The organism is Sphingobacterium sp. DR205 (assembly GCF_011064245.1).
Classification (GTDB): domain Bacteria; phylum Bacteroidota; class Bacteroidia; order Sphingobacteriales; family Sphingobacteriaceae; genus Sphingobacterium; species Sphingobacterium athyrii.
Genome location: NZ_CP049333.1, coordinates 346,029 through 461,371, shown reverse-complemented (window position 1 = coordinate 461,371; position 115,343 = coordinate 346,029). Strand labels below are relative to the sequence as shown.

Sequence of the window (115,343 nt, the reverse complement as noted above, 5' to 3'; positions counted from 1 at the left end):
TCAACGGCACCCGATAGCCCAGACCAACCGGTCCCTCTGTAGCGTGTTCCTTCTTCTCACCACTGGCAAGTTCTTGCTCCAGACTTACATATTCACCACTATAATCCAAGCCTGCTGAAGTCTTTCCTGACCGTGCATCTGCCGGATTAGGTGCTACGAACGGCGGAATATGATCGAAGTATCCATCATTCTCATCGTAGTTTAGTATAAAGATTGTTTTCTTCCACACGTCGGGATTTTCAGTAAGAATATTCAGGATTTCGGATACATACCATGCACCATACATCGGCGCACTTGGATGATCTGAAAAACATTGTGGGGCGACAAGCCAAGATACTGTTGGCAATTTCCCAGACTTCACATCTTTCCGGAATTGATGGAGTACATCCCCTTTTGGAACAGTAATCTGTTCACCTTCATGTAGGACGGAAGCTGTCTCACGATAGAACGCGTCATCCTCATTGGTCTGAAAAGCACGCTCATGCAACGCGATTTGCTCCTTTGGAAGTTGCTGGAATGCCTGTTCGGTGAGTCGCTCCAGTTGTTTCTTATAGCTGCCCAGCTGCTCCTGTTTTTGCTTAAGCTTATTTTGGGTTTTCTGTACACTTTCAGTTCCATTATTCGCCAATGCTTTTTCAAGCTCCTGGATTTCAGTAGGTAGTTCAACGACACGCTTACGCATAAATTCCAAGTGGCTTTTTTTGAATTCAATATGGTATTGTGAAAACCACTCTAAGTTATTGTCTGTAAAATTTCCTAACCATTCTTCTCCATGAAGACCGCTCTCCATACTGACTTCATTCTGATATACCTTCCAAGGAATACCCGCAGCTTCTAGACGTTCAGGAAAAGTTTTCCAATGCGCCCAACGGTTGAAATAAATATCCGAATTACGAATCAACGGTTTTGCTCCTTTATTGGGTACACAAGTGCCTGTCCAGAAAAAATGACGATTGGTTGTCGTTCCCGTAATCGACGAACAAAAATGTTGGTCGCAGATGGTAAACGCGTCGGCTAATGCATAATAGAAGGGGATATCTTCACGGGTATAATAGCCCATGGTTAACGGTATCTCTCTCAGCACCTTTCCACTGGGACGCTTTGCTTCAATCCAGTTATCATGTTTACCCTGATTACGTGCCGCCATTTGATTTTCCCACGAATGGGGAAGATTTCCTGTCCAGGCGGCATTGGAATTCTTGATATCCAATCGAAAGGGTGAATATGTCTTTCCTGAAGCTGAAGCCTGCAACCATACGGGATTTCCACTAGGCAACTCGATAGCTCTTGGATCATTAAATCCCCGAACCCCTCTCAGTGTACCAAAACTATGGTCAAAGGAGCGATTCTCCTGCATTAACAAAACAATATGCTCGGCATCTAAAAAAGAACTCCCCGCAACTGGTTCAATAGCCAAAGCGCGTTGTATCGCATCCGGCACAGCGCTTTGTAAACCAAAAAACCCAGCCAGCAATGAAGCCTTCTTGATAAAATCTCTTCTACTATCCATAAAATATTTATTATATCTCCTATAAATTCAATGGTCTATCAACGAATATATTCATTCGCCACCGCTTTTTAATGTAACGTTTTTAACAAAAATCCCCGCACACGATTGATATGGTGCGCGGGGATAGTTTTCACGATAAAAAATTAACAGATTAAAGTATTACCTATTTTAGGATCCACATCAGTTGATTTGGATCGTCTACGCCTTCAAATTGCCGTTTTACAGCTTCTTTCACATTTTCAGCGTTATAATTATACTCCCGGTCTTTGTATTTCCATCTAACTGGAATTTTGCTGGTTGCCTCGGAATTCATACTCGAATTCGGATTAATTTTCCAAACAGGATATCCTGTACGACGGTAGTCATAATAAGGCATATGACTCAATTGAAGATAACTAGCCAAGTATTTCTGTAAAATAATTTCTGCGATTTGCTTTTCAGTATCTTGAGGGAATTCTAGCCCATATTTTGCAATTACCTCCGCAATATAACTCGCATCCATAGACATCTTATGTGTATACTGATCTTGATTTGGTGTATTGTCTGCTACAAATTTCATAGATGCCTCAATCCCCTTTTTATACCAATCCACGGCAGTACCATTGATCCAGCCACGTGCTGTCGCCTCTGCCATAATAAAACAGAATTGTGGATACGAATATTGTTGTGTTGGCTCGCCGGTTACCAATTCGAAATACCGATCATTTAATTTGGAGAAATCTTTCGTCACAACGATATCAGCAATATCACCAAAAGGCAATGAAGGATCTACGCCAACGTAAGCGTCGAATTCATTTTGTGACTTTCCGTTCGCAATTTTTAAAGCAGCGGGTGCAGCATAATAAAAAAGACGTCTATCCTTTCTTGCTTTCAAAGGTTCAATTACTTCTGAAGACACTACAGGATAAATCACAAAGCTATTGCTCACTTTGTAAAAAGGATAAGTCTGACCACTTTTATCTGAGCGGATCAATTGAAAATTATCGGCATTTGACGCGAAAAGCACACCACCATCCACGATCTTTTTGAAACGTTCTTTCACCCTCAGATCGGGATCAGTAGTCTTTCGACTAAGTTGAATGAGTACATTTAACGCAAATGTATTCGCAAATTTTCGCCATTGCAAAGTGTTACCAGCATAAACTGGATCGCCAGTAAATTTATCTCCGGCTTGAAACAATTGATCAGCTTTTTCTAATTCATCCAATATTCCCAAAAACACATCCTTTTGCAGATCATACTTTGGAAAGTATATTTTTTCAGATTCGCCTTGTAGTGCCTCCTTATAGGGGATATCACCCAACTTCATTGTGCCTTCAAAAAAACGTATTGCACGCGCCACATGCTTAACTCCAGCATAAGATTTTGACAGCCCATCAGTCGTTGCAAAGTCCACCATATATTCTGCATCGTTCAAACCCGTGAGAGCGGATTCTTCCTCACCAAGATTATTGTATTGATACCCTTCAGGAAGCTCCGTCCAAGCCACCTGTTTTGTCAACATATAAGGCTGCATAAACGATTTTTGGGAAGGCGGATTTGCCAATCCCAAAATGATCCGTTCCGATATCATTGATGAATTAACGGCCTTAGGCATCTCAGGATCCGTATTGATCTCTTCAAATTTGGAACAGCTCATTGTAGCAAATAGTAAAACTACCGCTATTCCCCAAGTATAGTTGTTGAATCTCTTTTTCATTGTATTCGATAAATTAAAAAGTCACGTTCAAATTAAAGCCTATGTAACGCATAGATGGAGAACTTAAATCTTCCTGTCCACGATCTGGATCTGAAAATTTATATTCCTTTGTCCATAAAAACAAGTTTTGCCCAGTGACACCGATACTAGCCTTTTTAGCTTTGATCTTTTGAGCAAAAGTATTTGGCACCGTATAATTTATAGATAGTTCACGTAATTTGACAAAAGTCTCATCCCAATAATTTTGACGACCCGAATAGGCGGACTTCCAATAAGATTCATAGGATACCGCTTTATCATTTTTTTCAAAAACACGTGTATCCTCTGAAATTCGACCATAATTATCATATTTCACTGTTCCCGACACGACCTTCACTCCAGGTGCTATAAAAGTCTTATTTCCATTCACAACTTCCTCATATCGATACTCGTTATCAGAATCAGGATGCGCACCAGTCTGCCATAGACGAGCGTTCATAGTAGAATAAGACATCCCTTTAATCCTTCCGTCTAAGCTAAACGACAATGAAAAGTCCTTATAGCTGAATTGATTCGTCAATCCCCAGAACCACTTGGGTGCAGAATAACCTATCAATTGGGCGGCATAATTTGCAGAAATCGGCATACCAGATTTATTGAGGATCAATTGTCCATCCGGCGCCCGTTCCCAATCTTTTGAAGTGATATAATCAGTCCGTAAACCTTTTTGTATATATAACGCATCACTTGAGTAACGCGGATCCAAAGAGTGGAAAAACTCCAAATTTTGGGAAAGATTCAAACTAACATCCCACTTGAACTGATTGCGATTGATTGGAATACCACCCAATGTAATTTCATGACCTTTCGTCATACGTTCTTCTTGTGTATTGATCAATCTGTATTTGAAACCTGTAAAAGAAGATATATTATTATAAATTGCCTGATTATGTAGCAAACGATAGTAACGCGTATAATTACCATATAATCTATTTTTCATGACAGCAAAATCAAATCCAATCTCTGTAAGATCCCGTTGTGTGGGAGAAATAGAAAAATCCTTAATATCATATTGATATTCAGAATTGGTAATCGCATATGTCGCTGTCGGGGCACCGTCCCAGACATTATTATTTACCCGGAAAACCTGATTAATTTCATAAGGATCTGGCACAGTTTTGGTAACGGCCCAAGAGCCACGCACTTTCAACATATCCAACCACTGCGGTTTACTTGCCAACAGATCCGAAACAATGACACTACCAGACAAAGAAGGGTAGAAATAAGAGCGATGTTCCTTGGACAAGGTAGATGACCAATCATTACGGCCAGTTGCTTCTAAAAATATGGCATTTCTCCACGAGATGGACAATCTTCCGTATAGTGCGTTACGCATCTCCTTTACGCGGGATTCAATGGAGTTAACCGGGTCAATAGAATTTCTCAACGAATAATATCCAGGAATTGCCAGCCCATTCATCGTTTTGGAAATTAGGCTATTGTTCTGACGGTAGAAAACAGCAGCTCCCGCCAATCCATCCAAGGTAAAATCTCCAAATGTCTTTTTACCAGTGAAAATCAAATCATTGTTGGAACTAAAACCATCATATTTGGCCTTCATATACTTACCCTTGCTGTCAAATCCCCCAAAATCCTTGAAACCACCACGGGTACCATAAATACCTATCGGGTTCTGTTGTGTTTTGGACTCACTTAAATAATCATAGCCTGTTCTAAACATCAATTTACCCCAATCACCAACCTTATAGTTTAGTGTAACTGCCGCATTTAACTTATTACTCAAACTTGGCGTAATCTTCTCATAAGCAATCAAGTAGGGATTATCATACCAGCCATTATACATCCAATTTTGTTTCTGATCTGGTATTACCCAATAGTCTTTATATTGCTGGAGGTCATATTCTGGCCCTGTCCAGACAAGAATATTATAAATATAGCCTTGATCTCCATATCCTGATCCAAAATTATTCGAGGACGAATTCCTATTGTAGGCCAACCTAGTTTCAAGGTCAAACTTCTCGCTTATTTTAGTTTGTCCAGAAACAGACAAGTTTGTCATATTTAATTTTTGATTAGGATATTGCCCCTTATTATAAATATGATTTATCGAAGTTCTTATACTTCCAAACTCACCCTGATTTGTAAAACTTACCGTATTATTGGAAATAAATCCAGGTTCGAGGAAATTCTGAAAATTGTCTTTCCCTCTCGATAACAAGTCCATTTCTTCCAATTGCTTTGTCAATGGATTCCATTGTTTAGCTTTCCGACCAATATCCAATTTATCTCCCCAGACGTAGTCATTATTGTTGAATTTCCCAGATTCACCCGAAGAGTAACTGTTCTGAACTTTCGGAAGTGCCAAATAGCCGGAGAAAAACATATTATTACTATTTACTGTAATTTCTGTCCCCTTTTCACCAAGTCCTTTTTTTGTGGTAATCATGATAGCACCTCCGGCGCCAATACTACCATACAATGCTGTTGCAGTCGCTCCTTTTAAGACAGTCATGTCCTCAATATTGTCAACAGGCACATCACGCAAGGTCATATTTTCATAAGCAACACCATCAATAACCAAAATTGGTGTTAGCCCGCGAACTTGAATTTCTGGCGTACTATTAAACTCTGTACTATTTAATACACGTACACCAGATACACGTCCAGTCAATGTCGTTCCTACGTCCACTCCTTTTACACGCGTTAAATCTCCCCCTTTGATGCTTTGGGTTGCGTAGCCAAGCGATTTTTGCTCCCGTTTGATCCCCAATGCGGTTACGACGACCTCCTCTAGAGCCTCTGATGATTTCGACAATTTAATTAACGCAGCCTGTGCAGCTGTGACTTCCTTTGTTTCATAACCAATATAAGAAATCTGTAAGATAGCGCCACTCGATGTCCCTGACAATTTAAAATTACCATTTTCATCACTTGTCGCTGTTGCAGTTGTACCCTTCACCCGTACAGTGACACCAACAACAGGTTGACCTGTTTCCTGGTCGACAACTTTACCATGAACCTCCTTTTGAGCATCAACAAGCACAGCAACACCTCCTTTTTCAATCTCGCTATTTCTTTTCGAAACGACATAGACCTTATCATCAATTTTTTTTACCTCAAGATTCCCATCTGAAATCGTCTGTATAAACTGGACGATCTGATCTTTTTTGAGATGGCCAATGTCAGCACGCTCATTAATCTTCTGATTAGATATTGACGCATCATAACCAAATTTGACATTGAATTTCTGTTCCATTCGAGCGAGGATCTTTCCTATACCTTCACTGGCAGAAAATTGGGCGGCCATGCTTTGAAGTGCTAAAGACTGAAATAGCAATGCTCCTCCCATAAGTTTTAAATAGTAATTGGTTCTTTTCATAAATTACTTTTTGTGGATAATTATTTGATTAAACGCTGTATTGAGAATTTTCAATGATTTTTCTAGATCACTTGCCGGCAGATAGCCAGTAAAACTTTTTGTTTGAAAGGAATCGATCAATTCTAAGTTATAATCCGGATAAAGATTGTTCAGGTCATTCACAATTTGCAAAAGTGGAACTTGATTGAATGATAGAAAGTCACTTTTCCAATTGGATGCTGTTATGGTATCAACAGCAGTGACATTAAATTGCTTATGGCGTACATCATAATCTACCCGCTGCCCAGGAAGAATAACCGAATGTTGTTCACCATGCTTAACCTTAACTTTACCATGATTTAAAACGAGATGTGTCTGTTGAGCAGAACATTTCAAATTGAATGCGGTACCCAAAACCCGCACATCAAAATCGCCTGAATTGACGATAACAAATGCCTTATTGGGATTTTTGGCGACTTCAAAAAATGCCTCTCCGGACAATTTCACCTTTCGTAAGCTGTCAACAGCGAAATCGGATAGTATCGAAATATTAGCGCCCTGACGCAGGGAGATATGCGTGCCATCCAACAAAATAATACGCTTGACAAATTTTGTTGGGTTCGAATATTGAATCGTAGTAAACTTAGCTTCCCGCTGTATCGGTTTAAATACGAGAGAAAAAAGAAAAACAAAACCTGCGAGTAACAATGTTGCTGCGATCACAAGTAGCCCCCTTTTGCGTCTCCAAATAGGTCGAACTGTTGGATTTAATCCCTCACCCGTAATCGAATAAAAAATATCATCCGAGATAGAGTTACCCAAATCACAGCTACGATCATCCAATGCGATGACTTCCTCCAAATCGGGTAAATCATCTTTATCGCAAGAAGTCAGTAAATCTAAAAATATGGCGTTTTCCTGCGGGGTAAGCTCCCCTAATAGGTATTTCTTATATAATGTAGCTATCTTCGGATCCATCATTTTTGCCCTCGTTTAAATACATATACGTATCTAAAAGACGATAAGACGATGCTACACTAAAAAATAGTTAAGAAGATCAACAGGGCTATTGAAATCTCAAAATTATCCAGGATATATTGGCGTACAAACTTATTTCCCTTGACTAGCTGATCACGGACGGTATTAACAGATATGCCTAAACGATCCGCAATCTCCTGGTTATCCAAAAACTCTTCCTTGCTTAGCAAGAATATTTCAAGACGTGCTTTAGGAAGTTTTTGAATTGCTTCCCGATAGACACGTTCTAAGTCTTTAAAACGGATAGATTCTTCGTTGGAATTATCCACCAAGGTGGTGGCATCAATTCCTGCAAGGTTAAATTGAAACCGCACTTTTTGCTTCCTAAGTTCATCAAATACGAGATTTTTAGCAACGGTATACAAGTAAGACTGGGGATTTCTTGTTCCGTCCAACTCATTCCATTTATTCCAAATACGAGAAAATGCCTCCTGAACCAAATCGGCGGCAGTATCCTTTTCTTTCACGTGTAATAAGGCATATTTATAGACCTTATCTTTGTAAGACAAAAAGAAATTTTTAAAATCTGGGATATTGTTATTTTCAATAGGCATCCTTCATCACTTATAATTGATGCTACAAGTTTAGGGAGAAATTTTCAAAATATTTGAATGAAAATGCACCATAGCTCAAAGCTCAGTTTCACCTTCGGTAGTCATAACATTTTAACTACAATTAGTTTATATACAATTAACTCTTGTATTGCAGATTCCAGAAGTTTTCATAAACGTATTGTCGCGAGGTCAAGAAGTCGATTCTTGCAATAAGATTAAATTCATTAAAAAATCCCATTGGGGTCTCCAATGGGATTAAAAAATGTTTTCTCACTTAATAGACAACCTTATTTTATGAGCGGGAATGGGCCCAAAAAGTAACTTCCTCTTTTATAGAAACGAAGGAAAAAATCCAGTACTGGTTCTTCCAACGGGAAGAAGAATTGTTTGTCCACCTCCGTTTTGAATAAGTTGGCGTAGTACTTTGGCAATTCGCCAGGAAAAAAGTCTTCGACCAAAAGATTCAAGAAATAACGGGCAAACGGAACTTCTGCTGGGGTTCCCTCCTCTTCCTTTTCAATAAATGGATTATGTTCCAATGGAAAGAATTCTTCTATTCCACCAAATACCTCTAATCCTGTCTTTGGGTTGAAGAAAACCGTCACTTTCGCATCTGCTGTCAGATCCAAATTCGATTCTGGAAGTGCTGATTCCTCTTTGCTTGGATATTTTTGCTGATATGTTTGAAAGAATTTGTTTGCAAATTCTTTCACTTCTCGTCCCTCCATAAAAGCTACAGCGGCCTTTTGCTCAGACTGGAATAATTTACCCATATCTTTCAATTGCTTCTCTGTTTTTTTCAAGCTCTTGTCCTTACCGGACATCGCTTCAATACGGTAGGTCATTTCATATTGTTCCGGCAGATCGAAATTCACTTCCTCCGGATTGACCACCGTCATAATTCCGGACAGATTCCAAGCATCTTTCCAAGGAACGATTTCCATATAGAAAGATAATGTCATAGAAGGCTCTGCAAATTCCCGGATTGAATCTTTATAAATCTTGAATACCGTTTTTGTATTGATATGTTTTACATGGACAAACTGTTCATCCGTTTTTACATAGTCAAAAAAGCTATGGATGCGGTTCCCCAGCGTCTTGACGGAACTATAGAGGGCATGTTCCTTACCAACCACTTCCGCAACAAATTCTGATGATTTAAGAGCAAATAAGTGCAGTCTATAATTATTGAAGTGATTATCACGGACACGATAGATCATTTGCTGCAACTGTGCCTGATCGTGCTGATATCTTCCCAATTCTGCAACCTGCATCAGATGGTTAAGATTGGTATTATATTCACCTGCTGTCAGATAGTTTGTTGCGACAAGTTTTTCGATAAAATTACGAACCTCAAAATAATCCGCATTTTCATCCAGTGTATATTCTGATTTTAACTTTGGATTCTCAGGGGCCACTTCATAATGTTCCTCCAGAATAGCATAGGTAAGATCCGTTACCAACTGTATCAAACGGCCATGAGGATCGATAAACAGATGTGGGTTGCGCTCACTAAAAAATAACCAAGTTAATACAGCAACATCTTCGCTATTGATATCCTCAGGATAGTAATCCAACAGATTGTTGTCCTTGTAGAAGGGTAGGAACTCATTGTACAATTCTTTATGAATGGTTCTAAAAGCCGCAAATATCCCTGTGTTGGCAATAACATCCTCCAAATAACAGGTCAGGTAAATACTTAATGTTTTTAAGGCATCAGTCTGAATTAGGTCATTCGTTTCCGGTTCTTCAAACCACAATGTCGATAAATTATCGTTGATCTGATTAGCAACTTTTAAGTAATAACTATCTATATCGCTTGCTTTCTGGTAAGTATGATGTGCAATCCAATCTTGAATAAAAATTCTGTTTCCTCTCATATGAAAAATGCTAAATCCAAAAGTAGCCAAATTTTCGAAATTTCCATGATTACAAAACACATACAAAAACGAAAATAATTCCGACAAATCCATCTGACCTGTAAAGAATAAAAGAACTTCCGATAAATTCGTCCCATCGACATGAATGAGCGTTTAGCAGAAACAAAAAAAGATGCCTTATGCATCTCTTTATCGTAATTTTTTTTCCTTTATCCTGCAGCAGTAACATTATCATTGCTTCCCAAATGATCTTGAAGCGTCGGATTCAAGATATTACATGTTTTTAATAAGTCGCGTACGGGATATTTCGCAACGATCTCCTCCAGCGCAGTCAAATGACGGCTATGATGTACATCCGTCCCTACGAAATCATACATGCCCGATTTAATCATCGTTAAAGCTGCAGATTTCACTTCAACACCATAATATCTGCTGACCGACAGCAGATTTAATTGCAACATACAACCAGCATCTTTGATCTGCTTGTACATATTAAAATTATAATGGTAATAATTATAACGCTCTGGATGTGCCAATATTGGCTGATAACCAAGCTTTTGAATATCCAGAATAGTTTGAAATAACGCTTTGGATTCCTGCAGGTAAGACATTTCAATGAGCACATAGCCACCCGGCATTACACAAAGCTCGTTAGTATCGATCAACCTTGCAATTCCGTCATCTATCATATGCTCAGCGGCAGGATAAATCTCCGGAATAGTAGGCAGGTGTTTTATACCATTCACCAACTTATCTTTGGCATCCTCGATTGTTTGGATTGAATTCGGATGCACCCCATCCATAATATGCGGTGTACAAATAAATTTTTCAAATCCCATTCTTCCCAGGCCTTTCAACAAATCAATTGATTGTTCAATGGACTGACTTCCGTCATCTATTCCCGGGAGGATATGGTTGTGCATATCCACTTCCAAAAAGGCGAGTGTACCAACAACCTTTATTTTTGAATCTTGAGTTTTGTTACCAAACAGTTTTGAAAATATCCCCATATCAAGTACAAATCGTTTTTTATCCTATTATTTGCAAATAACAAACCACAAAAATACTACTATCGGTCTAAACATCGTGTAACATTATATCAACATTATAAAAATATAACCTTAATATTACAAACTTTGCATCAAACAATTTTACAATTAAATTGTTTGATGCTCGGTATAATCTTTCTATTTGTCAATCTCCAGTAGAATCTGGTCAATCATATAACTAATTGCCCCCTCCTTTGTCTGTGGAAGCTTTGAAGACATCTCTGCCTCCATACGGTTATCTACGATACCTTTCGAGGTGATTGCCGTACTGCCATATTGATTCAGCTGTGCAAAAGTTTTGTCCCATTGTCTTCCGGGACTAATGCCCATCTCTTGAAGCATGGCGGGCAACTTTTGCAGGTCAAAAGCTGCTGACATTTTATTTTGTTTCATCAACTTAATAAAATCTTTATTCGCAGGGGCTGCCATCTTATTTTGGCGGATATCAAGTAACGATAAAGAATCATTACTTACCATCACCAAATCATCTTTCAGCAGCATATACATCGGGAAATCCATTGCTTTTTTTGAAGAAAATGCATAGATACCATCCTGTGTTTTGCCTAAGGATTTGGCAATCGCTAGATCCAGTCCTTTTTTAATCAGACGTTGATCCTTCGAAGTAAACATCCAGATAAATACCGGTAAGGTTTCATCCTTTGTTTTCTTTACTTCTGTGGCATTATAATCATCGTCATAGGTATAATCAATATATTCTTTTCTAAATTTACGCAAACCATTGACCACAAAAAGATGATCTCCGGGCATTACCTGTGCAATGGCTTTCTCATCTAGTGCAACTTCAAGCGCCATCAGCCCCCATTCAACTAAATCTTGCTGAGGGCCCAATAATCCGCCATAGTATTTGGCCATATAACTAGGCATATCGCGTAAATAAGCTTCTGAATTAATATTAAAATTAAAGAACCCAAGCGTTTTATCGGTCAAAAATTTACTGAATTTTCCATTTGGCTTTCTGGCATAAAACCGTTTGGACATTTCAGCAAGATCTTTATCTAAGCCCATCGAACCTTTTAATTTCAATACATTTCCTTCCTGCGATAAATCGAGCACTCCATCCTGATATCCTGTTCTAAACTTATCCATATTGATGCCCATATAGAGATAAGGAATCGATTTATAAGGCATAAGGCCGCGGTAAAGTTCTTCAACATGCGGTACGTACAGACGGATCAATCCCAGGTTTTTCAGCACCTTATTCTGATCCGAAACAGAGAGCGGCTTATAGGAAGCAGACAGCAAACGTGTAGCTTCGCCTGTCAACCATTTATCACGAAGCGCATTACGAATGGAATCATTTTTTCGATTTTGATCCTCATAGGCTGTATAAAGCGAATCGTAATAACTTGGATCATGCATTTCCGCCGGAGCGACATCCATTGGCACTGGCACAACTGCCTCCACACTCGCTACGACCGTATCTGGCAGACTCTCCACAATAACCGGCGGACTCAGTGGCTCTATTTCCTTTTCGCCTTCTTCCCAATCTACCGCCACTGCTGCCGAATCCGCAACTGCCGCCGCAGAATCTATCTCTGGAGAATATGCATCAGCCGCAGGGTCCATGTAGGCTACTTTTTTTATCCCGTAGCGGTTTGCAACGGAGTCGTTGTCGAGGAAGGTAGTATTCATCGTCGACGAAATAAAACGTGCCATTCGGTCATTATAAACCAACATGCTCCCCGGTTTCAGTGCTATACTTGAAAAACCATTGGCAAAGGGTTTCGGCTCTCCTGCATCATGTAATAATTTTTCAAACTGACCTTTATTGGACAGCGGAAATATAAACTCGATAAAACTCACGCTATCTGTCTTTCTGCTATAGAAATAAGACGTCTGCGTAAGGTCAATACCTAGGTTTTTGATATCGTTCCCAACTGAAGCACCCGACTTTTCAATCCGTTTGAAGAGGCCGGCTTTCTGAAGCAACTCGTTCAATTTGTTTGCATTTGCTTTCTGCACAATCTCCTTTACATTAAAGGCTGCGATCATTTCAGCTTCTTCGGGAATGAGCTTAATTAAATCTTGCGATTTCACGCTCCCCATCAGGGACAGACAGGCCAGTCCGGTCAATAAAATTTTTGATTTCATATAGGTTATTTTGTTAATGTGATTTTATTTGCCAATGTAGATTTACCATAGACCAGATCAGTAAATAATAACTTTAATAGCACTCCTCTCTTGTTTCCTGCAACTTTTGCTTTACTATTTTCCTGTGACGCGAGCGGTTTTTCAAATCGAATGATCTGGGTATAAAAAGCATCTGCAAATTGCGCCGTGTTGTCGCTTCCCAACTGATTGAATTTAGCCTTCCAGGTATTAGAAGCTACAAATTTACGTTCAAATATATTGGTCTGCGCATTGTAATAATAGCGATTTGAGTTTGAGATCTTCGTCTTAAACCGATTGGCCAATATATCAGAAAAAGCATTTAACGACTCGATCTGACTAAAATCACAGGAAATATTGACAATAAAGTTTGTGAAATCTGTTTGATACTGTACATTAGAGATACCCTTCGTCTGTTTAAGCAACTGAACCGCAGCCCGAATCTCCTTTTCTATTTCGGCTTGCGTTGGTATCTGTATGCCTTTAATACTCTTCATCTTCATCAAGGATGAGACTTTTGTTTTACTTTTACTTAGATTCAATGTTGCTGCAATATGCCCTGAACCGTTAGGCTTAAGGTCAATCTGTTCGACAAAGTCAAAACAACCGGACAATGTAAAAACCATTACCAATGCACATAAAGCCACACAGAGCCTGTTCACTTGTCCTTTTAATTCAAATACTCCCTTCATTTCTTAGCTGTACAGATTAATAATTTATCAAATCAATATATGTTCGGGCATTAACAGCAAACATTGTGCTATTTTCTTTACTTTAGGAAAATTTCAATAAAAAGCATTTAAAATATGCTTTTCCAGATCACAATAAATACACGATCCATCATTGTTCGTAAAACCTGCACAAAATCAAGTACGAACTAAAATGCCACAACTTGAAGTAGTTGAAATACCATTGGAAGCCAATCAAAAATTCACAAAAAACAAAATAATTATACCTAAGAATCAAACACATACTTTTGCGAAACATTTATTGAAGCAAAAATGCAGGTTAGCGCCCTTTTTGTTTAGTTTTTCTAGCTACTTTTGCCGTCTCATTATTTACAAACACTAACGATCGAAATGATTTACAAGCTAATGGCTATTCCACAGCATACCATGTGCCGAATAGTTTACCTGATGACCGCATTGCTTATCTTCAACGCATGTCAAAAAAATAATTCCCGAATTGAACATGCTGCGCTACAATTTACACCTACCATCGTGGGGCAAATAAACACGAATGCGATAGAAAGCCCCTGGAATAAGAATGATCAAATTGGCGTTTATATGTTCAGAAACGGACAGGCATTAAGTTCAAGTTCTATTGTGAACGGAATTAATAATCACCTATTTACCATCAATGGCAAAGTATTTCAAAGCAAAACACCTAGTTATTTACCCAATGAACAAGTAGATTTCATTGCCTATTATCCTTACAGATCCATTAGCGATTTTAAATACCCTCTTGATGTAAGTGATCAAACAAACCTATCGGCATTGGATTTCATGTATGCAAGCAATACAAAAAACATCAGCAAAACGAACAATACCATCCCGCTTAATTTTGTGAGACAGTTAAGCAAGATTTCTATTCATCTTTCCATTACCAACACGGCCGCTTTAGAAGCCGGTCCGATCACAGTAAGTATTCCATCAGTACATACTACAGCAGGATTTGATCTTTCAACAGGCAAATTGACTATCAATCCTAATGAAAAAAAAGATATTCAGGCAAACGTAACGGCGAGCAGCACGCAAACCGCTACAATAGAATTCATACTCCTTCCCGGAGAGGACATCACCCAAAAGACAATTAAATTTATAGCTCCGAATGGTGATCCTTATACCTGGACAACACCGCAAAATGAACAGCTAAAAAAACTGATCGGCGGGAATCTTTATCGGTTTAATATCAGCATTAACAAGGGTAAACTAATTGGTAAAACCGGCAACTCTCAAGCTTATCTTGAAATCCCCAAAATGAACAATCTGAGTAATGATGAGGTCTTTGTACAGCACTTTCTTCCCGACGCAAAAACAGAAAGAAACTATGCGATGTTGTACAATAAAAAACTTAAAATGGCTTACTGGGTTGCTTATCCGTTATATCGTGATATTTTAGGCTCTGGCAATCGCACCGATGCATGGGCATATGACCCCGCCGTATCGACAGCATTCCAGCCAACGCTTTTTAAAGGGTTTCAGCCAACAGGTTATGACCGCGGTCATCAACTTCCCAGCGCGGATCGAAACCTGAATATAACGCAGAATAAAACAACATTTTACTTCACCAATATGACGGCTCAAGCATCCCGTCTCAATCAGGGAATCTGGGCAAATCTGGAAACAAAGGTGAGAACCTGGACCGCACAGTGTGACACCATGTATGTTGTAACAGGAGCAATGCCTACAAGTGAAATGGACAACCTACTTGACTTTGCTACGGACAATGACGGGAAAGACATTGCAAAGCCAAAATACTATTTCAAAGCATTGGCAATGAAAAAAGGAGACGAATACTATACCATTGGCTATAAGATAGACAATATTACCCCTCCATCAGGAAGTACTTTTGACAGTTACAGATTAACGGTAAGCGAACTGGAAAAAGCAACAGGCTTTACTTTCTTTCCCGATTTAGATAATGCAAAAAAAGAGAGTATAGATAGCCGTATCTGGAAATAATTCATGGTTTAATTATACTATTTCATTCAGATTAAAACAGCCGTTTTGCCTTGATAAAACCAAAAAATCCGAAGATTTCTACTGTTAAAAGCCAAAGCACAAATAATCGTGCTTTGGCTTTTTTTACCGATATCGACACTGTTCTCCAAAAAATTTGACATTCCTAAAAAAACACCATTTTATAGATGAATATCACTATAAATCCATCGCGGTTTTTTATTAGATTTAGCCCATGAAGCTAATAATATTTGATCTGGACGGCACATTGCTGGATACTTTGCAAGATCTTGGGGACAGCTGTAATGCCATTCTTCAACGATATGGTTATCCTACACATCCGCTTTCTGCTTACAAGAAATTTGTGGGCAATGGTGTACAAAAATTGATTGAACGCGCATTACCTGAAAATGCACGATCAGAAAACATAATTACTACTTTGCTGACTGCATTTAAAGCATATTACGAGCAAAAGCCTGTATCGCACACAAAACCATATACCGGAATCATGCCGCTGCTAGAAGAATTGAAATCTTCAGGCTATTTAATTTCAGTAGCATCCAATAAGTATCATGAGGCCGTTATTCCTTTAATTGAACACTATTTTCCCACGATCGCTTTTGATCTGGTCCTTGGTCACCGCACGGGACATCCGGCCAAACCTGATCCAGACATTGTCCTGGAAACCCTACGAACATTAAGCATAGCAAAAGAGAACTGTTACTATGTTGGTGATTCTTCCGTTGATATGGACACCGCCAATAACGCTGCTGTGACTGCAATTGGTGTGACTTGGGGCTTTCGCGAGGAGAACGAATTGAGACAGCACGGCGCACAGCATATTATCCACCATCCACAGGAACTGTCGGCAATTGTATAAAAGAAAAAGCGGAATCTAAATCAACACTGATTTAAATCCCGCTTTTTTCGATCACTCCAAATGGTCTGGATTAGGGCTCATACGCATTTAAAATGAAATTGTAAAATTTCCAACCTAATGCAGGAAATTACATCTTTGCATCCATTAATTTATCACTTTGCGATTTTGGTTTACCCAGTTTCATTTTTACAACGAAAGCTTTATCTGCACGAAATGTCCCCGGAAGAACAACATCATAGTAGGTATTCTTGTCAAGATCCAACCCAATGTCGGAACGTTTAAGATCCAAAGATTGACCATCTTGCAACAATACAGCTTCCACCGGAACCTCCGCGGCGTTCTTGGGAACAGCAATACGTACAATATTGTTGACAGGGCGGTTAAACACAGTAAGGTAGAGGTTGTCGGCCTTTTTCGTGAAATACCCCAACTTGGATGGCGCAAGCCCCGCATGTCTGACACCATACACGGCTTCTCCGTTTATCTTGATCCAATCGCCGATCTCTTTTGCCAATTTATCCTCTCCGGGATGCATCCGTCCATTTCCGTCAGGGCCAAAGTTCAACACAAAATTACCATTCATGGAAACACAATTCATCAACATATCGATCAGATCTTCTGAGGTCTTCGTATAAATTCCCGACCAGTCTTTCATATAACCCCAACCATTCGGAGGAATCGTCATGACACAGTCCCAGTCACGTCCCTCCAGCCATTCAAATTCCTTCGGCATTTTTCGTTCCCAACCTTGTTCATAATCACCTAACATTTCACCGTTGGAGTCGAAATGCCGTTTTCCAAATTCGTCATTTCTAAATCTGCTTCCGATTATCAATCCCGGATGTTTTTCACGTAGTTCCTGCTCTAATTTATACGTAAAATCATAGGCTTGGATCCAAGATTGATCCCAGGTACCATCAAACCAAAAACCTTTTATCTGTGGGTAGTTTTGTAGAAGTTCCAACAACTGATTACGCGTATATTCTAGGAATTTATTGAATTTAACCTTTTCTTCAGGAGTAACAGGAGCTTTCCCCATATAGTTTGAATTATTCCATTCTAGAATTGAAAAATACAAAAACACATCTATTCCTTCTGCTGTATAAGCATCTACGACCTGCTTGACGATATCTTTCTTATAAGGGCTTTTCTTGATAGTATAATCTGTATACTTAGATGGCCATAGCGCAAATCCATCATGATGTTTTGTTGTAAAAATAAGATACTTCACACCCATTTCTTTTGCCTGCTTAGCCCAGTTTTTTGCGTCAAAACCTGTAGGATTAAACTGTTTATAGAGGTTATCATAAGTATTTTTCCAATCTTTCGGTGCTGTTGGCCCACTCCAGGTGCGTATCCATTCGGATGCCGCCGCTCCCTTCCGTGCGCTTACTCCTTCCCATTCATTACCTGGAATCGCATACAAGCCCCAATGGATAAATTGTCCTAATCCATAGTTTCGGAACCGTTCCATGGCCTCATCTGTCCGATGTGCGGGCGTCAAAGGTCCGTATTTTACGTCTACTTTGTTTTCTACTTTCTTACGAGGACCAGTCCACTGTGCTGAAGTAGTTTTTATCCCTAGCAATATGTTGCCGAGAATCAATGCTGTGATTAATTTATTATATTTCATCTTATCATTTCTTTAAAAATCGACTCCTCCCAACGAAAGATTGAATCGGTGTTTATTAACTGGATTTATGTTGCCCATCCGACGATCACTTTGGATTATCTATATATTGCTTTTGTGATTTCTTAATTACCGCAGGCTCTGGGTTACTGTCCTCAAAGGGATCAAAGTAATACAGTCCCTGATCGCGGTACAAGGACAAATGCCTTTCTAATTTTCGTGTAAATTCATCAAAATTACGGTTTGCTCCGGGCACCCAAGCCGCCTCCGCAAGTGCCGCTATTCTCGGAAACACAAGATAATCCAGGCGATTGACATTGGTCACTGTCTCTGTCCAAAGATTAGCCTGAATACCCAAGACCTGTTTTTTCCGTTTACCCAAACTATCCAGTTGGCTTCCGGCAAAATTGTACACATTCTGCAAAGAATTAAAGCCTTTGCCCCATTTACGACCGTGCTTATGATTCTCTTGTTGTACAAAATCAAAATACATTGGCAGTCTAGGAGTTAATATAGTCTGATAGCCTTTATCCAAAATTTTGTTCAGCTGCTCAGGTTTATCATGACGCCACCACATCATGACCGTCTGATCCTTAGCCAGCTTTGCGTCCACCATTTCGTCCCAAACAATAATCTTTCCGTTTATCCTAGCCACAGAATCAGCCATACGACGAATAAAATACTCTTCAACTTCTTTGTTGGACTTTAGAGCTATTGTCTTTTTCAATTCCTCAACTTTGGCGTCATTATCCCAGGCATCGCTGCCAAAGGCGACCTCATCTCCTCCCAAATGAATATAGACAGAAGGAAACAGCGATTTCACTTCACGCAAAACACCTGTCAAAAATGTATATGTTGTATTCTTGGCAGGGTGGAAAGTGAAATCGGGGTGCTTTTCGTTGCCTCCACCAGTGAGAAAAGGATAAGCCCGGTTTGCGGCTGTAGCGTGCCCCGGCATATCAATTTCAGGAATGACCTCAATATTTCGTTCAGCAGCGTAACCAATGATCTCACTGATATCAGCCTGACTATAATACTGTACCGGAGCGTAAGGATCAAGATAGTTGCCTATTCCCCCAACTTGGGTTAACCAGGGATATTTTTGTATACTGAGCCGCCATGCCGGTTCATCTGTCAAATGCCAATGGAATTTATTCAACTTGTAAAAAGCCATCCAATCCAATAAAGATTTAACCTTCTCTTTACCGAAAAAATGACGTGATTCATCCAGCATAAACCCCCTCCAGGCAAATTGCGGTTTGTCTTCGATTTCAACAGTAGGCAAAATAAACGTTCCATTTTTTCTTTCGGCAATAGCAAGCAGTTGATCTAAACTAGACAACGCATTGACAAAGCCCGGATGGCCAGATGCGCTAACCTCAATATGTGTCTGATTGATCCTAAGGCGATACGTTTCGTTTTCCAATTTGCTATCATGCTTCACAATAATTTTAGCGTCCCTCTCAGGAGAAGTGTAGGTTGAAATCCCAAAACGGCTCAGCATTAATTTTCTGAGATAACCCAGAGAAGATTCAAATACAACATCCCCAACTACCCCAATTTGATCTCTCAGTATTAACTTTTCCTTTCCTAACTCATATTTCAGAGGATGCGGAATAATGGCAATTTGGGCAATTGCCTCCTGAACAAGCAAGCATATAGCACAAAGTACAGGTATTAATTTATATTTCATCTGATAATTAAGATTTCACTCAGTTTAGACTGTTAAAATTACTTTAAATATTAGCATTGGGCTATTAATTTCAAAAAATCACCCTTTATTGACATCCGCCTCACGTACCTATTTAAACTCCATCAAATATTCACAGTTTTAATTGGTCCCAGTATCACACTATACAATACAATTGTAAATAAATTATTAAGTTATTGTCCAAGGTCAAATCCAGTCAATCGTTTGCGCAACTCTCGAAAACGTTATAGTGTACATCCTACAAACAGGACAATAAAGAAATAAATAACACGTAAAGTGAAAGATAAATTACATAAAATAAATATATTTTCATTTAATCGTTTTTCAAAAAAGAAGCGAATTAGGCATTGTCTTTTTGTTGGTTATATTTGAAAACGAAACAAATACCCTAAGTTAAAAACCATATGATTAAAAGGATTTTTTATACGCTTTTCTTTATTGGGATAACTATTCTGAATCTACAAGCTAGAATAGTCGTTCCGTTCAACGCAAACTGGTCGTTTAAAAAAGGTCCATTTTCTACCTCAGCATTAGATTATAACCAGACATTTGACGGGAAGTGGCAATTGGTTACCCTACCACATACCTGGAATGCGTCAGACATGCAGACAGCAGAGATCAAACCGGGCAGCCTTGGAAAAAACGAACGTTTTTATACCGGAGATGCCTATTACCGCAAAACATTTGTCCCCGATATAGATTGGAAAGGTAAACGTGTTTTTATCCGATTTGAAGGAGTGAACACCAATACCGAAGTTTACTTAAATAATAAACCCCTTTCTGCCAAAACAGGAAAAAATGATGTTACTTACGATAACTCGCAACGAAATGGCAACTACAGTTTTGTCGGCAGACATCAGGGCGGCTATTCCGCTTTTGTCTTCGAATTAACCAATATGCTTCAATTGGGAGTGGAAAACGAGCTGTTGGTCAAGGTTAACAACGAAGCCAGTCCACAGGTTATTCCCGTAAACCACACCCTATTCCCGATGTACGGCGGCATTTATCGTCCTGTCGAACTTATAGTCACCGATGACATTCATGTTGCTGTGAATGACTTTGCCTCCCAAGGTATCTATATCACGCAGCAAAATGTTTCAAAAAAGACCGCGGATATAGCATTAAAAATAAAAATTGACAACAAATCCGGAAAAACACAACCGATCGAATTGCTAACAACCATTTTTGAAAAAGATGGAACCATAAAAGCAAAACAACAAACTGCGTATACATTGCCGCCACAGGGCCGTCAGGTCTTATCACAACAAATTGTGATCAAAAACCCACATTTATGGCAAGGACTGGACGATCCCTACCTCTACAAGGCTGTGACACAGATCAAAAAAGATGGTCAGGTCATTGACGAGGTAACGACACCTTTAGGCATCCGCAAATTTGAATTACGTACTGGCCAAGGTTTCTTTTTAAATGATATCAAGTATCCCTTATATGGGGTATGTCGACATCAGGATCGTTGGGGCAAAGGCTCAGCCCTAAGCAACGCCGACCACGACGAAGATCTAGCGATCATCAAAGAGATGGGTGCCACTTCCATCCGTCTGGCACACTATCAGCAGTCAGCATATTTCTATTCCAAATGCGATAGTATCGGGCTTGTTATCTGGGCCGAGATCCCATTTGTGAATCGTGTGACAACATACGAAGACAACAACGCCCAACAACAGTTGAAAGAATTAATTCGACAAAATTTCAACCACCCTTCCATCTATATCTGGGGGATGCACAACGAAGTTTACTCGCCATCCGCCTACACGGTAGAACTCACGACCAAACTAAATGATCTCGCTAAATCCGAAGACCCAGATCGTTACACCGTGTCCGTAAGCGGGTACAATGTAATTGACCATCCGGTTAACAACAATGCAGATGTACAGGGAATTAACCATTATTTCGGCTGGTATAATGGTGAACTGGAGGACAAATCCGATAAAGATGACGATGTAGCCGCATGGGCGCAACGGATAAGTAAAGAGTTCAAAGACTATAAAATCATCTTTTCTGAATACGGTGCCGAAGCAGTTCCTGATGATCAGGCGGAAAAAGTAGGCAATTTCGGAAATCAATGGAGCAATCCATCATTCTTTCCGGAGGAATATGCAACAAAATTCCATGAAGTCCATTGGGGTGTCATCTCCAAAAATCCTATTTTCCTTGGATCGTACGTTTGGAATACCTTTGATTTTGCTACACCAATTACAGCATTGAACGTCAATCCCAGAAATTACAAAGGCTTGGTTTCCTTTGACAGAAAACTGAAAAAAGATGGCTTTTATTGGTACAAAGCCAACTGGAGCAAAGAACCGGTATTGTATATTACCCAACGCCGTATGATCAATCGTGGCAATGAAATCACCCCTGTAACCATTTATTCCAATAGAGGTGAACCAACTTTAACCGTTAACGGAACTGTTATCAAAGGCGTTAGAAAAGGGCAAACAGATGTACACTACATCTTTGACAATGTCAAACTTAGGAAGGGAGCGAACACGATACAAGCTCAGCTAACGCAAAAAGACGGAAAGGTATTGACAGATAGCATTCATTGGAATTATGACCCATCGTACAAACAAGATGCATCGGGACCAACCAAATCAAAAAGCGAGCACGTAGGCCTTTGATACGGAGTTTAAATAAACTGAAAAAGCACCACTCGCCCCTTGACGAGTGGTGCTTTTTTATGTAAAATAATTTTAGATTTATCATATCATCATTTTGAATCCACGTTTGTCTGGCTTCTCAGTACAGAATAACCCAACGACCACTGACCGACATAAGACAACTGTTTACCGAGATTCTCTCCTGATTAGCCTAATGGCTCTCCCTCCTATAGCAAATCTCCGCTACCTTTGAGGTATCAAATAAGAAATAAAAACATTAAAAAATAAACATCATGGCAACTAAAACAACATTCAGCATCAACAGCAAAACGATCACAAAAGCTTTTCAAGATCTTTTTGACTCATTTAAAAGTTCACGCTTAAAGGTTTCTTCTAAAAATGGACAGGAATATCTAAACATATCATTACTGCTGGCAGTGATCATTGGAATTTTCTTACCCGTAGCTTTTGTGGTTCTTATTATCCTCACTTTGGTTTGCAGCCTTCAACTAGCCATCTTGCAAGAAGATAAACAGGAAGAAGAAAAACAAAAAATGATTGAATTAAAATAAACTGTACTTGACATAACTTTTAACACGGACGGGATGCTTATTGCTAAGCATCCCGTCCTACCTTTAGGTATATCTTACATAAAGACCTGAAAATACATTATTCCAACGTCGGATTAAATTCTCCGCCCCAATCTTTATTTTGCTTGATATTCGGATTCTTGTCGATCACCGATTGTGCGATCGGAAAGAAATAGTATGTATCGGGCACCAGATTGATTTTATTTCCGGTACTAGGGACCTGTAATATGGTATACTTAAACTGATTTTCTTTCAGTTGATAAGTTTTGGCCAGATCTGCCGCCGCTTTTAGATCCATATCCGTTCCATTTGTATTTATTGCGATTGCTTCCACACCCTGTTTGGTTTTATTGTTCAGTACCGCAAGCTTGCGCAATCTGCGTAAATCCCAAAAACGATGGCCTTCAAAGCAGAATTCGATATTCCGTTCTGCTAGTATAGCCTCCCGCATGTCTGCCTTATTACCGGCAGTAATACCATAATTATTATCTGTTCCGGCTTCGATGCCAGCACGCATTCGGATCTGCTTTAAAAGCGACATTGCTGTAGCGAGATCACCCGTCTCATTTGCTGTTTCAGCATAATTCAATAGCACCTCTGCGTAGCGCATCAGCACAAAATCCACATCATACTGGGTTTCTACCTGCGTTTGCCGTAAAGAGAGTTTTGAGTTTTTTAGAATAAAAAAACCTGTATAGCGATCTCTGTTCGAAGAAGTTGTGCCGGCTTTTGGATTTTCACCAAAATTGTCCAGCGCATCCGCAATACCTAATGACGTATATTGTCTTTTGCCGGTTTTACCAGAAACCTCATAAATTTTTCCATTCCAAACAATAGATTTGTCAAAACGAGGGTCACGATTCTCCCAATAGCTTTGCAAGAACTGCTCATCTGTTTTATGATATTTACTGGTTGGATCCGTATATAGTTTACCATCTTTCATCGGAAATTCTTTTACAAAATCCCAGGTTGGTACAGCACTGGCAGTCCCCCGGCTTTCGGAGCCAGGTCGCACCCCATTATCCCAGTTAGCAACTTTGTTGGGATAGGAGTTTATGACAGCAAAGACGACTTCAGGCCCCTTTTCCACCAATGTAATATTGCCATAATCAGCAGTCAGGCTATAGCCCTGTGCCTTTAGCTGCTCATAAGCTTTTTTATTCACCGCATTTGCCTCTACCCAATAGGCATTCCCATAAGGATTGGAAGGATTAAATTGCGGCGACGCTTTATACAACAATACTTTAGCTTTAAAGGCCAGGGCGAAATTACCATCAATACGTCCATAATCTGCAGCTCCCTTTCCAATTGTCATGGGCAGATAGGTCATCGCTTCATCCAGATCTTTTATCATTAAATCAAAGCATTCTTTGGTACTGTTGCGCGGAACCTTCAGTTCATCGTTTTCTAGATCCTGTGGTTTTGTGATGTAAGGTACTCCTCCATGATACTTGACCATATTGAAATACATGTAAGCACGCATGAAAAGTGCCTGACCTAAAATGGATTTCTTGGTAGCTTCATTTAATCCGGTACTTTCGGACACTTTCTGGATAGCGGTGTTGATCTTGCGCATGGTTGTATAATCCCATGCTTTATAAGCGCTATTATTAACGGTAACAGCATTCAGGGGGAAGTTAATTCCGGCCAGCTGTTGTGAGTTATTATCAGCGCCGCTGTTCCAGTTGCCGAATAAGGTATATAAATTAGCCAGATAGGCATTGACGAGATTGGGGTCATTCCACACCTTATCTTCGTTCACCGAATTGAGATCCTCAATATCCAGCACATTTTTACAAGAAGCCGTTGTCAACAACAGAGCAACTAAGGGATAAAATATCTTTTTCATCTTTAAAAATCAATTAAAATTTAACATCTAGGCCCAAGGTGAATGTTTTCATCACGGGATAAGAATCGTACATTTTCTGTTCTGGATCATGAAATTCCTTCATTGGTGAGAAAACAAATAGATTGGTACCATTTAAGAATACGTTGACACTTTTCATTTTGATTTTTTCCATCATAGCCTGTGGCAGCGTATACGAAATATTTAAATCCCGCAATCGCATATAAGCTCCATTGCGGATCCAGAATGTTGAAGAAGCCGCCCCAGATTCCTGCCAGTTATAACCCACAGGACGCGGGTATTTGGCATCCGTGTTTTCAGGTGTCCAGACATCTGAAGTCCAGATCGGGTAATAAGGCCTAAAGGTATCCCCATGTTGGCGCATGCCTGCCCCTTCCTGATTACTGATTACACGATCATAAGCCAAAACCCCCTGAAATAAGGCCGAGACATAGAAACCTTTCCAGCTGGCATTAAATCCAAATCCGTAGTTAATGCGGGGCGTATTGTTCTCCGAAAGCAGCTGCATATCATTGTCATCAATAATGCCATCAGGCTGATCTGCATAGTTCTGTCCACGGATATCTTTATACAGAATCATCCCAGGATAAGGATCACGTCCATAGGTTTTAAAGCCTTTTCCTTTTAGGGCATCCGCTTCGGCTTGCGTACGAACCAATCCCGAAGCTTCTAAACCAACAATGCGATTTTCAGGACGTCCCACTTTCGATAAGAAATTTTGCTTTCCACCTACTGCATAAGACGGCTCTTCATCAAAAATATCCCAACGGTCTTTCGCATATCCCATATTCGCATTCAGACCATAAGAAACTTCCCCGATCCGGTCGCTCCAATTGAATGAAATCTCTCCTCCCCGAAAGCTTCGGGCAGCATAGTTTTCCGGTGCCAGCGCACGTCCATAATTATCCGGCACCTTTATCCCTCTCGTTCCAAGGATATCGGTTTCCTTCCGGATAAATCCATCCAAGCTACCCGTTAGTTTATTCTGAACAAAACCAAAATCTATCCCTACGTTATAGCTCTTTGATTTTGTCCAGGTCAGATTTGTTGTCGGATTATCCAGATAGGTTATTCCGGTATAATAACTATCACCAAAAATATATCCGGGTACCGGAGTTCGGGTTCCTGTGCGTGAAGTGATGATCGAACTATATTTTTCCATGTAGGAATAAGGCAATATCGAATAACCTTCCACATCCACAAAGTTGCCCGAACTTCCATACGATGCTCTCAATTTTAGGTCGCTGACTGTATTTTTGATGGACGAAAAGAAATTTTCGTCCGAGATGCGCCAGCCCAGAGACATGGACGGAAAAAATCCCCAGCGCTTGTCATTTGGAAACAAAGGTGAGCCATCATAACGAAAAGAGAATTCCGCAATATACTTATCCGCATAATTATAGTTCGCCCGACCGATTACTCCGCGTCTTGCATCCATCAATTCAAAAGCGTCTGTCGATCGCATGCTCCTGTCGGTCGGATAGATATACATTTGGTCCAACGGAATAATTGGATTTTCGGCACGCGATGTAATGTTAGTATTCCCTGATTTAAACTGCTCATAAACGACCAAGCCATCTACCGTATGTTTCCCAAACTTGCGGTTATAGTTTAAAAACCAATCCACCTGGTATTGCCATTTTCGCTGTGGATTGTAGTCCATAAAAGGTTGTGCCTGACTGAAAGTAAATACGTTGGTCCTATCTTCTGAGGGCGGTGCAGGTATAAAACGGTTTCCATTCGGGTTCAGGGAGGTGAATGTATAGTTCTTTTGGAAACTCATATAGCGCTTGCGCATATAATCCTCTGCCACATAACTTCCTACCAATTTTGTTGAAAGTCCTTCCAACAGTTTATCCAATTTCAAATTTAGTGTCATAATCGGATTTACCTGACGCACCTTACGATCGATATACCGATCGCCAATCACCTGGTCAATCACATTCCAGGCCTGCCAGCTTCCCATCGGTGTCTGCACCGGATAAGCCGTTGGAGTATTGCTCGGTGTCCCATCCGCGGTCAGATAAAAGGGATACATCTTTGGCCAGTTGAAAGTAACGCGGTAAAAATCCGAAACATCGAAATCATCATCACTGGCGGATGTACTAAATGGCCAGAAGAACCTATTGGAATTCGTCTGATTGGCCGAGATATTAAAATCCATACTAAATGCGTCACTGATCTTCGCCGAAATATTGCTGCGGAGATTAAATTTTTCGTGATCCAGCGATTTATAAGATCCGTTTTCTTTCCGATAGCTCAATAAGGCATAGTAGGTAATCTTGTCCCCCCCACCGTTCACCGCAATAGATTGTCGGTGGCTAAAAGGGTTTCGCCAGATCACATCGTTGGCATTGTAATTCTTATCTTTAAAATAATCAAATTCACGTTGCCCATTGGGTGCGACCCAAGGTTCTGTTTTTTTCCCTTGTTCCCAGCGGAATTGGGAAACTCGATTCTGGTAAGTTAATTCATCTGTGGCGGTGGTCAGGTTGGCCAATAAGGTCTGCGTGGGAGAACTAAAGGAATAATTACTTTGCACATTGAACACCGGTGCCTGGGCTGTCCCTTTTTTGGTTGTCACCAATACAACACCATTACCTGCTCTCGTACCATAGACGGCGGCAGTTCCGGCATCTTTCAAGAAACTCATCTGATCTACTTCATTGGCTTCCAAGGCATCAAAGGCAGCTTTATCACGCACCACACCATCAATAACATACAAAGGTTCGACAGCGGCTCCACGGATACGCAGCGAAGAGGAAGCTCCAGCCATTCCTGAGGTATTGGTCACATTCACGCCGGCAGCCCTTCCCGCTAATGTATTGGACAGATTGGATGGGGAAATGTTTTTCAGTTGTTCAGAATTTACAGCGGCCACAGCCCCGGTTAAATTCCCTTTTTTTTGCTTACCATAGCCTACGATAACCACTTCTTCCAATGACTCTGCGTTGCTCACCATCGTTACGGCAATAGCTCCACTACCTACTGCGACTTCCTGTCGTGTGTAGCCCTGATAGTTGATGACCAAAAAATCGCCCTGTTTGGCGCGAATAGAAAAGTTACCGTTAGCATCCGTCGAAGCTTGTACCGTACTGCCCTTTACGGTAATGGTAGCACCTGCGAGTGGATCGCCTTTCTCATTTTTTACATTCCCTGAAATTTGCTGTTGATCGACATGAAAATAGTTCGATTTCAGGTTGCTCGCAAACAAAGTGGGGGACGAGCACAAAAGACCAAGCCCTAGGAGACTTAATGGTCTGACATTTCGGCAAAAAAGATAATTCTTTTTCATAATTAAGATGGAGGTTTAGATAATAGTTTACAAACAATTACTAAAGGTTTATTGGTGTCAGGTCTTTTGTGAAAAAATAACAAAAGATCATACGTTATTACAGGAAATTAAACAAAAGATTTTAAAAACAAAAATAAAATTCAACAAAACAAGTTAAAAACAAAGCTATTTTTTATGTTTCACACAGAAATTATTAAAATAAATCACTATCCACCACCTAAAAACCCAATGTTTAGACTCAAATTCAAAAAAAAGATTATCTTTCCATACAACAGAAGAGCTCGTGCGACCAGCAATAAAAAAGCAGCGACCAAGGCCGCTGCTTTTTATCCAATGGAGAAATAGATCGTATTATTTTTTCTCAATTTTGTTGAAAGGTATACCCGGCGACAGATTAAACGTGAAATTTCCTTTCGAATCTACACCACCAGCACCCCTTACCCGTGCTTTAATTTCGTATTTTGCATTTGGATCATAGCCTTTAACAGTAAAATTGTAATAAAAAGGTTTAATTTTATTTGTCCCTCTAAACTTATCCGCAAGCGCATGATGGTCATCCTCATCGACAATACGGCCATCCTGTAGCAATTGGACACCATCAATCTCCAAAAAGTTCTTACCGTCCACAAAGAAAAAACCAGCTTGTGCCCTGCCGTTATCATAGATCTTTTTGGTCACATCAAAGCTAATCGTCGTATACGCCTCCTGGATATCCTGATTTGACCAAGTACCGGCAATATAACCGCCGGTATGGTAATAGTCAATCCGCATAGCATCTAAACGCGGCAGATTTGCATCCAGTCTACGACAAAATTCCGCATAATCTTTTTTTGACTTGGAAGCCCAGCCGATTTCAGCAACAGCAAGTAACCGCGGAAAATTCTGTACGTTCATATCCTTGATGTCCTGAGCGATGGCTGACCACATATTTCCCTGTACCCCCAGCACCAATTGATCTTCTGCCGGCGTCAGTCCGTTTGACGGGTCAAAATCATATACTCTTTTTAGGGAATTAACCTGGGGATAGGCTAGGTCGGTCATTGTACCGTCATTCCGGTCTGCCTGTGTAATATCAAAATACAAATGGGAGGCAGGTGTTGCCACAGCCTTAAATCCATCTTTGGTCGCCTCCTTTATCGCTTCCTCACCAAGCCAGCTCATAATAGCTGTATTTTTGGGAAGGTTCTTGGCGTCTGCTAAGATATCGTTCCATCCAATAGGCTGCTTTCCTTTTTGAACAATAATAGCCGATACGCGTTGTACAAAATAGCTTTGCAGTGCTTTGACATCCGCGATCTGGTGCTGTTTCATGAAATCCCTTACATGAAGTTCTTTTTCCCAAAGATCGTGACGGACCTCATCTCCACCGAAATGAATGTAGTTGCCCGGGAATAGGCCGGCAATCTCCGTAAACACATCATCCAAAAATTGGTAGGTCGCCTCTTTTGTCGGATCCAGTGTATTGGGTGTAAATTGATTGCCCCAATAGCCCCAGGAGGATACAAAAGGAAAGATATGATTTGGATAAGAATTCTTGTTCACACCCAATTCCGGATAGGCTAATATTGTTGGCCAGGAGTGCCCGGGTACATCAATTTCAGGAACGATTGTAATATTACGTGCCTTGGCATATTGCACGACTTCCTTTATTTCCTCCTGAGTGTAAAAACCGCTCCTTTCCGCAGGCTGCTTTTCGGTACGATGGAAGACAGTCGCATTCTCCGCGGTTAACTTCGGATATTTCTTTATTTCAATACGCCAGCCCTGATCGTCTGTGAGATGCCAGTGAAAGACATTCATTTTGTACAGAGCCATTACATCCAGATACTTCTTTATTGTTTTTATATCATAAAATGTACGGCTTACATCTTTCATATAACCTCGCCAATGATATCGCGGATAATCTTTGATATCTACGGCAGGGATGGTCCAAATAGATTGATCAACAGCACCGTTACTCGTCTCAATGGCTGGGGAAAAGAGCTGCCGGAGGGATTGTGAAGCATTAAAAAGACCATCTGCTGTCTTTGCGCTCACCAATACTTTTTTGGCAGACACATGCAAGCGATAGCCCTCATCATTGGGTACGTCCAACTTTTTATCCAAAACAAACTCAATTGTATTGTTCGACTGATTTTTTAGCGTAATCGGAAAATGACTTGCCTGTCGCAATTGTCTGACAAATAGATCCACATCATTAACGCCGCAATTTTTAAAACTTAAGGTGGTTTGTTTATCTAATTGAAACACAACTTCTCCATAAGTTATTTCCTGTGGTTTTGGAATAATATTCACATGAGATTGCGCATGGCTTGCCTGCCAGGTAATCAACGACAGCATTGCTGAAATAATGATCTTTTTCATCAGATTAAAATTTGTTCTTAGGTTTTCACCTGTAAAATAGAAAATAAAAGTTGTACTATGGGTGCATCCTCTTCAATCAAACGATTGTGTAAGTTTTTCAAAATGTAGCGATTAATTGACAGTTTTACACAGCGGCTTTCATTTTTAAGTCTTAAATTTGAGTTTCATACAAAGCAAAGAGGCTGTAATTAATTTATTGGTTGAAAGAATAACAACGTGAAAAATAATAGAAAAATATTCATTTTTAGGACAGTTTTAATTGCTTTCCTGATTCTTTCTTTGGTGTATATTGGCTCAATATTCACCTATCAATATATTGAATATCAAAAAACAGAAGCCCGTCTAAATAAAGCTTACGGTTCAAAAAATCAGTTAACCAGCTTATTTTATGAGCTTTTTGCGTCTTATAATGACGCCGGTAATGCGTTTCGCTCCTATACCGTGGATTTCAGTCCTGAAAATTTAGCAAACTATACGAAAAAACTCGATAGCCTCCGTTTTTATATTGACTCTCTCTCGACCCTCTCTTCCAAAAAGGGGATTTCCTTTTCGACCAATACACCATTGGAGCAGAACATCCATCTCTCCGACGAATTCGCCCGTATAAAGAAATCTGTTGATAACATGATATTCCTGGCAAAAGATTCCCTGTCTCTTTTGACTAAAACCAGCCGTACGTTGCGTCCGACAAGCAACCGGATAGATGCGGATTCTGTGGTTAGTAAAATACTACGAGATACTGCCTTAAATGTCAGCAAAAAAGATACAATTGTCAGAAAAAAAGAAAAACTCTTCACCCGGATTTTCAAAGCAAAGAATGACACTTTAGTTGCTGACAGACTCGAACAGCAATTTAATGTCAATCAGATCAAAGCCATCCACAGCCAGATCCAAAACTTGATTGAGCAGAATGAATCCTTTTATAAACAAGATTTCAGCAAAATTCGTCGGTCTTTCTCCGAACTTCAAGTTAAGGAAAGACAGCTTCTACAATCGAATTATGCACTTTTTAGTACCATCAGCACTGCCTTGCTCAAAATAAAAACACATGAAGATGAGTCTTTACGGGCAGCCGAAATACAGGATTTCACCTTGTACAAGAAAAATTCAGCCATCTTCGGGAAGCAAGTCATTGCATCAATTATCCTGATGATTATTATGGTGACCTTAATTCTGTCCTATCATTACAATACCATCATTTATGAGCGTAAAATCACCGCTGCGAGAGATTATGCACTACGTACAGCCAAGGAAAAAACAGGTATACTCGCCAATGTGAGTCATGATGTACGGACGCCAGTCAATTCACTGATCAGCGTTATTGACTTATTAAAAAATAATACATCTAATAACCGCATTAATCTAGCACTATTGGATTCCATTACACAGGACATCCAAGTTATCAACGATACAGTTGAAGATATCCTCAATCTTGGCAAATTAGAAGCAGGTATGCTGGAAATTAAAGAAGAATACTTTTCACCGGCCAACCTCCTTACCAATCTGATAAAAATGCAGCGAGCCCAAGCCGATAAAAAAGGCCTTCAGCTCATCAGTCATATTAACATTGACCGGGATATTTTAATCAAGAGCGGGGCATATCGATTGCGCCAAATTGTATCCAATCTCCTGAGTAATGCAATTAAGTATACCGACAAGGGGCAAATAGAGATAAAAGCATTTATCAGCTCCGAAGCAGAGAAAACCCTTCATATCCAAGTTATAGACACCGGAAAAGGCATTTCCGCTAAGGACCAAGAACATATATTTGAGCAATATTATATGTCCGACCTGAAGTCCAAAAACAGTTTTGGATTGGGATTACATATTTCCAAGCTTATGACTGAACAGCTCAATGGCACCCTAAGCGTAAAAAGCAAGCAAGGAAAAGGATCAACATTTACGTTGATCGTTCCCATTACTGATGAAAAGAAAAGCACGAATCAAATTTCCTCACAGGACAATCTATCAGAAAATTTACGTTTTGTGGTTATTGATGACAATGCAATCAATAATTTATTTGTTAAACAAGCCTTGCAAAATTTCAAAAATGTACAGGTTTTTCAGGATCCCCAACATGCGATAGACTATCTGCAAAAGCATGCAAGTGACATTGTGATCACTGACCTTAGAATGAAAGGTCCGAGTGGTTGGGACATACTAAATACAGTTAAAGAAAACAATACTACTCAGGGATTAAAAAGTAAAGTCATTGCATTGACATCAGACGCGTCACAGGTGATCACACAGGCACCTGAAGGACAGAAGCATCATTTCGATGGGGTTATGGTCAAACCTTTTAATTTGTCGACCCTTGTGCAAATTTTAGCAACTATGTCATAGATCCTATTAGTGGGTATAGTGCAATGATCCTTATAATTTACAGAAGCATCGCCTATTTTAGAGAAATCAAGCCGTAATGGCTTAATCAGCTATTAAAGGGCGACAGCAGAACCTGCGCCCTACACCATATCCCCGCAGTCGGGCCTGAATTTTTTTCAAAATTCCTACCATTATATTTCACGCAGATGAGCGCATGTTTGCAAATACCAATTTCATCCTATTACGGCTTTATGCCACTTCTCTGATTGGCTATCATCAACGGCAATAACCATAGCGTGCAAATCATTTGATTCCTCACCTTTTCCTGTACATCAGATAGAAGAAAATGTTTTTTCATCCATATCACTTGCACTACTTATGGATGCAGCCTTCATCAATACAGTGTTAACGTCGGGTAATCTTCAATCGGACTGGCATCCCTAACAGCCAGATGTATTCGAGACCTGTTATGGATCCTGAGCGTAACTCAGTCCTTTGGAGCAATGTTAAGCTAGCGGGTTTCCAGGCCTCCTGTTCCTGGCCGGTTTCCCCGGACTTCCACGCCCGACACTTCTTCATAGAGAACATCGGCCGGAAGCATAGTATCGGCAAAGGGAGATAAAAGAACCGGGGGGCAAATAAAAGATCTTCCGGAAAGGAGATATGATCTAAACGAAAGAAGCCCTTGACTGTTTCCAGCAAGGGCTTCCGTGTAAAAAAAGGCACCGACCTACTCTCCCACCTGTTACGGCAATACCATCGGCTCTGGCGGGCTTGACTGCTCTGTTCGGAATGGGAAGAGGTAGACACCGCCGATATAGGCACCTAAAGATCTTTTTAGATGTGAGATATGAGATATGAGTATTGAGATCCTGTTAGGTCCCACATAGCACGCATCCATGTCCACGTCTAAATGACATATATATTGAAAGATTACTTCAAAAATTAAAGAGGAAGACAACAGTGTCTGTCTGCTTGAGAAAGCTTCGGGCTATTAGTACCACTTGGCTTTGGTCTCTCAACCTTTACACCTATGGCCTATCAACGTAGTCATCTCCTACGACCCTATAAGGAAGTCTCATCTCGTGGCTAGTTTCGCACTTAGATGCTTTCAGCGCTTATCTATTCCAGACGTAGCTACCCTGCCGTACACCTGGCGGCATAACAGGTTCACCAGAGGTCTGTCCAACCCGGTCCTCTCGTACTAAGGTCAGATCCACTCAAACTTCCAACGCCCACAACAGATAGGGACCGAACTGTCTCGCGACGTTCTGAACCCAGCTCGCGTGCCACTTTAATGGGCGAACAGCCCAACCCTTGGGACCTTCTCCAGCCCCAGGATGTGACGAGCCGACATCGAGGTGCCAAACCTCCCCGTCGATATGAGCTCTTGGGGGAGATCAGCCTGTTATCCCCAGCGTACCTTTTATCCTTTGAGCGATGGCCCTTCCATACAGAACCACCGGATCACTATGTCCGTCTTTCGACCCTGTTCGACTTGTAGGTCTCACAGTCAAGCAAGCTTATGCCATTGCACTCCACGTACGGTTACCAAGCGTACTGAGCTTACCTTTGAAAGCCTCCGTTACCTTTTTGGAGGCGACCACCCCAGTCAAACTACCCACCAAACAATGTCCTCGGAAATACCGAGTTAGAAACCGGATACAGAAAGGGCGGTATTTCAAGGTTGATTCCACGACTCCTGGCGAAGCCGCTTCAACATCTCCCGCCTATCCTACACATCCTGTACCCAATCTCAATGTTAAGCTATAGTGAAGGTGCATGGGGTCTTTCCGTCCCGTTGCGGGTAATCGGCGTCTTCACCGATACCACAATTTCACCGAGCTCATGGCTGAGACAGCGCCCAGATCGTTACACCATTCGTGCAGGTCGGAACTTACCCGACAAGGAATTTCGCTACCTTAGGACCGTTATAGTTACGGCCGCCGTTTACTGGGGCTTCGATTCAATGCTTCTCTTGCGATGACATCCCCTCTTAACCTTCCAGCACCGGGCAGGTGTCAGGCCTTATACCTCATCTTGCGATTTTGCAAAGCCATATGTTTTTGTTAAACAGTCGCCTGGGCCTTTTCACTGCGGCTGCTCTTCTCAGAGACAGCGCCCCTTCTCCCGAAGTTACAGGGCCATTTTGCCGAGTTCCTTAGCCATGACTCACTCGAGCACCTTAGGATTCTCTCCTCGACCACCTGTGTCGGTTTGCGGTACGGGTCTTCATAACCTGAAGCTTAGCGGGTTTTCTTGGAAGTCTGTTTACCTGCTCTATCAGCGCCACCGGAGCTTTGCTGTACTATTGGGTTTCAGCAGGGTCGGCGGATTTGCCTACCCCCTATACCTACGCCTTTCAACGAACTATTCCGTCAGTTCGCGGCAGTGTCACTACTCCGTCACCACATCGCAGTTATGAAGAGTACTGGAATATTAACCAGTTGTCCATCGGCTTGCCCCCTTCGGGTGCGCCTTAGGTCCCGACTGACCCTGATCCGATTAACGTTGATCAGGAAACCTTGGTCTTTCGGTGGGCGGGTTTCCCACCCGCCTTATCGTTACTTATGCCTACATTTGCTTTTCCATACGGTCCAACACCCATTACCAGGTATCTTCGCCCCATATGGAATGCTCCCCTACCAGATGCATATCTTTCAATGCAAATCCATAGCTTCGGTACCGTTCTTGATGCCCGTTTATTATCCACGCCCGGCCGCTCGACTAGTGAGCTGTTACGCACTCTTTAAATGAATGGCTGCTTCCAAGCCAACATCCTAGCTGTCTGGGCAACCGGACCTCGTTAGTTCAACTTAGAACGGATTTGGGGACCTTAGCTGATGGTCTGGGTTCTTTCCCTCTCGGCCTTGGACCTTAGCACCCAAAGCCTCACTGCCGGCCATATCTGATAGCATTCGGAGTTCGTCTGGATTTGGTAGGATTTGACTCCCCCGCACCCAATCGGTAGCTCTACCTCTATCAGACTCCATGCCGACGCTGTTCCTAAAAACATTTCGGGGAGTACGAGCTATTTCCCAGTTTGATTGGCCTTTCACCCCTACCCTCAGGTCATCCGGAAACTTTTCAACGTTTATCGGTTCGGTCCTCCATTACATGTTACTGCAACTTCAACCTGCCCAAGGGTAGATCACAAGGTTTCGCGTCTACCTCATCTGACTATGCGCCCTATTAAGACTCGCTTTCGCTTCGGCTGCGTCCCTGAAGGACTTAACCTTGCCAGACAAGAGTAACTCGTAGGCTCATTATGCAAAAGGCACGCTGTCACAGAATCTCTCTGCTCCAACCGCTTGTAAGCACACGGTTTCAGGTTCTTTTCACTCCCCTGTTCGGGGTTCTTTTCACCTTTCCCTCACGGTACTGGTTCACTATCGGTCTCTCAGGAGTATTTAGCCTTACCAGATGGTGCTGGTGGATTCCCACAGGATTTCTCCGGTCCCGCGGTACTCAGGATACCACTATGCCAATATTCTTTACCTGTACGGGGCTCTCACCCTTGTCGCGCAGTTTCCCACCTGCTTCCAGTTCATAGCATTGTACAATATCGTGGTCCTACAACCCCGACCATGCCGTAACATGATCGGTTTGGGCTCTTTCCCGTTCGCTCGCCACTACTTGGGAAATCATTGTTATTTTCTTCTCCTACGCCTACTTAGATGTTTCAGTTCAGCGCGTTCGCGTTTTATACGGCTATTCTTCAAATAGCCAGGTTGCCCCATTCGGAAATCTACGGATCAAGTCGCATTTGCCGATCCCCGTAGCTTATCGCAGCTTATCACGTCCTTCTTCGCCTCTGAGAGCCTAGGCATCCCCCGTGTGCCCTTATTTACTTTCTTCACCGCCATAGCCTTTTGCCACTATGCGGCTGCTTTTGATATATATACCCGTATGCTACGTAAAGATTCGTTCGGCCTTCGACCGAGGGTCTCCTCCCTACATCAAACACATACAAGCATTGTCTCTATACTGTTGTCTTCTCTTGTAATTTTTTTTCTCTTTCAATATGTCAAAGAACTTTTTTTCTCAGATAGGAGATATTAGATCTGAGATATTAGACCTCGTATGGCCTGTTATCTTTCTCTGTAATTCCTTCCAAAAAACGTGGAGAATAACGGATTCGAACCGTTGACCCCCTGCGTGCAAGGCAGGTGCTCTAGCCAGCTGAGCTAATTCCCCTTTTTTTAGATATGAGATGTTAGATTATAGATATGGGATCCTGTATGTCGCCATACTGTTTCTCCCATCTCCTATCTCATCCCTCAGATCTTTTAAGTAGTCCCGAGCAGATTTGAACTGCTGACCCCTACATTATCAGTGTAGTGCTCTAACCAACTGAGCTACGGGACTAGCTATTCTGTTCATCTCTTCTCTCAGGGACCGCTCCATAAGGGGCGGGCACTTTCTTCTGATGTTTTTTCTTCTTTTGCAATCATATGTAACGTGACGAGCACCGGTCCGCGATACTCTAGAAAGGAGGTATTCCAGCCGCACCTTCCGGTACGGCTACCTTGTTACGACTTAGCCCCAATTATCGGTTTTACCCTAACACGCTCCTTGCGGTCACATGCTTTAGGTACCCCCAACTTTCATGGCTTGACGGGCGGTGTGTACAAGGCCCGGGAACGTATTCACCGCGTCATTGCTGATACGCGATTACTAGCGAATCCAACTTCATGGGGTCGAGTTGCAGACCCCAATCCGAACTGTGAATGGCTTTTAGAGATTAGCATCATATTGCTATGTAGCTGCCCGCTGTACCATCCATTGTAGCACGTGTGTAGCCCCGGACGTAAGGGCCATGATGACTTGACGTCGTCCCCACCTTCCTCACTGTTTGCACAGGCAGTCTGTTTAGAGTCCCCACCATTACATGCTGGCAACTAAACATAGGGGTTGCGCTCGTTGCGGGACTTAACCCAACACCTCACGGCACGAGCTGACGACAGCCATGCAGCACCTAGTTTCGTGTCCCGAAGGACGGATGCGTCTCTGCATCCTTCACTAACTTTCAAGCCCGGGTAAGGTTCCTCGCGTATCATCGAATTAAACCACATGCTCCTCCGCTTGTGCGGGCCCCCGTCAATTCCTTTGAGTTTCACCCTTGCGGGCGTACTCCCCAGGTGGATAACTTAACGCTTTCGCTGGGACGCTGGCGTCTATCGCCAACATCGAGTTATCATCGTTTAGGGCGTGGACTACCAGGGTATCTAATCCTGTTCGATCCCCACGCTTTCGTGCATCAGCGTCAATACCAGCTTAGTGAGCTGCCTTCGCAATCGGAGTTCTAAGACATATCTATGCATTTCACCGCTACTTGTCTTATTCCGCCCACTTCAAATGGATTCAAGCCCATCAGTATCAAAGGCACTGCGATGGTTGAGCCACCGTATTTCACCCCTGACTTAATGGGCCGCCTACGCACCCTTTAAACCCAATAAATCCGGATAACGCTCGGATCCTCCGTATTACCGCGGCTGCTGGCACGGAGTTAGCCGATCCTTATTCTTCCGGTACATTCAGCCAGGTACACGTACCTGGGTTTATTCCCGGACAAAAGCAGTTTACAACCCATAGGGCAGTCATCCTGCACGCGGCATGGCTGGTTCAGGCTTCCGCCCATTGACCAATATTCCTTACTGCTGCCTCCCGTAGGAGTCTGGTCCGTGTCTCAGTACCAGTGTGGGGGATTCTCCTCTCAGAGCCCCTAGACATCGTCGCCTTGGTAAGCCGTTACCTTACCAACTAGCTAATGTCACGCGAGCCCATCTCTATCCTATAAATATTTAATAACCAGACGATGCCGAATAGTTATATTATGCGGTGTTAATCTCTCTTTCGAGAGGCTATCCCCCTGATAGAGGTAGGTTGCTCACGCGTTACGCACCCGTGCGCCACTCTCACCATCTTTGAGCAAGCTCTCCGATGGATCCCGTCCGACTTGCATGTATTAGGCCTGCCGCTAGCGTTCATCCTGAGCCAGGATCAAACTCTCCATTGTAAAATGAAGTTTTTGATTCCAACTATTTACATAATCAGAATTCTTTTTTATATCTCTGATCTTGGACCGAATTGAACCAATTCTTGAATTTGTTCATGACTTTCGTCTCCTACTCGTCACGCTTACATGATTGTGTTTTCTTAAAGAACTTTTTGCGCTTCAACTTCCGTATCCGCTATATTCCGATGGGCACCAGCCCGTCTTTATCTTTTTTGTTTCCCCTCCGTTTCCGTTGGGACTGCAAAGGTAGAAATCTTTTCCGAACTTCCAAAAAACTTTTGAAGTTTTTTTCCTTTTTCTTTTTAAATTTCTGCGTTTAACTCCCGTTAAACCCTTCTTTTTTCAGGATTCCCTCTTTCGAAGCAACCGTTCCTCCCTTGCGGAGTGGTGCAAAGATAGGGAGTTTTCGGGCAAACTTCCAAGCCTTTTGTTCTTATTTATTTCAATATGTCTGTAACTCGCTGGAAACTTGACGGATTGTTTTTCCGCAGATGGCCTTTTCGCCCCGGAAAGGCCGGTTATCCGCGGAGCCGAAGCGAAAACACAACGAAACAGAGAACCGCGCAGCCCAGCGTTTAATGCCCTAGATATGTATAATAGGGATAGGATGTGATTGAAACCCGAAACGAAGGAACAAAGAATGGCAGGGCTTGTAGTATCCAGCCCCCGGCCTGCAGTAATAGAAAGAGCAACAAAACCGTATGCTAGGATCTGCACTGGTTCAGTTTGGAATTTACGGAGGACTCCCGGTCATGTAATTTTGTTCCAGGGATTAGATTACCATAAACTTTGATCAACTTTTACTTTAGTATAGGCTTTACTTAGGTTTTGTTTAGGTTTAGTTTAGGTATAGTTTAGATAAATACTAACTAAAACCTAAATAAAAGCTAACTTAATACTAGTTAAAATCTAGCTTAAAGAAGAACTAAATAAAAGCGAATAAATAGAACAGCTATATTATTACCAATATATTAGGCAACCGCGGTTACTGCTGCCCAAGTATAATTTACACTAGAGCGCCAAAAAACGACAGTGAGTTGCAGAAATATCTTTGAAATTGGCTGCTAAGAAGCCTTTCCGACCAGGAACGAGAGCTGAACTAGCATTTTACTAAACAAGACTTGGTAATATGAAGAAACAAGCGATCAAAAATTGGAATTCACAAGCAGTATAATCTGTCGCACTCAAAATACAATAGCTTTAAACTGTGCATAGAAAGCCAATAATACATATTATACAATTAGATTAACGGCTAAAACTAGGTGCTTAAATCATCGCCTAGGAATATAACTCCTATAGCGCCCTATCCAAACACATAAAATACCGAGGTAGATTCCTTTTATTAGAAAAAAACAAACATTATCCTTAGAGTATTTTACGCAATCGATTGATTTCTTTATCTACTTTTTTTATAACCAATTAATTACTTATTTTAACCTAACCAATAAACTTAAAGAAATATGAAGGCCATAATTCTCTTGTTAGCCATGTTGTCGATTTTGAGCAAAATAGACGTTAAAGGCCAAAATCTAATTTATGCAAAAGACATCCCAACTGAAAAGCTTAGGATAATTCCCGAAACAACACAAGGAGGTACCGTTTCCGAGTTACTAGGTGATTTAGAATACATTCCTTTAACGGGAAACAAAAACCAGCTCCTAAGCGATGTCGTTGAAATGAACTGCAACGCCGGGCGTATAGGAGTATTAAATTCAAAAGGTGAATTTTACCTCTATGATATCCGCGGCAATCTGTTGAAAATTATAAATAGTGTAATCGGTCAAAAAGAAGAGAAAGAAAAATGGGCTATGCTCTTCCACAATATTCAATTTAATGAACATGGATTCGAGCTATCACATGCGTACATTCAGGCACGCTATGACCTCAACGGAAATTTTATTGACACTATCAGTAACAGAAATAATAAATGGGATTATGTTACACAAATCGGCGCTAAAAAATGGAAGTATTATTCCCCACGTTTAAGTGACCCTAAAATTAAAACAATCGTTGCCTTAAAACTCGGAGATAGCGTGATTGTAAAATATGAAAAACTCGATTCAGTATTGATTTCTTATGGTGTACATCAACCATTAAGTCCAAACATCAACAATAAGGCCTATGCAAGCTTTGACTATACGACCAAATTATTCGAACTGGATAGCAGTGGAATTTCTAAAGTATACCAATTTGTTTTTCCCTTAAAGAATACAGTCAACCTAGATGAAGTCCGAAAGGTAAAAGATTATACAAGTTACATGCACTATTACAATGCGCATCGGGAGGAAATCCGGACATTGGACAAAGTGGCCAATTATAAAAATTATCTTATCATGGAGCTTAAAAAATCAGATAGTTTTTGGATCGCCCTAAATCTGTCGAATAAAAGAATAATCGGACTAACAAATATTCTCCCCGACAAAAGCAGCGACTATCTCAAATTTATGAGCGGAGATTTCTTACGCAGCAATGGTGAATACCTCTTCTCATTTCTTTCTCCTCAAGACATTCGCATTGCTATCAGTAAATCAAAAGAAGAGTTCCACCCCGTTAGCGAACGGCTCAAAGCCTTGGAAAAATCCAATAATCCTGTATTCGTCCGATTCAAACTCAAATGAGATCCATGACCAAAGCATATTTTCAAACTTTACTACTACTTGCCTTTCTTATCTTATTAAACGTATCCAGTTTTGCTCAAACCAAAATCGAAGGTATTGTTATCGATACAACACATAATAATGTCCTACGATCCGCGACAGTATCCGTTTATGAGAAAGGCAATAAATCCGTAGACAAAATTACACTGACCGATACCTATGGAAAATTTTTCATTAACGATCTAGGCATCAATAAAACCTACTTATTGGAATTACGCTTTCAGGGTTTTAAGAAAGCGACACGAGAATTTATCTTAAAGAAAGATGAATCCAAAAATTTTGGAAAAATCCACATGGATTTTATGGAAAACGAATTGGAAGAAGTCGAAGTACTCCCTCCCGTCCGAATGAATGGGGATACCTTGGAATTTAACGCCGATGCTTTTAAGCTAGATAGCAATGCCGTAGTAGAAGATTTACTACGTAAACTTCCCGGCATTGTGGTGTGGGGTGATGGCAGTTTGACATACAATGGGAAAGAGATTCCTAACATACTTGTTAATGGCAAGGAATTTTTTGGATCCAGCAAAGCGATCGTATTACAGAATCTCGCCAAAGATGCCGTCCAGAAGCTGCAGATCTACGATAAGCGTGATGAAAAGGAAAAGAAAGAAAACCCGCTTAATGTGTCACTTGAAATGAATGTAACATTAAAAAAGGGTAAGGAAAAAATGTACTTCGGAAGTCTATCGTATGGTAGGGGTACAAGTAAACGTTACCAACAACATGCGAACTTTAACTTGTCAACCGGTAAATCACAATATACACTCGCCTATTCTGGGAATAACAGCAATAAATACCTGCAAAGCACAGATCAATTATTAAAAAATACCAGCTTTAAAGGCGTCGGTATCAACGCGGATTTTGATTCAGATTTTTTAAGTACAGGGATCAACAATCAACATGTACTTAGTGGCCGGTATCAGTATGATATTGTAGGAACCAACCAAGTCAATAGAAAACACCTATTGACAAGCAATGTGTTGAGCCGCTGGGATAATACACTCAATAAAGACCATTCAACGACCTCTTTTCTTTCCGATGACAATGCTGTTAATAATCAGCGTACGAACGATAACGAAAGCCACAACAAAAGGAGAAGCCTCGTAGCCGCCCTAAATTATACCAATACTGGCGGAAAAGTCGGCAATCGATTTACGAACCTAACAGCAGATGCTGATTTTGAGCACATCTCCAACTTAGATAATTCGGTCATCTTCAACGAATACAATTACACCAACGAACATGCACAAAATACAGTTCGAAATAATGGTGAATACCGCAAAAATAGACTATCCTATAGTACCAACATAGATCTGTATGACGTCAATTCAAGTCCTACAATGAGTATGCGTATCAAGAACGGAAATTCATTTGGCGAGCTCCTGACCTATAAATTGAAATGGAGCGGATCAGTCTCCGAAACACAACAATTCAATGAAATGCGGAGTGCCTATACGAACGCCGATAAACAGGAATTAAATAGACAGGATCATCGAACCTACGACAAATCACTCAAAGAATTTAGTCAAAATATTAACCTCAGTGTTCGATATCTTGATTGGACACTCGAAAATAATCTCAGTTTCTATCATACAACCACCAATGACAATGTTGTAAATTTAGTAGAAGACAAACCACAGATCAACTTGGATTTAACTCACTTGAGCAGGTTCAATCAGCTTCAATACGAGCCAAATCTTGAAAAATCCTTTCGCCTAAAAAGCCACTATCTACAAGGAAGAAGTAGCTCCTCTACAAATCTAACATTAGGAGCCGGACTACGTTTCTATAAAGCAGAGAATCGCTCGACACTCGATTATCGCAACCTGGAACAAACTTTCACAACATTTTTGCCGCAGGTTCGCCTCAGTCGATATTATAGTAAAAGCGGCCAATACTACATAAACAGCTCCTTAACTGTAAATTATGATGAAGAATATCCAAACTTGGACCAGCTTAGGCCCATTTATGATAACAGCAATGTTGCTTACCGCTTTTTTGGCGCAACACAACTTAAAAAAACACAGCGTGCTAAAGCAACCTTTTTGACGAGCTTTAATGAACAACGTCAAAATGGCTATTCGGGCAACATAAGCCTGAGTTATACGCAGTATAGACAGGGACTGACAGACAGTATTTTATTTAAAGAAGGGCAGCAACAAAGATATCTTGTTCAGATTGCTACTCCAATGCCCCTATTAGCTGTTAATGGCTATTTGAATAAAAATTATCCCCTCAGCAAAACACAAGCATTAAATTTTCAATTTAATGTTGGCCTCAACTGGGGAAATAAAATTCAATTTATCGATACAATAAAACAAGAAATGGGTACAAATAGCCAAAATATCAGCTTAAAAAGCTACTACACCATTCTGGATCGTTATCAAATTGGCTGGATCAATGGCTGGAACCGTTATGCGCGGCACAATAAACTATCCGAAAAAAACAATGACTATGTATCCAATTATTGGACTTCGGGAATAAGTATGAGCTATTCATTGTCGAAACGCTGGCAACTAAATAGTAACGGTACAAGTCGGTTATCCTACGCTAACAATTACAAAGATCATGCTTTCATCTGGAACATGAATACAACATATCGTTTACTCCCGGGAAATAATCTAGAACTAAAATTATCCGCCTATGATTTACTCAAGGAGAATAAAGGGTTATATATTAATAATGGACTTACCGAATTTACACAGGGCTATCGCAATAATTTAACGCAATATTTTATGCTATCTTTAACTTATTTCCCTCGGAAATTCGGTTTCAAATAAGATGCAATAAGAATAATAAATTTTATCAAGAAAGCCAGTAACTAAAATTTAAGAACCATGCGCCTTATTTTACTCACCATAATTACTCTATTTGCTTCACTGCGCTTAAAAGCACAAAACCGCAGCATTTATATTCACACCGACAGGGATTATTATATTCCTACCGACATGGTTTGGTTTAAAGCCTACCTGCTCGAAGATGGAAGCCTGCCAATACAGTATTCAACCTCTATATGCGCATGGCCAATGACGAAGGAATAGAATTTCAACGATCTGTCGCGATGGTCACCGAGGGCATAAGTGCAAGCTTTTTTATTATTCCTCCAGACTTCAAAGGAAACAATATTTACATCAATGCTTACGCACGAAATCAGCAATGTTCTGTGCAGAAACCCTACTTTAAAAAATTAGGCGTGTTGCATTTCGATAAAGAACAAAAATCAGCTTCTCCCAGCTCCAAATCCAAACAAACATTCCTATATATAACCCCCAGTGGAGGACTATTATTGAGCGGAATTGAAAATCAGGTCACATTTCAAGCGCTCGACCAATCCGGTTTACCTTTTATGACAAAGGGGACCTTGCTGGACGATCAAAACAAGCAGATCACGACATTTGAAACCGATTCAACAGGACTAGCCGAAGTAACCTTCACCCCATCGACGTCAGCCCTCTATAGGATCGAATGGGTAGACCCAAAAGGGGATCTTCGAAGAAACCGGAAAAAGAAGGGGGATCTCTTTTGGTTACAAAGATTTTCAAAAACTTGGGTTCAAGTACACCGAAGCCGAAATGGATTCTCTCGGTAGGTTTACAGTGCCCAACTTAATTGTCTTTGATTCTATGGACACGCGCGTCAGCCAGATCCATTCTTTATTGAAATTTTATCCTTTCAAAGTCAATTACACTTTTGTAGACCCAAACAAATATAAGACTCCTTTTTACATCCCTATTTCTAAAGCAGGTCAAAAGCCAGGATATTCTGAACCGCAGGAGCATACAAATTTTAAGAGCTATTACTATACAGATGCTAAAGGAAATCGCATTCTCCCAACTGTTAATGTTAAACGCTTAACAAAGAGACAACGTGATATCTCACTTTTAGAACGTCGATTCAAGCTGCAAGATATTCCAACCAATCTCGAACCGGATCAAATATTGCTTCCATTACTAGACGAGGAAGTCCAGAAAAGAGACATGTCCTTGTACGATTATCTCCGTCGACATTTGAATGGATATAATTACGTGACTTATCTAAATGGACAGAGAAAACGTGATCCAGACCGAGCTTTTTTAATGGTCGACGTTTCTAACTATGCCTATATCAAATGTTATCGCTCATTTCCGCCTGCAAACGGAGCCGCAGCAGTCTTAATTTTCGAACTAGCACCATCAGAAAAAGATCGAGATTTTGGTAAATATATAGACGAACAGACCATATTGGGTTATATGCCTATCAAGCAGTTCACCCAACGCGACTATTCTAGTGAGATTGACAAGGAACTAACGCCAGAGGATAATCGCATGACACTCTATTGGAATCCATTTGTCTCCATAGATAGTACTGCGGCATCCAAGCAGATCAAATTTTTCAACAACAGTAAGGCCAAAGGGTTCTGTATTACTATCCAAGGTGTCTGCAACACCGGTCAGCTTGTTTACTATCGCCGTATCTTCAATAGTCCAAGATCTGAACGCCCAGAAAAGTAGGAATACGATTCACTTAGCCTATGGTTTTAGGATCCCGTCGAAATACTTGTTGGATTAGAATCCTTCGGTTACTCATCGGAAGAACCAAAAAAATCCCCAGAAAGTCATTCACTCGCTGGGGAAATTCAAATCAGACATCTTATCCCGGTATATGGATTAGCCGGGTTGTCTTTCCTTTTCTAGATTTAAAAACGGATTATTTAAGCAATATTGGGGCATATCCCGCAGCTCTAAATTCCGCCAAATGCGTTGATGTCGCACCAGCGCGCATTGGCTCCGTCATAGTTATGCGGACATACCTGGCTTTAACCATCGATACATTATAATCATGCCATACTGCTGGGCCAGCCGAATCAAAAAATAGGTCTTTACCAACCATAGTCCAACTCGCTTTGTCCAATGACGTTTCAATATTGAATGTTTTAAAACCACCTGTATTATTATTATGTCGCCGTATCATTCCAAACTGCGCAAAACTTTCCACTTTCCCTAAATCAACAATAAACCAATGTGGGTAGACCGGATTATTTGACGAAGACCAGGTCGAATGCCAATATGTTCCAATATCACCATCAATCAACGAGCTCGCTTTCCCATTTGCGGCCCCCTCCTGGGATTCGGTCGAAGATACCTCTGCAGACCAGGTCGACCTACTCAACAACGTGGGTGCCTTTACTTCAGCATCTTGTACGGGTGAGGTCAGTCCGTCCGTTTCTATTGTGAAGGTAAAAGCTGTAGGCTTACCTTGAAGGTCGAATAATAATCTTTTTTCGACATCTGTGCTGTTATCTATCCGTACCGTTTTCGACTGGCCATTCAATTGGTAATTCACGATAATAGTAGCCGGATCCTTGCCCAGATTTGTCCAAGCCAGCCCCCCATTATTCCCGTCCATAAAGGCAACCATTGTTTCTAGTATTCCTTTATAAGCCAATACTCCGGGTGCTTGCTTCCGCTCATCCACAACTGCTACTTTCAATTCTTCATCCATAGTTAAGATCTTGAAAGCTACTTCCTTGGTTTCGTCTGTCAGATTCGAGATAACGACCTCACTCTCTTTATTCGAATCAAAGGTTCGAACGACCTCTTTACCATCTAGCACATAGCTAATTTTTGTTGCAATGGCTCGGTCTGAAGTTTTAGGGAATACAAATTTTATTCCTCCGGGAACGGGTTCCAAAGTAAGTCCAGTAAGTTTATAGGCCGCTTCATAAGGTCCCGGCTTCAATGAAACCTTACTTAATTTTGATGCAGTTCCGTCCGAAGTGAAATATTGAACTGTAACCGTATAATCCTTATAATCTTTGAGAGTGATAATTGTCGGCTCATCAAATTTGCTCACTGTAATCACTTTCTCCTCAGCTCCCTCGGTATAGCGAATCTCTGCTTTAACGACTCGATCTGATAAAGCAGGCCAATGTATTTCTAATTTTTGGTTAAAAGCCGATACAAAAGTCAAATTTGTAGGCCTTGCTGTTGGGCGTGTCTCCGTCACAATGGTCTCTTGATCCCCTTGCTTCGGAAAGATAAGTTCCTCTTCTTTACAACTCCCCATACTTAGCAAAAAAGCTCCTAAAATGACATTAAATGCCCAGCTCATTTTAAAATTCCTTTTCATCTTTAAATAACGTTTATTCCACCAGTACGATGGAGCTTAGTTTATAATCTATTTTCTTATTGCTTTGGCAAGAGGAACTCTACTTCGTATTTATTTAAAAACACCTGCCCTTCCAATTTCCAATCTTTTAACGTCCGCACTTCCAACCAATAAAATATCTGTGGGAAAAAGTCTGCTGCCTGAATAAAAACTGCATTGTCGCCCAACTCACAAGGCACTACTTCAGAGGTCATTCTGGATTGGAAATCTCCACTAAGTCCCATTGCACTCTTACCCGTTACCTCATTCTGAATCGATCCGTTTTCAGTAGGAGACATCTTCCAATACCCTTTCAGGTTATTGGCAAAAGGAGATTTTGTCAATTCGTCCGTAGAACATAATGAGTTACGGATTTCATCTTGTGTAAAAGCCTTATTAAAGATGGATACATTCGACACATCAAAATCCACCAAATCATAGGATATATTTGGTCTATAGCCAAAAATCAAGGGATCATTTGTTTTGATATTGGCCACATTCATTCCAGATGTCGTCGTTTCTTGGGCTAATGTCCCATTGTTATAAATCTTGATATTTACTTGGTCATTTCCGATCGATTTGATGACTGTGGTCATGGTATACCACTCGCCATTGACTTTCGCTGTTTGGCAAGTAGCTTCCTTAACACCATCACTGATCTTCACTTGCAAATCATTTCCCCAAGTAAAATACATCCAACCTGGAGTACCCAACGATGTATTCGAATCCTTGCCGAATATACCGGAGTACCAATAGTTATACGTATTTGGTTGATAGGTCGATGAAATAATGGTATTATTCAAATTAAATCTGAAGCGGGCAGAAATCGTTAATTCTTTTGTGGTTGCCAAATCATAGTCGCTCGAATTACCCAAATTATCACTGACAGCCCTTACACCCAGCGGCTTATTTCCAGTACCGTCGTATCCCCACATCCGAACATAGCTCATAGGTTTTCCGGTTAGTTCGGCCCCTTTAAAGTTTTTATTCTGAAATATGGCAAAGGTATTCCGTTCTTGCATCGTTTTACCACCGTAGGAACTTCCAACACCCCCATGATTTGACGTTAAGATAATCAACCAGTCTTCATTTTGATAATTTTTGCGTGCAGCCAGTCCTTTTGTTATTTCACCAATATAACCATCAACTTTCTTTAGGGCATTCGCATAATCGTTATTGCTCATTGTAAACCCACCTTTTTCGCCCGCTTCCAATAACGAGGTGAATTGTACGATCATACAATCCGTATTTTTGGTATTAAAAAGGTCTAGCACCTTTGTCTTTACATCTTCGTCGGTCGCTCCATTATAGGTTTCATTCGCGCTAACAAGCAGTTTGTCATTCATTGTCGCCGACCGTGATACAACGGTCGTTTTCAGTGAAGGTGCTATTGTAGCAATACGATACAACATGGACGGATAACCGGCAACATTTTTATGGGGATCATTTTCATCCGGTTTCGGAATAAAAGAGTCATCATTAATTTGGTGATTGGAATAGGTCACTCCACTCATCATGGTCATCCAAGACGATGGATCACTGGTATTCTCATCGGCCAATGCACTAAAGGTATACTTACTTGTCTTGAGCAACTCTGCCATATTAGCGGGTACACTCTTTTTTAATTCCTGCCCGACCAAGCCGTCCACGGAGATAAAAAGCACCTTCCGTTTAACTGCTTGTTGCAGATTCTGCTCATAGTCTTCATAAACTGCGGGTGGGTTAGCATATTTTGTACAGCCAACCAATAACGACACCGCACCTACGACAAGCACTAAGGCTCTCATTATATTGAATAATCTTTTCATAACTTAAGTTTATATATCGTAAAACACCCCTAACTCGGCAATTGCTACGTGTATATCTCCACCAGTATTTGGATCCGGGAACACAAATTTCACGTACTGCGCCTCCACGAGATTTGAAAAAGTAAACTCTTTCATTGCTGCATTCTGAGCCGTTGTTTGGGAAGCGCTACCCAACGCATATTGCCCCATATCAGTCCAGTTTTTGTTGTCCTTGCTGATAAAAACGTTAACCTTAGTCGCGAAGGTTGAATTCGCTCTATTTTTATAATAAAAGCCTTTAAAGACATTAACTTCCTTCATATTCATGGTTAATTCCACAGGTAAAGTCGTCGGGATAGAACAGCCAGACCAGCACGTATGCCAATAGGTATTTGGATCGCCATCCGTCATTGCACTAAACTTACCGGTACTTTCGTTGGTTGCTGTCGCAACATTGGCCGTAAATTCAAACAAACCGCTAGGTAAGAAATAACGCGGTTGCAATACGCCCTCGCCCCCTGTAAATGTCAATGGATTGTATTCCCAAATCGCGCGATCCATTGGTGGATATTTCTCACGCATTTCACGTTTGGCCGAGCTACTTACCGGAATCCCCCAAGCGATAAAGAATCGATTAAAGTCTTTCCCTGTAAAGTTACATAGCTGGCGATAGAAATAGTCTCGTTTACCTTGATCCAAAGAACTTGTAAAATTTTCATTCCTCGCCTTACTATAGATATAAGGGAAAAAATCCCATCCTGACTCCCCATTTTTACCCTTTGTCTTATCGAAAATCTGAAGAAATGGCGTTAATCGTGCAAAAGGATCATCGGCATCGATACCCAATTCTTCAGGGAAATTGGAAAAATTCTTCGCCGAGGTCAGCGCAGCAAATTTCAGGGCCGCAGGAATCGATGTCTTTAAGGCATGAGCAAAATCAATCCGAGAAGTCACACCGCGATTGCGTGCCGCATTAAAAATAAACAAGTTGTTTGTTGTTTCTCCCAAATCCGACCAGCTCCAAGCCCATGTTGCTTGGTAATTATGTCCAACCTCATGATACGACCCCCATGAAGTTCCCTTTTTGATCGTGTTTGGATTTGTCAATTCATCCAACCAATATTCATCCTCCTGCATTATCCATGGACTACCGCTATGGGCATAACCTAAGGATGGATGGATATCCATCACACCTCTCTCCCAAAATTCCGGATAGCGATTTTTTGGATCGGCGGCATCTGCAGACAATCCCATCCAATTGTAATAATCTTTGACATAAGTATCGTCCCACAAACGCAGCGCTTCATCCACCTGATCCATTTTTCCCGACTGGATGAATTTAACAACCAGTGAACGCGGAACGGAGAAGGCAACGCGCTCCCCGATAAGATCCATCCAAGGTACATCCTGCGATAAAACCTGTTTTTTCCAATCGGCCACCGTAGACTTCCCTAAAATAAAATCTGTGGTTTTAACAGCACCCGCTACCTTAATATTGACGGGAGTCGCACTTGCTTTCTGATTTATAATCCATATGGTTCCACCATACAAGTTTTTAATGTAGTTTGTCCCCGGGAACAATTCCTTTCTCGTGAACAGAATTGGATCCCTACGTGGCGCATCTTTACCTGTTATATTATCTGTATGTACACCTATCTGTACCGTCATGCCAACGGCGCCTGTAGGTACTGTAATTCGAATTACCTCTCCTGCGGGAGCATATAGTCCTGTTGTATAAATCGGCGCAGGTGTCACGCTGACCTTAAATTCGTAAGATGACACATACTTTCTATTCATCAACATAGAAATTGTGGTATCCTTAATACGGGTCACATTTTCCCCGACCAAACCGGGATATATTCGCGCTTTATGGTATAAACTTCTATCGGCCTTACCCATCGTCGTGTCTGTCACCAAGGCTGTTTCCGTGGAATCTCCAGATTGATATCCGTCTGGAAACTCAATACCATATTTACTGCAGGAAGAGGCAAAGGCCATCAACCCAACAAATAATCCAAAAACTAAATATCTCTTTCTCATTAGGTCAAAATTTGGTTATTTTCTAATTTGTGTATAGTTTGGCGTCCAGCTCTTGCCGTCCAAATTCCATGATGATTCTACCGATACGCCCAACCATTGAAAAATCATAAAGGGAATATCTACGGCATTCGGCACTAGACGATAAAACGATTCCTCAATTGGTGGTTGAAAGAACGGCACCAATTCATTGAAACTTGTCCAGGAAACCGGGCCCGTCAATTTAAAATTGCCGGCTCCCTTCCCCGTTTTCTCCGTCAGAAGAGTAGTATTGACATCTTCATATCCAGGCCAATATCCTTGAAGATTATCCCAGAATGGATACGTTTCATCAATATGAGTCACCCCACCGTATCGCTTTACTTCTTCGGCCGAAAAGGCTCGATTATAAATCTGTACATTACAGATCGAAATATTACAACCTGTATCTCCATCCCCTGGATTGAAGCCTAAGGTCAAAGGGCTTGTGTTATCAAGATTATTCCCATTGGCACCTACTTGAGAGGACTTTCCTGACACTGTCGCGTTTGTTCCGTCGGTATACACATAAACAGAATCCTGAGTCCCACTCCGTTTAATAACAGCGGTCAGCGCATGCCATTCACCATCATTAATACCGGGACCGAATGCTTGCCCTGCAATTGAGCTATTAAAACCCCAGTAATTTCCTTCTAAAAAGAAGTTCCAGCCAGCTCCAGTAAAACCAGCGACACGCTTTGCAAAAAATATCGGGTAATAATAATTAGAATTAGCGACATTGTATTTCAAAAAGAGGGTCATCGTCCAATCACTCCCCGTGCCCATATTAAATTTATTTTCATCAGCTAATTTACCAATGACCTGATTGTTGCTCGCATAAGTATATCTCGTCGCATTTGCCACAAAAGGAATATCTTTAGAATTGGGTCTTGGCACAATTTTCCGCGCAAACTTTGGCGAGTAGAATAACGTATACGTATCTCTTTTACTATCCCCATAAGGTGTAAAATCGGTCACCGGATCCGTAGATGCCCCCCCCTGAGCGGAAGTAATGATCACAATCCAGTTTTCCGTATTGAAGCTCGCTCTTTTCTTGATCGTTTCCCATAAGGATTTAACCTGCTTGTCCATTACGTTGACTGCAGCGACATATTTTGCATCCGCGGCGGCATAAGCTGATGATTTCCCAGCTTTATCAACTTCCGTCAAATGGATAACATTTAGATCGGATTCGGTATTTGACAACGACGTGTTCGCTGCAGTGACCACCGCAACATCATTACTTTCCACCTTAACTTCGGCATCATTACCCAGGGTAGCACCATACTTTGCGTCGGAAGTGAAAAGGCTCGATTTACGGCTTGTTGCATTTTGCTTCAATTTCGTAAAAATCGTTGGATACTTATTCAAGTCAATCGTGCTTAAATCTGTGCCGACGACTCTATTTTTAGCACTATTTACACCGGTCAGAATTGCGGCGGTAACCGATTGATTGGTTACCTCAAAATCCGTTGTCGGATCAGCTAGACTACCATAAGTCACCAAACCGTTACGCGCCATCAAATCGATATTCGTTGGAGCAATGTCCTGCATGGCAGGACCAGAAAGCCCATCAACGATAACCAACAACACCTTATCACGACTTTCTGGACTATCCTTTGCTTCATTGAAATTCTGCAACAAATTCGGAAAATCTTTATTACAAGCACCTAATATTATTAAGGTAGCAAGAACTAAAGAAATATATTTCAAAGTTTTTAAATACTTAATCATAACCAGTTTCATTTATTGGGTTAATTCTTGATTTCCAAACGTAGGAAGTTTCCTACTGTTTTTTGCCCATATTGGAGAATACTTCCTCCAAGCAACAATGCGGGTTCGTCTAAAGAGGATTTCGTTTCGATAACCTTAGCAAGATCGCCAGTGAATGGTCCCAATGAATTATATTTTTGCAGTAATTCGCCATTTTTTTCCAAGATCAATAAATTGGCTCTTGGCACACCAGCATAACTTTCTTGCGTTCCTTCAACAATGACTTGTCCGTTATTCAATATCTGTGCATAATTAATAATTCCAGTACCCATATCCTGCAGAATGAAAGTCTCATCAATTGTTCCATCTGTATTCATCAAGGCAATATTATTTACCTTTCCTGAAGCACCAGCACCTGCAAATATGCCCGAAACAGCTAATTTTTTCAAGGTACTATTATAGCTTACCTTAAATAATCGCGTAATATTTCCTTTTAAGGTAAAGGTCTCATCCAATGAACCGTCTGATTTGATACAAGCAATTCCGTTGGCCGCCTTACCATTGTAAGTCGTAAATGCGCCGACGATGACAACACGTTCATTATCAATCATGGCCGCATCCATGATCTGTCCATTGGCGCCGGAGTTATTCAGCGCAAAAGTAGAATCCAGTGAACCATCCTCTTTCATGCGAATGATACTCTTCGCGGTCGAGATAATATATCTACGGGAATCACGAGAAGAATAGTCGTAGTCAATCCTATAGTGCGATGTAAAGTTACCTACCGCAATTACCTTATTATCCGCCACAGTAAATGTTCTGATAATCATATCGTTTACACCTCCATTAAAGGCAGACACCGTATCCAATGAATTTTTCGGGTCATTACCCGGATTGATCACTTCTACAATCATGGAATCAATCTTACCATCATTATTGATACGGACAATGTTATTTACCGCTCGTTTTGCAAAAGTTCCCAAAGCACCAGCAAAGATAAATTTACCATCGCCTGTCTTTGCGATAGATCGCACAAAACCGCCTCCGAATGCCCCTTGGCCAAATTTCATATTATCGCTTGTCTTACCATTCGCATCAATAAAATGTACCCCATTGCGGTAGACCTTTTGATTTTCTGGAACGTTTAGCGTAATTGCTTCATTTTCGAAGTTAGAGAAAGATCCAGCTACAATAAAACCACCCGCATTCGGTAAAATATCATATACTCCGCCTCGAAATCCGTTTACCATGCCATAGTTTTCGTCTACAGAAGTATTCCCCTCAATTTCCAGTCGTGGGCCATAAAAGATTTCTTCACCCACAACGATTTTGGCATTTCCGGCGGTAATCTGCGCCGGTATTTTAATCGTGACCAGTGAATCTTTCGCCGACACCACCTCTACCGCTGTGTTATTCACAAAAAAGTTAATTTGATCTAATTTTCCTTTCAGGCCTTTTACATAAAAATCCACCAATTCACCAGGTTTGGCCGTTCCTGGTTCTGGATAGTTGATATAAAATCCGACTCCCAGTGGTTCTTTACCTCCTGCGTACGGATCTGTTCCGGTTACGATATCCTTGCTACAAGCAGCACATGCGATTAATGCTACAATCAGGACAGCTATTTTGGTTATTAAATTTCTTTTCATAGTAATATCAGATCGTTATTTAGGGAGCACCCCCAACAAGTAAGCCTCATCTGCAAATTCGTAATTCTGAAATCCGAAGGAATGTTTCGAGAATTGCAGCACATGTAATACACCATTGGTCGGTTGAATATCCGATGTTGCTACCGGTGCTGTAATATAAGGGACAAAATAATCCTTAATCTCATCAGGCACACTAAAGGAATACGGAAAATTCAAATAAAGTTGACGATAACCCGCATATTTAATGACCTGTGTCCCCCCAGAGCTTTCATTTTTACTGACAACATCATTATAGAGCACACCAATATTCATATCGCCATCAGCTAGGTTTTTATATACCCCACCCGGAAATGCAGCCAAGTTTAGTGTATCAATCTGACGATAATCTTTGGCTACATTTTTACCTTTAAAAATATACCTGGACAGGTATTTTCGCCAAACTTCCGGTCTGATTTGCTCCAGTTTGGTGATAGAATCCTGTCCTGAACGGAATAATGTTTGATTCAACAACCACACCGACTTCAAAATGCATGGATCGGGGGGAGCAAAGAAGGTTACTTCATCATTTTTGAGTACAGCATCCAATTTAGCAACTTTCAATGCCACCATTAGGGTATCAAACAAATCAGGTCTTGATTCCAGATAATTCCAGATCGTACCATTAAACTTCGCTTCATGAACACCCGTATCGATATAATCTTCTTTTTTACACGCCGAAAACAACGAAACTGCCATCAACAGTAAAAAAGTATATTTCCAAATCTTTTTCATGATCTATTCCTTTAGTTCCAGTAATTATTTAATTGCATATAAGGGTTATTTGTCCGGGCAGACTTATCAATTGGCCAGGTCCAACCACCCGAGTTAAAGGCTGCAACCGACATAGGAGCACTTGTGTATTCCGAATTGATTACCTTTTTCGTACGCACCAAGTCATAAAAGAAGTTTGCTTCTCCTAAGAGCTCTCTGACGCGCTCCCACCAGATAGCATCTTTCAAATCATCCCCACTGTCTCGAATAGGTGCTGCTTTAGCACGTGTACGAATGACGTTGACAACAGTTCTCGCTTCTTCATCTTTTCCCAATTCAGCCAGGGCTTCTGCTCGTAATAAAATTGGGTCAGAATAGCGGAATACCATCTGGTTATCATCGGGATTGTTGTTTTCACCTTCTTCCATAAATACGTTGGAGAATTTTAGACATTGAAAATCTCCATTTGTCGCATAGATATCCTTATCAAACCAATACACTTTTCGTTGGTCATCCTCCGTTGGTGGATACATTTTTTCGATAAACTTCGGGTCGTAATAGATATAGGACTTGGTTGTCACTTTATTCGGCGCATGGAGCACATAATCCGAATAGGCTGCCGACAAGTGAAAACTCTCTCCAAAATTGAAGTTTTGGACAATCTCAAACAAACCTTCTTTTGTCCGGCCTTTAAAGATTTCTTTGGTTCTACTTAAGTCCAACAAGGTATAGGCTCCCCCATTTTCTTCCATCAACTCTTTGCCTAGATCAGCGACTTTCTGATAAAGCACTGTTTTATCATCCGTTCCCAGTCCTGCGATCCACATATTGATATGCATATTAAGTGCGATTGCCCCTCCCCGCATTGCTTTCACAGCTACTACAGAAGGGTCATCATAGGTCCAAGGCAGATCCTTATAAGTCGCATCCAAATCTATTGAAAGATTCTTCAATACGGTGAACATATTTGTCCTCGGCAAGGGATTCGTATTTACATCCGTATAATAAGGGACATCACCATACAAACGCACCATGAAAAAATAAGCTAAGGAACGTAGGAAAACAGCCTCTGCCTTATAGGTTTTTTTCATATCCTCACTAAGGAATGGCATATCTTTATTTTCCAATTGGTAGATGACAATGTTCGCATTTTGTACCATCTTATAGAAGTTGTTCCATTGCGTAATTCTTAGAAAACCAAAATAAGAGAAATCATCTTGTCGAGCCATCAGACCATTCAGGTCATTGTTTTTAAGATAGCTGATATAATCCCTGTCCGATCCACTCGTAGCACTTGTTCTGTTTGTCGGAGCACAGCGCAAGTCGCCTGATGCCGGAAAAAAGATATTCGTCATGGTTGCTTCTCTGAAAGTAGAATAGATACCCCCCATGTACTGATCGACATCTGCTTGTCTGGTCCAGTAATTATTTCCCGTTAATTTGTCAATCTGAGTAATATTTAGGAAGTCCTTTCCGCAGGAGCCCAAACCTAGGGATGCTCCCAATATAAATAGATATAAAAATTTCTTTCTCATGTTGTCTTCGAACTTAGAATTGTACACTTACCCCCAATGAATAGGTTCTTCTACTTGGATAACCGTTTGAGCCATCACGTCCCACGCCTGTTACCAATTCTGGGTCTGGCCCTGAATAGTTACTGAATGTGTACACATTGTTTGCTGTCAGGTTGATCCGTGCAGATGATACGCCAAAACGACGTGCCCATCTTCTGTCAAAATTGTAGCCTACCGTGATCGTGTTAATTTTCACATAAGAACCATCCTCCATAAACATGGTTGAGTTGTAACGATAAGGATTATATAATGTCAAACGTGTAAAATCCGAAACATTGGGATAATCCGCATTGTCACCCAATTGGCGCCATACATTATAGGCATCCAAGGGAACATAGGCTCCAGGGGCCCCATCACCGTAGTTTTGTCCGCTTGGATCCGAATAGTTACGGAAGCGATCCGTCAAGGCTGTATTAAGGATATCACGGTCTATGGTATAGGATAACTGCGTACGCAAAGACCAATTTTTATAGCGTGTATAGAGATATAGTCCTCCTGTAATTGCTGGCTGCGAATTACCGACATAAACTAAATCATTTTCGTCAAGCACATAGTCGCCATTTAGATCTGTAAAAATAGGATCTCCGGCACGGAAGAACTTACCTTCATTCATTTGTCCGCCAGCTCTGTAGCGCAGTCCCGTTAGCGGGTTCACCGGTACTTGATCATTTGAGGTATAGACCCCTTTATAATCATATAAGACAAAAGTAAATGCATTACGCCCTAGACGAAAGAATTGAGGAAGGTCATATCCTGATCCATCCGCCTGTACCAATTGACGTGCTCCATCCGGCAATGAGGTTACATAATCTCTATTTATCGCAAACGTTGCATTCGCATTCAGTTCCCAATCCGAGTTCGTTAATTTTGGTCGATATTGAATACTCAGCTCGTGTCCTTTGTTCACCATTGCTTTCTCGTTAGTCAATACATTTGAAAACGCGTTATGATTTGCAATTGGTTTTTTATCTAAAATCTTATCTGATTGCTTGTAATAAGTTTCGTAAGTAATATAAAGCGAGCTATTGAAAAACCCAAGCTCTGCTGCGGCAGACCATTGTGTTGTCGATTGGGGTACTAAGCCCGTATTGGGGGCAATATCCAGATCTAATGATGTGGTTGGTCTATTGTTGTAGCGACCATCATCAATCTTATACCAACCGTATATGTCAGACAGGGTCCCCGCTGGTGAAATTGTCCGACCGACCGATCCTCTCAAGAAACCTGTATCCCACCAATCCATATTTTCCATAAATTTCTCTTTCTTGAAATTCCAACGTAAGCCCGCTGAAGGATTTTTGGTCCAAGGTGTTGCACCACCGGTCAATGAACTACCATCGACACGGTAGGTCAAATCAAGAATATACTTTGAATCGTAGTTATACGAAAAGCTCCCTGCATAAGCTACCGATCTAAAATTATTCAATGAGTTTAACAAACCTCCAAGCGTATTTCGTGTATTGTAGCTAATTCCCGTTTGAAATTGATCATTGGCCGTTCCGCGAATCTTCGACAAGTCTTCAGAGGATGCGGATATTTCCATTTCCGTAAATCCATAGACACTAAAAAGATGTTTCTCTTTAATTGGCTTGACATAGGACAGTTGATTCCTGTTATAGACTTTACTTTTGTTACTATAATAACTGTATACTTCTGAAGAGTTCCCTAAAAGCACCTCTGGTGTATAACGATCTTTTGTCGAAGTTGTATAGTTATAGTTTAAGGTGACGGATGCACGTACATCTTTAATAGGTACGTATTGCAATTCCAATTGCCCTAAATAATTCCCTGTTTTATTCTGATCATCCACGCCCAATGCCGATAACGCCCCCATACTTCCAGAAAATAAGGAAGGTGAAGGGTACAGCGAGGTTGTGTTAACCGATTTACCTACCCCCGTCTGCATCAACGCATTCCCTGAGCCCATCTTATTTTGCGCCACATTGACATTGATATTGGTCATCATCCTAAAACGGTCACTCGGTTCATACTGCATATTGGAGGTCATTGCATATCTTTTAAAACCCGTATTGGCAATGATCCCATTTTCATCATAATAGTTCATATTGGCTTTGTAGTTGAATGTTCGTTCTCCACCAGATATCCCAATATTATGCGTCTGATTCATGGTATTGCGGTAGAAGTAAGATTGCCAATCCGTTGAGTTATTATAATAGGGATTCAGGGAATCGGCCAATATTGGGGAATCATTGATACGGCGCAGCGCTGCGGCCAATGTTGTATCATTCATCAGGATTTGCTCCAAACGAACCATACGTTCTCCTTTACCACCGATTACGCGACGCAATTGCGGTACTGCGGACAGGAAAAACTGACCTTGATAATTTACGATAGGCACTTTCGAATTCCCCCGTTTGGTACGCACCTGAATAACACCATAGGCACCACGCGATCCATACATTGCTGTTGCCTGCGCATCTTTCATGACCGTAATATCTTCGATATCTTCTGGCGGAATCATAGAAATGGGCGATACACCGGGGCCGGCTGTCTCAAATCCATATTCATAACCCGAGTTATCATCAATAGGGACACCATCAATAACGAATAAAGGTGAGGTCGGTGTTACAAAGGTATTGTCACCGCTACCCGAAACATTAAAGTTGGACATCCCCCGGACGGCCATTGTTCCGCGCATTCCCGGGCTGCCTGTATTGTTCTGAATATTTAAACCCGCAACCTTACCTTGCAAGAGGTCAACAAAGTTTCCCGAAGGAATATCCTGTATTTCCTTACCGGAGATTGTTACTACCGACCCCGTCAATGTCTCTCTTTTACGCTGTTGGTACCCCACGACAACAGTCTCTTCCAGTTCTTGTGCGGTACTTTCGAGGGTCACATTGTATTCCTTTTTGCCAGCAACAATCGTATACTTCTCCGTACGATAGCCCTGATAGGAAAATATCATCACCCCGCTGTTTGGGACCGAAATCACAAATCGCCCATCATCTCCGGTTTTTCCCAGATCCCGTTTAGGGTTTTCTAAGCGTATAGAAACGCCACTGAGCGCCCTATTATCGTTTCCTTTCACGACACCCTTGACCATGGTTTGGGCCCATGCCTCCCCCACAAACAAGGTGCAAATGAAAGTTAATATTATGCTAAATTGTTTCATAATCTTTAAGCTAATTAGTCCGTCCATCATCAGTCAAATTTTGGCGTTTCATTGGTGAAGCGAAACTGGATCTCCCAATCTCCTTCTTCGTAGATCGCAAATGGCATCTCAATCCCACAATCTTCAAGAAAACCAAACTGCCCTTTTCTGCGGAATTTGAAATTCATCACGGCATATGTACCATCGCTTGACGAATAATCAGTTTTGATCGGTGCCAAGGGAATTGGATAAGCAACATCGTAGATGACCTTGCCATTTTCAAATCTGTGGTTGAAACCATGTACTAATTTACCCCATTCTGTCGCTGCAAATTTCTTTACATCTATTGGACGGTTTAACGAATCCAAGAAACTTATGGTCAAGGTTCTACTTCCCGCCCCCTTGCTTTCCAACTTATTGAAATACACATTAATTAGGCTTGGATAAATATATTGATCAGTTCGTTCACCATACAAATTGGTTGTCCTGCTGGGATGCGTATAAGGAAGGGGCGATAAACCTGTCACTGGATCCATGATGCTTGGTTCAAATGCACGCTCACGATAAGGCTTTAATTTGAAATTCCGCAAATATCTGCGTCCACCAGTGTTACTGATTTCGATATCAAATACATAGCCTGAATCTGGCTGTGCTTTGACAAAATTTGAATTTACGGCCTGTCCCCAAAAGTTTATATTACCTGATTTCTCCAGAATCTCAAGAATTGGGCGATATTCTACCTTACGTTTACTTTCAATTTCTGCAATGGATTTCTCCTCACCACTATATGACTTTGTCCAGATTTTTACCGGAAATTTATCCTCAAAAAGTGTTGAAAGCTGTCCATCAATATCACGCACATTTACAATCTTGAAATTGAGCGGTTGTGAGGTATTCTGCCCTATATTGACAATATTATTATAGAATGTATTTCTTCCTAACAATGGCATAAATTCGTTGGTGCTATACACCACGTCGGTACCCAGTGAGTCTTGGTCATCCGGAATATACTTATTACATGAGGCCAGCATGAAAAGTCCGATCCCGAGCACCAATAACTGTTTTGCCGATTTAAATATTTTCTTTTCCATGCTATTTGTTTAATAATTTAGCGAGTTTACTAAATCCGAAATTATGGCTTGGAGCCAGGACATGTAACATCCCGTTGTGGGTACGGATATTCACCACAGATGTCGCACTTTCCTGCCAGTAGCGTTGAAAAATAGACTTATTCATATCACTCAATATGATCTGTTGTTGACCGCCACCAATGATACCGGAAGCAGATGTCACTTTGTATTTTAAGGTCATACTATAATCGTCAATGGCTTTAATCACCTTTCCTTCCACAAAATCTCGCAAGTAGGGAGTATCGTATTCACCATCAAAGGCATAATGGTAAGTTAATGAATCAAGTATCAATTGGGGAATTTCTTCGAGGTAAAGTGGAGATCTGTTTCCCGCTTTTCGTACACCGTTCATGGCATCCAAAGCATTGGTAAAACTGCTGTTCGTCATGGCGAAAAAGGTCGTTTTGACATTGGCATCTTTCAACTTTGCACGTACCGAAGGAACACGATCCAAGACTAACAACAAGGAGTCATAGGTATTACCTTGTGATTCCAAAAATTCCAATGAAGTTCCGTCAAATTCGGTATACTTGACCTGAAAATCTTCGTAATAGGTATTTCCTTTTTTACAACCAGCAATGCCAAAGAGCAGTACGATTAACGATAAGCCTAAAAAAATATGTTTGTTTTTCATGATTATCTATTCTATTATTTCCAATATGAGTTTTGCACCAGTTTGGAGTTTCTTTCCAATACATCCGAGGAGATCGGCCAATAGATTCCACCTTTCTGAATTAAATCGTTCATGACTGGATTATTTTTCTTAATCTTTGCCAGACGTATTTGATCGTACCATCTCCAGCCTTCTCCCATCAATTCCCGTCTTCTCTCCAAAAAGATCTCTTCCAATAAGTCTTTTGGCGAGTTGCTGATATAGGGCTTTAGGCCACGGCGCTCTTTAATCACATTGAGGTACTTAATGGCATCATCACGCTGATTGAGTACAGCTTTTGCTTCTGCTTGCAGTAAGTAGATCTCTTCAAGGCGGGTAAAAACCAAGTTCGATCCAAAAATGGAAAAATCAGAATCACCATTACCATTACGGATGACTTTGATTTTACTAAAAATCGGGATATCGCCGTTGTAGTTGGTAAAGTAATTAGTCCGTACCAATCCCGACACCGAGTCAATACCGAAACGCGTGTCGTTGACGTCATCAAACAATTTATTGATCGTGTCTCGGCTCACATAGATATCCGGTTTAGCTTTGGTGACAATTGGATAACCCAAAGTCAATGATTCGATATGCCCAGTATTCGTCGCTTCACCCAATTCGTAGGAAGAGCGAATTGCTAAGATCTGTGCGCGCGTACTTGGCCCAAATAGACCATCAGCTGGATTCACCAATTCCGGTGTTGTCAACAATTCAAGACTCGCTTGTGAATAGTTGTCGATAACAAATCGGGAGTATACCTCGGAATTGATGTATTTGCCCTGCCAAGCCGCTACGTGTGCCAACAGGGAATAGGCTGTAATTTTGTTGACCAATACGCCGACCCAAGTAGCATAACTTTCGCCATAATAACTTTGTGTTCCGACCGCATAACGGTAAGGTAAATCCTGCGCCGCGGCTAATAGTTCGGTTTCCGCGAAAGCTAAAACAGTCGCTTCGGTCGATCGCGCAAGTTCCACAAAAGAACCGTTATCATACGAATCTTTTAACAATGGAACATCACCCCAGATACGGACCATATAGAAATACATCAGGGCACGGATTGTACGTGCTTGTGCAACATCAAACTTCATATCGCGCTCTGTATATCGCTTATCTTTGGCCATCACTTCTGGAGCCCGTTCGATAAAAAGCGATGCCGCATTGATGACCGCATAAAATCTACGCCAGTCTGTGAGATCTTTAAGTAAAGGATAAGCTGATCTCAATTTATTTTCTTGGACGACACGAAGATCGGCACGGGAATACGGTGTGAAATCACCGTAGCGCATCTCTCCATACACCCAATGCCCATAATTATCAACCAACGCTGCCCGCATCAGGCCATAAATGCCCATTAGGTGCGCGCGTGTATCAGATATGGATTGCCATTCCAGTTTCTCGGAGCCGAGATTGGATGCAACGATATCCAATTTTTTATTACATGAGCTCGTAAAAGCAGTTATGCCCATTGCCATCAGTAACATGACCGTCCATCGATTATATCTTTTCATACTCTTTCTACTATTAAATTATTACAGCTCTAACTTAACGCCTAAGGAAACCATTGGAGACAATGGTAGTCCATAACCTGTATAATATCCATTAAAATCTATCAGTTCGGGATCCGCTCCTGAAAACTTGGAAATCGTCAATAAATTGGTACCTGCAATGTAAACATAAGCTCTACGAATGGTCTTCATCTTGTCTTTCACATTGTTCAATTGAGCAAGATCGTAGCCTATCGTCAAGGATCTCAACTTTAAGAAAGAAGCATTTTCCAAAAACAGATCTTGATCCACACGGTAGGCAACAATCGGGCTCCAAGGATTATAAATCGGGTATTTATCCAAATCAACATCTTGCTGCCAATGAAATACTTCGCGAATCCCATCCAATGAATTGGTGCTTTCGGTATTGATGAAATTATACTTATTTGAAGCGCGTTGATTCAAGGCCTTATGCCCAAGCGCAAAATACCATTGCATATTCAGGTCGAAACCTTTGTATTTGAAATAGTTTTGAAACGAACCTGTTAGTTTTGGCATAGCATTACCTTTCAAGACACGATCTTCATCATTGATTTTAAAATCTCCGTTTTGGTCTTTCCAGATCGGGTCTCCCGCGGCAAAATCCACTCCGTCAAACTGAAGTTTTTGACCGTTCTGTACGGGGATACTCGCCTCGGTATCATAAGATCCTTGATTTTCGTACAACCAAAACTGATCAATGGCCTCGCCTACTTTTAATAGGCGATTACCCACTTTCAATTGCTTGCGCCCTCCTGGAAGTGCCGTCAATTTATTTTGATTATAATTTAGATTAAGTGATGTATTCCATTGTAATGTCTCAGGATTAGACAATACTTTTGCCGACAGGTTGACATCCACCCCAGTGTTTTTTACACTTAAGCCATTAACAATTTGTCCAGAATAACCATACTCAGCAGGAATTGGTGAATTAATCAATTGATTTACATCTTTCTTTTGGTATAAGGAGACTTCAAAATCAATTTTTTTCTCCAATAAGGTTCCATCAACGGTCAATTCAGCATGATCTGTGTAAGGCCATTTGATATCGTAACCTACCCAACCTTCTGAATAAGGTCTGGATGCAACGGCGAAACCATTATAGGACACCAAGGATTTTTCGGATCCCCAATTTAGATCTGCGGTATAATTTGGGCCAATGGCAAATTTACTCGTAAATACTGGTTTCCCAATTCGCGCCCAGGAACCCTTTACGCCTAAATGGTTAAATAAGTTGTCCTCATTTTCGGGAATCAAATGATATTTCGCAGCGAATGACGGTGTCATCAACCAACGTGAATCAGGTTGCATTGTTGAAGAACCATCATAACGTAATACCGCATTTAAGTCCAAGAGATTTTTGTAGCTATAATTGGCAGCCAAATACAGGGAATGCAATCGAAAATCCTCCCGGTTACTATAACGGTTCACATATAACCCACCTATTGGTGTCAAATACCCCTCCTTATTAGGATCACCATTTACCACGTTAACCTTGATAAAATCATTAGGTCCATCATAGGCACGTGCATAATTGTAACGATACAGATCTTGCGTATAAGAAGATCCTAAGGTCAAATCCAACTTATGCTGTTCTTGAAACTCCAGATTATATTCCAAACGGTTGTTATACACCAAACGCTGATTAAAACCAAAATAACTCGACATATAGTTATTGGTTTCCATCAATGAACCAGGGAAAAAAGCTTGTCTTGCACCCTCAGAATAATCAATTCCTAAGGAAGTATTAAATTTTAGGTTCTTGAGAAAATAAAGATCCAATGTTACCAGCGAATTTAAAAAATTGACCGTATTCTTATCCAAAGCCGTTTTATAGATATCTAGATACTGGGCATACATTTCCTTATTTGGTGAAATGGGCACCGATAAATCAGGTACATAGGACGCTTCACCGAATCGATCTCTGAGACTGCGGTTGCGATCTCTTAAACTACGGCTTGCATTGATTGTCGCGCCAAAATTCAACCATTTGAAGGGCGCCATATTAACGTTAAACAGGGCATTATAGCGCTCAATATTTGTCTTGTCGACAGAGCTTGCATTTTTGGTGTAACCACCCACAAAGGAAAAATTCGCGCGATCATTACCCCCACGGATACCAATGCTTCCACCGTAAATCGGCGTGGTTTTATAATATTCTTCATTCCAATTGGCCGGTCCATAATAATTTACATTGGTCGAATCACTGAGATAGCCCGGATAATTCAAACGGTCTGTTGCAGATCCATATTTATTATAGAATATCGACCGGAACATATTTTCATACTGGGCATTCACTGGTGTCACTACCGGTTTTGTGGCTAGTCCAACATAGGTATTAATGGAAATTTGGCGTTCCCCTGCTCGACCAGGTTTGGTCAGGATCCAAATTGCTCCATTAGCTGCTAGCGGTCCAAGCCTTGCCAATTTAACCGGATCTTTTATCACTTCGATAGACTCTACAGTTGCGAGGTCAATACCTGCGAAGTTGTCGGTTCCAGGTCCAATACGATTGAATTGATACTGTTGAATGGAGTAAGCAAAGTTGTTGTCTCTTGCGATGGGTATTCCATTAATAAATACGCTTGGTTGTACATTAACGGCGTCTTTGATTTCAAACAATGGCGATCCTAACCCGCGAAGCACCATATTCTTTGGTGCACCTGGTTCGCCTGTCGCTTCTTGTACGTAGAGACCGGCAACTTGCCCTTTCAAAACCTCCGGAATACTGACAACAGGTAGTGTTTCAACGTTTCTTAAGTTTAGACTGTCTTTGACACCCTGCTTTTTCAACAAAGTAGCCAATCGTCCTTTAAGCAATCGCTTGTCAACCTCATTGATTTCAGAAGTATCTTGTTTTGAGGCCCAAAAGTTAAGGTGATTAGCCTTCGCAGCTGGAAACATAGGGACAAGAAATAAAAAACAAAATAGTCTTTTCATTCGATTTATGTCTTTAGGCATTAAAAAAATTGGTGTTATTCGGCTAGCAAATAAATTTAGTTTCGGCTTTAATAAATTTAGTTTCGGCTTTAATAAATTTGGACTTCGGGTCCTATTAATAATTGATAGTATGTAACAATGCTACAACAATATTTTTAAAGTCAGACATAATGGGATAAACGAAATCGATTGCGTAATCAAAACAAACGATTGCACAATTTCTTATGCATAGTCTATGAAAATAGTAGTTTTATAAATTTATAAAAAAAGCGGATCGCATCTTTATATTTAATTAAGAATCTCCTTGTTTTTAGTCAATATATTTTTATATTTATTTTTTAAAACCAATGGAAAATTATTCGCCATTTAGCGCATCTTAATCGAAGGATAGTCGCAATAAAATCGAAGGAAAAATTATAAGAAAATAGGAGTATTATCGCTATCTCGACATAGCTTTCTTTCAAATGATGCAGAAAATATGTTAGGCTATACTTTCTTAATCAAAATAACATTACAATAAAAACAGCTGTTAGCGATGACCTCCGTTTACATCATCGTACAGGCGTGCACACGTTTCGACCGCGGCCCTAGATTTTCTTTGCGTTTTAGAAAATTCATTTATAACTAATGCGGCACAAAAGGATTGGTCCGCATTAGTTAGGGATATTCAGTAAATGTTATAAAAAATGGTGGTCAGAATAATTTCGGTCACCATTTTTTGTTCTGTTATCCCGATCTTTGTAAGATTTTTCCGCTGGTTTAAGCACCCCATTGCCAAAAAGCTGCTTTTTCGTTTTTTTGGGCATAGCTGTCCCCTGAACACCCGTTCTTCCACCTATTTTCTGTGATCTTTTAAGCCGCTTTTTCCTGCTGGCCCTGCATCTTGGGGATCATCCGCACCGCATTTGCTGTATGGATGCCAAAGAATATCCACAGGATTTCCGTTTTCTTGGTCCTGGCCCGGATACGGCTGAGCGAATAATACCGTTTTTCTGTGCCAAAGCTACCTTCAAGCCGCGTAGAGCGCTCCCTGTTCAGCACGGAGCGGAGCCTGCCGCGCTCTTTTTCATCAGCTGCAGGCTTACCCTTGCGCACAAAGCTGGTGAATATGCCCCTGCTGCGGCACCAGCTCCGGTTGGCGTTGGTAGCGTAAAGCGCATCGGCAGCTACATGGCTGACACGTTTTCTCAGCAGTGACTGCTGTAGGTCTATACATTGTGGAAGCCGGTTCCCTTCATGGAAAGCATCAAAGCTCAGGTGCTCGATAAAGTTGATGCCGTCAATCTGGATACTGTTCACTTTGGCGCCGAACTCAACCCCTTTACTTTCTTTGCCACGGACGATCGGGCGGATATAATCTTTGTCGATACTAACGATCAGACCCTTCACTTCCCGCCCGGCAAAACGTTCCCGTTGCTGATGGAGTACTTTTTTGATGATGGACAGCCGTCTGTGAAAGCGGCCAGGAAGATTGGCTGTACCAAGGGCCATGATATCCCCGCACTGACCGATGAGCTTGCCAACCAGGTGGAGCAGGCTGCGTTTCAGCACGCGCGTCTCTGATTTCCCACGCTTGCGCTTTTTACTATAGATACGGTAACGCAGGCGCTGTTTGTCAAATTTGTTGCGCGGCATCCGCAGGCCCGACAGCTTTGCCATGCTCCGCAATTGCCCCTGCAGCCATTCCGCGCATTCCCATAACAGTTTGATATCCGTGGGAAAGCGAACATCACTCTCATAACAGGTCGCATCGCTCATCAGTACATGGCTGTCCTTTAACCAGGCCTTCCAGTAACCGGCAAGCACCCGCTGAAGGGTGCCGATATCAAGTTTTCTGGCAAGTTCGCAGCGGATCTCGCTGACGATCTTAAAATTATCGAGCGGCTTTAACGGATTGATCCGAACACCGCAGAAAAGCTGATAATGGAGGTTGGAATTAAGCTGGGCGACCAGGTCACGGTCGGAAAGCCCCGTATAGGATTTCAGCACCATCAGCGCCACTTTACCCGCCCCGCTAAAATAGGACCGGCGGCCAACTCGGTTTTCCCGTTGCCCCAGGCTCGCTGCCAGCTCGGAAAATGGAATACTCCGATAAAGCCGCCCTAGTTCACTCAGGTGAAAACTTGATTCGTACTGTTTGAAAATATCGTATTCGCTGAAGGCTAAAGTTGGCTGAAGTTCGCTAAGTTTTTGTATCTTTCGCATATCTTTTTGATGACCGTTACCCCGATTTTGGCCGCTAACCTTATTATTCGGGGGAATACACGAAGATAATAAAATCCCAACTATTTATTTATCAAATAGTTGGGGTTTTTCTGAATATCCCTAGTTATCTAAACATGTAAATAAGCCCACTCTAGCAGTCTTATCTCAAATATTCCGCTTTGGGATATTCTTTTATTTTATACCCATAAAAATCCGGTTCCACCGTATTTTAGAAAATCCATTTCCGTTTGTGTTCCAGCTCATCCAGGTAAATAAAGCTTTACCCACAATATGATCCTCCGGCACAAAGCCCCAATCCCTTGCGTCCAACGAATTATGTCTGTTGTCCCCCATCATCCAATAGTAATCCATTTTGAATGTGTAGGAATCCACTTTGTTGTCATTCAGGTATAAACCATCCGCCCTCTTTTCCAGGCGGTTATTTTCATAGACCCTGATCGCGCGTTCATAAAGAGGCAATGTTTGCGCGTTCAGAGCGACTTTCATCCCTTTTTTTGGAATCACAAAAGGTCCAAAGTTATCATAATTCCATTTGTACTGCGGATCATTCGGGAATGTATTGGCTTCCGGTTCCCCTGCTTTGCGCAGGTTCATCTGCATCGATTTAACATTGGACCAAGATTTTACCATGTTAACCTGCTCAGGTGTTAGAAAGACCATATAAACTCCGGGCTGAATCTGTGCGATTTCGATACCCATATCTCGCATTCGCTGTTCATCCAGGCCTGTCTCATCAGTCATCACGGTATAATCCATCTGACTTTCTGGAGCAACGAAGCCGGGTTGATCGTTTACATAAAGTACAGCATCGCGCATGCTGATTTTATCACCCGGCATTCCAACACAGCGTTTGATCAGATGCTCCCGCTTGTCCACTGGACGTGTTTGAATAGTAAACTGTTGATGGACGGCTTCGTAACCCATGGAGCGAACCAGATCGTAATAAGGCTGATCCTGATTCTCTATCGCGACAGTATCTCCGGCCGGCGCATTAAAAACAATGACATCATTACGTTTGATCTCCTGAAAACCGGGCAACCGCTTATAAGGAAGTTCGATCAGTTCAGAAAATGCTTTACCACCAAATAAAGGCATGGTATGATGTGCAAAAGGAAAAGCAATCGGCGTATTGGGAATACGGGGACCATAATTCAACTTACTGACAAACAAATAATCGCCGATCAAAAGCGATTGTTGCATAGAACCCGAAGGGATCATAAAAGCTTCCAGCAAGAAACCGCGGATCAGCGTTGCGGCAACCGTCGCAAAGACAATGGCATCCGCCCACTCTCGCACCATAGATTTCTTATAGGGATATTTGGTTTTAAATTCATTGTAGGATTCATGCAGCAGCCTCAGCTTATCCTCTTTTTTCAGCTGTGCACCCTCAGCTGAAGCGTTCAGTTTTTTAGCATAAAGTCCATTTAGAAATTGAACGTTTTTATCTCTTCCCCAGAGCGGTAATACGATAAAAGGGACCAGCACCGCAGCACAATTTTCCCAAAATCTTCTTTTACCAAAACAATGGATGAAATCCAGGTATAAATTATAAAAGACAAAGACATTCACGATCGGAATGATCAACAATACAATATACCAGACAGGCCGATTGGTTATCTGTCCTTGAATCCATTGGCTATAAACAGGTACAATACCCTCCCAGCCACGACGCCCCGCCTTCTCAAACAAAAGCCAAAAACCATAAGCAGCAATGATAGTCAGTACAATAAAAAGAATAAGCGCCATATGTTGTTTTTTTTTCGAAATGTAAATGGATGAAAGTTAGTAAATAAACAGTCTGGATTGGTCTGACGGAGATTCTTTTGCCTGCTGTAGCTCATTATATCGTACAATGTATTTGATAAACACATCATAGTTATACTTTTGCTCCTTTTCAAATTCAGCAAGTAACTCTGGCTCATCATTAATTAACTGCGTGAAGGTAATCTGTCTTTTCTTTTTAGCATTGCTAAATAGGCCATTGTTGTTGCTATTGATTTCAGCGACCTCACCAGTTCCTTTTTTCAGTGCATATGCATATTTATTCTTATTAACCAATATAGTTGGCATCATTCCGGCACCACCGCCACCAACATTTACTGCGGCACCGCCACTAAATTTTAGTTCTGAAACATAATAGGCCATTATTTCACCATCGGCCAGCACTTCCGCAAAAGTTGGATCCTGATCTGTTCCCTTCTGTATGCGATACATTTTTGGGCTTGTTCCGGGGACCACTTCCAATCCTTTTTCTACATAGGATGGTGCATATACTTTCTTTTTGGACTGCCAGTACGCACGGTACACCTGGTCAGGTGTAAAAGTCAACTTTTCCTTTTGTTGATTTTCAAATTTAAGTTTATTGTCCTTTACAGATGAAATCTTCCCATATAGGGTATCCGCATTCATCAATACTAAATAATCCAGCTTCTTTTGATCATCCTGTGCCCGGAGCGTTATTGCAGCGAACAGAAAAAACAAGGTGATGGTACTGGATAAAACAGATATAATTTTCATTAGATATAATATATTAAATTATCTTTCGCAGTATAGGGAGTCCTCCCTAATCATACAGATCGTTGTATTCCTGCCGCTATCACAAAAATTAACTGATCGCACAGGTTTTACACCAGCATTTTGTCGCATAAATCTACATAAAAATACGAGATTCAATGAAAAGTCCTTCGGCTTTAACATTTCATTTGCATCTCATGTTAAATTCCCATTCCTCGCCAAACTCAGCTAATGCTGCTATAAAAAAAGGTACTGTTTTAAATTCCAAATATTTAGACAAAAAAGTATTTTTGTATTCTAAAGAAGTTCAGCTTCTGAACTATCTAGTGTAGTCTCGGTTTTCGGATCGGGACTACTTACTTTATAATTTTCTATAAACACGGTATCATTTTTCCAAAGTGTATACATTAAGATTAATAATTTTCTCTGTACGGCAACCTGTCCGACCATTTTTGACGGCTTTTTCTGGATGATTCTCGTGTAAGCTTCCTTTAGCACAGAATTATGCCTACAAGCTACCATAGCCGGAAAATACAGCGCATTCCTGATATACCTGTTCCCCTTTTTCGAGATCCTGGTTTTTCCTTTTACAGATGTCCCAGATTCCCGCTGAACAACATCGTATCCAGCATAGCTGACAAGTTGTTTGGCGCTACCGAACTGTTCAAACCCCATTGTTTCGGCAAGAATGGTAACCATGGTGATCATTCCAATCCCCTTTATTGTTGCAAGCTTCTCTATTTTTTTATGGAGCCCCAGGTCTGACTTTACCAGCCTGTTGATTTCCCCGATGCATCTGCCAATCTCCTTATCTATCTCAGAAATAAGTTTTTTATTGCTTTTTAGTATAAAGATCTGGAGAGCATGCGAACAGTCCTTACTATGTTTGATGTTACCTAATGCCGTTTTCTGCTCCTGTAGCTGGACATGGTATCTGGTCAGATTTCTCAGCTGCAATAAGACTGGTGGTGGAGGACTCCATGCTTTATGGATCCTTTCTACACCGAATTGACTCAGGATCCGTGCATCAACAGCATCCGTTTTGGTCTTGATATTGAGGCTCGAAAAATAGTGCTTTGACGTATTGGGAAGAACAACATGAACCCTTTTCTTAATCTTATGCAGATGGTGGGCAAGGTTCTCATAATACACACCGGTAGCCTCCATCAAAAAAACAAGTGCTGCATCTTTCGCAATGACTCCTTTGGCCCAACGCAGAAACTGGTTGAACCCTTTGCTATCATTACTGAAATCCACTGTCTTGGAGAACACTAATTCTCCATCATCTGAACACTGACACAGACATGCTGTGAATGTCGCTTTTGAGATATCTATCCCAATGCATTGTTTACTAATAGCCATAGTCAAGAATTTAAATCGTATCGACTTAATCCTCCTTCGTCTATCCTTTTGTTTTATCCAGGCTCGAAATAGCGGCCTTAAGTACTGTTCAGACTCCTGAGAATAAAATCGTGTGGACAATTCCTTTTTTACGGTATAACGATCTGTTTACCTAGCCACATCTCGTCTCACACGAACAGCCAATAAATTTTGTATAACAACAATATAATGACCTTTTCTAATTTCTCAGTAAAAATAAAAGCCGCATCAAACATGACACGGCTTCAGTGGCGCTTATCGACTAAGTTTCTAGCCCTTATATTTACCCTCAAATTCGGTAGATGCTTTATTCACACCGTTGCTCATATTTTCAAAGGCTTTATTGATATTATCCAGCAGTGCCGATTCGGCAGTAGCGTCAGGCGTTTTGTTCTTGCGCAACTCGATCAGTTTTGGATAGTCTTCGGTAACGATCTTTTTATACCCGTTGAGCCCATCGAGTACCGCCTTCTGAAAATTGGCGTCACCTTTGAAATCACCGAGATCCTCCACTTTCTTGATATCTTCATTCAAGGCTTTCTCCCAATCCGAACGAACCTGCTCTGCCTTCGTATAATCAGATGCATTCATGGCAGCATTCATATCAGTGATATGCTTTTCACTTCCATTGATGACCGTAATAATTGAATTGTTATAAGTTGCAGGATCCTTCGTTCCTGAACCACAACTTGACATCGTCAGTACCGCTACGGTCAAGATGCCTGTTATAAATTGTTTCATCATTGTTGATATATTTTATAATTTATTTGTTTTCTTATTTACAAACGCTCCCTCCTATCCATTCCGTATTGACCTCGAAGAAACTGCCGTAGTAACCCTTTAATCAACTTACTCAAAGATAGTTGAGCTACAGATTTCTTTTTATCACTGATTTCAGGGATTTATTATCACGAAATTAATTTCGCAACACAGTTGCTTTTAAAACCTTTTTAGCTATATTTGTTGCAACTTAATTGCAATACATAATTTACAAACAGCTCAACAATTGATGAACAGGCGTACGATTTTCACTCTATTATTCACCTACGGCATCCTATATCCTGTTTTTGCACAAGAAAAAGCAGCAAAAACCATTGGACTGCGTGAGGTACATGTTGAGGGCAAACGTTATAAACATTCTTCGGAGGGCGCACTATCTGTGGATGTCTTAACCAGCGATTCCATACAGAAATATCAGGCAGGCAGCTTGATGCAGACCTTAAGTCGGCTACCCGGCGTCAATGCGATAGGTATAGGTGCCAGCCAATCCAAACCACAAATTCGGGGTCTAGGCTTTAATCGGGTAGCCACCCTAGAAAATGGGATTAAGCACGAAGGGCAGCAATGGGGTTTGGATCATGGGCTGGAAATTGATCAGTACAGCATTGGCACTGCCGAAATCATCAAAGGGGCAAGCTCATTTATGTATGGATCGGATGCCATCGGCGGCGTTATCCGGTTATCACCACCTGCAGAGCTACAAAAAGATGGATTAAAAGGGATCTTCAATCTATTGACTAAATCCAATAATGCGACATATGGAGGATCCCTGCAGTTACAGGGACGAAAAGGGAATTGGGTTTTCGGGGGCGGTCTGACGCTTCTGGATTATGGAGACTATCGTGTCCCAACCGATACAGTACATGTATACAACTATCCAGTACCGCTCAAAGACGGTTATGTACGGAATACAGCAGGTCGCGAGAACAATTTCCAATTGCGGAGCGGTTATGTTACCGAGCGTTTTTCCTCGATTCTTTATTTAAGTAATTATCACACTAAAATTGGTTTTTTCGCCAATGCCCATGGATTAGAGCCACAAGGGGTAGATACAGCGTTGTACGACCGTTCAAATCGCGATATTCTTTACCCTAGCCAGCATATCAATCATTTCAAGTTAATCAGTCGCAACACTCTCGCTTTGGGCACACACAAACTCGCTGTGGACCTCGGCTATCAGCGCAATCACAGAAAAGAATACAATAAATACAAGGCCCATGGCTATATGCCCCCAGAATACCCGGCATACATGACCATACCGATGCAATTAGAGCGACTTTACGACAAAAATATTTATAACATTACCATAAAAGATCAATTTGCATGGTCAGCCCACCGACTGACGATAGGAGCTAACGGCGAATATCAGGATAATATGATTGATGGCTGGAGTTTTCTTATTCCATCCTTCCGGCAAAGGGCAATCGGATTTTTCCTTCATGACCACTATCAGCTCGATGCACAGACCACATTATATGGAGCGTTACGCTATGATAATAGCCAGATTCAAACCTCATTTTATCAAGATTGGTTCGAGTCTGAATTGGAAGACGGTCAATTGAAGAAAGTTGTCCGGGCAAACGCCGTGGACCGTAGTTTCAGTAGTTTAGTTTGGTCACTTGGGGCAGCACGACAATTTGGTCCATGGGAAACCAAAATAAATATTGGAAAGAGTTTTCGTGTGCCATCGGCACAGGAACTCGCGGCGAATGGGGTTAATTACCACTATTTCAGTTACGAAAAAGGGGATGCATCCCTTTCTCCCGAACAATCCTATCAGGCTGACTTTTCCTTAGCCAGACGCACAACGAACAGTTATATTGCATTTACTCCTTTTTTCAATTATTTCACAAACTACATCTATCTAAATCCTACGCCGCGCTATGATCAGTACTACGGCGCTGGAAATCAAATTTTTGAATATTCAGAAAGTAAAGTACGCCGTTATGGCGCTGAGATACGAATGGAATATCGTCCACTACTGCATTGGAAAGTAGAACTATTGGGCGAGTATGTCCGCTCCAAACAGTTATCCGGCAGCAAAAAAGGCTATACCCTACCCTTCTCTCCAGCACCTTCACTATTGTTTGATGTGAGCTGGTTGCCAAAAGACAAAACACATTTCAAAGATTCCTATATATCGTTGGATTGTAAATGGACGATGGGCCAATCCAATATTGTTCCTCCAGAGAATCTAAGTGATGGTTATCAGATTTTCAATCTCCGGGCGGGCACACAGGTGCAGCTCTATCGCTCGAAAATCCAATTACGCCTACAGGTGCAGAATCTTTTCGACCGTAAATACATGGATCACACCAGTTTTTATCGCCTCATCGCTTTGCCAGAACAAGGGAGAAATATAACGATTTCCATAGGAGTCCCATTTGGAAAGAACAGCACAAGTTAACATGTTGATTTAATGAATAATAATATAAAAAAACAACATAATATCATGAAAACACACATAAAATATACCACGATGGCGCTATTGCTTTTTTCGGTCTTGGCTTGTAAAAAGGATAAAGAGGCTATTGACACCGAAAAACCAACCATTGATCTCAGCGCAGAAACTGCCTTTCCAAAAATGTGCAGTCAAATCAAACGAGGATCCTCCTTCACCTTTAAAGGCAAGCTAGCGGATAATGTTGGTCTGGGTGGTTATAGCATTAGCATGCATCACAATTTTGACCATCACTCCCACAGTACCGAGGTAGAGGAATGTACATTAGAACCCGTCAAAAAACCTGTCAAACCGTTTGTACTTGTCAAGTCCGTCAATATACCCGGACAACCACAACAGTATGATGCCCAACTTCAGATTGACATCCCCGCAGATATCGATCCCGGAAATTACCATTTTATGATTCAAGTGACGGATCAATCCGGCTGGAGCATACAACGCGGAATTAGCGTACGTATCGTGGAATAACGCCTCTTAACATGCAACTATACTTCAATTATTTTTTATTATAAAATTCAAATCCAATGAACATGAAAACTAGAAACATTAACTTATTCCTGCTGTTTACAGCGCTTATCTTTGGCTTTCTGTCTTCCTGTAAGAAAGACGATGCCGATATCCCCATCTCAACAAAACCCGAAATCGGTACCCTGGAAATCGGATCCGACAATAATAAAACAGTAAAAGCAGGCTCGGATCTCCATTTAGAAGGTGATATTGTGGCGGAGGCACTCATCGACAAGATTGTTATCGAAATCCACCAGGAGGGCGGAGGTAACTTCAAATTAGCCAAAGTTTATACCGACGAAAAATATGTCGGTAAAAAAAATGCAACTTTTCATGAACACATGGACATTCCATCTGAAACGCCTGCCGGTCAATATCATTTTCACTTTACAGTAACCGACAAAGCCGGGAATTCGACAACCGTAGAGTCGCCATTGACGATACAGGCGGCAGATGCCAAAGTTGCTTTTAAACTGGTCTTTACCGAAGTCGATGCCCATGCCCATGGCGATCACTTCCACGATATCGCTGATAAGTCTGGGGTAGAACCTATTTCAGTGAGCTTTGACAACAGCGGAAAGGCATTAGGAGATGGTCACGCCCATATCAAGCCCGCAGGTGTTTATAAAATTGACTTCAAACAATTTGATGCCGCAGGGCAGGAAATTCAGGGGCAATATATTAAAGATAAAGCAACAGCAAGCCTTTATAAAGCCTTCTTAACCGGTGGCGTTTTTGTTTTGAATTCCAATAGCACGACCTCAAGCGGTGCAGTCTTTCAGACAAAAGAAACAACTTATGGGGATGGTTCGACTGTAACAGGTGCCGTTGAAACGACTGGTATCACGAGCTATTTTACAGCCGGAAAAGATAATGCGGGGGAAAAAGATGTTGCCTTCGTGCTACGAAAATTTAAGGACGCAGCGACGAAAGCTACGATAACCCGTTCGGATTGGAACCGCGCCGACTATGTAGCGAAATATCCCGGAGAGGATATCATCCAACTATCCTTTGAGATGCATGCCGAAGAGGGTGAAGATTAATTTAAAGCGACGACTATTTTAATAAAAAACACCTAGTTAGGAAGGCTAACTAGGTGTTTTTTATCCAAATTATTTATATTCGCTATATTGAATTAGCAGGTAACACACATCAATAACAATTTATGACTATTTTTTTAGCCCTATTTTTTACAATTCTGATAGGACTAATATTATTTATCTTCTACCAATTCACAAATAAATCCAAATGGGTAACCTGGATTTTTTTGAGCCTCCTGATTCCTATTTTTATCTTTTGGTTATATCTATTCAATTGGAGAGAGCCGAGTAAAGATCGTGTAGAATCACTGCTTGGATTCTCCATTGGAGATGATATAGAAGTTTTGCGCGATGATTACTATGACGAATTACGCGACTACGATTTAATTTATAAAATCAAACTCAGTGATAAAGCGATTCGTCAAATCGATAACAATCTACAACAAATAAGCACCTTTCCCCTAAATGACTCAATTTCGAAATCGAATTGGGTAAAAGAAAATCAGATTTATTATTACAACAAAACACAAAACAGTCTTTTTTACGACGTAAAAATTGACATCCGTGCCAAAACAATTGAATACCAAGAAACAAAGATGTAACAAGGATGCTTTGTTAAAATAAGCTTACCATCATCAATCTCTTACTTTTCCTAACACATTCCCTTTGGGATCGACCACAAGTTTCCATTCGTTTGATCCATTTTTTACTTCGAATGCATAAGTAACCTTTTGTTCCTCCGTAATCTTTTTGACATCTTCGATACGATAGCCGGGGAATTCCTTTTTCACATTGGCAATCACCGCTTTTGGTAAATCATTTTTTGCAAGTTCTTCCTTATGGCGCACAATTTTACCGTTGCTCTGAATCCAAACTTCGTGGTCTGTTCCGAATAGACCCGTTTCAAATTCGGCTTCATAAAGACCCGCTTTCAGCTCCCAGTCAACCCCTTTTGCTTTCGGGAATTTTTGCTGAAAACTATTTACCACGACAGCAGGTACTTGACTTTGGGGAATATCCTGAGCAAAAGCTCCAATCGTTGTAAGTGCTAGGATACATGCACTTAGTATTGTTTTACATTTCATCATTTTACTTTCCTTAATGTATTACAAAGTAAAGCCCTGATTCTGTAAAGATTTGGGAATGAAAATTATGCCGGGTGAAAATTCAGTTTAAATATATGCCGGCTATTGTCATAATCATATGAAATCTCAAAACCATAGAGATGACAGATGGCCTGAACAATTGCAAGACCCAACCCTGTGCCCTTGGAGGAAGCATCCGATTTATAAAATCTTGAAAATACCTGTTCAACATCCAAAGGCCCCTGAACACTTGTATTTGCAACCAGCAGCGCATTTTCAGTGATCGTGATAGTAACTTCCCCGCCCTCGATATTATGGAACAAAGCATTACGGATCAAATTTGACACCATGATATTGGCCAGAGAACTATCTAACTGTAGGTTAAGCTCCAGTTGTTGTAGTACCTGTATCGTGATATTTTTAAATGCGGCCATATCTTCGAGTTCCTCGACGATATGTGTCACAAGGGTGTTGAGCGAAAGATCCTCGTTGTTTAAAAATTGCCTGTTTTCAATCTTTGTAAGCAGTAATAGTGACTTATTCAATCGCACCAATCGCTCCGCAGTGTTCAATACTTCGGCAATTGCATTTGCCTGTTCAGGTTGCAAGCCCTCTGTTTCAGCCACCATTTCAAGTTTGTTGATCATTATCGCCAAAGGTGTCTGCAATTCATGTGAAGCATTCCCGATAAACTGCTTCTGCTGTTCATAGATTTCCTCGTTATGTTGAATCAATGTTGTTACAGCAAACTGCAAATCTTTGAATTCCATAATCTCGGTATCCATCGCCGGTTTGTCGTCCGATTTCCCAAGACGAAATTTGGTCAGCTGATCCAAAAAATGATACAGGGGACTCCATAATCGTTCGATAACCACCTTATTGATCGACACAATACTGACCACCAGCAGGACAAATAAAATCAGAACAGAATAAAACAGGTTTTTGATCAGGTCACTCTCCTCGATCATCGAATTAATAATCGCAAGCTCGTAGTAATGCCCTTTATGCTCAAAAGCCGTTGTCAGCATACGCACAGGCTCGAGCTCAGGTTCAGGATCATCGTCATCCTGCATATAAAGCATGGTATCTTTATATACATTCTGCATGTTGATCGCCTGCTGTTCAGAAATTTCACGTACCTTATAATTGTTAACCCCAAATTCCAGATCCGGAGATACAATTGCCTCAGAAGCCAGCTCCTGAATAATTAAGCGCTTTTGATTCTCCAATTCCTCATCTATATTATCATGGATCACTTCCAGCATAAATAAATAAAAGATGGTCGACCATACCGCAATGACGACCAGCACCGAAATAGAGAGATATTTAAGTGTCTGATTGGCTAATTTCATTTTTCAACAAGTTTATATCCTATGCCATAGACCGCCTCAAAGTCCACATCCGCCTGTTTCGCCAAAAATTTCTTTCGAAGATTTTTAATCTGGGAATAGATAAAATCGAGATTATCTGCCTGATCGGTATTATCTCCCCAAACATGCTCTGCCAATGCGCTCTTACTGACCAGGCGGTTTTTATTCAGCAAAAAATAATTGAGGATATCAAACTCCTTTCTATTCAGTGCGACAGGTTCACCGGCAATCGAAAGACTACGTTCATTCAGATCTAGCAGCAGATTGCCCATTGCCAACGTATTTTTGCCATCACGTTGTTTTCTGCGCAATACCGCTTTAATCCGGGCATTTAACTCGGCGATATGAAAGGGTTTGGTCAGGTAGTCATCGGCTCCAAGTTCCAGCCCACGCAGCTTGTCATCCAGGGAATCCTTCGCAGAAATGATAATGACATTATCCGATTTACCCTCCTGTTTAAGTAGGTCCAAGACCTGCAATCCACTCCCCCCCGGAAGCATGATATCCAGCAAAATACAATCATAGTCATAGACCGAGACCTTATCCACCGCCGATCTAAAATCGCTGGCGGTCTCTACGATATAATCTTCTTTAACAAGAGAGTCTTTCAATGTTTCCCTCAATTCCGCTTCGTCTTCAATTACAAGTACTTTCATTGGACAATTGTTTTTTTAACCAATCTCACCGCTATTCAACTTTTCCTTACCCGTTACAAATGTATTCCGAATTTAGGAAAGAATTGGGAAAATGACTATTGTTCTTTGCCGACATCAGGACAGTCCGTATCGAATAACTGGTTTATTTTAATCCATTGCCTCAAATGCTATGGGCTTTTCGTATTTTAGGTCTGAGACATTGTACTATGGATAAACGAAATGCTAATAGCTGGGCACCGGTCATTGGGCTGGATGGTTTTCGCAAAGAACAGACCGCCGGCCGGGAAGAACTGCTCTTCAATGAATTACATGGCGAAAGGCTGATAGAAAAGCCCCATAAGCACGATTTTTTTATTATCAATTTATTTGATACCGCCTCTGGTGTCCATACGATTGATTCGATTGACTACCCGATTAAAAATCATCAGGTACATGTGCTATTCCCGGGCCAAATGCATAAGTGGCACGTTTATGCCGGTACAATTGGCTACCAACTGATGATCGAACGCTCATTTTTTGAGCATTTCGCGCCCTTCTTTCGCTTTTCCTTTACCAACTACCAGAACCATCCAGTGATCGACCTGACTAAAGAAGCCTTCTCCCTGCTACATTACGAATTTGAATCGGTCAAAAAAGAGCTGGAGCGTGAGCATTCATTGATTCCCCTGATCACAGCACGTGCCGGCGTGATCGCCGCCATCGTCAGCAGGGAGGCAGAGCATGTCTTCACCGAATTTAAAGTCTATCAATCCGTCCCCCGTCTTGCTAAATTCAATATGCTGATAGACGAGTTTTTCAGGGAACAGAAATTAGTTGCTTTTTATGCCGAGAAGCTGCATATCTCCCCCAACTATCTCAATATTCTGTGCAAAAAACATTTGAAGATATCCGCCACCCAGCTCATCCATCAACGGATCTGTGTAGAGGCAAAACGCCTTCTCCAAAGTACGGAATCCTCCATTAAGGAAATTATGTTTGAATTAGGCTTTGCGGACCAAGCCTATTTTTCAAATTTCTTTAAGCAGCAGACGGGTGTAAGTCCCAGTGATTTTAGAGAAAAAAGATAAATCGCACAAGAAATGGCAGAAATTGCCCAGTAATACTAAAGCTCTCTCTATATATCTTTGTAAAAGGCTGATTTATTTAATGGATCAGTTAGATTGCACCGTAAATGGAAAATAAAATGAAACCAATAGCGCTTACACGCAAAGAATTTATACGGAACTCAGCTCTTGCACTCACCGGAGCAACATTGGTCCCGAGCATGCTCGTCGCCGAAGACCGTAGGGAACTTAGTCCGCGAACTTTGGCTGGGCACCAAGGCAAAAAAAGTTATATCCTAAAGAATGTTTTATTGGAAACAGGCTTTGAATATGATGGAAATGGCAATGTCATCGCAACAAAAACCGGTCTTTTTACTGTACAGATCGAAGGCGGAAAAATCAAAAAAATTGGGCCCAACAGTACCGATGCCAATGCCATAGATGCAAAAGGCCGTCTGATGCTCCCTTCATTTAGAGATATGCACATCCATCTGGACAAGACATTCTACGGTGATAAATGGCAAGCTGTACGACGTGGGGCAGGCGGTGTAAAAGGCATGATTGCACTCGAACAACAGATCCTTCCTGAACTGCTTAAAAATTCAACCTATAAAGCGGAGAAACTGATTGAATTACTGCAATCCAAGGGCACAGCCTTCGCGCGCAGCCATGTAAACATAGAACCTACCTCTAAGTTAGATTCCCTACGTCATCTACAGATCGCACTGGAAAATAAAAAAAATAGCTTCGGAGCTGAACTCGTTGCCTTTCCACAACATGGCGTATACTACACGGATTCCGTGCCATACCTGAAGGAAGCAGCGAAGACCAATATTGATTTTATCGGTGGCGTGGATCCTTTTACCATTGATGGTGCCATTGAGAAAACAATGGATTTCACCGTTCAGCTAGCGCTGGATCACAAAAAAGGAATTGATATCCATTTGCATGAGTCTGGAGAATCCGGATTGAAGACGGTGGAGTATCTGATCAAAAAAGTAAATGAAAATCCTACATTAAAGGGAAAAACCTACCTCAGTCACTGTTTTGTTTTAGGAAAGCTCGAGAAAGCCAAACAACAGGAGATCGCGGAACAGCTCGGTGCAGCGCAGATTGGCATAGTCTCTACGATTCCTTTCGCTGGCTTGATTATGCCTATCCCAACACTCCTGGAAAACAAGGTCACGGTGATGACCGGAAACGACAGCATTGTCGATCACTGGAACACCTTTGGGACAGGAAGTGTGCTGCAAAAAGCCAATATAGCAGCCCAGGTATATGGACAGGTCACTGAGTACGGTCTGTCACGTATGTTAAAGCTGGCAACCGCAGGCCCGATTCCATTGGATGACAAAGGGCAACAGCAATGGCCAAAACCCGGTGACGACGCAAATATCGCACTTATCGATGCAAGCTGTTCGGCGGAAGCTATTTCGCGTATTTCACCGGTGAGCTCCCTGATCTACCAAGGAAATATTGTCTACTAGATTTCTGACAAACGAAGTACTACACCACAGATCTTTTTTAACACAATGGCGGTCAATTGCTTTTTATAAGCTTTTGATTGCCCCCTTGTGAAATAATTGTTACTAAAATCGTACGTACGTCATGTCGACTCCGTATCTGGTCCATGATGCCATGAAAAACAGAAAGCTCGGTGTTAGATCATACTGAGCTTTTTCATTCTGTAGCGTCTCTATTTCAGGAAATCGAAGCTAATGTCGTTATTTGACGAGCTTAACACTATCGAGACAAATACTATCGCTTAAAGAGCCTCATTACACGAGGCTCTACCCAATCGCTGAGGATGTAGGCAACACCCAACATCAGGAGCGTAACGGCAGAAACAAGCACATATTTATTTACGTAGCCGTGAAGCTGGTTGAAAATAATAAAACCGATATGCTGATGGATAAGGTATAAGGGATAGGTCAGCATCCCAATTTTGATAAATTTAGGCGAGTTGAGACATTGTAGTTTCTTACAGGAGACGAGTAACATCATCATATAAAACACAATGATGGTCACCGCAATTATATAGGGTGAAAAATCGCTGTGAAAAGCCCTTGCCAGCCAATGAATACGGCCAATGGCGCCATCAATCGACAAGTACAGACACCAGGACAATACAATAAAATGCTTTACAGCCGGTCCCTGCAGAAAAATCTGGCAAAATACGATGCCTGCAATAAAATAAGCGCTCCAGTCCAGAATGAAAAGGTGGTGGACAGTATCATAAATTTCGGATGGTCCAACATACAGCCGCAAGCTTGACAACAACAGCCAGAAGTAGACAAGATAGTCGAGGCTCACCTGCTTAAATCTACTTATAACAAGAAACACCGCGATAATAAGGTAAAATTTCAGTTCAACATAGAGAGACCAATACGCCCCATCGATATTTCCCTGTCCGAACAGTTCCTGAACCATGGTCAGGTTGGCCAAGAGCTGTTTGAATGTCACAAGATAGCGCGGCGCCCCAAAGAAATAAACGGTCACAAATGTTATGATCAAACAGATCCAATACATTGGATACAAGCGTTTAAAACGTGAATAGCAAAATTTGGGCAACGAACGATGTTTGATGGAAAAGGCGATCACAAAACCGCTGATGATAAAAAAAAGGTCGACACCAAGATACCCATATTTAAAATATTCACCGATCTCATCGAAATGCAGCAGGGACATGTTGCCACCTTTATATCCCCGATATAAATAATGGTACAATACCACCGCAGATGCCGCAATAAAGCGAAACAGATCTATTTGATAGATTCTTTTTGATTGAGATTCGGACACTGTCACATTTCTGGTTAACCTGACTATTTATTCAAATTAAAAACATAGATATTGTTTATAAGCTTATACCTTCGAGCTATTTAACAACACGTTTCAGATATTCGCCATATCCCGACTTGCATAATGGTTCGGCTATTGCCAAGAGCTGTTGTCGCTCTATGTAGCCCATGCGATAGGCAACCTCTTCAATTGCACCTATTTTCATCCCCTGACGCTCTTCGATTACCTGAACAAATTGCCCTGCCTGCATCAGGGACTGTATGGTGCCCGTATCCAGCCAGGCGGTACCACGGTCAAATATGCCGACTTTTAATTTGCCCTGACGCAGATATTCTTTGTTGATATCCGTAATCTCCAGTTCTCCCCGTGCTGATGGTTTGATACTTTTTGCAATTGCCACGACATCGTTGTCGTAAAAATAAATACCGGGAACAGCATAACTGGATTTTGGCTGGTTGGGTTTCTCCTCGATAGAAACTACATTTTTCGCAGCATCAAATTCGACCACGCCATAACGTTCAGGATCCTGTACAGGATAAGCAAATACGACACCGCCATCAGGGTTGGCGCAAGACTGCAACAACTTTGACAAGCCCGAACCGTAGAAAATATTATCGCCAAGAATTAATGCGACTTTGTCATTCCCGATAAATTCCTCACCCAATATAAATGCCTGCGCGAGCCCGTCAGGACTTGGCTGTTCCTTATATTCAAAGCGACAGCCCAATTGCGAACCGTCTCCCAATAACTTCTGAAAATTTGGTAAATCCTGTGGAGTCGAGATAATCAATACCTCGCGAATGCCTGACAACATGAGCGTAGACAATGGGTAGTATATCATTGGCTTATCATATACGGGCATTAATTGCTTACTCACGGCGAGCGTTAAAGGGTGCAAACGGGTTCCCGATCCACCGGCTAATATAATTCCTTTCATTTTTATCCAGCTATTCGTATTGAGACTTTCGTATTTAAAATTTGGTTGTATAAGCCTTCAGCCTTATCATCCTTTTTTTAATTTTTAATTTCCTCGGCCAGCATTTTAGCCAGACTCAGCTTCCAATCCGGTACAGCTACATCAAAGGCTGCTTTAATCTTCGATTTATCAAGCAGTGAATACCTTGGCCGTTTCGCGGGTGTAGGGTAGGCACTTGTCGGAATTGGATTTACCTGACAATCCAACGAACGGAAATCCCGTATTGCTACAGCAAAATCATACCAGGATATCTCCCCCTCATTGCTGTAGTTATAGATTCCGGCTTTCCAATCCGGTGCATCAGCGATTTTCAAAATCGCTATCGCCAGATCTTTTGCATACGTCGGGGTACCGATCTGATCATTGATTACATTTACTTGATTCCGTTCGGACATTAGACGACACATCGTCTTGACAAAATTCTTTCCATAAGCAGAATACACCCAAGATGTCCGGATAATAATCGACTCGGGACACCATTTCTGAATAGCCCGCTCCCCGGCAAGTTTGGTCTGGCCATAGACATTGATCGGTGCTGTCGGTGCATCTTCGCTTAGCGGAACAGCAGAATTACCATCAAACACATAATCCGTTGAAACCGCGATCAGCTTGCTGCCATGGAGGCGGCAGTATTGTGCAATCTCCTCACAGGCTAAATGATTGACCAGATTGGCTGTTTCATGCTCTTCTTCGGCTTTATCTACGGCCGTATAAGCGCCCGCATGAATAATTAAATCGGGCTGATACATGGCCAAAATATCCTGAATCAGGATAATCTGATCCAAAGGCAATTGCTTACGGTCCAAAAAATAGCACTCTTTTTCGGTATCATTGACCAATAATTCATATAATTCGGATCCTAGCTGTCCGGAAGCGCCGGTAATGACGATTTTCATCAAAATCTTTTTTATGGTTTACGCATCCTGATCTGTTTATCCTCTCCGAGCAGGAGCATTATGTCGGTCAGGCACGCTATTCTTCTATTACAATTTATCGGATAGTGCGGTGAAGTTTTGCGCCTCTTTGTCTTTCTGGGACAAGATCATATGTTCCGCTGGAATTTGCCAGTCGACGGCCAGCTGCTGATCTAATGGATGTACCCCCTCTTCCGCTTCTTTGTTATACTTATTGTCACATTTATAAGCGAATACCGCAAGCCCGGACAATACTGAAAATCCGTGTAAAAATCCTCGTGGTACAAATAGCTGCTTTTTATTTTCCGCGGAGAGTTCCACGGCAACATGCTGCCCATAAGTGGGGGAGCCGGGCCGCACATCAACAGCGACATCCAGTACGCTACCCTCCAGTACACGGACCAATTTTGCCTGTGCATGGTCTCCGGCTTGCATATGCAATCCCCTTACAACGCCATATTGAGATTTCGACTGGTTATCCTGCACAAAATGCGGATTGTAACCTAAGATGGCAGCCAGTCTGTTTTCATTATAAGATTCAAAAAAATAACCTCTTTCATCTTCGAATACCACAGGCTCCAAAATAAAACAACCGGATAGTTTCGTTTCTGTATATTTCATATTTAAGCGCCGTGATATTGGTTGTTATAATAATGCTGATAGTCTCCCGAAGTCACATGATCCAGCCATTCCTGATTAGACAAGAACCAGTCTATTGTCAGTGACAGGCCCTGCTCAAAAGTTACTGACGGGCTCCAGCCCAGCTCTGCATTTATTTTACTTGCATCAATCGCATAACGCAGGTCATGGCCCGGACGATCCTTCACAAAGGTAATCAGGGAAGCTGCCGTACCCTGTTCCCGGCCTAATTTAACATCCATTTGTCGGCAAAGCTCCTTGATCAGGTCTATATTCTGCCACTCGTTAAAGCCTCCCACATTGTACGAATCACCATCCTTACCCTCATGAAAAACCAGATCAATCGCTTTGGCATGATCAATCACAAAAAGCCAGTCGCGCGTATATTTACCGTCTCCGTATACAGGCAATGGCTTATCGTGTAAAATATTATGAATGCACAGCGGAATCAGTTTTTCAGGAAAATGATTGGGCCCATAATTGTTGGAGCAATTGGTCAGCACAATCGGCAGTCCATAGGTATCATGATAAGCACGGACAAAATGGTCCGAGCTCGCTTTGGAAGCCGAATATGGTGAGTGTGGATCATATTTGGTGTCTTCCGTAAAAAAACCAGATTCTCCCAACGCACCAAATACCTCATCCGTAGAAACATGATGAAAACGTTTACCCACAAAATTATCCTTCCAAATCGCATGGGCAGCATTCAACAGATTTACTGTCCCGATCACATTGGTCATCACAAATGCTGTCGGATCTGCAATAGAACGATCGACATGAGATTCTGCCGCCAAGTGAATCACACCATCCGGCTGATATTGTTCAAAAACAGCATTCATCGCCGCCTGATCCGTAATATCAGCTTTGACAAAAGTATAATTCGGACGATCCTCGATATCTTTCAGATTTTCCAGATTGCCGGCATAGGTCAGGGCATCCAAGTTAACAATCTGATAATTTGGATACTTTACAACAAATTCACGAACGACATGGGATCCGATAAATCCTGCGCCTCCCGTGATTAAGATCTTTTTATTCATATATCTTGATTATAGACAGCGTACCGTTCGAGTTAATCTGTCCAACATTATTACCTTAATTAAATAGTTCGCTAAAATTAGGTTGATTTTTGCGAATTGGCAAGTTTTAATCGATGGGGATAAGCATAATATACACAAAAGTCCCGTCAATGGGACTTTTGTATATATTATGCTAAGATTGCTTTACCTAAGTTTATGCTTTCTTAATAAGCGAATAAACGGGGACATCATTTATATACTCCTGTTCAATCGTGCTATCCAAAGCCTCATATTCCGAATTTTGAGATTTAAATTCCGGAACAATGCGTTTCATTGCTGCCACCAATTCCATAAAATCCGGCAGATGCTGATCTGCATCCACAATCTGCTGGCAGACCGCATTGATCCGTTCAGCCTTCAGGATAAGTTCATCGTGTTTTACTTTGGCAATCATAATTTTCGGATGATGTGTTTTTACCGTATTTTCATTATTGGCCAAAAGCTCTTCATAGATCTTTTCCCCCGGGCGCAGGCCTACGATCTTGATGTCAATATCTTCGGGATAGCGGTAACCTTTCAGTTTGATCATCCGTTTGGCCAGATCCATTATTTTAACGGATTTGCCCATATCGAAGACAAATATCTCACCGCCTTTTCCCATGACACCGGCTTCCTGTACTAGCTGACAGGCCTCAGGGATAGTCATAAAGAAACGCGTAATTTCGGGATGTGTCAGGGTCAATGGGCCACCGCTTGCCATTTGTTTCTCAAAGAGCGGTATGACCGAACCATTTGAACCCAGCACATTACCGAATCGAGTAATGATAAAACTAGTTTCGCCCCTTCCGCTGCAGCTACTCACATAGATTTCAGCCATTCGTTTTGTTGCCCCCATCACATTTGTCGGATTGACAGCCTTATCCGTCGAAACCATCACCATTTTCTTTGTACCATACTGCATGCATAGATCAGCGACATTCTTACTTCCAAGTACATTTGTCTGAATGGATTCGTAGGGATTAGCTTCCATCAACGGCACATGTTTGTACGCCGCAGCATGAAAAACAAGGTCCGGCTTATACTGCACAAATATATTTTGCATAAAAGCGTAGTTGCGGACATCCCCCACAATGCAATGCAGCTGGTCGGGTTGGGTTGCTTTTATCGACTGTTGGATATCGTACAGTGCAGATTCCGCCTGATCCAATAGGATTAATTTCTTATAATGACGTCTTGCAATCTGACGGGCCAGTTCCGAACCAATGGATCCCGCCGCGCCCGTGACCAGAATCACTTTGCCGTTCATTTCTTCCTCAATCTCCGGATGATCCAGCTTAATAGGTTTGCGCCCGAGCAAATCTTCAATTTTTAAAGGGCGTATCTCCCGTTTTGCGCCTGAGTTGAGCAAGATCCTGGCCGATGGCATAATTTTAAGTTCAAGCCCGATATTCTGAAACCAGTCCGAGACATATTCCAACCGTTCGGGGTCATTGTTTTCCACGGCAATGATTACCTGCGTAATTTCGTGTTTACTGATATACTCCTTGGTAATTTCGGTAATATCCTTTATTTTCAATCCTGCAAGGCGTTTTCCGATGCGTGAAACCTTATCTTCTACAAAGGCGACAACCTGGTACTTGATCCGGGGATCTTCTTTCAACAAAGAGAAAGACACCAGCCCGGGACGTGAAGCTCCAAAAATCAACACATTTTCTCCTTTTCTTGCGGGCAGGAACAGATACTCAAAAATCGTCCGGTATACCACGCGCGCCCCTACCATGATCACCATTAAAATACAGGCCTGCATCGTTAATACCCCGTACGAAAGACGAAGGTAATCATCCTCTACTGTCCCCTTTTCGAAAACAGCTCTAACCACCAGGGTCAACAACATCAATGTGATATAGGCAGAGGTGACCGTTTTAAATATTTTTATGGTATCCCGAATTCCTGTCTGACGCACGATTCCCCTAAAGGTATTATAACACAAAAACATAGCGAAGTACACTGGCAGTACGAGCACAAGTTTCTTCAACATAAGTGCCACATCAAAGACACCTTTGAAATTATTGACTACGTAGTTTGAAAATATATAGCTCGCCAATACAAACCACATATCAATGAGCAAAATGACCCACCGAGGATTATCCTTTCGCAACCGTTTTCTTAAATCCCATAGAGATCCCATCATAGCTTCCTTCTCTTTTAGTTTATTTCTTTACCGTCGTATTTATTTTGAAGTCCGTACAACGCATATGGCTTATTTCAATTTCATAAAAGATGACCAAGATACTTAAAATTTAACAATCATTTGGACCTTTTTACTAAAATAACAATAACGACGGGTGCCATGTACGCGCTATTCGCATCATCGTGGAGTAAGCAACTATTATACCGAAAATATTACAAACAGCAATAAAAATTAAAAAATCCTCAACATAAGGCTTTTCAAATTTATTATTATTCAACAAAATTCATTCTTCCTTGCATTTTATCCTTCTTCATAAACGCTAAAACTGGCATATTGTTTGTAAAACATCCTATAAAACAGACAAAACCATATACTTGAATCAGCTATTATGAATTTTTTTACCAAAATATTCAACTCTAAAAAGTCGCCAGCGGTCCGACCTTTGGCCCAGCTGGAATTTTTGGAAGTAGACATGCACAATCACCTTTTGCCCGGTATTGACGATGGGAGCAGTTCAGTAAAAAATTCAATAAGCTATATTCAGGCCTTACAAAAATTGGGATTGAAGAAATTTATCTGCACCCCGCATATTATGGCCGGCGTACATCCCAATACCAAATCTACGATTGAAGCGGCACAGACGGCCTTAATCAGCGGTCTTAAAGACATCGGAAACGATACTCCGATTTTTGCGGCGGCCGAACACATGATTGATGACGGCCTGGCATCCCTTGTTCAACAGGATGAACTTTGCATTATACCCGGCGGTTATGTGCTGATCGAGATGTCTTATCTGTCCGAGTCCAAAGCATTATTTCATACCATTCGGGATATTCAAAAACTGGGCTACAAACCTATTTTAGCGCATCCCGAACGTTATAATTATTACCATAACAATTTCAATATTTACAAGCAGATCAAGGACGCGGGCTGTTTATTGCAACTCAATTTACTTTCCCTCAGCCGATACTATGGCGTTGATGCAAAAGCAATTGCAATGACTTTATTAAAATCCGGCATGTATGATTTTGTGGGCACGGACCTGCATCATGAGCGACATCTCGAAGCACTACAGAAAATCGCAGAAAAATATCCGGTGCGTGAAATGTTAAAAACTTCGCCGATCCAGAATCAAAGCTTGGCAGATCATTTCAACAACAGTAAATCCCAGGGCATTGCCGGCTAAAAAAATACAGGTTACCCCGCACCATTAAACAGCAAATCATCTGATAATTGACCTTTTTTGGCTTCACTTTTAACAACGATTGACGAATTACAGGATCAGCATTCCTCCCGCTTGCAATAAAATTATTGCATTGGCGGGTGACGATCGGTATAAACACATAAAAATGCAGGTATCCTATGACACCTGTATTTTTATGATTTTCATAAGGCGTGCAGGGTGTTTGACTAACACAAAAATACAATGTCAAATAAGGCGAAAAGTATGAATTTCGGTCTAAAAAGTATAAAAACAGGAGCGAATAAACTTATCCTTGCCAGCGCTTTCGGTATTCTTTTGGAGTTACGCCGGTTTCCTTCAAAAAAAACGTACTAAAATTATTTACATTGGTATAGCCCAGTTCCCAGGCGATTTGCTTAATACTGAGCGAAGACTCCACCAATGACTTTTTACTCACGCGCAACAATTCGCCAGTAATCACATCTTTTGGTGTAATTCCAAGCACTTCATTTGTTAAACTGGTTAGTTTTTTACTACCTATATTGAGCACGCCGGCATAATACATCACCCGTTTCTCCTTTTTTACATTTTTTTCTACGAGATCCTCAAAGCGGCGTACCAAATCCATATTATACCCCAACAGCTCACCCGGCCCTTTTTCTTCCATGTAAATCGCTGCGAGCAAAACCACTTGCTTCACAATATTATGTGCCAGGTCACGATAGATAGCCTGGTTATAGTTTTGTTTGGAGAGCTTGAGCTGCAGTCCAACAAACTCGTAATAAGTCGCGTATTCCTGAGGGACATTTAGCACCTGATAGGTATACTGTCGTCTGTCAAATGATTTAAAACTACGGATAAATGAAGCATCGATGTCTGTACGTGCAAAAAAATTCTCAGAAAAGTAGATAATTAAAAAAGCACGCCGCTCTTCCGGATCAAATGCAATTTTAACTCCCCTTGGCACCAGAACGAGACTGTATTCGTCTACCTCAACCATTTTTTTATCAATCTGAATCCGGCAGCCACCTGCCGACACAAAAAGGACGGTATAATTGTCTGTTGCCATTGCATCAGCAATAGCCGAAACCTCCCGCTCTATTCCGATCACACGATGAACTCCAAATTCCATAATTTCCAATTATCCGAAAATAACACCCTGAAAAATCAGCAGCGTAGGCCAAGCGAATTTAATAAATAATTTGGAACGAAAAAAAACGCCTTCCCAAAAAGGAAAGGCGTCTCCGTTAAACTTATTATTCAAATAGATCTTTCAGTATCTTAATTTCGTACACAACGCACCTGCACAGCATCACCGGATCCAATTCCATTAATCTGACAGTCCCAACCAATACTTCCTTTGGATCCACCCATTTCAAATTTTTTGTATCCACCGCCATTAGCCGTAATCAAATAATAAGCTTTATTATTCTCACCGTTTAATGTATTAGACGTGCTATATTGACCAGCAAATAACATAAATAAATACTGATCTCTTGCCGCCCCAGGATGATTATATACACCATAGAACATTCCCATCTTGCCCCCAGCGTTACCACTAAATGTATCTACCCATCTAGCTGCCGCATCGCTACGTTGATTTTCAGCACTATTGGGGTTTGTCCTTTGGATCAATGCACTAGCCTCCTGCTCAGTTGGCAATCTCCAAGTATTACCATCCACCAATTTGCAAGGGTCACCTGCCGCACCATTTCGCTCTCTTGAAGGAGTTTGGTAAATCCAAGGATCCTTTGTATTGGATGTCGGAATAAATTTAGGCAACACATAATCAGCAAAGAAATAATCGCCGGCTGCATTATTCGCTTCTGCAAAGCCATACTTGCCCGTATTTGGGTTGTAAACTAAATTTCCAAGTCCCCAAGTACTACCACCGATATTTACGTCAATTGGCCTTTTCAAAGTGATATCCAACTGATATTTCACACCAGGTTTAAGGTTCCATCCCCCTTTGGTTAAATTCTTTGCAACACTTCCAGCGATTGAAACTCCAGACAATACTATTGTTCCATTTGTTGTAGCAGCGGTTGTGATGTAGGTAGAATCCGAATTGATTACTGTTCCATTGGTATTTTTAAGATTGAATGCTACCGGATTTGCAGCCCCAATAAAGGTCAATGCACCATTTGTAAGCGACACATCAACAGCTGCACTGGAAGGAGCAATTGTTGCCCCCGCAATACTGCTTACTGAGCCCAACTGCGAGGCGTCAAATTTCAGTGTCACCTGTGTAAATAAATGCGCCAGATCAGCATTCAATAGATTCTGTCCATCTTTAACCTCAAATGGAACCTGAGCTAACATAAAGTCCTTATCGGCAGTTAGACCAGCGAAATTCACGGTGTTCAGCTTCGATCCAGGGGCAATTGAAGGCAACGTCTTATTGGTACCGGACGCATAAATTACGAAAGTATATTTTCCTTTTTCAATTGCAAAATCCTGCGTACCATTTCCCTGTGTAAAAGATTTTGTTTCTTTATAGTCACCCGCTGCATCAAAAATTGCAACATAATAAACAGTACCTTGTTTCAATGCTTTCTGATCAGTACCTGTCGAAACGGTAGCCGCACGGTTAGATGCTTTTAATCCCTGCGCCGCTGCGGTTTCAGCGGTCAACGTCGCCACCAATGTATATTGATTGTCAAACGGAATTTCTACTGATTGTGACGCCGAAGCATAGGTCCTTCCAACTGAAGCCGCTTTTATCGGATCTGCCGGCGCAAATGCCTGACCTATATTTAAACGTACGCTTGGTCCGTCCGGAATGACCACGTTATTAGTATCTTTACTACATGATGAGATGAAAACTACGCATGCCAAAAGAGAAGATAAACCGAATTTTGTTGTAAACCTGTTCATAAAAATGATTGTTTATATCACTATTAATTTAATTATCCTAAATACTACCACTCTACATCCTGACTTTGCGTCTCTGTCTGCCAAGATTCGGTCATCGGACCACTAACAGAACCTTGATTGGAACCTGCAGCAACACTGTATTCCAGTTCTACATGTAACGCATTCACACAAGGAGTTTCATAAGGAAGACGGCCATTTAGGTTAGCCAATTTTTTTGTATTCGTTTTCATTTCTTATATTTTTAATGTTCTAAAAAAATTTATGTTTGTGTAATTTATACACACCACAAAAAAGACTATATCTAATTGATAATAAGATCTTTATTGCAGAATAATATGACACTTCCAAATCAAAAGTTGCACGAAAGTAGATAATATTCGAAAGGGACCAAAGGAATTCGAACGATGTTTAATTTCCTGTAGCTAAAGCACTACAGACCAACTTAAAAACGAACTATTTGAATGACATTTGCATGAGAATTAAGGTAAGATTCTCGAGAACTTGCCCACGAGAAAAAGATGGACGCTATTTTTAGAGCGGATTAAAAAATGAGGTTTAGCTATGAACCGAAATCGAGGAGTTCAAAGCGTATTAATTGCTTAAACACTTTAATTATTATGAAAAGAAAAACAAAGAAATGGCAAAAAAACAAGTCGATATATATTTTTCTAAAACAACAAATACATACCGCTACTATTGTTTACCAATAAATACTCAAGAAAGCGCGATGTTATATATTTTATTTCAAACAGAAGTGATTAGCATTAAGAAATTGATTATCGATATTAAAAACATTCAACATACACAAAAAAAGAACAAGCAAGCACATGAATACCGAAAATATAGGCGGTCTAGAACTAACTGTTCAAACATGTTAATTGTAAAACAAATATCACCGATAAAATATTAATGAAATTTAAAACAAAACCCAAACATCTTTGTTGAAGCAACGTATAACTGTCATGTAATGTGATAAAAGGTATTTAAAAAACGTTGCTATTTTACATTAAAAGACAGTTATATAAAAAAGAGACAAACAATAAATCGATGAAAAGGAAACATGTTTAAATATCAAATTAATTTTATGTTAGAAAATAATTTACAATTTTTTTTTGCACAAGTTGATATTTAATCGTAATATTACAATTCAAAAATATATTGTATTAAGCCAAACTAGGAAAAAGTAGTAGACATATATAAATTTATAACGGCATTAACTAGGAAAATTATATCAAAATTGACGCAGCGATAACAACAATACTTGTCTGTACGCAGAGACAAGCAGCATATCAAAACGTTAATTTCTAAATTTTTAACAATGAAAAATTAAATTGTCCATTAATTTTTAAACCCCATGCTAGCAATAGCATGGATTATCCAAATAATATTATCATGAATAAGAACGCAAAAAAAATGTACGTTGCTCCGTCCATTAAGGAGCACGTTATTGAACTTGAGCAAGGCATTGCTGCAGGTTCACAAGCTCAACCGGCTTCGACTCCACAATCGAGCGGCTGGGGAGCTGGAGTAGATGAAACCAATAATGGTGAAGGATCTTAGGAAGTATTGTAATTCATTAACAAACAGAAAGCACAAAATGAAATTTTTACAAAAAAAAGGAGCTCACTGGGTTGTTGCAATGGCAATGCTTGCGATACCGGCCACGTTAATAACGAGCTGCTCCAAAGATTCAAAAGAAATTATTGACACAAAAAGCAACAAATTAACCATCGCGGTTGGAGGCATTAAAACCAACAATGAAGAGGGTGTAAAGCGTATGGGAGTTTCCTCTTCCACTAAAACCACACAGCCTAAAATTTATTCTTTTTCTGATGTTGACATGGCGGTTTCCATGGACAATACGGTTCCCGTAAGCACAAGCAATACTAACGCAGCAAGACTAAATGGCACAGCTGCCGATGCAGCACCCGGTGTCACAGAGAATATGGAACAAGACACAAAATATGTCGTGTACATCTACTCCGGAAGCACATTAGTTGCATCCAAAGAATTGCAATCCGGTACAGCAGGCACTATTGAAGGGCTTGATCCAGCGGCCTCTTATACTTGGGTAGCACTCTCTTACAACTCAAAAGATGATGCGCCATCATTGACGCCGGCTAGTGGAGCGATCGCACTTCCGCAGAATAAGGATATCCTTTACGCTTCAGGCACAGTTAATTTAGCAACTAGCCCGAGCATCAATATCTTATTTAATCACGCATTTTCTCGCATTGGTATCGAACTAAATACCATCGGTGTTTTCGGTAATATGACAGGAACTCCGACTTTATCAGTGTCAGGTTTGAATTTAGCGACAGGAAGCATCAATCTACTGACTGGAGAAGTTACTGCGGGCGCTACATTTACACCAACACTTAGCTATGCGGACTTCAATAATATTGATCCGTTGCAGAACGACGCTAAAATCGCATATGTTTATACAGCTTCAACCGCAGCACAAAGTGCTATCAAAGTAACACTGCAAGACTTAACTGTTAACCATGTAGACGGAGGCGTAGCTCGAACATATTTCGCCGCAGCTACAGATTTTAATTTTTCGGTTACTCCAGAACTGGGCAAGAGTCATCATTTATTATTAAATGTTATTGAATCACCATTGGTCACTAATTATGGTGGACGTCAAGTAAAATGGGGACGCTCTAACCTATACTATAGAGGCAATAGTGGCAACGGCCGCAATTATGCTTTCTATGCAAACAACACTTTGACAAGTAAAGCAAATGGTTATTTCGGTTTCGGAGCCCTTATTCCTGGCAAATTCGCAACAACTTCTACTCAAGGCGATCCATGTGCATTGGTTTATCCAGCAGGAATGTGGAAACAACCGGCTAAAGCAGATTTCGAGGGACTAGTTCGTGATGATATCAAATTTAATGATTTGACGGGTGCACTAGGCGGCTTAGGACAAGTCGTTGATGCCACAGGTGTTACTGGTATCTTAAATATTCTTACGAACCTGCTAGGTAACGCTACATCTATGCTAATCAATACGAAAGCGCCAAATTCGTCGCTTGATCCAAATTCCCCATATACTTATGGGCAATATACAATTACATCTGGAGCTCCTGCCAGTGGCGACAATGCATTCGGCAACGCAGCTAGTGCTTCTAATAATTTACGTTTTTATTACAATGGTCAAATTTCAAACGTAAACGTGCTTCAGGCAATCGGTGAAGGAGATGGACTGCTTAATGTTGGTTTGAATGATATCTCGGCAGATCTTGTTGGCGTGCAAGTCGTCAATTTGGGTCTTCCAATACTCGATACTTACGGTAAAGCTACGGCTCTATGGACTAATGAACAAGGAACCAACATACTTGGTTTAGCGGGAGCTGGTACATGGGGATACTATGGTAATGCAGGAAGGGGGTTCGAGTGGACTGGACTTTTACCATCTCTTGGAGCTAGATTCCATATGGCTAATAACACTGGAGAATTGTTAAATGGTGTGAGTGTATTAGGCGCAGACTTATTAAGTACCACCTTCAAAAACGTTCGTTGCGTACGTACAAACTAAAATAATAAGGTATTTTTACACCTCATATCAAGATGGCGGCTGGGTATTACCTAGCCGCCTTTTTTATTGTAGCTGACTCTCTACAAAATATTTTTTTCACATTTTTTAACGCGGTCGTCTCCAATTTTCACACGAGAAGTCCCAATTATATTTTCTACTTTTGAATCATCAAGTCATTTTTTTTGCGTTCGACTTGATAATATTAATGGATAAAATGGAACGAAGGCGTTCGTTCCATTATTTTTTTTATTATTGATAACCAACCAGTTAACAGCAAGATCACTTTACCTATTACCAGTCTCCGCTCAACAAGAACTAAAAGCATTTTTAAAGCTGATAAATCAAGCGAAAAAATGAACTGATCGCGTTTTCTTTCCCACCAATCGGAAAGCCGACGGCCATTCCGACAGCTAATTTATCATTCAGTCCCAATTTCACCTGTGGCCGGAGTGTTGTCTCCAGATTACCTGAGGTAACTTCCTGATTCACCTCCAGTCCAATAAAATGATCAGTCTGTGGTAACGTATAGTGAAAGGATGTATTGATTTGCCAATTCATTTTGGTGGTATGTGATTTATAATGATAAGCTATTTCTGGCCCGGTATAAATTAATGTATGCCAGTTGGTGTGCCAGCTTTTCGCAGCCACAAAAAAGGGATTGAATGCAGTACCCCCATCCACGAAATTAAAAATCTGCGTATAGCCTAAGGCCAATGTTGTCGCCTGTTTTTTGGAAACATAAAATGAATACTGGGACGACAACCTTAACCTTTCGAGTTCATTGCCTGAAGAAACATCGGCTATTTTACTTTTTGAATAGGCGAAATCTGTTTCCACCTCCAAACCCAGGCGATCGATGGGGGCAAACTCATATTCCATTAAGTAACCATACTCGTCCACTGTCCCCGTTCTTGTGATATCCGTCCCCACATTAAACTCTTTCTCCCCCTTCCTGGCGCCCAGATCACGAACAAGATCATTATATAGTGGCTCGGCATGGTGCACCTTATCCGGCAAGGGTCTATTTTCCTGTGCACTGGCCGAATATGTCAGCAAGATAATTCCTATTATCACCAAAAATCCGAATCGTTGTATTGCCTGTCTATCGTAGTTCATACCACAAATCACCAATACAATTATGGAAACAATTGGGAATGTCCGGTCTGTATGTTATTCGATCTTTAATCTCGTCCGCAGGGATAGACCCAGCGCCGCCTTATGTAACATCAGGGTAATCGTTTTATATTTCACGAATTCTTTGGTGACATACATATACCCTTTAAAATCGTTGGCTTTCCCCCATGAATTTTTAACAAGGTAATATTCTTTGCCATGCTGATCCTTGGCTAGTCCCACAATATGCATTGCATGATCATCGGTGGTCTCCCAATTATCGAAGGCCATCTGCCGCTCTTCGGCAGTCACTTTCCTTTCAGGCATCGGTTTAACAAACATGGCCTTTTTTTCTTCGCTGGACATGCTGTCAAAGGGCTTTTCGGGAACATAGGCAATACCATAAGGCCATGAGAACCCCTTCTCAGACACATCGGTTGTCCAGGCAATGGTAAAGCCCTGATGCAATGCCGTATCAATAATTCCCGTTAGATCTTGCATCGGTATATTATAAAAACGATCAAAAGACCAATTGTCCGGCACCATTAGCACAAAAGGCTTGTAGTACGGCTGATCTGTTACAGAAGCAAAACCAACGTAATCGTCAGGATCGATGCCGATCACCTGATCTGCAAATGATCGTGCCGTATAGGTTTTGCCCTTAAAGTCAAATTTTTCAGGTACCACCCCAAGATGAGCATCAAGTGTCGCGCGGTAGGCCTGCTCCCAGTTGGGAGTCAATGGCCTGCTCTTGATCAGCACTTTGAGCATGGCATTCAGCTTGGGGGTCATTTTCTTAAAATCATTGTAGGTTTGGTTGCCGCGTAAGCCTGCGTAAGCAGTCCTCGGCATCGCACCATATTTGCGAAATACATTCAGCACATCATGTAATTGTCCCCCTTCACCCATGGTCAGTCCTCCGTGGAGACGCACAAAATTATGCGCTCTGTCCACATAGGCCTGTCGGGCTGTATAGACCTGTGAAATTTCAACAGGCTCTTTTCCCATGCGGATCATCTCCGACTCCAAAAATGAATTACCAGTATAAGACCAACAGGTATTCGATGCGCCCTGTTGTTTTACCGGGGTGCAGCCATGATTGATGACATCCGTAAAAACATATTCCGTTTTAATTCGCTTGTACTTGTTTTTAATGAACATCTTGCGGCCATAGTTGACCAGCAATGCCCCGATGACCAGTACAAGCAGAATAATGACAGGCTTTTTATATCTTTTCATAAACTCTATTAACGTCCGCCACTGACAATTGCCATAAACCGGGGCCAGAACTGCTTTAAAAAACTGTAAATCATCAGACCAAAAACAATGATGATAACGGGACAGAAAAAGTACAGGAACAGCAATAAGACTTCAGATTGTGGTTTGAGTAACTTAAATAAAAATTTAATAACAAACACCAAAGGTAAACGATGGTAAGCAAAAATAAAAAAGCTGCTATTGGCCAGGAACCTGTTTGTATGCCAGCTTTCTTTTCCTATAAAATGAGCAACGACTGACACCGTAGCAATAAGACCTATGCTAATTCCCGCACAGTATAAATCAACCCACCAGCTTTTGTGCAGAAATAATAACTGTGCCACAACAAGCAGGACATACAAAGGCACGGCGATCGATAGCATCGGCCGCATACCACTGACAAAGTTTTTATTGTTGATACTAAAATAAGCCCCTGCAGTGAAGAAAAAGAAAGAAACCGTACTCAGCCCCGGCAAATAAAAAAAGGGGTTAAAAATCCACAGCAATCCCAATATAATTACGGCATAAGTCCGCAGTTTTTTAACCAGGATATAGACTATTGGCGAAAACAGCACTACAACCATCAGATCACGGATAAACCAAAAGGGTGAATTAACAGGCAACGATTTCATCGAATGCGGATTAACATGAGAGGTATCCCAAAAAGACCAGAGCCAGTCCAGCAGGCTATAATCCGTTATTAATTTGTTTCTTCCTGAAACTAAACTGCCCGACAAAAATGTCTGTGCAAGCAAAAGGAATAAGATGACCAACAGATTCCAGAAAACATACGGAACCAACAGAGACCGGACACGATTTTTCAACTTCTGCAGGTAGATTTCCATAGAAAAACCAGCTGTTTTATAGAAGAATAAAAAACCTGAAATAAAAAAGAAAAGCGGTACACAGACCTCGAAAATAACTTTGGAAAATAAGAAAAAGGTGTGCGAGAACAAGGGATAGTTAACAAAGCTGATCTGCTTTACACCCTTCATAACGATATCTGAAAAATCCGTATGGATAAATACCACACCCACAATCAGCGGGAAACGCAAAAAATCAATAGTCTTCGACTGTAGCTCATCACCAGACATTTTATAATGATAATCTTTACCCATTAGTTATATTTACAGTATACAATTGTGCCATTAAATTACACATTTCTAAGTAAATATCAGGCATCTGGTTTTCTCTTCGATAAATCTCCCAGCTGATCACAAGCAAATTTAACAGTCAAATAACACGCTTAGAACAATATTTCATGTACCAAAAGCGTTACACAATTACTAAACCACATCAATAAAGGAGACTACTATGCAGCTAAAATCGCTTAAACTATAGCAATAAATATTAATAAAGGATTAATACGTCATTCCATTTTTTATTGTTCAGAAATCAACCAGACCAGCGTTAAAAATGAGCTCGATCATTTCCTATTTTCTTCCCATTTCAATTTTACTATCCCCTTTCCTTGCCTCCGCACAAGACGCATTGCTAAGTGGCTCCATTCGCGATTCCGTCAGTCAAACACCGCTACGCGGAGCCATTATTACCATAAAGGACGGCATAGGCACGACCACAGACCCACAAGGACGTTATCAGATCACAGTTCCTAAAGGTATTCACCAGGTAACGGTAAGTTACACGGGCTATCGGCAACAGCTAGCGACGGTCGAATTACGTCAGGCACTTGAAAAAAACTTTGCGTTACAGCCCCTAACTAAGCGAATGGACGAGGTCGTCGTATCAGCCAAAGAAAAGGGTGAAGCCATCGATGATCCACAGATGAGCACGGTTCATCTCCATATGAAAGATATTAAAGATGTTCCCGTCATCTTTGGCGAGAAAGACCTCGTTAAAACCATACAATTGTTGCCCGGTGTACAAAGCGGCGGTGAAGGCTCTACCAATTTTCATGTGCGTGGTGGTGACGGTGGCCAAAACTTGATCCTCCTTGATCAGGCTACCGTTTATAATGCTTCGCATCTCCTCGGATTTTTCTCTACCTTTAATTCGGATGCGATCAAGGACGTACAGCTCTATAAGGGCGGCATACCGGCCCAATTTGGCGGACGTATATCTTCTGTACTGGATATCTCCATGTTGGAGGGCAACAAAAAGCAGTTCTCTGGCGAAGGCGGGCTGGGTATAGTTGCTTCGCGGCTCAAACTTGAGGGTCCTATTGTAAAAGATAAGAGTTCCTTTTTATTCAGTGCCCGCCGCTCCTACGCGGATTCATTTTTAAAACTGGCGAAAAGTAAAGATATGGATAAGAATAGCCTGTATTTTTACGACCTGAATGCCAAGCTTAGTTTTAATCTGGGTAAGAAAACCAACCTATACCTATCGGGCTATCATGGCAAAGACAGATTAAAGTACAATGACCTATTTCACCTTTTCTGGGGAAATACCACGGCGACGGCACGGTTGAATCACCGCTTTAACGATAAAATATCGAGCAACACCTCGCTTATCTACAGTGGATTCAATTATCAGTCCGGTGTTTCCAGCGAGCAGATTGATTTTCAGGTGGCCTCCAACATCCGAAACGTCAATGCGAAGCAGGATTTTTCCTATTATGCGAATCCCAATCATACCATCCGGCTGGGGGTAAGCGCACTGGCACAGTCCATCCGGCCAGCCAATCTCTCTTCGGGCAAAAATCAGTCTGTCAATCCGACGGCCATTGAAAGCCAGCGTGGTATTGATCTCGGTGGTTATATCTCCCACGAATGGAAAGCTACCACCAGCCTGTCGTTACAGTACGGCATTCATGTCCATGATTTTATGGTCCTGGGCAAACGGACTTTCTATCAATTTGACAAAAACGGAATGCCTGTTTCCGAAAAACGGGATAACAGCCAGATTGCCAAACACTATATCAATCTGGAACCACGTCTGTCCGCCAGTCTGATGTTAGATGAACGCAGCAGCTTAAAAGCCTCGTACAACCGCATCGTGCAGAACCTGCATCAATTGACCAATACCACCGCCAGCTTGCCCACCGATCAGTATGTGCTCAGTAGTCTCCAGATTAAACCGCAGCGCGTAGACCAGGCTGTCCTGGGCTACTTTCGTACCTCTGCAAACAAACAGTACGATTTTTCGGTCGAGGCCTATTATAAACGTTTGGGCAATCAGATTGACGTACGCAATGGGGCCACCTTACAGGCGGATGCCTATTTTGAAAGGGAGCTGCTCTTTGGTATCGGCCGGGCTTACGGACTGGAGGGGTACCTGCGCAAGAACAGCGGCCGTCTTAAAGGCTGGATCAGCTATACCCTTTCCAAAAGCCGGCGTAAATTTAACGGAATCAATGACGGGAAATGGTTCAATGCACGGCAGGATCGTACGCACGACCTCGCAATTGTGGCCAATTATGCCCTTTCGGACAGCTGGACAGTCAGCGGAACATTTGCCTTCAATACCGGAAATGCCGTTACCTTTCCAAGCGGAAAGTACCTTGTCAACGGCAAATCCATGTTCTACTATACCGAGCGGAACGGGTACCGCATGCCTGATTATCATCGACTGGACCTGTCAGCGACTTACGCCCCCAATAAAACCGGCAAACGCTTTCATTCGAGCTGGACAATCGGCATATACAATGCCTACAACCGCAAAAATGCTTATACCATTGACTTTCGGGAAAACAAGGACAACCCCAATCTGACCGAAGCTTACAAAATTGTTTTATTCGGAATCATTCCTTCCGTCACCTGGAACTTTAAATTTTAGACCTTATGAATGCTAAACTGTCTTTTATCCTATCCGGTCTGTTGTTGCTGATTTCTTCCTGTGAAGAAAAAGTGGACCTTGATCTCAATGACGCTGCGGCACGCATTGTTATTGATGCCCAGCTATCCGATGCCAGTTCAGTCCAGCGAATACGCATTTCACGATCCGTCGCATTCGATGATCCCATCAATACTTCCGGGATTAAAGGAGCAACGGTATGGGTCAAAGACAATGAAAATAGAAACTACTCTTTTCAATATGAGAAAGATGGCTATTATATCCATCGTACCTTTAAGCCCCTTTCCGGCCGGACCTATGCGTTGCATGTTGACGTCCAAAAGCAGCAATATAACTCTACCTGTCGGATGCCCGCTTATGTTGTCGTGGAGTCAACCCATATTTCCGAAAAAAATCTCGGCGGAGAAAATTATTTTTTTGCGGCACTGACCTTTAAAGATCCCGCTAAAATTTCCAATTATTATATTTATACCCTCTCCACCAATGGCAGTCCCTTTCGTTTTGCACGAGCAGAGTCCGACCAATTTAACGACGGACTGAAAGTAACCCATTATATAACCGACCAGGAGAACGACCTATCCCCTGGTGACACAATTACTGTACGCCGCTATTGTGTGGACCAGAAAACCTATCAATATTGGAACGAGTACCAGCGCAACAATCTCAGCAACGCCGCACCAGGGAATCCGAAATCCAATATTTCCAATAATGCGCTGGGCTATTTCTCAGTAGCTCCGGTCATGGAATATAAGCTGAAGATCACACAATAACCAGGGAGCCCATCGCATGCGCAAACTATTCACGGTTGTCACTCTCTTCCTTGCGTCCCTCCGCGATCAGTTCATTGACTTCGCTCATTTCTCCCTTTTCAAGCTCTTCGATATCTTCCGCCTGCTCGTCCGAATAGCGATCTATAAAGAAGGTACAACCCATGGGAAAGTGATCAGAACCTACCGAAGGATAAATAAACAGCTTGTCTATAAATACATTTGGACTATGAAACAGCAGATCCAGCGGAACCCTGAAAAACCAATAATTGGCATGAAAGGTCGATAAGATGCCACGTCCGATCCGAGCATCGATCAGCTTGCTTGTTTTTTTAAACAGGACCGAAGATCTTGCCCAGGCCACATTGTTAAAATCACCCGTCACCACCACCGGCATTTTATAATCGCGCACCTTTTTTGCCACACTGAGCAGATCACCATCCCGTTCCTTGGAGTTCTCTTCTTCCGTAGGACTTGGAGGCGGTGGATGCACCGCAAAAAATATAAAACGGTGACCGTCTTCTGTCTCCAATTCAGCCTCGATACTCGGAATGTCATCAGCGACAAAGTAATGCACCCAACTTTTATTGACCTTGAGCTTGGTATAGAAATGCATACCGTAGGTATTATCCAAGCTCACTTTGACCACATTAGGGTAGTCTGATTCCAATTCACGCAAGGCATTTTCCCAAACCGCATCACTTTCCATTGTGACAAAAATCTGCGGCTGCTCTTTCCGGATCAGCTCTATAAAACGGTCGTACTCTTTATTGAACTGCAAGATATTACAGGATATAATTTTAATGCTATCTGAAGCGTCTTTCCCCTTTTCATATATTTCTTTCCGCCAAAATTTGGTGTAGCGCACCAAGATAAATACGTGATAGCCAATCAACAGCGCCTGAAGGATCTGTATGCTCCATATCCATGGAGCGTCCGCGACAAGATAAAATCCCCAGGCCAGCACCGGCACCTGAAAGACCAGCAGCTGCAGCTTCACAAACTCAGCCACACGAAACACCCAGTGCTGGCACCTGATAAAAGGCAGCAGACTAAGAATAATCAAGAGCCCCGATAAAACAAAAAATAAAATCTGCATATTGCTTTCAAAATTATTATACAAAGATATTGCCTAAGCGAGACATTTATGTATCCTATCATTGACTGGCAGGAAGATCCCCTAAAAAGGGTTACGCTTTAATTTCTTTCGCAGTATAATCAACCCGTGTTTTGGAAAGGGCATCCGGAAAATTAAACTTGATATAATCGATCATCTGTTCACGTATGTAACAGCGGAGATCAAAAGCCTGCCCTGAGTTACGGCAGCTCATCAAGCAGCGTATCTCCATGGTATGCTCCTTAAGATCAGTGACCTGCAATACATTGACTTGACCATCCCATAGGGGATGTCCAGTGAGTAAATCCGTCAGCTTTTCCCGAAGCTGCTGCACGGGGATGGTAAAATCGGTGTAGATAAAAACCGTTCCCAATATCTCGGCTGTAGTCCGCGTCCAGTTCTGAAAAGGTTTCTCGATAAAATAGGTGATCGGCAGTACCAGACGACGCTTGTCCCAGATATTGACCACCACATAAGTGAGGTTGATTTCCTCAACCTTTCCCCATTCCCCTTCTACCACCAGCACATCGTCCATTCGTATGGGCTGTGTAAATGCGATCTGAAAACCCGCCAGCAGATTCCCAAGTGATTTCTGTGCCGCAAAGCCAATGATAATACCGCCGACCCCCACACCGGTCAGCAATCCTGCACCGATCTTTTGCATGCTTTCGAAACTTAATAATACAATCGCCAGTGCGACCACAATTATGATGGTCACCACCACTTTGCGGATAAAAACGATCTGTGTCCTGACCTTCCGCTCACGTAAGTTATTCTCCTTGTTGACATCAAAGCGATGGTACAGATAATCTTCAAATACTTTGATCGCCTGAATCAAAGCCAAGGCGAAAAAGCCGACCAACAGTATCTCGTTGATTTTGGTCACCACCTGTAATGTTCTGGCATTAAAATGCGCAAAAGGAAGTAAACTGTTAAAGACCAGCAATGGAATAAAAATACTCAATATCCTGTTGAATCGGCGAATGAATGAACGAAACAGGGAATAAGAAGACTGCTCGATCGCCTGCCTTCGCAACAGGGGTATAAACAACATTTTTATGAGGATACCAATCAGGAATGAAAATAGGATTAATGCCATATTCCAGAGCCACGCAGGCCAGTTCTGTGAAAGTTGGATTAATACTTCGGTCATAACGTTATTTTTCTATTGCACTACATATAAATTACTACTATGTATAACTGTTGGGCAGAGGTAACGTTTGTTTTATTTTGAGAAAATGGTCAAGTTTAATCCGAGAGGGATTAAATAAGGCAACAAAATTTAGATTAACACAGATTTTTGGTATATTTTTTGAAACAAGCAGGTCTGTTGTAAAATCAACATTAAATGGAGGTGCCATAACTGATCATGTATACTATTAAAGATACAAATCCGTTTTATACAGATGGATTTAACAAAATAATAAAACTATCCACAAAGAATTAAACCAAACACACATCAAAAACTATGAGCAAGAAAAAAGACAATTCAAGATGGCTTAACGTGGCTATATCCTGGGGCGCGAGTATCGTTATCATCGGGGTACTGTTCAAGATCCTTCACATCGGCGGCAGCACGGCCAATTATATGATCGGTATCGGACTCGCCGTGGAAGCCCTCCTTTTCTTTCTGATGGGTTTCAATCCCCCTGCACCAGAACCTGACTGGAGCCGTGTTTATCCTGAACTGGATGACAACTTCAATGGCGAGCTACCTGTCAGGGGTAAAACCGTAGCGGCGCAACCTGCAGGGCCTTCCGCTACTGCCGCATTGGACAAAATGTTTGCGGATGCTAATATCGAACCGGCAAGTATTGAAAACCTGGGACGTGGATTACGTGATTTCAGCGAGAAGGTATCGGCCATCAACAAGCTGTCTGACGTTTCGCTGGCAACAGAAGAATTTATACAGAAACTGCGCACGGCAACATCAAAATTTGACCACCTGAGCTCAGCTTTTGAAAAAGCTTCGGAAAACCTCGTAGCGATGTCAAATACCTCCGGTGATACGGCAAACTACCACGACCAGGTGAAAAATCTGACAACTAATCTTGGTCAGCTCAATGCCATGTATGAGCGTGAATTACGTGACTCCGCATCACACCTGCAGTCCATGAATAAGTTTTATGAGAACTTAAGCTATACCATGCAAAACTTCAACGAATCACTGGATGACTCCAAAGCATTTAAAGAAGAAGTGGGCAAACTGGCGAAAAATCTGAATGCATTAAATGCCATTTACGGTAATATGCTCAGTGCCATGAACCAGCCTCGCGTATAATTTATCCTTGTATTACTTAAATTAGAAAAAATGGCATTAGGAAGAGAAACGCCAAGACAGCGGATGATCGGCATCCTCTATCTGGTCTTGCTTGCTTTACTGGCACTCAATGTACCGGATTCAATCTTGGATGCATTCAAAAATATCAACAACAGTCTCGAAACATCCAAGTCAAATGTCAACACGGCTGTACAACAGCTATTCGCTGCATTTGAAAACACCAAATTAAAGGAGGAACCCGCAAGGGCCAAACCCATTTACGATAAAGCAAAAAAAGCACAGGCTATTATTGGCGAGCTCGATAAATATATTCTGTCCCTGAAAGAAGAATTTGTCAAACAGGGCGGCGGATACGACGAAGAAAAGGGAGACCTGGTCAAACGGGAAAATGAAGACATCTCTCCCAATCTGATGATCAATGAGAAAAAAGGAACGATTCTGAAGGACAAGATTAATGAAACCCGTTCCAAGTTATTGGCATTACTGACACCTGAAGAGCAAAAAATGGTTTCTTTTTCCCTTGAAGCCAAAAATCCGGAGAAGTCGGTGAATGGCAAAAGATCCTGGGAAGAGATCAATTTCGGCAGCGGCACGCCATTGACCGCAGCGATGACCATCCTGACAAAGATCCAGACCGATGCACAAAATGCCGAGTCTGATGTGGTGAAGATCATTCTGGGCAAAATGGATCAGGCCGTGGTCAATCTGGACAAGTTTGCTGCAGTAGCCGTCGCTCCCACGTCTTACTTGGTACAAGGACAACCCTACAAAGCAGAAGTCTTTTTAACCGCATCCGATTCCAAGTCCGAACCGGCGATCTCTGTCAACGGTTCAGCATTACAGATTGTGGACGGTAAAGGTGTATACTCCGTACCGACCAACCGGGAAGGTATTTTTAGCTGGACTGGCGTGATTAAAGTCAAACAGACTGATGGATCCTTTAAGGAATATCGCACACCCCAGCAGACCTATCAGGTGGCCCGTCCTTCGGCCGTGGTATCACCGGATAAAATGAATGTCCTGTATATCGGCGTCAATAATCCGATTTCCGTTTCAGCTCCAGGCACACCTACCGATAAAGTCCGTGTAAGCATGAGTGGCGGGAGCATATCCAGTGCCGGCGGTGGCAAATATAATGTACGCGTAAGTTCACCGGGAACTGCCCGCATTGCCGTATCCGCCGAAGTGGCACCAGGCAAGACACAAACCTTGAGTTCGACCGAATTCCGTGTCAAAAGAATCCCGGATCCGATTGCCAAATTTGCCGGTAAAACAGGCGGTTCCATGGCGACAGTAGCGCTGAAAGCACAAAATGCGCTATTTGCGAAACTGGATAACTTTGACTTTGACGCTACCTTTAAAGTCACCAAGTTTACGATGATTATTGCCAAACCCCGTGCAGACGCAATCGTACTGTCCACTTCGGGCGGCCAGTTAAGTTCAAGCATGGCATCTGCTTTAAATGGCATTGTTCCGGGTACACGCGTGATCTTCGACAATATCGTTGCTGTCGGTCCTGACGGGACGTCCAGACAACTCAATGCCGTCGCATTAACGGCAAACTAGCAAAAAAAATCACCCCTACTTTTATACATAAGACCTTCTCCTTTGCTGGAGAAGGCTTTTTTTGTGTGTTACCAACAGTTCAGGACAGTGGAATAAAAGTTTAATTGCATTATTGCAACGTAGTTCTTTCAGATCCCATTTTCTGCCTAAGATTACCTATCCATCACATGGATCATGCCGTAACCTGAAAGAGTCTGCTAACCAATAACTAAAGTAATTATTTACTTTTCTTGAAACACCAATTATTAAACAATTGAACTGTATGAATTACCAATTTTTCACGAGAACACTACTGAAAAGTAGTATTAAGTTACTTTGTCCTTTGATGGCGCTCGCCCCCATCTCGCTTTATCCCCACAGCTTAACCGAAAGGCCTATTTTATTGACCACAAAATTTGCGGGTATAACCGGACGTGTATTAGACCCCGACGGGAAACCGGTCCATGGTGCGACCATCCTGGTCAAAGGCAGTAAAGCCGGGGTCAAGACCGGCGAAGATGGGGTATTCCACATCAATCTCCCTACCGATAATCAAGTCATTATTGTCAGCTACATCGGTTATAAAGTGCAGGAGATAGACATGACCGGAAAAACAAGCATCACCATTCGGCTTGAATCCAATACAAGTATTGATGAAGTCGTCGTCGTGGGTTATGGTACAAAAAAACGCGGTGAAGTACTGGGTGCTGTGGCTTCGGTCGATCCCAAAGAAATCCAGGATATTCCCGCAGCAAATATTGCTGCAGCCCTACGTGACCGTGTCGCGGGCCTAGGTGTCAGCGAATCATCCGGCCGACCAGGTGCCGCCGTTACCCTCAATGTCCGGAATGCCTTTGCCTCAGATCAGGCAAAATTACAGGGTGTTACCAACGAGCCGCTATATGTCATTGATGGGATCATCTCTACTTCGGATGTATTTGAAAACCTAGACGCTTCTATGGTCGAAAATATATCGATCTTAAAAGATGCTTCAGCAGCTATTTATGGAGCTTCGGGCGCAAAGGGAGTTATCCTTGTCACGACCAAGAGAGGACAAGCCGGCAAGCCCCAATTGAGCTACAACGGCTATATCGGTATTTCAGATGCCACCGTCAAACCCAAAATGCTCTCAGCCTATCAGCATGCCAAATTGTTGAATGAAACCTATGCATTGAACAATGCGCAGCCCACTTCGTTCTTTTCGGATGAAGATCTTGCCTACCTCAAAACCAATCCCTACAAAAGCTGGTATGACGAACTGTGGAAATCCTCCAAAATGGAAAGGCATAATCTATCTATTTCCGGAGGGAGTGAAAAAGTCACCTTTTTTGCCGGCGGCAGTTACCAAAAAGAAGATGGCAATTATGCAGGCATGAACCAGCAAAAATATTCATTCCGATCGGGCTTCAATGCCGAAATCATCGATGGACTGAAGGCAGATGTAGCTTTTAACGTCAATAATACCAAAACCAACAGCCAAAATAGTCTGTCCGATGACCGCGATCAGAATTTCTACCAGACCCTGATTACCACCCCGCAATGGGTACCTATCCAGATCGATGGTCTGCCTGTCAACTTTAACAACATCAATGCCAATAGTAACACCAATCCATTGGCCATTATAAATTCAGGTTATTATCAAAAGCAAAACAATTCAAACTATAGCATCAATGCTTCGCTAAATTATGCCCCAAAAGCACTGAAAGGTTTTAATGCACGTATCCAAGTGTCACATTCCGGCACATCATCCAGTGGTCAGGAATACCTTCCAGCCTATGATCTATACGACTTTGTACGCAGGGGCAATAACAACTTACTCTATACCAATACTGTCAACAGCACCTTTCGTATGGATGGCAACAAAACAAAAATTGCTCCGTCACTGGGCAAGGGAAGCAGTTACCAAGGTAATCTTGTGTTACAATATGCCAATACCTTTGGCGATCACAATATGGCTGTGATGCTTGGCGCTGAGCAATCGGCATCCAATTCCGAGGGCTTATCGGCCTATTGGACCAACCAACAGCTATTGAATTTGGATGAATATTGGGCTTTCGACCAATCTACTTTTACGAATAATGGCCGAAGTATTGAAGAGGCCGTAAAACGATCTGTCTTCGGCCGCTTCAATTATGACTATAAGAAAAAATACCTCGTGGAGGTGATCACCCGTCTGGACGCATCCTCCCGCTTTGCCAAGGGCAATATCTGGGGCTTGTTTCCCACAGTCGCGACAGGCTGGGTAGTCAGCGAAGAAAACTTCTTTAAAGAGCTGAACTATATCAGCTATCTAAAAGTGCGGGCCAACTACGGTCTTGTGGGCGAGGATCGCGTCAACGCCCGTCTTTGGCAGGACCGCTTTAGTGTAGACCTGGTCAATACTGGTTACCTCTATGGCGAGACCCCAGTGGCATCCCTCAACCCGACAATTATTGCAAATCCAGATATCTCCTGGGAAAAACACCGTACGTTTAACTTTGGTATTGAATCGCGTTGGTTTGATAATAAATTGAGTTTCGGATTCGAGTATTACTTCCGTGATTCTTACGATGTATTTGACAAAGGCAATGATGAAAATTTCCCCATGTATGCCGGATTCAAAGCACCGGTGGTAAATTACCAAAAACGCAAAGGCTGGGGGACTGAATTCTCCCTGGGTTACCAAAATACATTTTCCAACGGGCTTAAGCTATCCACCAACATGAACTTTGGCTACTCGGGCAGCTATACCACACAGATGTTTTTCAACAAATTCCAGCTCTATGATTTCTCCTATCCCGACTGGAAGGTCGAAATGGGTACCGACTCCCGCAAATACAATACCGGCAATTATGGACTGATCTATGTGGATATGCTGCGTACACAGCAGGATGTGGATAATTTTCTGGCTAAAAACCCCAACTATACCATCGATGGTAAAGTGCCACAGGTTGGCTGGACAGTATACGAAGATACCAATGGCGACGGAAAAATTACCGAGAAAGATCTCACCACCATGTTTGAGAATACATCGCCTATTTTCTCTACGGGTGTTACCATTGGTTTAGCCTATAAATCTTTTTCATTGAACACCAACTTCCGAGCAGTTTTTGGCGGCAAAGCATTTTATGAATCACAGGCCATGACTGCCCCTACCGATAAAGTCAATGTACCCAGCTTCTGGGAAGACCATTGGTCATTGGATAATCCCGATGGCAGATTCCCCCGTTACGATGATGCAGCCATGATGAGAAAATGGAACTCGACATTCTGGGCGAAGGACGGGACGACGATCCGGATCAACAATATGGTGTTTAACTGGAGTGTACCCAAAAATTTTACCGATAAGATCAATGTACGTTCACTCAAGCTGATGCTATCCGGCAATAACTTATGGACGATCGTAGCCCCCTTTAAACACCGAGATCCCTATTCCTCATCCTTATATAACTATCCGACCATCCGGACGATATCCTTTGGTTTAAACTTTGGCATTTAATATACAAAGACATGAAAAGACATTTTAATTATATCATAGCCCTACTCATGGCATCCAGTACCGTCCTTATGACCCAAAGCTGTAAAGATGATTTTTTTGAACTGGTCGATCACGGAGGTCTTGACGCCCGTATCTGGGACAACGAAGGCGCAATAGAATTTTATCTGGCGGGCACTTATGCCATGATTATGCCGACCCATCCCCATGAGATCACCACCAATGACATGCAGATGCACTATGCCAGTGACGAAAACTATTTCTCGGGAACCAATGGCCCTAGCAAAAAAGTATTGGGATTAAGTGGTGAAATTATGCTCAATGATGTCAAATACATTGCAAGCAAATATCAGGGTACCAATGTCGGTGATAACCGCTATTTTGACATCGCCCGTTGCAACAATGCCATTGCGTATATCCCAACAGGCACGCTTACGACTGATGTAAAGAAAAAATTTTTAGGCCAGTTTTATGCGCTACGTGCTATGGTTTATTTTGAGCTCACCCGGCTGTACGGCGGTGTACCTTTGGTTCTTGAACCTCAAAATCCCGATAACCTGAAACTGGAGGGCCGAGCTTCGGCAAAGGCTTGCTTTGGGCAGATCGTAAACGATCTGGATTCGGCCATGGTCAATCTCGATGGTGTGGCTTGGGACGACGCCACAGGTCGCGGAAAAATAACAAAAGCCGCGGCGGCAGCACTGAAAGCCAAAGCACTATTGTACTGGGCAAGTCCACAGTTCAATCCTACAGATAATCCCACGCACCCCCATGAGGCACATCGTTGGGAAACAGCTCTGCAGGCCAGCAAAGAGGCCTATGACCTGTGCAAAGCCGACGGCCGAGCCCTGTTGCCCAATTATAACGAGATCTTTCTAAAAGAAGGCATTGCAAATACCGAGGCCGTGATTGTCCGTTCCTATTCAGCAACATCACCAAAGCGGTTCACGGTTGTTGAGCGTGCTTCACGTCCAGTATCTGAGGGCGGGTCACCAGCGGATTATTATGTCCCTACGACCCTATTGTTAGGCGCTTACCCCATGCAGGACGGCACCCCGGCCAACAGCAGCAATACAAGTTATGACGACGCACTGTTTTGGAAAAACCGCGACCCCAGATTTAAACATACCATTGTCTATAACGGTGCCGAATGGCCTTTAAGTGGTAAGAGTGGAAGAAAACAATGGAATTACAGTAATGCCGAAGATGAATTCTCCATTAAATCTTTTTATTGTAAAAAATTTGTCAATCCGGCACTTTCGTCTGCAGCTGTTGGGATTGCCAACGATATGGGCGGTAATGGCATGGACTGGATCGAAATCCGTTTTGCTGAGGTAATGTTGAATTATGCTGAATCAGCCAATGAAACGGGCAACCTCTCCCTTGCCAAGGAACTTGTCCGCAGCATTCGCCAGCGCGCCGGAATAGCACAGGGAAACTTTGACTATGGCTTATCGCTGGCATCCAACAAAGAGCAGATGCGCGATCTTATGATGAACGAGCGGCAGATTGAATTTGCCTTTGAAGGCAAACGCTATCACGACCTACGCCGGACACGGCGTATGCATACCTTGCAGGGGACTATTCAGACTTATTTATTTGAAGCAAAATCTGGGGCAGCAAAAACGTATCTCGAATCGGTAAACGCGGCGGCCGGTATCCGCCATCGCGAAAGTCTGGATATGAACAACCGCGATACGGTACTGACCTATTTTAAATATCCTTACAACCTGCGTGCAGAGAGTTCCAATGGTGCCTTTGCCTTCCGTGACTATTATTATTTCTATCCCCTTCCCAATACCTTTATGAACTCCTCCCCTTTGTTGGAGCAGACTATCGGATATGAAGGCGGTACATTTGACCCTTTAAATGATTAGTTATGAATCGTTCCTATTTAACAGCTATTATACCTCATTATTTACAGATGAAAGCAAACTATTTATTCGTTGTGCTCCT

At 41.6% G+C, this 115,343-nt stretch carries 73 protein-coding genes, 2 tRNA genes and 3 rRNA genes (2 of these 78 cut by a window edge); 25 read left to right on the top strand and 53 right to left on the bottom strand.

The window, feature by feature from the left end; genetic code table 11:
* From G6053_RS01875 to G6053_RS01835, 9 genes are all read right to left on the bottom strand, one after another.
* Window positions 1-1,510, bottom strand: the 5' portion of a protein-coding gene (locus G6053_RS01875) for a phospholipase C, phosphocholine-specific (protein WP_165305406.1). Its footprint begins 962 nt before the window's first position; the window shows 1,510 of its 2,472 coding nt (coding positions 1-1,510); it begins with the start codon at window positions 1,508-1,510; the stop codon falls past the left edge of the window.
* A gap of 163 nt (window positions 1,511-1,673) precedes the next feature.
* Window positions 1,674-3,209 carry a SusD/RagB family nutrient-binding outer membrane lipoprotein gene (locus tag G6053_RS01870; protein ID WP_165305405.1) on the bottom strand — a complete coding sequence of 512 codons (1,536 nt, stop codon included), beginning with the start codon at window positions 3,207-3,209 and terminating at the stop codon, window positions 1,674-1,676.
* Window positions 3,210-3,222: 13 nt separating this feature from the next.
* A complete protein-coding gene (locus G6053_RS01865; RefSeq protein WP_108636359.1) occupies window positions 3,223-6,588 on the bottom strand; it encodes a SusC/RagA family TonB-linked outer membrane protein in 3,366 nt (1,121 codons plus the stop codon).
* A gap of 3 nt (window positions 6,589-6,591) precedes the next feature.
* Window positions 6,592-7,548 (bottom strand): FecR domain-containing protein, encoded by a 957-nt coding sequence (locus G6053_RS01860; RefSeq protein ID WP_165305404.1) that lies wholly within the window; start codon window positions 7,546-7,548, stop codon window positions 6,592-6,594.
* A gap of 56 nt (window positions 7,549-7,604) precedes the next feature.
* Window positions 7,605-8,159, bottom strand: a complete 555-nt coding sequence (locus G6053_RS01855; RefSeq protein ID WP_108636361.1) for an RNA polymerase sigma-70 factor — start codon at window positions 8,157-8,159, stop codon at window positions 7,605-7,607.
* Between the two features lie 287 nt (window positions 8,160-8,446).
* Window positions 8,447-10,039 (bottom strand): DUF3843 family protein, encoded by a 1,593-nt coding sequence (locus tag G6053_RS01850; RefSeq protein ID WP_165305403.1) that lies wholly within the window; start codon window positions 10,037-10,039, stop codon window positions 8,447-8,449.
* Between the two features lie 209 nt (window positions 10,040-10,248).
* Complete coding sequence (locus tag G6053_RS01845) at window positions 10,249-11,049, bottom strand: CpsB/CapC family capsule biosynthesis tyrosine phosphatase (protein WP_219929444.1); 801 nt, start codon at window positions 11,047-11,049, stop codon at window positions 10,249-10,251.
* A gap of 177 nt (window positions 11,050-11,226) precedes the next feature.
* Entirely contained in the window at window positions 11,227-13,200 is a 1,974-nt protein-coding gene (locus tag G6053_RS01840) for a DUF4836 family protein (RefSeq protein ID WP_165305402.1), read from the bottom strand.
* Between the two features lie 5 nt (window positions 13,201-13,205).
* Window positions 13,206-13,910 (bottom strand): hypothetical protein, encoded by a 705-nt coding sequence (locus tag G6053_RS01835; protein ID WP_165305401.1) that lies wholly within the window; start codon window positions 13,908-13,910, stop codon window positions 13,206-13,208.
* Between the two features lie 387 nt (window positions 13,911-14,297).
* Here G6053_RS01835 and G6053_RS01830 point away from each other — a divergent pair, with 387 nt between their 5' ends.
* Window positions 14,298-15,902, top strand: a complete 1,605-nt coding sequence (locus tag G6053_RS01830; RefSeq protein ID WP_165305400.1) for a fimbrillin family protein — start codon at window positions 14,298-14,300, stop codon at window positions 15,900-15,902.
* A gap of 232 nt (window positions 15,903-16,134) precedes the next feature.
* Window positions 16,135-16,779, top strand: a complete 645-nt coding sequence (locus G6053_RS01825; protein ID WP_165305399.1) for an HAD family hydrolase — start codon at window positions 16,135-16,137, stop codon at window positions 16,777-16,779.
* 127 nt (window positions 16,780-16,906) lie between these two features.
* Here the strand turns inward: G6053_RS01825 and G6053_RS01820 are convergent, their stop codons facing one another.
* On the bottom strand, window positions 16,907-18,412 hold the full coding sequence (locus tag G6053_RS01820; RefSeq protein WP_165305398.1) for an alpha-L-fucosidase: 1,506 nt from the start codon (window positions 18,410-18,412) through the stop codon (window positions 16,907-16,909).
* Between the two features lie 85 nt (window positions 18,413-18,497).
* Complete coding sequence (locus tag G6053_RS01815; RefSeq protein WP_165305397.1) at window positions 18,498-20,102, bottom strand: beta-N-acetylhexosaminidase; 1,605 nt, start codon at window positions 20,100-20,102, stop codon at window positions 18,498-18,500.
* 422 nt (window positions 20,103-20,524) lie between these two features.
* Here G6053_RS01815 and G6053_RS01810 point away from each other — a divergent pair, with 422 nt between their 5' ends.
* Entirely contained in the window at window positions 20,525-22,759 is a 2,235-nt protein-coding gene (locus G6053_RS01810) for a glycoside hydrolase family 2 TIM barrel-domain containing protein (RefSeq protein ID WP_165305396.1), read from the top strand.
* A gap of 272 nt (window positions 22,760-23,031) precedes the next feature.
* Window positions 23,032-23,310: a DUF4342 domain-containing protein gene (locus tag G6053_RS01805; RefSeq protein ID WP_108636370.1), complete on the top strand. Its 279-nt coding sequence runs from the start codon at window positions 23,032-23,034 to the stop codon at window positions 23,308-23,310.
* 97 nt (window positions 23,311-23,407) lie between these two features.
* On the opposite strand, the gene G6053_RS01800 is transcribed toward G6053_RS01805, so the two are convergent.
* The 3 genes from G6053_RS01800 to G6053_RS01790 form a co-directional block, all read right to left on the bottom strand.
* Window positions 23,408-25,177 carry a RagB/SusD family nutrient uptake outer membrane protein gene (locus G6053_RS01800; RefSeq protein WP_108636371.1) on the bottom strand — a complete coding sequence of 590 codons (1,770 nt, stop codon included), beginning with the start codon at window positions 25,175-25,177 and terminating at the stop codon, window positions 23,408-23,410.
* A gap of 13 nt (window positions 25,178-25,190) precedes the next feature.
* Complete coding sequence (locus tag G6053_RS01795) at window positions 25,191-28,490, bottom strand: TonB-dependent receptor (RefSeq protein WP_165305395.1); 3,300 nt, start codon at window positions 28,488-28,490, stop codon at window positions 25,191-25,193.
* A 351-nt stretch (window positions 28,491-28,841) separates the two neighbouring features.
* Window positions 28,842-30,854, bottom strand: a complete 2,013-nt coding sequence (locus tag G6053_RS01790; RefSeq protein WP_165305394.1) for a beta-N-acetylhexosaminidase — start codon at window positions 30,852-30,854, stop codon at window positions 28,842-28,844.
* Window positions 30,855-31,070: 216 nt separating this feature from the next.
* On the opposite strand from G6053_RS01790, the gene G6053_RS01785 reads away from it, so the two are divergent.
* On the top strand, window positions 31,071-33,197 hold the full coding sequence (locus tag G6053_RS01785) for a hybrid sensor histidine kinase/response regulator (RefSeq protein ID WP_165305393.1): 2,127 nt from the start codon (window positions 31,071-31,073) through the stop codon (window positions 33,195-33,197).
* A 696-nt stretch (window positions 33,198-33,893) separates the two neighbouring features.
* On the opposite strand, the gene rrf is transcribed toward G6053_RS01785, so the two are convergent.
* The 5 genes from rrf to G6053_RS01760 all read right to left on the bottom strand — a co-directional run bounded on the left by rrf (window position 33,894) and on the right by G6053_RS01760 (window position 39,195).
* A 5S ribosomal RNA gene (gene rrf / locus G6053_RS01780) occupies window positions 33,894-34,005 on the bottom strand.
* Between the two features lie 146 nt (window positions 34,006-34,151).
* A 23S ribosomal RNA gene (locus G6053_RS01775) occupies window positions 34,152-37,033 on the bottom strand.
* 266 nt (window positions 37,034-37,299) lie between these two features.
* Window positions 37,300-37,373: transfer RNA gene (locus tag G6053_RS01770), tRNA-Ala, on the bottom strand.
* A 97-nt stretch (window positions 37,374-37,470) separates the two neighbouring features.
* Window positions 37,471-37,544: transfer RNA gene (locus tag G6053_RS01765), tRNA-Ile, on the bottom strand.
* A gap of 122 nt (window positions 37,545-37,666) precedes the next feature.
* A 16S ribosomal RNA gene (locus G6053_RS01760) occupies window positions 37,667-39,195 on the bottom strand.
* Together the 16S, 23S and 5S rRNA genes with 2 tRNA genes alongside form the textbook arrangement of a ribosomal RNA operon.
* Window positions 39,196-40,655: 1,460 nt before the next feature.
* Between G6053_RS01760 and G6053_RS01755 the strand changes: the two genes are divergently transcribed.
* From G6053_RS01755 to G6053_RS01740, 4 genes are all read left to right on the top strand, one after another.
* Window positions 40,656-41,813 (top strand): 6-bladed beta-propeller, encoded by a 1,158-nt coding sequence (locus G6053_RS01755; RefSeq protein ID WP_165305392.1) that lies wholly within the window; start codon window positions 40,656-40,658, stop codon window positions 41,811-41,813.
* Window positions 41,814-41,818: 5 nt separating this feature from the next.
* Window positions 41,819-44,635 carry a hypothetical protein gene (locus G6053_RS01750; protein WP_165305391.1) on the top strand — a complete coding sequence of 939 codons (2,817 nt, stop codon included), beginning with the start codon at window positions 41,819-41,821 and terminating at the stop codon, window positions 44,633-44,635.
* Between the two features lie 239 nt (window positions 44,636-44,874).
* On the top strand, window positions 44,875-45,444 hold the full coding sequence (locus tag G6053_RS01745; protein WP_165305390.1) for a hypothetical protein: 570 nt from the start codon (window positions 44,875-44,877) through the stop codon (window positions 45,442-45,444).
* Window positions 45,428-46,345, top strand: coding sequence for a hypothetical protein (locus G6053_RS01740; RefSeq protein WP_165305389.1), 918 nt, complete (start codon window positions 45,428-45,430; stop codon window positions 46,343-46,345). Before G6053_RS01745 ends, G6053_RS01740 begins: the two co-directional genes overlap by 17 nt.
* Window positions 46,346-46,541: 196 nt before the next feature.
* Here the strand turns inward: G6053_RS01740 and G6053_RS01735 are convergent, their stop codons facing one another.
* From G6053_RS01735 to G6053_RS01655, 17 genes are all read right to left on the bottom strand, one after another.
* Entirely contained in the window at window positions 46,542-47,963 is a 1,422-nt protein-coding gene (locus tag G6053_RS01735) for a discoidin domain-containing protein (protein ID WP_165305388.1), read from the bottom strand.
* Between the two features lie 56 nt (window positions 47,964-48,019).
* Window positions 48,020-49,789: an alkaline phosphatase family protein gene (locus tag G6053_RS01730; RefSeq protein WP_165305387.1), complete on the bottom strand. Its 1,770-nt coding sequence runs from the start codon at window positions 49,787-49,789 to the stop codon at window positions 48,020-48,022.
* Window positions 49,790-49,798: 9 nt separating this feature from the next.
* Window positions 49,799-51,808: a M60 family metallopeptidase gene (locus G6053_RS01725; RefSeq protein ID WP_165305386.1), complete on the bottom strand. Its 2,010-nt coding sequence runs from the start codon at window positions 51,806-51,808 to the stop codon at window positions 49,799-49,801.
* 15 nt (window positions 51,809-51,823) lie between these two features.
* Complete coding sequence (locus G6053_RS01720; RefSeq protein ID WP_165305385.1) at window positions 51,824-53,557, bottom strand: LamG-like jellyroll fold domain-containing protein; 1,734 nt, start codon at window positions 53,555-53,557, stop codon at window positions 51,824-51,826.
* 20 nt (window positions 53,558-53,577) lie between these two features.
* The gene (locus tag G6053_RS01715; RefSeq protein ID WP_165305384.1) at window positions 53,578-55,185 is read right to left on the bottom strand and encodes a DUF5008 domain-containing protein; all 1,608 of its coding nucleotides are present in this window, start codon (window positions 55,183-55,185) and stop codon (window positions 53,578-53,580) included.
* A gap of 15 nt (window positions 55,186-55,200) precedes the next feature.
* Complete coding sequence (locus G6053_RS01710) at window positions 55,201-55,956, bottom strand: hypothetical protein (protein WP_165305383.1); 756 nt, start codon at window positions 55,954-55,956, stop codon at window positions 55,201-55,203.
* An 11-nt stretch (window positions 55,957-55,967) separates the two neighbouring features.
* On the bottom strand, window positions 55,968-57,470 hold the full coding sequence (locus G6053_RS01705; protein WP_165305382.1) for a RagB/SusD family nutrient uptake outer membrane protein: 1,503 nt from the start codon (window positions 57,468-57,470) through the stop codon (window positions 55,968-55,970).
* 13 nt (window positions 57,471-57,483) lie between these two features.
* Entirely contained in the window at window positions 57,484-60,645 is a 3,162-nt protein-coding gene (locus G6053_RS01700) for a SusC/RagA family TonB-linked outer membrane protein (RefSeq protein ID WP_165305381.1), read from the bottom strand.
* A gap of 29 nt (window positions 60,646-60,674) precedes the next feature.
* Window positions 60,675-61,715 carry a DUF5007 domain-containing protein gene (locus G6053_RS01695; protein WP_165305380.1) on the bottom strand — a complete coding sequence of 347 codons (1,041 nt, stop codon included), beginning with the start codon at window positions 61,713-61,715 and terminating at the stop codon, window positions 60,675-60,677.
* 1 nt (window position 61,716) lies between these two features.
* Window positions 61,717-62,388, bottom strand: a complete 672-nt coding sequence (locus G6053_RS01690) for a hypothetical protein (protein ID WP_165305379.1) — start codon at window positions 62,386-62,388, stop codon at window positions 61,717-61,719.
* A gap of 14 nt (window positions 62,389-62,402) precedes the next feature.
* Entirely contained in the window at window positions 62,403-63,920 is a 1,518-nt protein-coding gene (locus G6053_RS01685; protein ID WP_165305378.1) for a RagB/SusD family nutrient uptake outer membrane protein, read from the bottom strand.
* A 21-nt stretch (window positions 63,921-63,941) separates the two neighbouring features.
* Window positions 63,942-66,875: a SusC/RagA family TonB-linked outer membrane protein gene (locus G6053_RS01680; protein WP_165305377.1), complete on the bottom strand. Its 2,934-nt coding sequence runs from the start codon at window positions 66,873-66,875 to the stop codon at window positions 63,942-63,944.
* A gap of 852 nt (window positions 66,876-67,727) precedes the next feature.
* Complete coding sequence (locus G6053_RS01675) at window positions 67,728-69,080, bottom strand: transposase (RefSeq protein WP_165305376.1); 1,353 nt, start codon at window positions 69,078-69,080, stop codon at window positions 67,728-67,730.
* A gap of 192 nt (window positions 69,081-69,272) precedes the next feature.
* Window positions 69,273-70,847 (bottom strand): signal peptidase I, encoded by a 1,575-nt coding sequence (gene lepB / locus G6053_RS01670; RefSeq protein ID WP_165305375.1) that lies wholly within the window; start codon window positions 70,845-70,847, stop codon window positions 69,273-69,275.
* Between the two features lie 36 nt (window positions 70,848-70,883).
* Window positions 70,884-71,618 carry a hypothetical protein gene (locus G6053_RS01665; protein ID WP_165305374.1) on the bottom strand — a complete coding sequence of 245 codons (735 nt, stop codon included), beginning with the start codon at window positions 71,616-71,618 and terminating at the stop codon, window positions 70,884-70,886.
* Between the two features lie 294 nt (window positions 71,619-71,912).
* Window positions 71,913-72,977 carry an IS110 family transposase gene (locus tag G6053_RS01660; protein WP_165305373.1) on the bottom strand — a complete coding sequence of 355 codons (1,065 nt, stop codon included), beginning with the start codon at window positions 72,975-72,977 and terminating at the stop codon, window positions 71,913-71,915.
* A gap of 288 nt (window positions 72,978-73,265) precedes the next feature.
* Complete coding sequence (locus tag G6053_RS01655) at window positions 73,266-73,739, bottom strand: hypothetical protein (protein WP_241254897.1); 474 nt, start codon at window positions 73,737-73,739, stop codon at window positions 73,266-73,268.
* Between the two features lie 265 nt (window positions 73,740-74,004).
* Between G6053_RS01655 and G6053_RS01650 the strand changes: the two genes are divergently transcribed.
* The 4 genes from G6053_RS01650 (at window position 74,005) to G6053_RS01635 (ending at window position 78,385) form a co-directional block, all read left to right on the top strand.
* Window positions 74,005-76,182: a TonB-dependent receptor gene (locus tag G6053_RS01650; RefSeq protein WP_165305372.1), complete on the top strand. Its 2,178-nt coding sequence runs from the start codon at window positions 74,005-74,007 to the stop codon at window positions 76,180-76,182.
* A 45-nt stretch (window positions 76,183-76,227) separates the two neighbouring features.
* Window positions 76,228-76,704, top strand: coding sequence for a DUF4625 domain-containing protein (locus G6053_RS01645; RefSeq protein WP_165305371.1), 477 nt, complete (start codon window positions 76,228-76,230; stop codon window positions 76,702-76,704).
* 62 nt (window positions 76,705-76,766) lie between these two features.
* Window positions 76,767-77,786: a DUF4625 domain-containing protein gene (locus tag G6053_RS01640; RefSeq protein WP_165305370.1), complete on the top strand. Its 1,020-nt coding sequence runs from the start codon at window positions 76,767-76,769 to the stop codon at window positions 77,784-77,786.
* 122 nt (window positions 77,787-77,908) lie between these two features.
* Complete coding sequence (locus tag G6053_RS01635; RefSeq protein ID WP_165305369.1) at window positions 77,909-78,385, top strand: hypothetical protein; 477 nt, start codon at window positions 77,909-77,911, stop codon at window positions 78,383-78,385.
* Between the two features lie 33 nt (window positions 78,386-78,418).
* On the opposite strand, the gene G6053_RS01630 is transcribed toward G6053_RS01635, so the two are convergent.
* The 3 genes from G6053_RS01630 to G6053_RS01620 all read right to left on the bottom strand — a co-directional run bounded on the left by G6053_RS01630 (window position 78,419) and on the right by G6053_RS01620 (window position 80,894).
* On the bottom strand, window positions 78,419-78,871 hold the full coding sequence (locus G6053_RS01630) for a PepSY-like domain-containing protein (protein WP_165305368.1): 453 nt from the start codon (window positions 78,869-78,871) through the stop codon (window positions 78,419-78,421).
* A gap of 62 nt (window positions 78,872-78,933) precedes the next feature.
* The gene (locus G6053_RS01625) at window positions 78,934-80,220 is read right to left on the bottom strand and encodes a HAMP domain-containing sensor histidine kinase (RefSeq protein ID WP_165305367.1); all 1,287 of its coding nucleotides are present in this window, start codon (window positions 80,218-80,220) and stop codon (window positions 78,934-78,936) included.
* Window positions 80,217-80,894: a response regulator transcription factor gene (locus tag G6053_RS01620; RefSeq protein WP_165305366.1), complete on the bottom strand. Its 678-nt coding sequence runs from the start codon at window positions 80,892-80,894 to the stop codon at window positions 80,217-80,219. Before G6053_RS01620 ends, G6053_RS01625 begins: the two co-directional genes overlap by 4 nt.
* A gap of 206 nt (window positions 80,895-81,100) precedes the next feature.
* On the opposite strand from G6053_RS01620, the gene G6053_RS01615 reads away from it, so the two are divergent.
* Window positions 81,101-81,961 carry a helix-turn-helix domain-containing protein gene (locus G6053_RS01615; RefSeq protein WP_165305365.1) on the top strand — a complete coding sequence of 287 codons (861 nt, stop codon included), beginning with the start codon at window positions 81,101-81,103 and terminating at the stop codon, window positions 81,959-81,961.
* Window positions 81,962-82,077: 116 nt separating this feature from the next.
* The gene (locus G6053_RS01610) at window positions 82,078-83,424 is read left to right on the top strand and encodes an amidohydrolase (protein WP_165305364.1); all 1,347 of its coding nucleotides are present in this window, start codon (window positions 82,078-82,080) and stop codon (window positions 83,422-83,424) included.
* Window positions 83,425-83,695: 271 nt separating this feature from the next.
* Here G6053_RS01610 and G6053_RS01605 read toward each other — a convergent pair whose 3' ends face one another.
* The 6 genes from G6053_RS01605 to G6053_RS01580 all read right to left on the bottom strand — a co-directional run bounded on the left by G6053_RS01605 (window position 83,696) and on the right by G6053_RS01580 (window position 90,475).
* The gene (locus tag G6053_RS01605) at window positions 83,696-84,736 is read right to left on the bottom strand and encodes an acyltransferase (protein ID WP_165305363.1); all 1,041 of its coding nucleotides are present in this window, start codon (window positions 84,734-84,736) and stop codon (window positions 83,696-83,698) included.
* 76 nt (window positions 84,737-84,812) lie between these two features.
* A complete protein-coding gene (gene rfbA / locus G6053_RS01600) occupies window positions 84,813-85,673 on the bottom strand; it encodes a glucose-1-phosphate thymidylyltransferase RfbA (protein WP_165305362.1) in 861 nt (286 codons plus the stop codon).
* Between the two features lie 77 nt (window positions 85,674-85,750).
* Window positions 85,751-86,608 (bottom strand): dTDP-4-dehydrorhamnose reductase, encoded by an 858-nt coding sequence (rfbD, locus tag G6053_RS01595; RefSeq protein WP_165305361.1) that lies wholly within the window; start codon window positions 86,606-86,608, stop codon window positions 85,751-85,753.
* 87 nt (window positions 86,609-86,695) lie between these two features.
* On the bottom strand, window positions 86,696-87,247 hold the full coding sequence (rfbC, locus tag G6053_RS01590) for a dTDP-4-dehydrorhamnose 3,5-epimerase (protein WP_165305360.1): 552 nt from the start codon (window positions 87,245-87,247) through the stop codon (window positions 86,696-86,698).
* A gap of 2 nt (window positions 87,248-87,249) precedes the next feature.
* Window positions 87,250-88,305, bottom strand: a complete 1,056-nt coding sequence (rfbB, locus tag G6053_RS01585; RefSeq protein ID WP_165305359.1) for a dTDP-glucose 4,6-dehydratase — start codon at window positions 88,303-88,305, stop codon at window positions 87,250-87,252.
* Window positions 88,306-88,498: 193 nt separating this feature from the next.
* Window positions 88,499-90,475: a nucleoside-diphosphate sugar epimerase/dehydratase gene (locus G6053_RS01580; protein ID WP_241254896.1), complete on the bottom strand. Its 1,977-nt coding sequence runs from the start codon at window positions 90,473-90,475 to the stop codon at window positions 88,499-88,501.
* A gap of 388 nt (window positions 90,476-90,863) precedes the next feature.
* Between G6053_RS01580 and G6053_RS01575 the strand changes: the two genes are divergently transcribed.
* A complete protein-coding gene (locus tag G6053_RS01575; protein ID WP_121126922.1) occupies window positions 90,864-91,661 on the top strand; it encodes a CpsB/CapC family capsule biosynthesis tyrosine phosphatase in 798 nt (265 codons plus the stop codon).
* Between the two features lie 304 nt (window positions 91,662-91,965).
* Here the strand turns inward: G6053_RS01575 and G6053_RS01570 are convergent, their stop codons facing one another.
* The 3 genes from G6053_RS01570 to G6053_RS01560 all read right to left on the bottom strand — a co-directional run bounded on the left by G6053_RS01570 (window position 91,966) and on the right by G6053_RS01560 (window position 94,765).
* Window positions 91,966-92,790 carry a helix-turn-helix domain-containing protein gene (locus G6053_RS01570; RefSeq protein WP_121126921.1) on the bottom strand — a complete coding sequence of 275 codons (825 nt, stop codon included), beginning with the start codon at window positions 92,788-92,790 and terminating at the stop codon, window positions 91,966-91,968.
* Window positions 92,791-92,939: 149 nt separating this feature from the next.
* The gene (locus G6053_RS01565; RefSeq protein WP_165305358.1) at window positions 92,940-94,535 is read right to left on the bottom strand and encodes a FimB/Mfa2 family fimbrial subunit; all 1,596 of its coding nucleotides are present in this window, start codon (window positions 94,533-94,535) and stop codon (window positions 92,940-92,942) included.
* 44 nt (window positions 94,536-94,579) lie between these two features.
* Window positions 94,580-94,765, bottom strand: coding sequence for a hypothetical protein (locus tag G6053_RS01560; protein ID WP_165305357.1), 186 nt, complete (start codon window positions 94,763-94,765; stop codon window positions 94,580-94,582).
* A 1,162-nt stretch (window positions 94,766-95,927) separates the two neighbouring features.
* On the opposite strand from G6053_RS01560, the gene G6053_RS01555 reads away from it, so the two are divergent.
* Together G6053_RS01555 and G6053_RS01550 are read left to right on the top strand one after the other, a co-directional pair.
* Window positions 95,928-96,095, top strand: a complete 168-nt coding sequence (locus G6053_RS01555; protein WP_165305356.1) for a hypothetical protein — start codon at window positions 95,928-95,930, stop codon at window positions 96,093-96,095.
* A 37-nt stretch (window positions 96,096-96,132) separates the two neighbouring features.
* Complete coding sequence (locus G6053_RS01550; RefSeq protein WP_165305355.1) at window positions 96,133-98,076, top strand: fimbrillin family protein; 1,944 nt, start codon at window positions 96,133-96,135, stop codon at window positions 98,074-98,076.
* Between the two features lie 327 nt (window positions 98,077-98,403).
* Here G6053_RS01550 and G6053_RS01545 read toward each other — a convergent pair whose 3' ends face one another.
* The 3 genes from G6053_RS01545 to G6053_RS01535 are packed head-to-tail and all read right to left on the bottom strand — an operon-like array spanning window position 98,404 to window position 101,564.
* Window positions 98,404-99,192, bottom strand: coding sequence for an HAEPLYID family protein (locus G6053_RS01545; protein ID WP_165305354.1), 789 nt, complete (start codon window positions 99,190-99,192; stop codon window positions 98,404-98,406).
* A 54-nt stretch (window positions 99,193-99,246) separates the two neighbouring features.
* Window positions 99,247-100,428: a C1 family peptidase gene (locus G6053_RS01540; RefSeq protein WP_165305353.1), complete on the bottom strand. Its 1,182-nt coding sequence runs from the start codon at window positions 100,426-100,428 to the stop codon at window positions 99,247-99,249.
* Between the two features lie 8 nt (window positions 100,429-100,436).
* Window positions 100,437-101,564: an acyltransferase family protein gene (locus G6053_RS01535; protein WP_206531853.1), complete on the bottom strand. Its 1,128-nt coding sequence runs from the start codon at window positions 101,562-101,564 to the stop codon at window positions 100,437-100,439.
* A gap of 298 nt (window positions 101,565-101,862) precedes the next feature.
* Here G6053_RS01535 and G6053_RS01530 point away from each other — a divergent pair, with 298 nt between their 5' ends.
* Both G6053_RS01530 and G6053_RS01525 read left to right on the top strand, forming a co-directional pair.
* Window positions 101,863-104,184 carry a TonB-dependent receptor gene (locus tag G6053_RS01530; protein ID WP_165305352.1) on the top strand — a complete coding sequence of 774 codons (2,322 nt, stop codon included), beginning with the start codon at window positions 101,863-101,865 and terminating at the stop codon, window positions 104,182-104,184.
* 5 nt (window positions 104,185-104,189) lie between these two features.
* Window positions 104,190-104,972, top strand: a complete 783-nt coding sequence (locus tag G6053_RS01525; RefSeq protein WP_165305351.1) for a DUF4249 domain-containing protein — start codon at window positions 104,190-104,192, stop codon at window positions 104,970-104,972.
* 25 nt (window positions 104,973-104,997) lie between these two features.
* Here the strand turns inward: G6053_RS01525 and G6053_RS01520 are convergent, their stop codons facing one another.
* Together G6053_RS01520 and G6053_RS01515 are read right to left on the bottom strand one after the other, a co-directional pair.
* Window positions 104,998-106,068, bottom strand: a complete 1,071-nt coding sequence (locus G6053_RS01520; RefSeq protein ID WP_165305350.1) for an endonuclease/exonuclease/phosphatase family protein — start codon at window positions 106,066-106,068, stop codon at window positions 104,998-105,000.
* Between the two features lie 91 nt (window positions 106,069-106,159).
* On the bottom strand, window positions 106,160-107,239 hold the full coding sequence (locus G6053_RS01515; protein ID WP_165305349.1) for a mechanosensitive ion channel domain-containing protein: 1,080 nt from the start codon (window positions 107,237-107,239) through the stop codon (window positions 106,160-106,162).
* Window positions 107,240-107,554: 315 nt separating this feature from the next.
* Here G6053_RS01515 and gldL point away from each other — a divergent pair, with 315 nt between their 5' ends.
* From gldL to G6053_RS01490, 5 genes are all read left to right on the top strand, one after another.
* Window positions 107,555-108,367 (top strand): gliding motility protein GldL, encoded by an 813-nt coding sequence (gene gldL, locus G6053_RS01510; protein ID WP_165305348.1) that lies wholly within the window; start codon window positions 107,555-107,557, stop codon window positions 108,365-108,367.
* A gap of 30 nt (window positions 108,368-108,397) precedes the next feature.
* Window positions 108,398-109,933 carry a gliding motility protein GldM gene (gldM, locus tag G6053_RS01505; RefSeq protein WP_108635200.1) on the top strand — a complete coding sequence of 512 codons (1,536 nt, stop codon included), beginning with the start codon at window positions 108,398-108,400 and terminating at the stop codon, window positions 109,931-109,933.
* A gap of 262 nt (window positions 109,934-110,195) precedes the next feature.
* Complete coding sequence (locus G6053_RS01500; protein WP_165305347.1) at window positions 110,196-113,390, top strand: SusC/RagA family TonB-linked outer membrane protein; 3,195 nt, start codon at window positions 110,196-110,198, stop codon at window positions 113,388-113,390.
* Window positions 113,391-113,401: 11 nt separating this feature from the next.
* Window positions 113,402-115,264 carry a RagB/SusD family nutrient uptake outer membrane protein gene (locus tag G6053_RS01495; protein ID WP_165305346.1) on the top strand — a complete coding sequence of 621 codons (1,863 nt, stop codon included), beginning with the start codon at window positions 113,402-113,404 and terminating at the stop codon, window positions 115,262-115,264.
* Between the two features lie 2 nt (window positions 115,265-115,266).
* Window positions 115,267-115,343, top strand: the 5' portion of a protein-coding gene (locus G6053_RS01490; RefSeq protein WP_165305345.1) for a hypothetical protein. Its footprint extends 898 nt past the window's final position; only the first 77 of its 975 coding nucleotides appear in the window; its start codon is at window positions 115,267-115,269; the stop codon falls past the right edge of the window.

Bases quoted from the DNA above. Each gene is read 5' to 3' on its own strand.
- G6053_RS01720 (WP_165305385.1), bottom strand. From the start codon at position 53,557: ATGATTAAGTATTTAAAAACTTTGAAATATATTTCTTTAGTTCTTGCT.
- G6053_RS01610 (WP_165305364.1), top strand. From the start codon at position 82,078: ATGAAACCAATAGCGCTTACACGCAAAGAATTTATACGGAACTCAGCT.
- G6053_RS01690 (WP_165305379.1), bottom strand. From the start codon at position 62,388: ATGAAAAACAAACATATTTTTTTAGGCTTATCGTTAATCGTACTGCTC.
- G6053_RS01580 (WP_241254896.1), bottom strand. From the start codon at position 90,475: ATGATGGGATCTCTATGGGATTTAAGAAAACGGTTGCGAAAGGATAAT.
- G6053_RS01745 (WP_165305390.1), top strand. From the start codon at position 44,875: ATGGCCAATGACGAAGGAATAGAATTTCAACGATCTGTCGCGATGGTC.
- G6053_RS01500 (WP_165305347.1), top strand. From the start codon at position 110,196: ATGAATTACCAATTTTTCACGAGAACACTACTGAAAAGTAGTATTAAG.
- G6053_RS01635 (WP_165305369.1), top strand. From the start codon at position 77,909: ATGACTATTTTTTTAGCCCTATTTTTTACAATTCTGATAGGACTAATA.
- G6053_RS01840 (WP_165305402.1), bottom strand. From the start codon at position 13,200: ATGAAATCAAAAATTTTATTGACCGGACTGGCCTGTCTGTCCCTGATG.
- G6053_RS01755 (WP_165305392.1), top strand. From the start codon at position 40,656: ATGAAGGCCATAATTCTCTTGTTAGCCATGTTGTCGATTTTGAGCAAA.
- G6053_RS01565 (WP_165305358.1), bottom strand. From the start codon at position 94,535: ATGAACAGGTTTACAACAAAATTCGGTTTATCTTCTCTTTTGGCATGC.
- G6053_RS01700 (WP_165305381.1), bottom strand. From the start codon at position 60,645: ATGAAACAATTTAGCATAATATTAACTTTCATTTGCACCTTGTTTGTG.
- G6053_RS01790 (WP_165305394.1), bottom strand. From the start codon at position 30,854: ATGAAAAAGATCATTATTTCAGCAATGCTGTCGTTGATTACCTGGCAG.
- G6053_RS01845 (WP_219929444.1), bottom strand. From the start codon at position 11,049: ATGGGGATATTTTCAAAACTGTTTGGTAACAAAACTCAAGATTCAAAA.
- G6053_RS01560 (WP_165305357.1), bottom strand. From the start codon at position 94,765: ATGAAAACGAATACAAAAAAATTGGCTAACCTAAATGGCCGTCTTCCT.
- G6053_RS01835 (WP_165305401.1), bottom strand. From the start codon at position 13,910: ATGAAGGGAGTATTTGAATTAAAAGGACAAGTGAACAGGCTCTGTGTG.
- G6053_RS01735 (WP_165305388.1), bottom strand. From the start codon at position 47,963: ATGAAAAGGAATTTTAAAATGAGCTGGGCATTTAATGTCATTTTAGGA.
- rfbB (WP_165305359.1), bottom strand. From the start codon at position 88,305: ATGAATAAAAAGATCTTAATCACGGGAGGCGCAGGATTTATCGGATCC.
- G6053_RS01675 (WP_165305376.1), bottom strand. From the start codon at position 69,080: ATGCGAAAGATACAAAAACTTAGCGAACTTCAGCCAACTTTAGCCTTC.
- G6053_RS01640 (WP_165305370.1), top strand. From the start codon at position 76,767: ATGAAAACTAGAAACATTAACTTATTCCTGCTGTTTACAGCGCTTATC.
- G6053_RS01555 (WP_165305356.1), top strand. From the start codon at position 95,928: ATGAATAAGAACGCAAAAAAAATGTACGTTGCTCCGTCCATTAAGGAG.
- G6053_RS01660 (WP_165305373.1), bottom strand. From the start codon at position 72,977: ATGGCTATTAGTAAACAATGCATTGGGATAGATATCTCAAAAGCGACA.
- G6053_RS01795 (WP_165305395.1), bottom strand. From the start codon at position 28,490: ATGAAAAAGAATTATCTTTTTTGCCGAAATGTCAGACCATTAAGTCTC.
- G6053_RS01810 (WP_165305396.1), top strand. From the start codon at position 20,525: ATGATTAAAAGGATTTTTTATACGCTTTTCTTTATTGGGATAACTATT.
- G6053_RS01575 (WP_121126922.1), top strand. From the start codon at position 90,864: ATGAATTTTTTTACCAAAATATTCAACTCTAAAAAGTCGCCAGCGGTC.
- G6053_RS01865 (WP_108636359.1), bottom strand. From the start codon at position 6,588: ATGAAAAGAACCAATTACTATTTAAAACTTATGGGAGGAGCATTGCTA.
- G6053_RS01570 (WP_121126921.1), bottom strand. From the start codon at position 92,790: ATGGAATTTGGAGTTCATCGTGTGATCGGAATAGAGCGGGAGGTTTCG.
- G6053_RS01540 (WP_165305353.1), bottom strand. From the start codon at position 100,428: ATGAAAAGATATAAAAAGCCTGTCATTATTCTGCTTGTACTGGTCATC.
- G6053_RS01630 (WP_165305368.1), bottom strand. From the start codon at position 78,871: ATGATGAAATGTAAAACAATACTAAGTGCATGTATCCTAGCACTTACA.
- gldL (WP_165305348.1), top strand. From the start codon at position 107,555: ATGAGCAAGAAAAAAGACAATTCAAGATGGCTTAACGTGGCTATATCC.
- G6053_RS01495 (WP_165305346.1), top strand. From the start codon at position 113,402: ATGAAAAGACATTTTAATTATATCATAGCCCTACTCATGGCATCCAGT.
- G6053_RS01730 (WP_165305387.1), bottom strand. From the start codon at position 49,789: ATGAAAAGATTATTCAATATAATGAGAGCCTTAGTGCTTGTCGTAGGT.
- G6053_RS01665 (WP_165305374.1), bottom strand. From the start codon at position 71,618: ATGAAAATTATATCTGTTTTATCCAGTACCATCACCTTGTTTTTTCTG.
- G6053_RS01535 (WP_206531853.1), bottom strand. From the start codon at position 101,564: ATGGGTAAAGATTATCATTATAAAATGTCTGGTGATGAGCTACAGTCG.
- G6053_RS01645 (WP_165305371.1), top strand. From the start codon at position 76,228: ATGAAAACACACATAAAATATACCACGATGGCGCTATTGCTTTTTTCG.
- G6053_RS01850 (WP_165305403.1), bottom strand. From the start codon at position 10,039: ATGAGAGGAAACAGAATTTTTATTCAAGATTGGATTGCACATCATACT.
- G6053_RS01515 (WP_165305349.1), bottom strand. From the start codon at position 107,239: ATGACCGAAGTATTAATCCAACTTTCACAGAACTGGCCTGCGTGGCTC.
- G6053_RS01705 (WP_165305382.1), bottom strand. From the start codon at position 57,470: ATGAGAAAGAAATTTTTATATCTATTTATATTGGGAGCATCCCTAGGT.
- G6053_RS01820 (WP_165305398.1), bottom strand. From the start codon at position 18,412: ATGAAATATAATAAATTAATCACAGCATTGATTCTCGGCAACATATTG.
- G6053_RS01615 (WP_165305365.1), top strand. From the start codon at position 81,101: ATGGATAAACGAAATGCTAATAGCTGGGCACCGGTCATTGGGCTGGAT.
- G6053_RS01715 (WP_165305384.1), bottom strand. From the start codon at position 55,185: ATGAAAAGAAATTTAATAACCAAAATAGCTGTCCTGATTGTAGCATTA.
- gldM (WP_108635200.1), top strand. From the start codon at position 108,398: ATGGCATTAGGAAGAGAAACGCCAAGACAGCGGATGATCGGCATCCTC.
- G6053_RS01655 (WP_241254897.1), bottom strand. From the start codon at position 73,739: ATGATGAAACAATTTATAACAGGCATCTTGACCGTAGCGGTACTGACG.
- G6053_RS01830 (WP_165305400.1), top strand. From the start codon at position 14,298: ATGATTTACAAGCTAATGGCTATTCCACAGCATACCATGTGCCGAATA.
- G6053_RS01825 (WP_165305399.1), top strand. From the start codon at position 16,135: ATGAAGCTAATAATATTTGATCTGGACGGCACATTGCTGGATACTTTG.
- G6053_RS01695 (WP_165305380.1), bottom strand. From the start codon at position 61,715: ATGGAAAAGAAAATATTTAAATCGGCAAAACAGTTATTGGTGCTCGGG.
- G6053_RS01650 (WP_165305372.1), top strand. From the start codon at position 74,005: ATGAACAGGCGTACGATTTTCACTCTATTATTCACCTACGGCATCCTA.
- G6053_RS01860 (WP_165305404.1), bottom strand. From the start codon at position 7,548: ATGATGGATCCGAAGATAGCTACATTATATAAGAAATACCTATTAGGG.
- G6053_RS01620 (WP_165305366.1), bottom strand. From the start codon at position 80,894: ATGAAAGTACTTGTAATTGAAGACGAAGCGGAATTGAGGGAAACATTG.
- G6053_RS01525 (WP_165305351.1), top strand. From the start codon at position 104,190: ATGAATGCTAAACTGTCTTTTATCCTATCCGGTCTGTTGTTGCTGATT.
- G6053_RS01710 (WP_165305383.1), bottom strand. From the start codon at position 55,956: ATGAAAAAGATTTGGAAATATACTTTTTTACTGTTGATGGCAGTTTCG.
- G6053_RS01740 (WP_165305389.1), top strand. From the start codon at position 45,428: ATGGATTCTCTCGGTAGGTTTACAGTGCCCAACTTAATTGTCTTTGAT.
- G6053_RS01680 (WP_165305377.1), bottom strand. From the start codon at position 66,875: ATGAAAAGACTATTTTGTTTTTTATTTCTTGTCCCTATGTTTCCAGCT.
- lepB (WP_165305375.1), bottom strand. From the start codon at position 70,847: ATGGCGCTTATTCTTTTTATTGTACTGACTATCATTGCTGCTTATGGT.
- G6053_RS01805 (WP_108636370.1), top strand. From the start codon at position 23,032: ATGGCAACTAAAACAACATTCAGCATCAACAGCAAAACGATCACAAAA.
- G6053_RS01800 (WP_108636371.1), bottom strand. From the start codon at position 25,177: ATGAAAAAGATATTTTATCCCTTAGTTGCTCTGTTGTTGACAACGGCT.
- G6053_RS01855 (WP_108636361.1), bottom strand. From the start codon at position 8,159: ATGCCTATTGAAAATAACAATATCCCAGATTTTAAAAATTTCTTTTTG.
- G6053_RS01520 (WP_165305350.1), bottom strand. From the start codon at position 106,068: ATGCAGATTTTATTTTTTGTTTTATCGGGGCTCTTGATTATTCTTAGT.
- G6053_RS01625 (WP_165305367.1), bottom strand. From the start codon at position 80,220: ATGAAATTAGCCAATCAGACACTTAAATATCTCTCTATTTCGGTGCTG.
- G6053_RS01815 (WP_165305397.1), bottom strand. From the start codon at position 20,102: ATGAAATATAAATTAATACCTGTACTTTGTGCTATATGCTTGCTTGTT.
- rfbC (WP_165305360.1), bottom strand. From the start codon at position 87,247: ATGAAATATACAGAAACGAAACTATCCGGTTGTTTTATTTTGGAGCCT.
- rfbA (WP_165305362.1), bottom strand. From the start codon at position 85,673: ATGAAAGGAATTATATTAGCCGGTGGATCGGGAACCCGTTTGCACCCT.
- G6053_RS01530 (WP_165305352.1), top strand. From the start codon at position 101,863: ATGAGCTCGATCATTTCCTATTTTCTTCCCATTTCAATTTTACTATCC.
- G6053_RS01685 (WP_165305378.1), bottom strand. From the start codon at position 63,920: ATGAAAAGATATAATCGATGGACGGTCATGTTACTGATGGCAATGGGC.
- G6053_RS01550 (WP_165305355.1), top strand. From the start codon at position 96,133: ATGAAATTTTTACAAAAAAAAGGAGCTCACTGGGTTGTTGCAATGGCA.
- G6053_RS01750 (WP_165305391.1), top strand. From the start codon at position 41,819: ATGACCAAAGCATATTTTCAAACTTTACTACTACTTGCCTTTCTTATC.
- G6053_RS01725 (WP_165305386.1), bottom strand. From the start codon at position 51,808: ATGAGAAAGAGATATTTAGTTTTTGGATTATTTGTTGGGTTGATGGCC.
- G6053_RS01545 (WP_165305354.1), bottom strand. From the start codon at position 99,192: ATGAACTACGATAGACAGGCAATACAACGATTCGGATTTTTGGTGATA.
- G6053_RS01870 (WP_165305405.1), bottom strand. From the start codon at position 3,209: ATGAAAAAGAGATTCAACAACTATACTTGGGGAATAGCGGTAGTTTTA.
- rfbD (WP_165305361.1), bottom strand. From the start codon at position 86,608: ATGAAAATCGTCATTACCGGCGCTTCCGGACAGCTAGGATCCGAATTA.